The following is a 112,814-nucleotide window of genomic DNA, read 5'->3' on the forward strand; positions in this document are numbered from 1 at the left end:
TCTGAACGAGCGAACAACCACGGTTGTTTTGACATGTTCATAGAGTTACGGCGGTCATGGCGGAGGGGAAACGCCCGGTCACATTCCGAACCCGGAAGCTAAGCCCTCCAGCGCCGATGGTACTGCACTCGGGAGGGTGTGGGAGAGTAGGACACCGCCGGACAATCTTCCAGTCAGGGCCACCCTTCGGGGTGGCCCTGACTGCGTTTGTGGCGCGCTTCCGTGAATCGCCCCGGGCACGCCGCCGCGTCTCGTACCGTCGGTGCGGGAACCGCCCGCGCCTGCCCCGGCAGGCGGGCGGAAAACGTGACGTGGTGTACCCGCCGTTCCGTGATCGGGGCGGACCGGTGGGGGTACCTGCTGATGGTTCGGCCGGAACTGACCGCCAGGCGCTGGCGGAGGCAGGAGTGGTCATGAAGATCGGAATCATCGGGTCGGGGCACATCGGAGGCACCCTCACCCGGCGGCTGCGGACGCTGGGCCACGACGTCACGGTGGCGAACTCGCGCGGGCCGCAGAGCCTGGCCGACCTCGCCGCGGAGACCGGTGCCACGGCCGGCACCCTGGAGGAGGCCGTCCAGGGCGCCGAGCTGGTCGTCATCGCCATCCCGCTCCGGGCCGTGCCGGAGCTGCCGGCGGCGCTCTTCGACGGCAAGCTCGTCGTCGACGCGGACAACTACTACCCCGAGCGGGACGGCGACATCCCCGAGCTGCTCGACCGCAGCCTCAGCTCCAGCCGCTGGACCGCCGACCATCTCAAGGGCGCCCGGGTGGTGAAGGTCTTCAACAACATCCAGGCCGCGTACCTGATGGACCGCGGGCAGCCGGCGGGCACGCAGGACCGCATCGGGCTGCCGGTGGCCGCGGACGACGCCGACGCCAAGCGGCTGGTCATGGAACTCGTGGACGAGCTGGGCTTCGACCCGGTGGACGCCGGCACGCTCGACGAGAGCTGGCGGCAGCAGCCCGGCACCCCGGTCTACGGCACCGACCGCGACGCGGACGGCGTACGGCAGGGGTTGGCCGCGGCGCGGCCCTGAGCGGGCGTACGACAGGGGAAAGCCCCGCCGGCGATGTGGCCAGCGGGGCTTTGCCGTGCGTGCGTCAGGCGTGCGTCAGGCGGGCGGCTTGGCGCAGATGAAACGCGGCTCGGGGTCGTAGCGCCAGCTGAACTTCTCCCGCTTCACGACCTTGCCGTCCTTCTTGATCACCCGGTAGGCGTCCTGGGCGAAGCCCACGCTGCCGGCGGCGGAGATGCAGTCCGGGCCCGGATCCAGGTAGACCGTCCTGGGCTGGGTGATGTTGCGACGGGACCCGTACTCCGTCTTGACGCTGTCGTAGATCTTGGTGCTCCACATCGACACGGTGATCGTGCTGGCCGTGTAGGAGGTGTCGATCAGGACGCCGTACGGGGTGTTGTTGCGGAACTTGAAGTCCAGCTGGGGCCAGTAGATGGTCGACTCGATGACCGCGGGGTAGCGGCTGAAGTAGAACGAGTGCGGCTTGTGCTCGACGTCCTCCAGCCCGGCGTAGTAGCTGGCGTTGAAGAGCGTCGTGGTGAACTGCGAGACACCGCCACCCACACCCGGCACGAGCTTGCCGCCGACGATCGTCGGCGCGTCCTTGTAGCCCTGGTCGTAGCCGCGCTCGCCGGTGTGGCCGTTGAGCGAGAAGGTCTCCCCCGGCCGCACGATGGTGCCGTCCACGTCCTTTGCGGCCTGGACGATGTTCTGGCTGCGCGGCGAGGAGAGGCCACCGGGGAACCGGGTGGTGAAGGTGGAGACCCGCTCCTTGATGCCCAGCTCGGCGAGCTTGGCCTCGGTCAGCTCGGGCTCGGCCGGCTTCAGCGCCGCGGTCACCGTGCGGCCGTCCGCCTTGGGCAGCACGGCGAGCAGGTCCCGGCCGAGCGCTGCCGCGTCGACCTGCCGGCCGGCCCGGCCGGGCACCACCTTCGGCTTGCCGCCGCTGATGGTCAGCCCCGCGTCCCTGGGCGCGACCTCCAGCTTCGCCAGCCCGTCGCCGAGCGCGGCCCGCAGCCGCTTCACGTCGACGCGAGCGGTGAGCTTGCCCGTGTCGTCGGCGGCGAAGCGCAGCCCCCGGGCGATGGCGGTGGGCGGGATGGTGACCTTGCCGCCGTCGGTGGACAGCGTGACGGGCGCGGCGACGGCCGGACGGGCCAGCTCGGCGAGGAACCGGTCGACCTCCTCCCGGGTGGTGGCCGGCCACTTCTCCACCAGCGGCACGGTCACCGGATCCCCGGCCAGCCAGCCGGCGGTCACGACGCGGGCCGCGCCGGCCGCGTCGACGGTCAGCGCCGGCTTCGGGTAGACCGGCTTGGGGGTGGTGCCGGTGAAGATGATGGCGGGCATCGTCATCTCGCGGCCCTGGTCGCCCATGGCCGTGCGGAGCGCGGCCTCCAGGCGGGCGGTGTCGACGGTCACCACCGGCTCGACCGTGCGGGAGCCGACGAGGCGGCTCACCGGGTGCGCCTCGGCGGCGGCGGCCGCCGCCACGGTGGCGTCCACGTCGATGGCGAGCCCCACGTCGGCCGGCTTCAGCTCGGCCTTCTTCTCTCCGACGGTGACGGCGATCGGGGCGTTGAGCGTCGCGTCCCGGCGGGCCAGCTCGGCGTGGAGCGCCCGGGCCGCCTCGGCCCGGCTCCGACCGCCCAGCTCGGTGCCGAGGACCGTGGTGCCCCGGGGCACGTCGCCGGCGTACGCGTAGGTGCCGAGACCGGTGCCGGCGGCCAGCACGGCGGCGACGATCCCGCCGGCGAGCAGCATCCGCCGCCGGGACCGCCCCGACTTCCCGGGCCCGCCCGCGGCGGGTGCGGCGACCGGTTCCGGCTCGACGTCCGGCCAGCTCACCGCGGTCACCTTCACGGTGGGCCGGTCGTCGGCGGAAGGCACTTTTTCGCCGTACAGCGTCACAGCAACCTCGATCGGAAGTACCACGCGGGGACCGCTTCCCCCGCGGGAGACACCTACGGTAACCAACGCCCGAGCCGGCCGGGAGTCTCCGCCCCGGGGGTCGTCGGGGCCACCGCGCCCGCCGTACCCCGGTGTCGCCGTCGTCACCCCCGGCGGGCCTCCGCGCCGGTCCGGATCGTGGGACGGTGGCCGGGTGCGGACGGATGAGCGGACCCAGGCGTACGGCGGTGGCTGGCTGGACCGGGCGGGGGCGCTCCGCGCCGACCCGGGGTGGGTCGCCGCCCGCCTGAGCGACCCGGAGACCGAGTTGCTGCCGCTGTGGCGGGACCGGTGCCTGGTCTCGGCCGACCGGGTGCCGGTGCGCCGTTCCGCGGCCGGGGCGGCCGGGCTGGGCGCCGCCGCCGGCGAGACGGTCTTCCTCGGGCTGGACGCCGGCCGGGCGGTGTTCGCCGTGGACCTGTCCGGCCTGGGCGAGGCCGAGGCGTGCGAGCTGGCCGGTGCGGCCGAGGCGGTGGACGTGCGGGCGCTGGTGGGCGGGCTCGGGCCGGCCGAGGCGGCCGTTCAGGCGTACGCCAAGGGGTTGCTGCACTGGCACCGGGGTCAGCGGTTCTGCGGCGGCTGCGGGGCGGCCACGGTGGCGGGCCACGGCGGGCACACCCGGTCCTGCACCGGCCCCGGTTGCGGCCGGCTGCACTTCCCCCGGATCGAACCGGCGGTCATCGTGCTGGTCGAGGCGCCCGGTGAGCCGGAGCGCTGCCTGCTGGCCCGGCACCGCGGTGCGGCGGAGGACTCCTGGTCGACCCTGGCGGGCTTCGTGGAGGTCGGCGAGAGCCTGGAGGACGCGGTCCGCCGGGAGCTGGCCGAGGAGGCGGGCGTGGCAGTGGTCGATGTGGCGTACCAGGGTTCGCAGGCCTGGCCGTTCCCGGCCGGGCTGATGGTGGGCTTCCGCGCGACGGCCGCCTCCACGGAGGTGCGGGTGGACGGCGATGAGCTGGTGGATGCCCGCTGGTTCACGCGGGCGGAGCTGCGGGAGCGGGTGGCGGCGGGGCGCCCGCTGGGTCGGATCGACTCGATCGACCATCATCTGCTCGGATCCTGGTTGGACGGCCGGAGCTGACGGCCCGCCATCCGGCCAGCCGGGCCGGCCGGACGGGTGAACGGGACATCACCCTCAGCGGTCTGTCAGCGGCCCGTTACCGAACTGTGACGTATGCCCGTGACGGCTACCACAGGTGAAACGTCTCTGTCTTCCTGTCGTAATAGAGCCGTTTTGCCCCGAGCCGCTTGCTGTCGGGATGTTAACCGTTGGTAACCGTGAGAGATCTTGATACCACGACTGTGTTACCCGCCAGTAGCAAGGGACTTGTGAGGTCTGTCGCTTCGCGAGAGCATCCAATCCGCGTACCGCGCAGTCCGTCGGCACAACGGACCCGCGCCGCCCCGCAGCTTTCCCCGTCCCGCGTCGCGTCCTGCGCCGGTGACGCACCCCCGTCGAGGAGGACCTTGTGAGTGAATCGGAGAACCGCCAGATGAGTGGTGGCACCCGCTGGCGTCGTTTCGCCGCCGTGATGGTGCCCGCCACCGTCGTGGCCGGCGGCATCGTGCTGGGCATGGCGAACGGCGCCATCGCGGCCTCGTTCGCGGTCTCGGGCTCGACCTTCAAGGTCGGCGCCTCGAAGCTGGAGGGCAACGGCTTCAAGCAGTACGGCGGCCTGGTGAAGGAGAGCGACGGCACCCAGCACCCGGTGGCCGTCTCCGAGATCGCCGACGCCAAGCTCTACGACCTCTGCCAGTCGGTCAACGCCAGCCTTCCGGGCATCCCGATCGTGCTGACCATCAACGCCGGTGGTGGCGGCAAGCCGGCGACCGCCACCGACCTGCTGATCGACATGGACTCGCTCGAGGGCGACGCCACGTTCGAGAAGATCAAGATCGGCCGCGACGCGGGCGACATGAACCCGGCGCAGCCCGTCCTGCCCAAGTCCTTCGGCCAGAGCGCGGACAAGGTGACCATCACCGACCTGGAGCAGGTGGCGCGGTCCACCAGCGCCGGCGTCTTCACCCTCAACGGCCTGAAGCTGAAGGTCAACGTGGGCGCGGACGCCAAGGAATGCTTCTGATCTGATGTCGAGGCCCGCGGAGGGCGCCCTCCGCGGGCCTCGTTCTTGTCTCACGCCGTCAGCACCGCCAGGAGGAGTACGTGACAACCGCCGAGACGCAGCAGGCCGAGCCCGGTCGGGTCGGCCAGGCGTGGCGTAACTTCCGCCGGTGGCGGCGGACGCGGCCGTTCTGGGGCGGGCTCTTCACCGCGCTGGCCGGCCTCGAGATCTTCGGCACCACGCAGATGAGCCTCCACGGACTCACCTTCCAGATGGGGCCCACCGGCTTCCTGTCCTGGCTGATCCCGGTCATCCTCTTCACCTGCGGCATGCTGCTCTGGTTCAGCCCGCAGCAGCGCATGTTCTACGCGGTGGTCGCCGCGGTCACCGCGCTCTACTCGATGATCGGCGTGAACCTCGGCGGTTTCTTCATCGGCCTGCTGCTCGGCATGGTCGGTAGCGCCCTCGGCTTCGCCTGGGTGCCGCAGAAGCAGCCGGCCGCCGAGCCCGCCGAGCCCGCCGAGCCGGTGGAGCCGGTGGAGGAGGAGGACGAGGCGAGCGGGGAGCCGGAGCCGGCCCTCGTCGACGAGCTGCTGCCCCGGCAGCGCGAGGACGAGACGACCGGGGTCCTGACCGACACCCTGCCCGAGCCGCGTAACCCGCTGCGCGAGGCCGCTCCGGCGGACCCGCCCGGCGCCACCGACAGCACCCAGGTACTGCCGGCCGTCGGACCGGACACGCCGTCCGGCGGCGGGCACCGGGACCCCAGGGCGTACGCGATCCTGTTCGTCGTCGCCACCGTCTCGGCGGCCGGCCTGCTCGCGATCCGCGGTCAGGAACCGGCAGTCGCGGCACCGGCCGCCTGCCCGACGGCCACCGCACCGGCCCCGCGCCCGAGCGCGTCGGCGTCGGCCTCGGCGTCGGCGTCCGCCTCGGCCAGCCCGAGCACCGCGCCGGCCGAGGAGCAGAAGGACTCGGACGGCAACCTGCTGACCAACATCGTCGACGGCATCACCGACCTGTTCACCGGGGGCGACGACCCCGAGCCGTCGCCCAGCCCGAGCACCTCGACCGCCCCGGCAGCGGCCGCCGCCCCGGCGGCCACCGCGACCGGCACCGCCACGCCGAAGCCGAGCGGCAGCGCCACGACGAAGCCGTCCTCCCCGGCGAAGCCGGACGCCGACTGCGACAGCCCGGCGCCCACCAAACCGAAGCCGGTCGAGGAGGGCAAGCCGCTGCCGAAGCTGGCCGCGGACCCGGACCAGCCCATGGTCGCGGACCCGCCGTCCAAGCTCACCGGCTCCAAGGTGACCATGACCGGCCTGCGGTTCGAGGGGATCGTCGAGCTGCCCACCCGGGACGGCACGCTCAAGTGCCTGAAGTTCACGATGGACAAGGCCGTGACGGAGGACTTCACCCTCCTGGCGACCGGCCCGGCCGGCAAGAAGCAGCGGTACGTCACGGACCGGCTCACCGTCGAGGGCGACGTCGCCTTCTACGCCACCCGCTTCGTCGGGCGGCTGCTCGGCATCAAGATCACGCTCACCCCCGACCTGCCGTTCCCCGACGGCCTTCCCGTCACCTCGCCGATCCCGATCAGCTTCACCGACCCGGTGATCGACCTGGCCTACGAGAACTCCAGGTCGCTCACCGCCCGGCCGGTGCTCAAGCTCGACCTGGCCTGAGCCGGACGGCCCCAAGCGAAACGGCCGGGAGCCGGAGGAACCCCTCCGACTCCCGGCCGTCGTCGTCGCTCAGAGCCGGGCCAGCGCCCGGCGCAGCGGGTCGAGCCCCAGCGAGCCCAGGTCGAGCGCCTGGCGGTGGAACTCCTTGAGGTCGAAGTCGGCGCCCTTGCGGGCCTTCGCGTCCTCCCGGGCCTGGAGCCAGATCCGCTCGCCCACCTTGTACGAGGGCGCCTGCCCCGGCCAGCCCAGGTAGCGGTTCAGCTCGAAGCGCAGGTTCTCGTCCGGCACCCGGCAGTGCGCCCGCATGAACTCCCAGCCCAGCTCCGGCGTCCAGCGCTCGCCCGGGTGGAAGCCGAACGGGTTGTCGGCCGGGATCTCCAGCTCCAGGTGCATGCCGATGTCGACGATCACCCGGGCGGCCCGGAACGCCTGCCCGTCGAGCATGCCGAGCTTGTCGCCCGGGTCCTCCAGGTAGCCCAGCTCGTCCATCAGCCGCTCGGAGTAGAGCGCCCAACCCTCACCGTGCCCGGAGACCCAGCAGAGCAGCCGCTGCCAGCGGTTGAGCAGGTCGGCCCGGACGGCGGTCTGGGCGACCTGGAGGTGGTGGCCCGGCACGCCCTCGTGGTAGACCGTGGTCACCTCGCGCCAGGTGGAGAAGTCGGTGATGCCCTGCGGCACCGCCCACCACATCCGCCCCGGGCGGGAGAAGTCCTCGCTCGGGCCGGTGTAGTAGATGGCGCCGTCGCTGGTGGGGGCGAGGCAGCACTCGATCCGGCGGACCTGCTCCGGGATGTCGAAGTGGGTGCCGTGCAGCTCGCTGATCGCCTTGTCGGCGAGCGCCTGCATCCAGTCCCGGAACGCCTCCTTGCCCTGGATGGTCCGGGCCGGGTCCGCGTCCAGCGCACGTACGGCGTCGTCGACGGTGGCGCCGGGACCCACGATGCGCGCGGCAACGGCGCGCATCTCACTCTCCAGGCGGGCCAGCTCGGCGAAACCCCAGGCGTACGTCTCGTCGAGGTCGACCCGGGCGCCGAGGAAGTACTGCGAGGCCAGCTCGTAGCGGTCCCGGCCGGCGGCCTGCTTCTGCCGGCCCCGCGGGGCCAACTCGGTGCGGAGGAACTGCCCGAACTCGGCCGTGGCGGCCGTCGCGGCGGCCGCGCCCTTGCGCAGCTCCGTGCCGAGCGCGCCCTCGGCGCCGAGCCGCTCGGCGAGGCCGTGGAAGAAGTTGTCGCCGTTCGGGTCGACCCAGATGTCGCACTGCTTGGCGACCTCGACGAGCTGCACCTGCGAGCTGACCTGGCCGGCCGCCGCGGCCTCGCGCAGCGTGCGCTTGTAGCCCTCCAGCGCGCCGGCGAAGCGGTTGAGCCGGGCGGCCACGTTCGCCTTGGCGTCGTCGCCCTCGGTCGGCATGAGGTCGAAGACCATCCGCAGGTCGTGCAGCCCGCTGGCGATCACGTTGACCTCGCTGCCGGTCTCGCCGGCCTCGTGGCGGGCGAGCTCCAGGCCGAGGCGCTCCTGCATCGCCTCCTTGGCGGTGCGCTCCGCCTCGGTGTCCGGCTCGGTCACGTCGAGGTCGGCCAGCGTGCGCCGGGTCAGGTCGGCGCGGGCCTCGTAGCCCTCCGGGGAGAGGTCGTCGAGCTGGTCGTCGTAGCCGGCGATGCCGACGTAGGTGGCTCCGGTCGGGCTCAGCGGAGCCCAGTCGGCCACGTAGCGGTTGGCGAGGTCATCGATTCGTCCCACCAGGCGACCCTACGTGACCGGGCCGCCCCGGTGTCGACGGTGTTTTGCCGTGTTCCGCCCCGAGTGGATCCAGGGCCGTTGAGCCGCTGTGGCGGTCGACACGGCGTCCGAATATCGCGGGACTTCGTCGTACCCCTCCGGCAGAGTGTCAGGGGTGACAGTGGATATCACTCCTGACCGGGCGTCGGTGCGCAGCTGGCTGCCCGGATTCATCGCACTCGGCGTGATCTGGGGTTCCAGCTTCCTCTTCATCAAGGTGGGGGTGGCCGAGCTGCACCCGCTGCACCTCACCCTCTACCGCGTGGCCACCGGCGCGGCGACGCTGCTGGTGGTGCTGGCCGTGCTGCGTGACCGGCTGCCCCGCGAGCCCCGGGTCTGGGCGCACCTCGTGGTGGTGGCCGCCTTCGGCGTGGCGCTGCCGTTCACCCTGTTCGGCTTCGGTGAGCAGCGCGTCGAGTCGATGCTCGCCGGCATCTGGAACGCCACCACGCCGCTGATCGTGCTGCCGCTGGCGGTGCTGGTGTTCCGCACCGAGCGGCTGACCGTGCGCCGCGCGGTCGGGCTGGGGCTGGGCTTCGCCGGTGTGCTCGTGGTGCTCGGCGTCTGGGAGGGCGTGGGCGGGTCGCACTTCACCGGCCAGCTCATGTGCCTCGGGGCGGCCGCCTGCTACGGCGTGGCGATCCCCTACCAGAAGAAGTTCATCGCGGGCAGCGCGTACTCCGGGTTGTCGCTGTCGGCGGCGCAGCTGCTGGTGGCGACCGCGCAGCTCGCGCTGGTCGCGCCCCTCGTGGCGGGCGCGCCGCCGGTGCCCACCGGGCTCTCCGCGAAGGTGGTGGCCTCCGTGCTGGCGCTCGGCGCGCTCGGCACCGGGCTGGCCTTCGTGATCAACCTGCGCAACATCCGGGTCGCGGGAGCGAGCACGGCGTCCACCGTCACGTACCTGATCCCGGTGTTCGCGGTACTGGTCGGCGCGGTGGTGCTCGGTGAGCGGATGAACTGGCACCAGCCGGTGGGCGCCCTGGTCGTGCTGCTCGGCGTGGCCGTCGCGCAGGGCATGCTGGGCCGGCGCCGGCCCGCGCCGGCCCTCGCCACGGACACCCGGCCGGCGGTGCCGGCGGGCCGCTGACCGCCGGATCGGCGCGGCGGCGGTCCGGGGCTCCCGGACGCCACCACCGCGCGGTGGCGACCTCGTTCAGCGGCGGCCGGCCGTCCACTTCACCAGGCGGTCGGCCTTCCAGGTGTTGACCACCCGGTCCGCCGGCACCCCGCAGAGCGCGGCGCGTTCGCAGCCGAAACGCTGCCAGTCCAACTGGCCGGGGGCGTGCGCGTCGGTGTTGATGGCGAACCGGCAGCCCGCCTCCAGGGCGCGGCGGATCAGCCGCTTCGGCGGGTCCTGCCGCTCCGGCCGGGAGTTGATCTCGACGGCCACGTCGTGCTCCGCGCAGGCGGCGAAGACGGCCTCCGCGTCGAAGTCGCTCTCCTTGCGGGTGCGCGCCCGGTGCCCCCGGTCGCCCGGGCCGGTCACCCCCGCCGGCCGGGAGGAGACCATCCGCCCGGTGCAGTGACCGAGGATGTCCAGGTGCGGGTTGGCGATCGCGGCCAGCATCCGGCGGGTCATCTTCGCCCGGTCGTCGTTGAGGCCGCTGTGCACCGAGCCGACCACCACGTCGAGGCGGGCCAGCAGCTCGTCCTCCTGGTCCAGCGAGCCGTCGGCCAGGATGTCCACCTCGATGCCGGTGAGGATCCGGAAGCCCTTCGGCAGCGCCTCGTTCACCGCGGCCACGTGGTCGAGCTGCTTGCGCAGCCGGTCCGCCGTCAGCCCACGGGCCACCTTGAGCCGGGGCGAGTGGTCGGTGAGCACCACGTACTCGTGCCCCAGCTCGACCGCGGCCAGGGCCATCTCCTCGATGGGTGACCCGCCGTCGGACCAGTCCGAGTGGGTGTGGCAGTCGCCGCGCAGCGCGTCCCGCAGCTTCGCCGCGGCCTCGTCCAGGTCGGTGCCCTCGGTGGCGAGCAGCCGGCGCAGGTAGACGGGCTCCTCGCCGGCCAGTGACTCGGCCACGCAGCGGGCCGTGACGTCACCGACCCCGGACAGCTCGGTGAGCTTGCCGGTGCGTGCCCGCTCGGCCACCTCGCCGGCGGGCAGGGCGCCGAGCGCGTTGGCCGCCGACCGGAACGCCCGGACCCGGTAGGTGGCCTCGTTCGCCCGCTCCAGCAGGAACGCGATCCGCCGCAGGTCGGCGATGGGGTCCCGGGCAGTCATGCCCTGCAAACTACGCGCCCGGGCCGCCCGCCGCGCGGCGTCGCCCGGGGTGTCGGGAGTGGACGACGTCAGCCGGCCGCGGCGGAGCCGCTCGGCGCCTTCGGGCAGCCGTGCCGGCGCTGCCAGGCGGTCACCTCGGCGGCCGGCGCGCGGTTGCCCCGCTTGCGCCACGAGTCGAGGTACTTCGCCGGCCAGACGACGCCCCGCCGGATCCACCAGTCGTCGTGGCCGGTGCACTTCGGGGAGAGCCCGAAGTGCAGGTGGCAGACGTTGTTGGCGTTGCCGGTGTGGCCGACCTTCCCGAGCTGCTGACCGGCCCGGACGCGGACGCCGGCGTCGACGCCGGCGGCGATCGCGCTCAGGTGCGACCCGTAGTAGCGGACCCCGTCGTCACCGAGCAGCGACACCGACAGCCCGCCATTGTTCGGGCCGAGCGGCCCGCGCCGGCTGAAGCGGTCCACCCGGCTCACCTCCAGGATCACGCCGTCGGTGACCGCCACCACCGGCTCGCCGCAGTCGGCGAAGATGTCCGTCCCCGGGTACGCGGAGTGGGTGGGGTGGTAGTCGACGTTGCTGGCGCGAACCGGGAAGACATGCCGCGACCCGGTGCGGCTCGGCGACGGGGACGGCGTGGGCGGGGCGGCCGACGTGGCCGGGCCGGTCGGCGGGGCGGCCTGCGCCCCGGTGGCCGGCGCGCTCGGGCTCTGCCACGAGTTGCCCGGCGCCGCGGTGGGCCCGCCGCCCGGGGCGCACCCCGCTGCCAGCGCCGCCACGAGCAGCAGGACCGGGTACGCCGGACGCGTGCGGCGACCGATCGATGACGAGCGCATCCGGTCATCCTGGCAGACCACTACCGTAGGGACGAACGCTGAGACGGGTCCGACCCGGAGCCGTCGCTCTGCGTGACCTCGACACCTCTACGATCCGTGAAGGAGGCAGCGGTGACGAACGGCTGGCACGGCGTGGCCGGGGAGCCCGGCGCGGGCCGGGCGCGCCCGCTGCCGCGTACGCCGTCGGGACTCTTCCCGTCCGGTGCGCCGATGCGCCCGAGCTACCGCGAGCCGTACCCGGTGACCGGCGCCGGCGTCGCGGCCGGCGCGGTGACCGCGTTCGTCTGGCTGCTGCTGTTCGGCCTGCTCGGGCGGGACGTACCCGGCTACGCCTGGTGGACGCTCCTCGCCGGCGGGCTGGCCTGGCTGGCCGCCGCCGTGCTGGTCCGCTTCGGCGATCGGGGGGTGGCCACCGGGGTCGCGATCGTCACGGCGGGCGGCTGGAGCATCGCCGCCGCGGTCGTCGCGGTGCGCTGGGCGCAGAGCGGCGACTGGCCGCTCTGGTGACGGTCCGTGCCGGTTCCGCTGCGTAGCGAAGACCATCTTGACGTACGCGCGGTGACGGTCCACCCTCGCGGTATGGCCTGGATCACCCCGCCGCGGCTCGACCCCGAACGGAGCCGCCGCCGCCTGCAACTCCTCGCCGAGCTGGCCGGTGCCCGCACGGTGCGGCAGCGCGAACGGCCGCAGCAGCGGGCCCGCTCCGAGCGGCTGCGCGAGCTCATCGCGACCCGCCGGCGCATCGCCGGCTGACCGACTTTCTCCAGGTTCGACCGGCCCTTCGGGGCGTTGACCGGTCGCCTGCCGACCCGACCGGTTAACGTGCATCGCGTGACGAGTCGGCGTGCTGCCGAGGCCAATTTGGGGGGACCGTGTCGTACTTCGCTGCTGCCGTGGCGCGCGTCGAGGGCGCCTGGACCGCCGACGAGGTGAACCTGCGGGGGGTCACCGACATCGAGGAGGTGGCCGACCGCCTGCGCGACGTCGAGCCGGACGCCGACCTCTCCCTGCTGTTCGTCGAGGCCGACGACACGTATCTGGTGATCCTGCGCCTGGACGAGGGGGAGGACCTGCGGGTCTTCGGCTCCGACTCGGCGTACGCGGAGGAGTCCCGGCTGGGCGCGCTGCTGGTCGGGGACCTGAAGACCTCGGTCACCGGCCTGGAGGACGCCGACGAGCCACGCCCGGCCGCCGGTGGTGACGAGGAGATCGAGCAGCCGGCCGTGGACCCGGAGGCCGACCCGGTGGGCGACGCGGACCTCCTCGCCGACCTGGGCATCCCCGCGCCGAAGCTGCTCGCCCTCTGCGGCCACGAGGGAATGATGCCGGCCGACGTGACGGCCGAGATCTGCCAGGTGCTCGGCTGCGGCGACGAGGTCGAGGAGCTTCGTGAGGTCTGAGCCACCCGGCCCGGAGTGGACCGGCGGGGCGGAGCCGGCCGACGCGACCGACCCGGCGCTGGAGACCGTACGCCCCGGGCAGCCCACCCCGGGCCGGCCGGCACGCGTCGGTCCGGGCGCGGACGAGGGCCTGGCCGAGCCGGACGGCGTGGGTCGCCGGCAGCGGCACGAGCTGTGGATGCGCCGGGCCCTGGAGGTCGCGGTGACCGGCCCGGACAGCGTCCCCGGTGACGGCGCCGACGCGGTCGAGGACGTCCCGGTCGGCGCCGTGGTCTACGGCCCGGACGGCGCCGAGCTGGCGATCGGCCGCAACGAGCGGGAGCTGACCGGCGACCCGACGGCGCACGCCGAGGTGCTGGCGCTGCGCCGGGCCGCCGAGCGGCTGGGCCGCTGGCGGCTGGAGGGCTGCACCCTGGTCGTGTCCCTGGAGCCGTGCACGATGTGCGCGGGCGCCATCGCCCTGGCCCGCATCTCCACGGTGGTGTTCGGGGCGTGGGAGCCGAAGACGGGCGCCGTCGGCTCGCTCTGGGACGTGCTGCGCGACCGCCGCCTCACCCACCGCCCCGAGGTGTACGGCGGGGTGCGGGAGGCGGAGAGCGCGGCCCTGCTGCGCGCCTTCTTCCGCTGACCGTTCCCGGTCAGACCGGCGCGGGCGCGGGGCGGAGCAGGGTCGCGGCCACCGCCCGGGCCGCCTCGGTCCAGGCGGTCGGGCGCAGGGTGGCGGGGTCCAGCCGGACGATCGACCGGGTGCCGTCGGCGTGCAGGACGCTGCCGTCCACCGAGCGGAACTCGAAGGCGTAGCGGGCGCTGCTGGTGCCGAAGTGCTCCAGCCAGAAGTGCACCGCCACCGGGCCGACCCCGGTGACCGGGGCGCGGTAGGCGATGGTGAACTCCCGGACGGCGTGGAACACGTCGGGGGCGGCGTGCACGTCGCCGCGGAAGGCGACGCCGCGCTCGGCCCAGTACGGCGTCAGGGCGCGCTCCAGCAGCACCGCGTAGCGGGCGTTGTGCAGGATGCCCATGGCGTCGAGGTCGTCGAAGTGCACCGGGACGTGCTCGACGTGCCCGAACTCGACGGTGGTCTGACTCATGACGGGCCTTCCGGTAGCAGGGTCGGGTCGGGGCAGAGCGCCCGCAGCCGGTTCAGTAGGCCCTGGCGGGCGTGCCGGTAGGTGATGTCCGGATCGAGCAGCCGGGACCGCATGGCCGCGCTGATCCCCAGCGCGTCGATCTCGTACGCCAGCAGCGGCACGTCCAGGTCGGCGGGGAGTTCGCCGAGCTCGACGGCCTCCCGGACGAGGCGTTCGAGGAACGCGCTCCACCGGCCGAACGCCTCGGCGAGCCGGTCCCGGACCGGGCCGGGACGGGCGTTGTACTCGAACTCGGTGTTGGCGAAGAAGCAGCAACCGGGGAGGACCCGGGCGGCGTAGAACTCGATGCGTGCCTCGTGCAGCGCGCGCAGCCGCCGGACGCCCCGGGGAGCGCGCAGGGCGGGGCCGACGATCCGCTCCTCCCACTGCGTCACGGCGCGGTCGACGGTGGCGAGTTGCAGCGCCTCCTTGGAGCGCCAGTGCGCGAAGAGGCCGGACTTGCTGACCCCGAGCCGGTCGGCGAGCTGGGCGAGGGAGAGCCCGTCCAGGCCGACCTCGGTGGCCAGCGACACGGCGGTGTCCAGCACCGCGGTGCGGGTGCGGTCGCCGCGGGCGACGCGGCCGTCGGAGGTCATGCCGGCAGCGTAACCGAAATAAGAACGACCGGTCGTATTTATTCGTGTGACCCCGGTAACGCGGACCGCCCCGCCACTTCAACGGTGACGGGGCGGTCTCGGGTCCGGTCGGGTCAGGCGACGGCGGTGTCGAGAGCGATCTCGACCATCTGGCCGAACGTCTGCTCGCGCTCCTGCGACGTGGTCTTCTCGCCGGTCTTGATGTGGTCGCTGACGGTCAGGACGGTCAGCGCGCGGGCCTTGAACCGGGCCGCGATGGTGTAGAGCGCCGCCGACTCCATCTCCACCGCGAGCACGCCGTAGTCGGCCAGGGTGTCGTAGAGGTCCGGCCGGTCGGTGTAGAAGGCGTCCGCGGCCAGGATCGGGCCCACCCGCATGGTGATGCCGCGCCGCTCGGCCACCTCGACGGCGGTACGCAGCAGCCCGAAATCGGCCACCGGCGCGTAGTCGATCAACCCGTCGAACCGCATCCGGTTCATGTTCGAGTCGGTGGACGAGCCGATCGCCGCCACCACGTCCCGCAGCTGGAGGTCCTCGGTCAGGGCGCCGCAGGAGCCGACCCGGATCAGCGTCTTCACGCCGTACTCGTTGATCAGCTCGTGGGCGTAGATGGAGGCGGAGGGCATGCCCATGCCGGAGCCCTGGACGGAGACCTCGACGCCGTTCCAGCGGCCGGTGAAGCCCAGCATGCCGCGAACCGTCGTGTAGCAGCGGGCGTCCTCGAGGTAGGTCTCCGCGATCCACTTGGCCCGCAGCGGGTCACCCGGCATCAGGACCCGCTCGGCGATCTCTCCCGGCTCAGCGCCGATGTGCGTACTCATGGCAAGGATCCTGCCAGGCCGGGCGCGGGGATACCGGTTCGGTGTCCAGACCCGGGGTCCTGTACCCTACTCGGCGGTGGCGTGTCCGAGTGGCCTAAGGAGCACGCCTCGAAAGCGTGTGAGGGTTTACGCCCTCCGCGGGTTCAAATCCCGCCGCCACCGCTCGTGAGATGCGCGAACGCCCGGTCGATCCTGATGGATCGGCCGGGCGTTCCGCTTGTCATCGAATGATCTTGACCGGAGTGGAGAGCAGCTCGTTGTCCGCCGGGATCGCGTCCCGGTTCGGGCTCAGGTCCGCGGCCGCCCGGAAGGTGAGCTTCCCGAGCGCCAGGTCGTCGGCCGTCACCGTGTAGGTGAACGCGAAGCGGGTGGACCTGCCCGCCTCCCGGACCGGCACCAGCTGTGTCACCGCCCCGAGATGGGCGTAGTCCCCCGCGACGCTCTTGTAGAGGTCCACCTGGACGTTCTCCTCGTACCGGGTGTTCTGGACGTGGACCTCGACCGTGACGGTCTGCCCCACCCGGGCGCTCGTCGGCACCTTCACCCGCACGATCGCCACGTCATGGGTACGCACCTCGACCACCCGGGTGATCGAGTCGCTGCGCCCGTCCGGCGTCTCCACCGTCAGCCGGACCGGGTAGTCGCCGTCCCGGGGGAAGCGGTGGCCCGGGTTCGCCTCCGTCGAGGTCGCGCCGTCGCCGAAGTCCCAGGCGAAGGACTCGATACCCGCGCCGGCCGGATCGTGGGCGGTCTGGGAGAACGCGGTGAGGTCGAACGAATTGGGGTCGCTCCGGGAGTAGGCGAAGCCGGCGACAGGATCGGGTGCCTCCACCAGTTGGAAGGCGTGCGAGGCGATGCCGTCCCCACTGACCTGGAACAGGTACGTCCGGCCGGCTTCCGCCACGAAGGTCAGCGAGCGGTAGTCGTAGAGGCCGGTGCACCGGACGTAAGACAGGCCGCCGAGCGAGGAGCCGAGGTACACGTTGATGCCGGCGTACATCGGGTTTGTCTGGGCGACGACCGACGTGGTGGTCGTCGGCGTGTACGAGTACCAGGTGGTGTGCTGCGAGGAGGCGCAGACCGACGGCTCGCCCGCCTCGCGGGTGGCCGCCTCGTAGGGCTGGGTGTTCGAGTAGGGCAGCCCGGTGACCGCGATCGCGTCGGCGAAGTCGTCGTTCGGCGGCGGCGGGACGTAGCTGACCGAGAGCTGCAGCGAACCGCCGCCGGCCCCACCGTTGCCGCAGCAGACAGCGACCATGAGGCGGTAGGTGGTCCCGGCGGTGACCGGGAAGGCGACCCTCGACTGCTGGCCCTGGTGGTCGTCGTTGCACGCCAGGTGGGTGAAGGCCCCCGGCTCGCCGGTGAAGGCGGAGAGCACGGTGTCGTAGTCGCTGCCGATCGTGTCGGCCTGCAGGCGGCCGTCCCGCTCGGGCGTGACGGTGAACCAGACCGACCCCTTGTTGGCGCAGGTGGTCGGGTCGGTCGGGCCCGTCGTGGCTCCGCTGGTGTCGATCGTGGTGGTGAACGGAAGGGTCTCCACCGCGATGGCGGCGGAGTAGTCGTCGTTCGTCGGCGCGGCGAAGGCCGCGGTCTGCCCCGCGGCGAGCAGAGCGATCACTCCTCCGAAGGCGACGGCTAGTCGTGCGGCATGGCGTCTGACCACTGGATGTCCTCCCGGGCCCCGTATCCCTTGTGGATATGACCGGTTGACGGTAAGGCGCCGCATCGAGCGGCTTCGCTAAGAGAATGATGGGTTTTGGTTAAGGAGCGGGGTCACGAGGTCAGGCGGTTCCGCTTGTGTCGTGTTCCTCCCGCCGGGCCGGTGCGTCGGCGCGGATCCGTGGCAGCGGCAGGTCGGCCGCCGCACGCTCGGCGAAGTGGTCGAGCAGTTCCCGGTGCACGAAGATGTAGCCGTCACCGACCTGGCGCAGGAACAGGCACTGCACCGCGTGGTCGAGGAACGGCAGCAGCGGGTAGGGCACCAGGCCCTCCCGGGCGAGCCGGCGCCGGACCAGGACCTGCTCGATCATCGGGGCGAACGCGACCACGGTGAACAGCAGGAGCGCGGTGCCGCCACCGAGCAGCACCGCGAAGCGGAGCGCCTCGGCCGCGCCCCGGACCAGCGCGACCGGCACGAAGCCGAGCACGCCGACGATCACGCCGAGCGAGACGAGATCGGCCGCCATGGCGGTCAGCCGTTGCCGCAGCAGCGGGCTGGGCAGCTCGCGGCGGTCCGTGCGGGGCGGCAGCCGCCGGAAGTGGAGCCGCACCTGGGTGCTGTCGAGGGCGATCAGGGCGACCACCGTGGCGAGGAAGAACCCGCCGCCGTAACCGAGGCCGGCGGTCCAGCTCGGCCCGCCGGGGGCGAGCCAGCCGGTGAGCACGCCGACGGCCGCTCCGGCGGCGAGCGCCGAGACCTGGATGAGCCGTTCCAGCTCGGCGACGCTTTTGGTCCAGACCGCCTCCACCCAGCTCTCCGGTGGCCGGTGGTCGCGGTCGCCGATGGTCGAGGTCAGCTCGAACAGGCCGTCGTAGTTGACCACGTGCATGAGCACGGCCAGCGCCAGCATGCCGCCGGCGACCACCAGGCCGGTCACCGAGCCCAGCGCCCAGCCCGCCGTGCCGAACAGCGCGGCGAGCGCGGCGCAGCTGAGCAGCCGGGCGAGCGCCGTCGAGGTCCACGGCGCGGCCGGACGCCGGCTTGACCAGGACTCGTCGAGCATGTCCAGCACGAAGACCGTCTGGTCGCGCAGGCGCAGCACCCGGGCGAAAGTGGCGAGGTGGCCGGCGGTCCGCTCGGGGCGGTACCGGGGATGCGGCCGGCGCCGCAGCATCGTGTCGACGTACCGGGTGAAGAGCCGTTCGCGCCCGGAGCCGGTGTGGGCCGCGGTGGCTCCGGCGTCGCTCGGTTCCGCGTACGCCAGGGCCATGATGCTGAGCATCAGCGGCGAGTCGGCGAGCTGCCACAGCTCGGGGTCGGCGTCCAGGCCCGCCCGCAGCCCGCCCAGCCCCGGCCGGTCGACGTACCGCTCGATCTGGGACCGGTCCAGGGGCTGGATGGCGACCGTGCCGTAGAGGGGCAGCTCCGACCGGAGTCGTGCGTACTCCGCCTGGCGGCAGCAGACGGCGATCGGGGTGAGCGGCTGCCGCTGGTGGAACGCGGCGATCGCCTCCGCGCACTCGTCGCGGTGCTGCTCACCGACCTCGTCGAGGCCGTCCAGCAACGGCAGGATCTGCCCGGCCGCCACCCACGCGGTCGCCTGCTCGACCGGGATGCCGTACCGCTCGGTGAGCTGCTCGACGAGCCACCGGTCGAGGGGCCAGCGGAGGGTGGCCCAGGAGGCGAGGTTGAAGACGGCGGGGATCGGGGCGTCCGGGTCGTGGTCGGCGCGGTCGAGCAGGTCCCGGGCGAGTTCCAGCAGGGTGGTCGTCTTGCCGGCGCCGGGTGCGCCGACGATGACCACCGCCTGGTCGAGCTGGTCGAACAGGGCCGACATGGAGGTCCGGTCGTCCAGCGCGCCGGTGAAGCCGTCCCGGTGGCTGGCCCGCAGGCTCCACGGGTGCCGGCGGTCGGCGGCGGTCGCCGCGATGCCCAGCTCGATCCGGGCCTCCTCGTACAGGGACCGGTCCAGGACGCTTGTCACCCAGTAGCGGCGGACCCGCTCCAGCAGCACCTTCCGGGCCCGCGCCGCGCCGGCGGTCCCGGTCCGCCGCGGCTCCCGGCCGCGCTGCACCTCGATGGCCACGAGGACCGCCACCAGCAGCAGCACCAGCGGCCAGGCCAGCCAGAGGTACGGGGTCCAGCGTGCGGGCAGCGCCCCGGTGGCGACGTTCGTGGCCACGCCGAGCAGGGCCACGACGATCACCGACAGGCCGACCATGACCACCCGACGCATGCGTCGTCTCTACCGTCCCACCGGTCGGCCGCACAACCCCCCGGGCGGGCGGGTCAGCAGGGGCCGTAGCCCTCGTCGAAGAGGCGGCGGGCCCAGTCCGCGTACCCGGCGATGATCTTCCGGACCGTGGTGCCGTCGTGCAGGAAGAGGTACGCGCGGTCGCCGCTGCGGGCGAGCAGCCCGTCGAACCGGTGCATCTCCTGTGGAGCGTCGAGCCGGACCACCCGCGGGTACGCGGCGTGCACCGCGTCGACCGGCGTGCCGACGGTGATCCCCTCCGGGGTGCTCATCGGGTCGTCGAGCCAGAGCAGGACGAGCCGGTCGTCGACGAAGATCGGGCTGACCGAGCCGTGCCCGGCCAGTGTCGGCCCGCACGCGTCCTCCTCGGTGCGCAGCACGCCGCGCCGGGTCAGGTCCTCCTCGGTGGCGCCGAACTCGGCGTTGGCCAGCCCGTGGAGGCTGACCACCTCGGCGGCCCCGACCGGCCGGGCCGCCATCTCCGGCCCCTGTGGACGGACGCCGCTGCCGGCGATCGAGGCGGCCGTCAGCAGTACGGCGATGAAGCCGAATTGTCGTAGTTTCATGCAATCCCCCAGTCCCCAACGGGACCGGGGCGATTGAGTTGCTGGTGCTGGTCGGATTGGCGCAGTTCCCACTCCTCCGCCAGCTCGTCCCAGTAGTCCGCGGAGAGCCCACGGCGGCCGTGCGCCAGCCAGCCGGCCGTGTCCCGCTCCAGGTGCAGGCCCAGTTCGGCGAACGGGTCGATCCACGGCCCCGGCTCGGCCCCCAGCCGGGCGAGCGCCGCGTTGATCGGCCAGTCGGCGCGCGGCCGGTCGAGCCGGTCGTCGAAGCACGGCCCCCAGGCCGGCTCGCCACCCAGCCAGACCGCCGCGGCCTGGTGCCCCAGGCCGCCGGCGAACTCCGCCTCGAGGTAGGCCACCGGCCCCCGCCTGGACCAGCGGGCCAGCAGTTCGACAAGCGTTGGTGACAGGACGAGCTGGAACGGGTGTTCCGCCGACGGTTCCCCGGTGGCGAAGTCGGGCAGCCCGCCGGTCAGCTCCTCGACCAGTTGCGGGGTGACCGGCAGCAGCGCGAAGTCCTGGCGGAGCGCGGCGAGCACCGCGTGATCCAGCTCGGCGGTCTGCTCGCGCAGCAGCTCGACGTCGGCGACCACCGCGCTGAGCTGGTAACTCATCCGATCCCCTCGGTGTCCACAGGCTGTGGATGGAACATGTGTACGACGGCCGGTCAGTCCTCGCCGGCCGGTGTCGGGTCGGTCATCTCGAAGGCCATGAGGGTGGCGCCCACCCGGACCGTACCGGGGGCGTGCGGCGGCTGGGCGGCGTCGTGCAGCTCGGTCATGATCGCGTGCAGCCGCCGGCGCGCGGCCGCCCAGGCGTCGGGGGACACCCACAGCTCGGCGTCGGTGGTGACGCCGGACGTTCCCGGGGCGCGGCCGGCCACCCGGTCGAGCAGGTTGCGGGCGAGCGACTCGGCGAGCAGCGGCTGCCCCTCCTGCTGCTCGGTGAGCCAGGGGCCGCGCACCGCGCGGTAGCGGCGTTCCCGGCCGCCCCGCCGGGCGCGCACGTCGGCCAGTTCGACGAGGCCGGCGGCGTCCAGCCGGCGCAGGTGCTGGCTGGCCAGGGCGTGGGAGATGGACAGCTCCCGGGCCAGTGCGGCGGCGGAGAGCGGCGCGCTCCACAGCAGCGAGAGCATGCGCAGTCGTACCGGATGGGCCAGCGCGCGCAGGCGCGGATCGGCGGTGCTCACGGCCGCCATTGAACCGCACCGGCCCGGCGCACCCACCCCCAAGCATTGACTTGGGGGTGGGGTGTGGACAGAATCGCACCGCACGGGGGAGGTGCCATGAGCTGGGGTACGACCAGGGTGCTGGGCAACCGCGACGCCGGCCGCTACCTGGCCGGCGTGCTGGTGTCCGGCTTCGGCACGGCCGCCATGCTCCTGGTCGCCGGGATCTGGGTGAAGGACCTTACCGGGTCGAGCAGCCTGGCCGGGCTGGTCACCCTCGGCATCTGGGGACCCACCCTGGTGGCCCCGCTCATCGGAGTGCTGGCCGACCGGTTCCGCCGCCGGCCGCTGCTGATCGCCCTGCACCTGGCCATGGCCGCCCTGCTCCCGGCGCTGCTCCTGGTCGACTCCGCTGCTTGGGTCTGGCTGATCTTCGCGGTGACGGTCGCGTACGGGGTCAGCTTCGTGCTGATCGACTCGGCCGAGGCGGCGCTGGTGCCCACCGTGATCCCCGGGGAGCTGCTCGGCGACTTCAACGGGCTGCGGACGACGGTCAACGAGGGCATGAAGCTGGTCGCCCCGCTGGCCGGCGCCGGCCTCTTCGCCGCGTACGGCGGACACCCGGTGGTGCTGCTCGACGCCGCCACCTTCGCCCTCGCCGCCGTGCTGCTCACCCTGATCCGGGTACGCGAGGAGCCCCCACCGCCGCCCGAACCGTGGACCCGCCAGCTCGCCGAGGGGCTGGGTCACCTGCGCCGGCACGCGGCCCTGCGCCACCTCGTCGCCTGCACCGGCGCCACGCTGCTGCTGACCGGGATCAACGGTGCCGTCGCGTACGCCGTGGTGGACGACGGCCTGCACCGGCCGCCGGAGTTCAACGGGGTGCTCGCCACCGTGCAGGGCGTCGGCGCTCTGGTCGGGGGTCTGGCCGCGGGAACGTTGCTGCGCCGGCTCGGCGACCGGCGGCTGACCGCGGCGGCGGTCGCGGCCCTCGCCGCCGGGCTGGCCCTGCGCGCGGTGCCCGCCCTCGTCCCGGTGGCGGTCGGCACCCTGGCTGTCGGGTTCGGGGTGCCGCTCGTGCTGATCACCGTCTGGACCGCCGTGCAGCGGGAGACGCCGAACGCGCTGGTCGGGCGGGTCTCCGCGACGGTGAACACGCTGACCTTCGGCCCCGGCACGCTCGCCGTCCTGGCCGGCGCCGGCCTGCTGGAGCTGGTCGACCACCGGGTGGTCCTGTGGGTCGCGGCGGCCGGCGCGGCGCTGCTCGCCGGCGGGGCGCTGCGCGGCGGTCCGCGCCCGGGTGCGCGGATCGGGCCACCGACCGCCCAGCCGGCGGAAACCGCGCCCGCGGCGGCCGGCCCGTCCGCCGGGCCGGCGGGGCAGGGCTGACGGCGTACCCCGGGCGGGGGCCGACCCCGGGATCGAGCCGGCCCCGCCGCGGTCAGCTCGTGAAGCCGCCGTCCGCGTTGATCGTCGCGCCGGTCACGTACCCGCCGTCCGGTCCGGCGAGGAACGCCACCACGGCGGCGATCTCCGCCGGGTCGGCGTAGCGGCCCAGGGCCGTGAAGCCCCGGATGGCCTCCGCGTTCGGCCCGTCCGCCGGGTTCGCGTCGGTGTCGGTCGGGCCGGGGTTGACCAGGTTCGCGGTGATCCCCCGGCCGCCCAGCTCCCGGGCGAGGCCCCGGGTCAGCCCGAGCAGGGCGGTCTTGCTCATCGAGTAGAGGGCGAGACCGGGGACGACCGCCCGCTCGGCCACGTTGCTGCCGATGCTCACGATCCGGCCGCCGTCGGTCATGTGCCGGACCGCCGCCTGGGCGAACACGAACGGCGCCCGCACGTTGACCGCGATCGTCCGCTCGACCTCGTCGGGGCCGAGTTCGGTCACCGGGCCGGTCAGGAGCACCCCGGCGTTGTTGACCAGCACGTCCAACCGGCCGAACTCCCCGGCGACCCGGTCGACCGCCGCGCGCACCGCCGCCGGGTCGGCGCTGTCGGCCGGCACCGCCAGGGCGCGCCGCCCCGCCGCCTTGATCTGCTCCACCAGCTCGGCCGCCCGGTCGGACCGCCGCTCGTAGGTCAGCGCCACGTCGGCGCCCTCCCGGGCCAGCCGCAGCGCCACCGCCGCCCCGATACCCCGGCTGCCGCCGGTCACCAATGCCACTTTTCCGTCCAGAACTCCGTTCATGCCACCAGCCTGGTCGGCGGCGGGCGGAGAGTCTGGCGGTGATCGGACGGCGCGTTGAGCGGCGGGGGAAACGACGAAGGGCCGGCCCCGAACGGGGCCGGCCCTTGCGTCGACGGCGGAGGATACGAGATTCGAACTCGTGAGGGTGTAAACCCAACACGCCTTCCAAGTCTGCTCGTCCCCGTACGCGCTTGACCGGGGCGGCTCGCTACCAAGGCGAACTCGACCAGTCGTTCGTCTACGGTCGCCCCCGCACGGTCACGAACGAGACGACAAGTGAGACGAAGGCAGGAGGGTGGCGTCGCTGCTCGACCCCAGCTCTCATGGGATGTCTGTTACCGCTGCTATCGATCTTTCAGAGGCGCGAGCGGGTGCGGTCCCGTCGGGGAGACGGGCTGGACCTGTCCGCCGGCTGCGGTCACAACTTTGCGACTGCGTCCTCGAACTTCTTCGCCTGCGACGGCTTCACCTTCCCGGTTAGCCGCACCAGGATCCGCCCGTCCGCCGGTCGATAGTGGTACTCGGTGCCGAGGATTTGTGCGCCTTTCAGGGCGTCCTGAATGAACGTCGATCGGGCATCCGCGTCCCCTGCCGTCGCGAACACCTCGACCACCAGGCCGCGGTCGATGCCGTACTTCTCGGCGTCCTTGTCACCTCCCGGCACGTCCGCTGATGCACGGGACGTGTATTGGCCAGGGCGGCCGAGCTTGTCATTGGGATCAGTGTTCTCGTCCTGCTCGGCGATGTTCGACAGCGGAAGCCCAGCAGCGGTGAGGGCCTCGACCACCTCCTTGGCGCCCATCGCCGGCTTCTCGCTGGGGCTCGCGGGGGCGGCCGGCGTCGTGGCACTCGCAACCGTCGACGGCCCTGCAGCGGCTGGGGGCTGGCTGTTGCCACAGCCTGCCAGTGCAAGGGCCAGAGCAGTGGCGCTGGCTACGGCGAGCCGGGAACGATACAACAGGGCTCCTCAGTTGACTTGTCGCGCAGAGGCCGCGCGGCTTCGTCATGATCCACAAGTCGCGTTGGTCTCGCCATCGTCCGCGCGGTCGATCATCTTTCGGCTAGTCGACCGACAATCGGTCCGGCTGATAGCCCAGTTGCAAGGCGGGAAGCTGCTCCTGGTCGTAGGCCTGAACCCCTGGACTGTCGGCGACGCGGTTGCTGAAGGCCGGGTACGCAGGTCGGAAGCACTCGGGCAGTAGGCATCGGACGAACCCGGCAGGGGCGCCGATTCAACCTGTCGGCCGGGCCAGACCGATAGCGCTTGTCGTCAATGAGCAGGTGCTGGCCAAATCGCTACGCGTTCCAGGACCGGCCCGCGTAGAGGCTTCCACTGCCAGCCGAACGCCTCGCATACAGGTGTTGTGCATCAGGTCCGCACGCGTCCTGCAGCGGCTGCACGTTCAGAGATTCGTCCAAACCAGCGCTTGTCGGTATGCCGCCGTCCAGCGGCCTTGCTGTCGGCGCTGCTGTCGACAGCCGTTCCGCCGGCCGCACCGGTGTCCACCTCGTCGCTAACGGCCTGAGGCCTGCCGGTACCGCATCGTCCGACCCGGCGACGAGGAGTACGCCGTGTGGGGGGCGTCCTCCGTAGCTTTGGCGGATGGTCGCATCTCCACCAAGATCACTAGCCTGACCTGTCACAACTCGCACGCCTATAGGAAGGACCAACAGCTATGGGCATGTTCCGCAAGCTCACGAGCGTTAGCACCCTCGGCCTCGTCGACTGGTCGAGCAGCAAGGAGAAGCAGGCGAAGGCCGCCCGGCGCTCGTCGAAGGCCGACGAGCGCGTCTCGAAGGCCGAGGCCGCCCGGCTGGAGGCTGAGACGGCCCTCCTCCGTGCCCAGCTCGAGGAGCTGAAGAAGAAGAACGGCTAGCCCCAGGAGGTCGCCCCGGCACCCCCGCCGAGGCGGCCTTCGGCGTCTGCGGACACGCCTCGGGACACTTGCCGGAGGCCGAATAGAGGCGGGACAACCAGGTCGGGTCGCTTGCCCATGGGCGCCGACTTCAGGGGCTGTGGCCGTGGTCCAAGGGCGCTGGTTAACGTGACGGGCGGTCCCATGCTTTCGAGGTCTGCGATCGTGTATCCACAGGGGTTCCGCTGTAGCGCGTGCGGCCCGCTCAGGGCCGCCTTGAAGACGTACAGAAACTTTGAACAGCTCGCCGGCAGCATCGCTGTCCGGTCTCAGGACCTGAGCGACACATCGGTATCAGGACCGGCGTGACAGGCCGCGGGCTGTTGGTGGAGACGGCGTTGTCCTGGTCGTGCCATTGCGATCACCGTTCTAGCGCGTAGTGCCTAATACTGACGGCGTGCGGCTCGCCGGAGAAATGTGGCACGTCGGGGCTCCCCTAGTCGTCGTGGCGGTGAGTGCTGTCGCGTTGCCGGTGGTTCTTTTTGGTCGAGGCGAGCCACCGGAGGTGTCGCGCCGTGAGCGATGGATGGCCGGCATGGTCTGGCTCATCATGGCCGGCGATGCGGCATTCGGTGAAAATCGGCCGGTGTTCGAGCGTCAGTGGAAGGGAGCCGCTGCGGCGCTTCTCGCCTTGGCCCTCGGCGTGCGACTGTTGCGCCGCTACAACTGGCGGACGCGTCGTCGAGCGGCGGCAGGCGCTCAAAAAACCAAGATCTGAGGCGCCGGAGCCCGACGCGGCCCGCGAATGCACTAATCCAATCAAAGATTGCCTAGCCGGACGTGTCACCCACGTCCCGAGACTGATCTGTCACGCAGGTCTTTAGACCCGACGCGCCGGCAGCATCGCACGTCGGCAGCCGGCGTGTGTCCCGGTCACGGGACATGCTTGAAGTAGCGAGTCATCGCGACGGTGCGAGGTCACGTGGCGTAGAGCGACCGAGGACTATGCGACGGGCATCCCGAGGTCGACCAGGATGTTGATGAGTCGACGGTCCGGTGCCTCACCATCGGATCTCGGCTCTTGGGCGTGATCAAGGAATCGAAGCGTCTCGGGTTGCCCTGAATAGCTCCACGCCTGCTTGACGGACGCGACCCGCTTACGGCTGTGGCGTGCGGCTTCCTCGCATGCGGCGATCTCGGCGTCTCGCTGGTTCGCCAGCCAAACAGGCAGCGCCGGCCCAGCTACCAGGAGGTCCCGCAGAGCGGTCCGCGGGTCGTTCAGCCGTCGATGAACGATGCAGCCGCGCAGCCAGAGCATTGCCGCCCGGTCCTGCGCACCGGGGAGCCAGAGGCCGACAGCCAGATCAATGGAGTGGACGGCGTCCCTTGCCTTCTCGCTTGTGAGGGCGGAGGCCACGTAGACGAGCCAGGGCTCGATGTGGGTGCCGCCTCCGGATCCGATCCAGCCCTTCGCCCATCTGTAGGCGCCATGCCAGTCACCAGTTTGAAGACAGGTCAGGGCCTGTTCACGGAATTCTGATGCCGACGGTGGCGTGGCTGTCGGCGGCTGGGGCTGAGACACCTGGCCAGTATGCGTGCCAGAGGAACAGGCTCCTTGCCCCACGGCGGCTGGCCTGCCGCCAGAGTCAACGGACGCGGGGGATCAAACGGCGGGGTGCCGCGTTACGTCGTAGAGGTCCCAGTCGAGGTTCCAGAAGGATTGGAGGCCGTGGTCACGGATGTACTGCCCCTCGGCCTCGTGGATCGGGTACATGCCGACCAGATGGACGATGTCGTGCCCCTCGTGTCCGGGTCCGCCGACATCGATGCGGCAGTCTGCGCTGGCACTTGGCGGGATCTCACGGAGGCGATCCGCAGGAGTTCAGCCGCCGACGGATTCACTAGCTCGGGCGGTTGGCGCGCTAGAGCCCGTGCGCGCGCAGGTGCTCCGAGAGGGAGTTGGCGAAGCTTTCCAACGCTGCCTTGCCCTTTTCGCGGGTGCCAAGTGACGGACGCCCGATGACTCCGCTTGTCGTGTAGGCGGCCATACCCAGCGTCAGCAGGTGCGGCCGTCATTCGCTAGCGAGTCCGCGGTCTCGTTTGCCGAAGCGAACGAGTGCGGTGCGACGTGAAGCAGCAGGGATGTCTCCAACTCGTCAGCGTGCATGTCGTGGTTGCGGGTCTCCATGCCCGAGTCTTGGCGGAACCACGGCGCGCTGGCGGTGCGGCGAGCGCTTCTCCGGCCGAGATGGCGGCACGGTTGCGACGGCAAGTGCGGACGGAAGATGCCCGGCCAATGTCCGGATCGGTGAACGAGCGACCGGTGGCGGCAGATACCAAATCCCGCGCCGGCCGTCGCTCCATCGGCCTGCCGGACGCCCTGATTGATCTGCTGCGGCAGCACCTGGAGGAACAGGACGCCGAGCGCGAAACTGCCGCGCAGCTCTGGCGCGATGAGGGGTGGGTGTTCGCATCACCGACCGGCGAGGCGATCCATCAGGCGACGGACTACGGCGAATGGAAACGGCTGCTCAAGCTCGCCAGTGCGGGACGGACGGCTGCACGACGCTCGACACACTGCGCCACTGCGCTCCTGGTCCTCGGCGTCCCCGGTCGTGCCGTGATGGGCATCATGGGTTGGTCGAACTCGGCCATGGCCGTCCGGTACCAGCACATGACCGACCAGGTACGCCGGGACATCGCGCAGCAGCTCGGCGGACTGCTCTGGGGCGATCCGCCGCGCCGGTCGGGGGAGCGCAACGACGGACCGCCGCCCGACCGCCCGGAACCAAGCAAGTGAGACGACAACTGAGACGAGAGCGACTGTAGAGACGACTCAGGGCCGGTCCCCGTGGGGGCCGGCCCTGTCGTTTTCCCTGCTTAAGCGAGCGGAGGATACGAGATTCGAACTCGTGAGGGTGTAAACCCAACACGCTTTCCAAGCGTGCGCCCTAGGCCTCTAGGCGAATCCTCCGCGAGCCAGGATACAGGTCCCCGGCGGGCGAGCCACCCCACCACCCCATGAAGATCCACCCCGGGTCGGGTAGGCTTGGCGGCACCTCCCGTGCGGCGGTATCTCGTGAACCTCCCCAGGGCCGGAAGGCAGCAAGGATAAGCGAGCTCTGCCGGGTGCACGGGAGGCCTTTCTGTCTCTGGGTGCCGGTAACGTCCCTGCGGGTCAGGTCACGGGGTGGTGGGTGGTCACCCGCGGCCGACCGGCGCAGAATGGCTCGGTCGAGAGGAGGCGGGACGGGTGGCACTGGCCCTTTACCGCAAGTACCGGCCCCGTACGTTCGCCGAGGTCATCGGCCAGGAGCACGTCACCGAGCCGCTGTCGCAGGCGCTGCGCAGCGGGCGGCTGAACCACGCCTACCTCTTCTCCGGCCCCCGGGGCTGCGGCAAGACCTCCAGCGCCCGGATCCTGGCCCGCTCGCTCAACTGTGAGCAGGGGCCCACCCCCGAGCCCTGCGGGCAGTGTGAGTCGTGCCGCTCGCTGGCCACCGACGGCTCCGGCTCGATCGACGTCATCGAGATCGACGCGGCCAGCCACGGCGGCGTCGACGACGCCCGTGAGCTGCGCGAGAAGGCGTTCTTCGCGCCGGCCCGCAGCCGCTTCAAGATCTACGTCATCGACGAGGCGCACATGGTCTCGTCGGCCGGCTTCAACGCCCTGCTCAAGCTGGTCGAGGAGCCCCCGGAGTACGTCAAGTTCATCTTCGCCACCACCGAGCCGGAGAAGGTCCTCGGCACGATCAAGTCGCGGACCCACCACTACCCGTTCCGGCTGATCCCGCCGAAGCTGCTCCGGCCCTACCTGGAGCAGCTGACCGAGGCCGAAGGGGTCAAGGTCGAGCCGGCGGTCTTCCCGCTGGTGGTGCGCGCCGGTGGTGGCAGCGCCCGGGACAGCCTCTCCGTGCTCGACCAGCTCATCGCCGGCGCCGGCGCGGAGGGGGTCAGCTACGCCCGGGCCGCCGCGCTGCTCGGCGTCACCGACTCCGCCCTGATCGACGAGATGTGCGACGCGCTTGCCGCCGGGGACGGCGCGGCCGCGTACGCCACCGTCGACCGGGTCGCGGAGGCCGGGCACGACCCGCGCCGGTTCGCCGCCGACCTGCTGGAGCGGCTGCGCGACCTCATCGTCATCCAGCAGGTGCCGGACGCCGCCGCCAAGGGCCTGATCGACGGCCCCGACGACCAGATCGAGCGGATGGCCGCCCAGGCCCAGCGGCTCGGCCCGGCGACCCTGTCCCGCTGCGCCGACATCGTGCACAACGGTCTGGTCGAGATGCGCGGCACCACCGCGCCCCGGCTGCTGCTGGAGCTGATCTGCGCCCGCATGCTGCTGCCCGGCGTGGACGACTCGTCCGGCGGCCTGCTCCAGCGTCTGGAGCGCATGGAGCGCCGGCTCATCCTGGGTGGCGCCGAGCCGCCGCCGGCCGCCGCCGGCTCCGCGCCGACCGCCCCCGCCCCGGAGGTACGCCCGGCGCCTCCCGCCCCGACCGCGGCTGCCGCCGCGCCCGACCCGGGGACCGCCGGCACGCCGGCGGCTGCCGGTGCGCCGACCGGGGCGGCCGCCGCCCGTGCCGCCGCCGCGGCGGCCGGTGCCCGCCCGAACCCGGCTGCCCGCCCGGTCGACCCGGCCGCGAGCGGCGCCGGTGCCGCCGGGCCGGGCCGCCCGGCCGACCCGGTGCCCGGTGCGGCCGCCCAGCCCGGTCCGGGTGCCCGCACCCCATCCGGCTCGGCCCAGCCGGCCTCCGGTGGCTCCCCCGCCGACCGGGCGTCCGGCGGTCCGGTGGCCGGCGGTCCGGCGTCCGGCGGTCCCGCCCGGCGTCCCGTCCCGGCCTCGGCGGTGCTGCCCGATCCGGCCACCCCGGAGCCGCCGCGCCCCGGCGCGGCCCCGGCCGGCGCGCTGGACGCCGTCGCGGTGCGCCGGGTCTGGGCCGAGGTCGTCAGCAAGGTCAACCGGAGCAACAAGCGGATCGCGGCGCTGATGCGCGACGCGGTGGTCCGCGACCTGGACGGCGACACGCTGGTGCTGACCGTGAAGTCGACGGTGCTGGCGAAGATGATGGCCGACCACGCCGCGGTGCTGACCGACGCCCTCTACGAGGAGTTGGGTGGCCGCTGGCAGATCCGCTGCGAGGTGGCCGGCGAGCGGGGCGCGGCGTCGCTCGGCGGCCCGGCCCGCCCCTCCGGTTCGTCCCGCGCGGCTTCCGCCGACCCGGCCCCGGCCCGCCCGGCGTCCGGCCCGGACGCCGCGCCGGCCCGTGCGTCCGGCCCGTCCGATGCGCCGGGGAGCGGCGGCTCACCGGGGGCCACCGCTGCGCAGCCCGGCTCCTCGGCAAACCGTGCCGGTGGCTCGGCCGGGGCACGGCCCGGGAACGCCGCCCCGTCCGGCGCGGCCCGCGCGTCGGAGCCGTCCGGTGGTCCGGCCCGGCGGCCGGCCGGCCCGGCCGCGCAGGGGACGGGCGCCGGCGGGGACGACGACGAGGAGGACTGGCCGGAGCCGGCCCGACCGGGTGGCGCCGGAGAGCCGGCGGCTACAGACGCCGCCTCGGCGGCCGGCACGGGCGGGGACGACTGGCCCGAGGCCGCCCGTCCGGGTGGTGCGGCAGCCGTGGCCACGGCCCCCGCGCCGGCCGCCGTCTCGACGGCCGCCACCGCGCCCGCGGTACCGAAGCCGGCCGGGCCACCGGGCCCGTCGCAGGCGGGCGGTGGCACGCCGAAGAACAGCGCGATCGCGGCGGCCCGGGCGGCCGCGGCGGCGGCCGCCGCCGGTGGCGGCCCGAGCAAGGGCCCGCGGTCGGCCCAGGCGACCCGGAAGACCGCCGACGCCGACTGGGCCGGTGAGCCGCCCTACGACCCCGACTACGACGGGCCGGTCGGCGGCCGGTCGGCGGCCGCGGCCCCGGCGGCGCCCGCCTACGAGGGCTTCGACCCGGGCGACGAACCGCTGGACGACGTGATCGACGAGCGGACCGCCCGGCAGTCCAGCGAGGAGCAGGCGGTGCAGTTGCTCCGCGAGGCGTTCGGGGCCGAGAAGATCGACGAGGTGGACGCGCGCTGAGCGCGCGTCGACCGCCGAGGAGCAGTGCCGTCGCCCGACTAGGCTGGGCGCGGCCGATCAGACGAGTGCGAGAAGGAGCCGTCCGTGCGCCCAGGTGGACAGCCGAACATGCAGCAGATGCTGAAGCAGGCGCAGAAGATGCAGCAGCAGATCGCCAAGGCGCAGGCCGAGCTGGCCGAGGCGGAGCTGACCGGCACCGCCGGTGGAGGCCTGGTCACCGCCACCGTCGCCGGCACCGGTGAGCTGAAGGCGATCAAGATCGACCCGAAGGCGGTCGACCCGGAGGACGTGGAGACGCTGGAGGACCTGGTCGTCGCCGCCGTGCACAACGCCGCCGAGGCGGCCCGCGAGCTGACCGAGAAGAAGATGGGCCCGGTCGCGGGTGGGATGGGCGGCCTCGGCCTGCCCGGGTTCTGAGCCGGCAGATGTACGAGGGTGCCATCCAGGATCTGATCGACGAGCTGGGCCGGCTGCCGGGCGTGGGCCCGAAGAGCGCCCAGCGGATCGCCTTCCACGTCCTGTCCGCGGATCCCGCCGACGTGAACCGGCTGGCCGGCGCGCTGCGCAAGGTCAAGGAGCTGGTGCGGTTCTGCACGACCTGCTACAACGTGGCCGAGTCGGAGCAGTGCCGCATCTGCCGTGACCCGCGGCGCACGGACGAGGTGCTCTGCGTGGTCGAGGAGCCGAAGGACGTCGTGGCGATCGAGCGGACCGGCGAGTTCCGCGGCCGCTACCACGTGCTCGGCGGCGCCATCAACCCGCTGGAGGGCATCGGCCCGGACAACCTGCGGATCCGGGAGCTGATGACCCGGCTGGGCGCTGGCACGGTCCGTGAGCTGATCCTCGCCACGGACCCGAACACCGAGGGTGAGGCGACCGCCACCTATCTGGCGCTCATGGTGAAGCCGATGGGCATCGCGGTGACCCGGCTGGCCAGCGGCCTGCCGGTCGGCGGCGACCTGGAGTACGCCGACGAGATCACCCTGGGTCGCGCGTTCGAGGGCCGCCGGGCGATCTGACCGCAGCGACGAACAGGCCGGCCGGTCCCGTGCGGGGCCGGCCGGCGTCGTTCCGCCGATCCGGAATGTGGGACGGGTGCGATTCGCCACGTACGCGCCGACCGGCCGGCGACTGGCCGGTTTTGCGGCGATCCGTCCGGTCCCACTATCTGCTCCGGGCTGTGACAGTCCTGTTTGTCGCGAGATCGGAAGCTGTCAGACCCGGCCACTTGGTGTCGGCTTGATAGCGATTGCCTCCCGGGCGTTCCGCATTCTGTGTGTCGTGTCATAGCCTCCCGCACACGGACTGAGTCACAACTCGGCGTGGAACATGCGCATGACAGAGGTGAGAGATGCAGGCGAGCAGGCTTAAAGCGGCCGTGGCCCTCGCGGCCGCTGCCGCTCTGGCGGTCGGAGCGTCCGGCTGCGCCAAGAGCGAGCGCGACGACGACAGCGGTGGGGCCAAGACCGGCGGCACCTTCGTCTTCGCGGGCGCCGGTAACCCCAAGAACTTCGACCCGATCTTCAACGACGACGGCGAGTCGTTCCGGCCGATCCGCCAGATGTACGACACGCTCGTGCAGAACAAGCCGGGTACGGCCGATCTGCAGGGCGCCCTGGCGGAGAGCTGGGAGCACGACCCCGAGGGCAAGGTCTGGACCTTCCACCTGCGCAAGAACGTGAAGTTCCACGACGGCACCCCGTTCAACGCCGCCGCGGTCTGCTTCAACTTCGACCGCTGGTTCAACATGAAGGGCGCCGCCGCCCAGTCGCAGATGATCTACTACTCGGACGTCTTCGGCGGCTTCGCCAAGAACGAGGCCGAGGGCGCGGGCGACCCGGTCTACAACAAGTGCGAGGCGAAGGACGACGGCACCGCCGTCGTCACGATGAACCGGTACAAGGGCGCCTTCCCGGGTGCCTTCGCGCTGACCGCGCTGTCGATCGCCAGCCCCGAGGCGCTCAAGAAGTACGACGCCGACACGGTGAAGCAGAACGGCGACTCCTTCGAGTACAGCGCGTTCGCCAACGAGCACCCGGTGGGCACCGGCCCGTTCACCTTCGGCGGCTGGGACAAGGCCAAGGGTGAGATCACCTTGAACCGGAACCCCGACTACTGGGGCGAGAAGGCCAAGGTCGACAAGCTCGTCATCAAGATCATCGAGGACGAGAACACCCGTAAGCAGGAGCTGCGCGCGGGCACCGTCCAGGGCATCGACTTCCCGGCCCCGGCCGACCGCAAGGCGCTCTCCGGCGAGGGCTTCCAGGTCCTCGACCGCCCGGCGTTCAACATTCTCTACCTCGGCTTCAACCAGAAGAACCCGAAGCTGAAGGACCTGCGGGTGCGCCAGGCGATCGCCTACGCCCTCAACCGCCAGCAGCTCGTCCAGACCAAGGGCCCGGGTGGCACCAAGGTCGCCGACGAGTTCATGCCGGACACCGTGCTCGGCTACGCCTCGGACGTGCAGAAGTACGACTACAACGTCGCCAAGGCCAAGCAGCTGCTCAAGGACGCGGGCGCCGAGAACCTGACGCTCAACTTCTACTACCCGACCGACGTCTCCCGGCCGTACATGCCGAACCCGCAGGAGATCTTCACCGTCCTGGCCAACGACCTGCAGGCCGTCGGCATCAAGGTCAACGGTGTGGCCCGCCCGTGGAACGGTGGCTACAAGGACGACGTGCAGCAGTTCGGCAAGCACGACCTGCACATCCTCGGGTGGACCGGTGACTACAACGACCCGGGCAACTTCGTCGGCACCTTCTTCGGCCGCGCCAAGGTCGAGTTCGGCGACCAGTCGATGACCGAGATGTTCGACGCCATCACCAAGGCCGACGCCACGGTCGACGACGCCGGCAAGAAGGCCGCGTGGGAGCAGGTCAACCGCGACATCGCCGCCAAGTGGCTGCCGGCCGTGCCGGTCTGGCACGCCCCGCCGGCCATCGTGGTCACCAAGGACGTCAAGGGTCTGGTCGCCAGCCCCCTGACCGACGAGCGGTTCAACACCGTCAGCGTCGGCTGAAGCGCCACTGACCGCTGACGCCGTACGCGGAATCGGCCCGGGCCGGGCTCTCTCTCCCGGCCCGGGCCGACCCGCTGTTACCGAGAATCTGGTGTGTGAGAGATGTTGCGAGTCATAGTCCGCCGCCTGCTGCAGCTGGTGGTGACCCTGATAGGGCTGTCCGCGCTGGTCTTCATCTGGTTGCGGAACCTCCCCGGCGGGCCGGTCGAGGCGCTGCTCGGTGAGCGGGCCACGCCGGAGCGGCGTGCCCTGCTGATCAAGGCCCTCGGCTACGACCAGCCGATCCTGGTGCAGTACGCGAAGTTCATGCAGCGGCTGCTGACCGGCGACTTCGGCAACTCGATCCGGAGCGGTGACCCGGTCACCGAGGTGATCGGCCGTGCCTTCCCGGCCACCATCGAGCTGGCCGCGGCCGCCATGATCATCGCCATCGGGCTCGGTGTGCCGCTCGGCTACATCGCCGCCCGGCACCGTGGCCGGCTGCTCGACAACCTGAGCATCGCCGGAACGCTGCTCGGCATCTCGATTCCGATCTTCTTCCTGGGCTATCTGCTCAAGGACGTCTTCACCCAGAACATGCACTGGTTCCCGCCCTCGGGCCGGATCAGCACCGGGGTGGACAACACCGACGTGACCGGCTTCTTCGTCCTCGACGGGCTGCTCACGCGGGAGTTCGACGCCGCCGGCGACGCGCTGTGGCACCTGATCCTGCCGGCGCTCACCCTGGCCACCATCCCGCTCGCGGTGATCGTCCGGATCACCCGGGCCAGCGTGCTCGACGTGCTCAACGAGGACTACGTCCGCACCGCCGAGGCGAAGGGCCTGCGGCACAAGACCATCCGCGGCCGGCACATCCTCCGGAACGCCCTGCTGCCGGTGGTCACCACCATCGGCCTGCAGACCGGCGCGCTGCTCTCCGGCGCGGTGCTCACCGAGCGGGTGTACAACTGGGGCGGCCTCGGCACGCTGATCTACAACTCGATCAGCGGCGGACGCGACTACCCGGTGCTCCAGGCGCTGATCCTGCTGGCCGCGCTGGTCTTCGTGCTGGTCAACCTCCTGGTCGACCTCTCCTACGCCTTCATCGACCCGAGGGTGCGTGTGCGATGAGTGACCCGATCACCCGGCCCACCGTGGGCACCCCGCGCGAGAGCGTGGACCCCGCCGCCGTCGAGGAGAAGCGCGAGGGCACCCTGCCGCGCGGCATCGACCGGCTCGGCGAGCGCAAGCGCGCCCGGCTGGAGCAGCTGGCCCAGGCCACCGCCGACAAGGGCGGCGTGAGCCTGGTCCGCGACGCGTTCCGCCGGCTGCGGCGCAACCCGACGGCGATCGTCGGCGCGTCCATCGTGGCGATCTTCGTCCTGGTCGCGATCTTCGCGCCGCTGCTCGCGCCGCACGACCCGGCGCAGCGCTTCGACGAGCTGACGAAGAACCTCACCGTCGACCACATCCCCGGCGCCAGCAGCGAGTTCCCGCTCGGCTCCGACCCGCTCGGCCGGGACTTCCTGTCCCGCATGATCCACGGCAGCCGGCAGACCCTGTTCGTCGGTGTGCTCGCCACGCTCATCGGGTTGGCCCTGGGTGTGCTTGTCGGCGCGATCGCCGGCGCCTTCGGCGGCTGGGTCGACAACATCCTGATGCGCTTCACCGACGTGATGCTGGCCCTGCCGGCCCTGCTGCTGGCGATCAGCCTGGTGGCCATGGCCAGCCGGTCCAGCCAGTGGACGGTGATCCTGGCGGTGGCCATCGTCAACGTGCCGATCTTCGCCCGGCTGCTACGCGGTTCGATGCTCGCCCAGCGGGAGAGCGACCACGTGCTGGCCGCCCGGGCGCTCGGCGTCAAGCAGGGGTCGATCGTGCTCCGGCACATGCTGCCCAACGCGATGACCGCTGTGATCGTGCAGGCCACGCTGACCCTCTCCACCGCGATCCTGGAGGCGGCGTCGCTCTCCTTCCTCGGTCTCGGTGACCCGGACATCAACCGGGCCGAGTGGGGCCTGATGCTCGGTGTGGACGGTCAGCGCTACTTCGAGGTCCGGCCGGAACTGGCCTACTTCCCGGCCGTCGCGATCATCGTGGTCGCGCTGGGCTTCACCCTGCTGGGTGAGGGCATGCGCGAGGCGATCGACCCGAAGAGCCGGCGGTGACGGCGATGGCGACAACGGACCAGCACGATGAGGAAGTGACCCGATGAGCCTGCTCGACGTACGCGATCTGAGCGTGGTGTTCCAGCGTCGCGGTGAGCGGCCGTTCACGGCGGTCGACAAGGTCAGCTTCAGCGTGGAGCCGGGGCAGACCGTGGGCCTGGTCGGCGAGTCCGGCTGCGGCAAGAGCGTGACCAGCCTGGCGATCATGGGCCTGCTGCCCCGGCGGGGCAACAAGGTCACCGGCGAGGTCAACTTCGACGGCGCCGACCTGCTGAAGCTGCGCCCGGACGACATGCGGGACCGGCGCGGCCGGGACATCGGCATGATCTTCCAGGACCCGCTCTCCTCGCTGAACCCGGTCGTGCCGATCGGCACGCAGGTGGCCGAGGTGCTGGAGCGGCACCGCGGGATGGACCGCAAGGCGGCCATGAAGGAGGCCCGGGAGCTGCTCGACGCGGTCGGCATCCCGGACCCGATGCGGCGGCTCAAGGAGTACCCGCACCAGATCTCCGGCGGTATGCGGCAGCGCGCCCTGATCGCCACCGCGCTGGCCTGCAAGCCGCGGCTGCTCATCGCGGACGAGCCGACCACCGCGCTGGACGTGACCATCCAGGCGCAGATCCTCACCCTGCTCAAGCAGCTGGTCGACGAGACCGGCACCGCCCTGATCATGATCACGCACGATCTGGGCGTGGTGGCCGGTCTCTGCGACACGGTCAACGTGCTCTACGGCGGCAAGGTGGTCGAGCGGGCCGCCCGGCACGAGCTGTTCGCCCGGCCCCGGCACCCGTACACGCACGGGCTGTTGAGCTCGGTGCCGCGGCTGGACTCGCCCCGGGGCGAGCGGCTGCACGCCATCCGCGGCTCGGTGGCCGACAACATCCCGTGGGTCGAGGGGTGCGCGTTCGCCCCCCGCTGCGACAACGTGGTGGACGCCTGCCTGGAGGGCACGCCTCCGCTCGAACCCACCGCGACCGGCGGCGACCTGCGCTGCAACAACCCCGTTTCCGAGGAGGTGGCGGTGCCGTGACCGAGTCGACCGAGCGGACCGGACCACTTGTCGAACTGCGTGACGTCAAGGTCCACTTCCCGATCAAGAGCGGCGTGCTCTTCGACCGCACCGTCGGCCACGTCTACGCCGTCGACGGCGTCTCGCTCTCCATCAACAAGGGCGAGACGTACGGGCTGGTGGGCGAGTCGGGGTGTGGCAAGTCCACCCTCGGCCGGGGCCTGCTGCGGCTGGTCGAGCCGACCGACGGTGAGATCGTCTTCGACGGCACCGACATCCGCGCGCTCAAGGGCGAGTCGATGCGCCGGATGCGCCGCCGCATCCAGATGATCTTCCAGGACCCGCTGTCCAGCCTCGACCCCCGCCAGTCGGTGGAGTCGCTGCTGGTCGAGGGCCTCAAGGCGCACGGCCTGGCCAAGGACAAGGCGGCCACCACCAAGCGGCTCCGGGAGGCGCTCGCCGCGGTCGGCCTGCCCGCCTCGGCGCTGAGCAAGTACCCGCACGAGTTCTCCGGCGGGCAGCGGCAGCGCATCGGCATCGCCCGCGCGCTGGTGCTCGACCCCGACCTGATCGTCGCCGACGAGCCGGTCTCCGCGCTCGACGTGTCGATCCAGGCGCAGGTGATCAACCTGCTGGAGGAGCTGCAGAACGAGCACGGCCTGACGTACCTGATCATCGCCCACGACCTGGCGGTGGTCCGGCACATCGCCGACACGGTCGGGGTGATGTACCTCGGCGGCCTGGTGGAGGAGGCGTCCAGCGACGACCTCTACCGGGAGCCGATGCACCCGTACACCAGGGCGCTCATGTCGGCGGTGCCGGTGCCGGACCCGCAGGTGGAGGACCGGCGGGAACGGATCCTGCTCGCGGGCGACCTGCCCTCGCCGACGAACCCGCCGCCCGGCTGCCGGTTCCACACCCGGTGCCCGTGGGCCCAGCCGACCCGGTGCGCCGAGGAACGGCCGGCGCTGCGCGAGGTGCTGGGCGGGCACCGGGTGGCCTGCCACTACGCGGAGGACATCGCGGCCGGCCGGATCCGGCCGCACGAGGTGGAGCCGGAGCTGGTCCGGCCGGACGACGGCGCGGCGCCGGGCGACACCGGGGAGCTGATCCCGACCCCGTGACGTGACGACGCGAGGCCCCTTCCCCGGGCGGGGAAGGGGCCTCGTCGCGTTCGAACCGGGGTCAGCCCTCGGGGCGGTGGAGCAGGGCCACCGCGACGGTGTGCACGGCGTCCAGCGCGGCCGGGTCGGCCAGCGGCACCCGGGCGCCGGTCACCGCGTACCACTCGTCGGCGTCCTTGTACTGCACCCGCAGCGTGACCTGGCCGTCGGCGTACTCGGTGCGCAGCGTCAGGTCGCCGGTCACCACGCCGACCTCGTCGGTCATCACCCCGCCCGGGCCGGCGGTGATGTCGCTGGTCCGTTCCGGGGCTCCGGGCGCCGGCGGGGCAGCCGCGGGCGCGGCCGGCGTGGCGTCGGCGGACATCCCGGCGCCGGAGACGTCGGCGGGGGCGGACGGCATCCCGTCGGCCGTCATCCCGGCCGAGGTCGGCCCCGGCGCGGTCGCGCCGCCGGCGGCCGCCGCGGCGTCCCCGCCCGTGGTGTCCGGCGTTCCCTCCGGCGCCGGCGCGCCACCGGCGCCGGTCACGGCTTGTTCGCCCATGTGCAGCCCTCCAACATGTCGGTGAGGGCGGCCTTCTCGGCACTGGTCACCGTCAGCCGCCAGTAGTGCTTGACCGTCACCCAGTCCGCGGCGTACTGGCACCAGTAGGAGCGGTTCGCCGGTTTCCACTGGGACGGGTCCTGGTCACCCTTTGCCCGGTTGGAGCGGAGGGAAACCGCGATGAGCTGCGGCCGGGTCAGGTCGTTGGCGAAGTCGCCGCGCTTCGAGTCGTCCCACTCGTCGGCGCCGGAGCGCCAGGCGTTGGCCAGCGGCACGATGTGGTCGATGTCCACGTCGGCCGGATCGGTCAGCGCCAGCCCGTCGTACGCGCTCTCCCAGCGGCCGCCCACCACGTTGCAGCCGGAGAGCTTGATGCCCTCGCCGTCCCGTTGCAGCACGGTGTCCCGCACGTCGCAGTTCTTGCCGGTGTCCCGCCAGTGCGGGAAGCGGGTCCGGCTGTAGCCCTTCATCGACCCGGCGGCCGCGACGGTCAGCTGACCGAGCTGCTGGTCGACATTGCCGGAGGCGCTGGGCGGCGTGTCCGGCTCGTCGACCGGCACGCATCCGGTGACGCCGAGGGCGAGCACCGCGGCGAACGCGGCGGCCATCCCGGCGCGGGCTCCTGATCTCGTACGCACAGACGACACCTCTCCAGCTTGCGGGCTCCGGGCGAGTCCGCACAGTACCCGGGCGACGGTTTCCGTGATTCGTGGCATCTGTATGGAGGGAGCGGCAGAGTGGTTACCCATGACGGCACCCGCTCCCGCGCTGCGTATCGGCTCCGCCGCCGGGCACGGCACGCTGCTCGCCGCGATCCTCGCCTCCGGCATGGTCTTCATCGACAGCACCGTGGTCAACGTGGCGCTGCCCCGGCTCGGCGCCGAGCTCGGGGCCACCGTCGCCGGTCTCCAGTGGACCGTCAACGGCTACCTGCTGATGCTGGCCGCCTTCGTGCTGCTCGGCGGCGCGCTCGGCGACCGGTTCGGGCGGCGGCGGATCTTCCTGCTCGGGGTGGTGTGGTTCGCCGTGGCGTCGGTGCTCTGCGGGCTGGCCCAGGGAACCGGCTGGCTGATCGCCGCCCGGTTCCTCCAGGGCGCCGGCGGGGCGCTGCTCACCCCCGGCTCGCTCTCCGTGCTCCAGGCCAGCTTTCACCCGGACGACCGGGCCAGGGCCATCGGCATCTGGTCCGGGCTCTCCGGCGTGTCCACCGCGATCGGTCCGCTCCTCGGCGGCTGGCTGATCGACGCGCTCTCCTGGCGGTGGATCTTCTTCGTGAACCTGCCGCTGGCCGTCGGGGTGGTGCTCGCCGCGCTGCGCTGGCTGCCGGAGAGCCGGGACGAGGCCGCCTCGCGTACCGGGGCCGGCCGGCGGTTCGACGTGGCCGGCACGCTGCTCGGCGCGCTGGCGCTCGGCGGCGTCACGTACGCCCTGATCGACGCCCCGGCGCGCGGCGCCGGCTCCCCGGCGGTGCTGGCCGCGGCGGTGGTCGGGGTGCTCGGCGCGGTGGTCTTCGTGCTGGTCGAGCGGCGTCGGGGCGACACCGCCATGCTGCCCACCGGGCTGTTCAGCAGTCGTCTCTTCTCGGTGCTGAACATCTTCACCGTGGTGGTCTACGCGGCCCTCGGCGGGTTCACCTTCTTCCTCGCCGTCTACCTGCAGAACGTGGTCGGCTGGTCGGCGCTGTCCACCGGCCTGGCCACCGTGCCGATGACGCTGCTGCTGCTGGTCGGCTCGGCCCGGGCCGGCGCGCTCGCCGCCCGGATCGGCCCCCGGCTGCCGCTCACCGTCGGCCCGGTGGTCGCCGCGGCCGGCCTGCTGCTGCTGCGCCGGGTCGGCCCCGGGGCGTCGTACTGGGTGGACGTGCTGCCCGGGGTGCTCCTGTTCGGCGCGGGGCTCACCCTGGTGGTCGCCCCGCTGACCGCCTCCGTGCTGGCCGCGGTGGCGGACCGGTTCGCCGGGGTGGCGAGCGGCTTCAACAACGCGGCCGCCCGGGCCGGCGGCCTGCTCGCGGTGGCCGCGCTGCCGCTGCTGGTCGGCCTCTCCGGCAGCGGGTACGCGCAGAAGACCGCGCTGGCCGACGCGTTCCGGGGGGCGATGCTCTGGTGCGCCGGCCTGCTGCTGGCCGGGGCGGTGCTGGCCGGGCTGCTGATCCACCGCCCGCCGCGGACCGCGCCCGGCGGCCAGCCCTGCCCGTCGCTGCCTGTCGCGACGCCGCCGGACCGGCGGTGACTGGCGGTGCTGTTAGCGTCGGGCCATGGGTGATCAGGAGAGTACGACGCCGGCCCGGCTGCGGTACCGGCTGCTCACCGGGCCGGACGACGCCGACTTCTGCCGCCGGGTCAGCGAGGCGCTCGCCGACGGCTACCGGCTGCACGGCTCGCCGGCGGCCACCTTCGACGGGCAGCGGGTGATCGTGGCGCAGGCGGTCGTCCTCGACGACGGCAACCCCACCGTCGTACCGGTCTGACCGGCTGGCCGGGTCCCCGAGCACGGGACCCGACCAGCCGTCGGTCAGCTCCGGGCGCGGTTGACCGCGCTGGTGACCGCCTTGATCGAGGCGGTCACGATGTTGGCGTCCACTCCGACGCCCCAGACGGTCCGGCCGTCCACTTCGCACTCCACGTACGCGGCGGCCTGCGCGTCCCCGCCGGAGGAGAGCGCGTGCTCGTGGTAGTCGAGCACCCGTACGGCCACGCCCAGCGACTGCAGCGCGTTGACGTACGCGTCGATCGGGCCGTTGCCGACGGCGGTGAGCGGCTGGACCGCGCCGTCGTAGCCGACGCGGGCCTCGATCTCGACCTTGCCCTCGACGGTGCCGATGGCGTAGCCGGCCAGGGTGACGGCCGGGTCGACCTGGTGGTCGACCAGATAGTTGCGGGCGAAGATCTCCCACATGGTGCCCGGCTCGACCTCGCCACCGTCGTGGTCGGTGACCTGCTGGACCACGCCGGAGAACTCGATCTGGAGGCGGCGCGGCAGGTCGAGCTGGTGCTCGGACTTCATGATGTACGCGACGCCGCCCTTGCCGGACTGCGAGTTGACCCGGATGACCGCCTCGTAGGTGCGGCCCAGGTCCTTCGGGTCGATCGGCAGGTAGGGCACGGCCCAGGTGAACTCGTCGACCGGCACCCCGGCCGCCGCCGCGTCGACGTGCAGCGCGTCGAAGCCCTTCTTGATCGCGTCCTGGTGCGAGCCGGAGAAGGCGGTGTAGACCAGGTCGCCCGCGTACGGGTGGCGCTCGTGCACCGGCAGCTGGTTGCAGTACTCGACGGCGCGCTTGACCTCGTCGATGTTCGAGAAGTCGATCATCGGGTCGATGCCCTGGGAGAACAGGTTCAGCCCCAGGGTGACCAGGTCGACGTTGCCGGTGCGCTCGCCGTTGCCGAACAGACAGCCCTCGATCCGGTCGGCGCCGGCCAGCAGGCCCAGCTCGGCGGCGGCCACCCCGGTGCCCCGGTCGTTGTGCGGGTGCAGGCTCAGCACCAGGCTGTCCCGGCGGGGCAGGTGCCGGTGCATCCACTCGATCGAGTCGGCGTAGACGTTCGGCATGGCCATCTCGACGGTGGCCGGCAGGTTGACGATCAGCTTCCGGTCCGGGGTGGGGTCGACCACCTCGATGACCTTGGCGCAGACCTCCAGCGCGTACTCCAGCTCGGTGCCCGTGTACGACTCCGGCGAGTACTCGTAGTGGATGTCGGTGTCCGGGGTGTGGATCTCCGCGTACTTCTGGCAGAGCCGCGCGCCCGTCGTGGCGATGTCGGTGATGCCGTCCCGGTCCAGGCCGAAGACCACCCGGCGCTGGAGCGTCGAGGTGGAGTTGTAGAAGTGCACGATGGCCCGGCGCGCGCCGCGCAGCGACTCGAAGGTCCGGTCGATCAGGTGCTCCCGGCACTGGGTCAGCACCTGGATGGTGACGTCCTCCGGAATCAGGTCCTGCTCGATCAGCTGCCGGACGAAGTCGAAGTCGGTCTGGCTGGCCGAGGGGAAGCCGACCTCGATCTCCTTGTAGCCCATCTGCACCAGGAGCTGGAACATCCGGCGCTTGCGCTCCGGCGACATCGGGTCGATCAGGGCCTGGTTGCCGTCGCGGAGGTCCACGGCGCACCAGCGGGGCGCGGCCTCGACGCGGCGGGTGGGCCAGGCGCGGTCCGGCAGGTCGAACCGGAACTGCTGGTGGTAGGGCAGGTAACGCTGGAACGGCATCCGGCTGGGGCGCTGCCGGGCGATCGGATCGGTCTCGGCGTCGGTGACAGGTTGAGCCATCTCGGAGTGCTCCCTGGGAACATGTGGCGTCAGCAGATCGGAAGGTGTCGGCGAGATGCCGGGCGACGGTGCCGCGGCGGTGCCGAGAAGAAGTTCGGATGTGCTGGACGGCGCGGTTCAACTCCGCGACGAGGTGCCGGCCGGTCAGGCCTCGTCGCGGCAGCGAAGGAGAAGGTACGCCCGCCACATGACAAGGTCACCCTACGTGGTGAGATCGTCGGTGGGAAGCCAGGTCCGGACTATGGGACCGGTGTCACGGCCTCCTCCGGTGCCACGGCACCCAGGCGCGGCGTCCGCCCGGCCCAGGACACCGCGGGCACGATCGCCAGCCCGACCAGCACGAAGAGGGCCGCCGTCGGGTACCAGCCCCAGCCGCCGGTGGTCACCCCCAGGGCGGTGAGCCCGGCCGGGGCGATCAGGTACTGCAACTGCGTGCCGAGCCGGAACGCCCCCACGTACGCGCCGCGCTGGGCGGCCGGCGGCAGGGCGGCGGTGAGCCCCCAGGTGCCCGCCGACTCGACCAGCTCGGCGACGATCAGCAGCATCGCGGCGGCCACCAGCACCACCACGGTGAGCGGGCCCCGGGTCACCCCGGAGATCGGCAGGACCAGGCAGAACACGGCGATCAGCAGGGCGCCCCGGCGGGACGCCCGGGCGGCGCCCGGCGCGGTGTCGGCCCCCCGGCTGGCGCGCACCTGGAGCAGCACGATGAGAACCGTGTTGAGCACCACCAACCCGGCGATCACCGTCTTCGGCGCGTCGGTGCGGGTGAGGATCCAGAGCGGCATCACGGTCAGGTAGAGCGTCTGGTGCGCGGTGAGCAGCCCCGACAGCAGGGACACCGCCATGAACGGGCGGTCCCGTAGCACGGCGAGCCGGCTCATCGGCTCCACCGGGCGGGCCGCCTGCGGCAGCCGGGGCAGCCGCCGCACGAACAGCGCCGTCACACCGAAGACCGCCGCGATGAACCAGACCATCCCCCGGTACGCCGCGATCGTGTCGACCGCCAGCACCAGGCCGCTGATGGCCGCGCCGAGCCCGAACCCGACGTTCAGCAGCGAGCGCTGGTAGGCCATCGCGGTGACCCGCTCGGCCGGGGGGAGCGCGTTGATCGAGTAGACCTGCCGGGCCACGCCGGCCGCGGCGTCCACGGCGGCCAGGGCCACCACCACGGCGAGGAACCCGGCGAACCCGCCCACGAACGGGTACGTCGCGAACAGCGCCCCGTCCAGCACGAGCGCGACCACCCAGACGCGCTGCGGCCCGTACCGGTCGGTGAGCCCACCCAGCGGCACCGTGCCCAGCAGCGACACCCCGGCCGCGATGGACAGGCCCAGCCCCACCTGGGCGGCGCTGAGCCCGAGCGCCCGGGTGAAGAAGACCGCGCTGCCCGCCTGGAACAGGCCGCCGCCGACGGCGTAGACCATGGCCTGCACGGCCAGGGCGCGGGTCAGCCCGGCGGGCGGTACGACGTGCCGGACGGCGGTGCGGATGGTGTCTCTGGCCCCCATGGCCGGTGAGTGAACCGCGCCCCCACAGAGCCCGTCGAGCCTTTTAGTCTGTGGCGAATCCTGCGTCGGGGGGTGCGCGTGTCCGAGTTGCGGTTCAGCCTGGCCGACGTCGCGGGAGTGCGGTTCGCCGTCTCACCGGTCAACGAGACGGTCATGAGCATGTGGGCCCTGGCCGATCCGGTCCGCTACGCCGTGCACCTGCCGTGGATCGACCGGGCCCGGGCGACGCTGGGCCGGCCGGAGGTGGCCGACCGGGTCCGTCCGCTGCGGGAGCTGGCCCGGCCGCGCCGCTGGCTGCCGGACTTCCTCACCCCGGCCGCCAGACCGGGCGTGGAGATCACCGAGCAGCTCGACCAGATCGCGGCGACGCCGCCGGACGTGGTGGTCCAGGACCTGCTGGCGACCACTCCGCGAGGACCGCTGAGTCCGTTCGGGCAGGCGCTGCTCGCCGATCCCCGCGCGCGGCTGCCGCAGCTCGTCGACGCGGTACGGGTCTGGTACGACGAGGCGATCGCCCCGGACTGGACGAGGATGCGGGCGCTGCTCGACGCCGACGTCGCGTACCGCGCCGCCCAGCTCGCCGAGGGCGGTGCCGGTCGGCTGTTCGCGCAGCTCCACCCGAGCCTGCGCTGGCTGGGCGACCGGGTGGTCAGCGACGACCCGTTCGGGCGGGACTTCGACCTCCGTGGGCGCGGGCTGGCGTTGAACCCGAGCGTGTTCACCGACCGGCGGGTCCTGTGGAACCTGCTGGAGGATTCGCTGCCGGCCGGGGCGTACCCGGTCCGGGCGGTGGGCACGCTCTGGGAGACGGTCGAGGCGCCGCCCGGTGACCCCCTGGCGCGGGTGGTCGGCGCCGGCCGGGCCGCGCTGCTGCACCTGCTCGACACGGCGGCCACCACCACGGACCTGGCCCGGCGCACCGGGATGTCGGGTGGGAACGTGTCGCAGCACCTGGCCGCGCTGCACGCCGCCGGGCTGGTGTCCCGGTCCCGGCAGGGCCGGCACGTCCTCTACCGCAACACCGACGCCGCGGCGGTCCTGGTCCGGGCCAGCCGCGGCGGGTGACCGACCCGGGCGGGGGGATCAGCCGAGGAGCAGGGCCGCGAGTGGCCGGCGGTGGCGCAGTGCGGTCTCCCGGTCCCGGAGGTCCTCCGGCAGCGCGAACGGGTCCCCGAGCCGGCCGACCGCGGCCACCACCAGGGGCCGGACCTCGACCGCCAGGTCCAGCTCGGTGGCGAGGCCGGCGCGGTCGAAGCGGGTGAGCTGGTGCACGTGCAGGCCGAGCGCGGTGGCCTGCACGGTCAGGTGGGCGACGGCCTGGCCCAGGTCGTACGCGGCCCGTTCCGGGTCGCCGCCGGTGTGCGCGCCGACGACCAGGGCGGAGGCGTGCCGCACCCAGCGTTGGTCACCCTCGGGCAGGTTGACCAGGATGCGCTTCCACGTCTCGCCCTGCCGGTGGCCGAGCGCGAAGCGCCACGGCTGGGCGTTGCCGGCCGAGGGCGCCCAGCGGGCGGCCTCCAGCAGGGAGGTGGCCTCGTCGCCGGTCAGCTCGGCGGCCGGGTCGAAGGCGCGGGGGCTCCAGCGGAAAGCGAGCAGCGGGGTGAGGTCAGGCATGGGGTGAAGCATCCCTGATGGTCGTTTTGCCCCTACGATCCGCCCCGGCAGATGTGGTCAAGAGCACCCGTAACGGACATCGGGGTCAGGGCGTTCCCGCGCTCGGGCTGTCGGATGGCGACGGCGCGTCCCGGCTCACCGGCTCGCCGTCGGTGACCGGGCCGGCCAGCGGCACGGTGGCCGGCGCCGCGCCCGGCTCGCCGGCCAGCTTCAGCGTGCCGAAGGCGGCCCGGACCGCGGCGGGCGTGCCGTCCGGCAGGTAGCAGTAGATCCCCACGTCCAGCGGGGCGTTCAGCGAGGCCGAGGTCGACTCGACCGAGTAGCACTCGCCGTTCACGCCGGGCAGCGGGGTGGCCGGCGAGACGGCGAGCGGGGCACGCCGGTCGGTGAGCACGTCCAGCCAGTCGGTGAACGGGTGCTGCACCCGCGGGTCCAGCTTCCGGGGCACGGCGTCGTCGGGGTCGCCGAGGCGTACGCAGCCCGCCGGCTGCGCCCACCCGGTCGAGGGCAGGGCGCACTGGAAGAGCCCGTCAGCGGTGGCGGCGAGCGAGACGTCGACCGCGCCGCCCTGCCCCCAACCGGGCACGTCCACCCGCCAGGTGCCGTCGTTCGCGCTGGTCACTGCGACCGTCCGGGTCGTGCCGTCGGCCGGCTCGAAGGTGTACGTGGCGGTGAGATGCCGGTCCAGGGCGGCGGCGGCCAGCGCGGCGAGCTCGTCCCGGGCGGCGTCCACCCCGGCCGGGACCGGATCGGCGGTGCTGGTCGGGGCCGGGCTCGGCGGGTCGGCGGTGCAGGCGACCAGGAGCGCGGGCAGGGTCAGCGCCAGGGCACCGGTCAGTCGCCGGGCCGCGCGTCGGTGTGCGTGCACCGGGACATTCTGCGGTGCCGGCCGGGCTCCGGCGAGCCCGCCGTGCGGGTGTTCCTCCGGCGTGTCGTCCGGCCGGGTCGGTGCCGGTGAGCCGCCGCACGCCGGGGCCGGATGGTGGGATCACCCGACCCGGCGCCGCGCGCCGCCCGATACCCTGGGGAGGTCTGACACGCGCCGCCGGACCGAAGAAACCGGCGGCGCCGGCACGCTCAGGGTCGTCGCTGGGAGGGAGTGCACCGTCGTGGCACTCGTGGTGCAGAAGTACGGCGGGTCCTCCGTCGCCAACGCCGAGCGGATCAAGCGGGTGGCCGAGCGCATCGTGGCCGCCCGCAAGGCCGGCGACGACGTGGTCGTGGTGGTCTCCGCCATGGGAGACACCACCGACGAGCTGCTCGACCTGGCCAACCAGGTCAGCCCGCTGCCGCCGGGCCGCGAGCTGGACATGCTGCTCACCGCCGGGGAGCGGATCTCCATGGCGCTGCTGGCCATGGCCATCCACAACCTGGGCTACGAGGCCCGCTCGTTCACCGGCTCGCAGGCCGGCGTGCTCACCACCTCGGTGCACGGCCGGGCGCGGATCATCGACGTCACCCCGGGCCGCCTCAAGGGCGCGCTGGACGAGGGCGCCGTGGTCATCGTGGCCGGCTTCCAGGGCGTCTCGCAGGACACCAAGGACGTCACCACGCTGGGCCGGGGCGGGTCGGACACCACCGCCGTGGCCCTCGCCGCCGCCCTCGACGCGGACGTCTGCGAGATCTACACCGACGTGGACGGCGTCTTCACGGCCGACCCGCGGATCGTGCCGAACGCCCGGCACATCAAGCACATCACCTACGAGGAGATGCTGGAACTGGCGGCCTGCGGCGCCAAGGTGCTGCACCTGCGCAGCGTCGAGTACGCCCGGCGCGCGGGCTTGCCGATCCACGTCCGTTCGTCATACTCGACCAACACCGGCACGATGGTCACCGGATCGATGGAGGACCTTCCTGTGGAACAGGCACTGATCACCGGGGTCGCCCACGACCGCAGCGAGGCGAAGATCACCATCGTCGGGGTGCCCGACGAGCCGGGCGCCGCCGCGCGGATCTTCGACACCGTGGCCGGCGCCGAGATCAACATCGACATGATCGTGCAGAACGTGTCCACCGAGGGCACCGGCCGCACGGACATCTCCTTCACGCTGCCCAAGACCGACGGCCCGACCGCCATGGCCGCGCTCAGCAAGATCCAGGAGCAGGTCAAGTTCAAGGGCCTGCTCTACGACGACCACGTCGGCAAGGTCTCCCTGATCGGCGCCGGCATGCGCTCGCACCCGGGTGTCGCGGCCGGCTTCTTCGCCGCCCTCGGCGCGGCCGGGGTCAACATCGAAATGATCTCCACCTCGGAGATCCGGGTCTCCGTGGTCTGCCGGGACACCGACCTCGACAAGGCGGTCCGGGCCATCCACGACGCCTTCGAGCTGGGCGGTGACACCGAAGCCGTCGTCTACGCCGGGACCGGGCGGTAGCGCGGATGTCGTCGCTGCCCACCCTCGCCGTGGTCGGGGCGACCGGTGCCGTCGGCACGGTGATGTGCCAGATCCTCTCCTCCCGCCGCAACGTGTGGGGCGAGATCCGGTTGCTCGCCTCCGAGCGCTCGGTCGGCCGCCAGATCCAGTGCCGGGGCGAGTCGCTGACCGTCCAGGCGCTCACCCCCGAGGCGTTCGACGGCGTCGACGTGGCGATGTTCGACGTCCCGGACGCGGTCTCGGCCGAGTGGGCGCCGGTCGCGGTCAGCCGGGGCGCGGTCGCGGTGGACAACTCCGGGGCGTTCCGGATGGACCGTGACGTGCCGCTGGTCGTCCCCGAGATCAACCCCGAGCAGGTCCGCAACCGGCCGAAGGGGATCATCGCCAACGCCAACTGCACCACCCTGGCGATGATCGTGGCGATCGCCCCGCTGCACCGCGAGTACGGGCTGCGCGAGCTGGTGCTCGCGTCGTACCAGGCGGTCTCCGGGGCGGGGCAGGCCGGCGTGGACGCGCTGCACGCCCAGCTCGGCAAGATCGCCGGGGACCGGGTGCTCGGCTCCCGGCCGGGCGACGTCCGGCAGGCGGTGGGCGACGAGCTGGGCCCGTTCCCGGCGCCGCTCGCGCTCAACGTGGTGCCCTGGGCCGGCTCGCTCGCGGACGGCGGCTGGTCGTCCGAGGAGCTGAAGATGCGCAACGAGTCGCGCAAGATCCTCGGGCTGCCCGACCTCAAGGTCTCCGCGACCTGCGTCCGGGTGCCCGTGGTGACCGGTCACTCGGTCGCGGTGCACGCGGTCTTCGCCACCGAGGTCGACGCCGAGGGCGCCCGCGAGGTGCTGCGCAACGCGCCCGGCGTGATCCTGGTCGACGACCCGGCCGCCGGCGAGTTCCCGATGCCGATCGACGCGGTGGGCACCGACCCGTCCTGGGTCGGCCGGATTCGCCGCGCCGTCGACGACCCGCGCGCCCTCGACCTCTTCGTCACCGGCGACAACCTGCGCAAGGGCGCCGCCCTGAACACCGCCCAGATCGCCGAGCTGCTGGCCAAGGAGCTGACCCGCTGATCCGCGGCCGGCGTCCGCCGCGCCCGGCCGGCGCCGGTGGCCGTGCCGGTCAGGCGGCGGACAGGTGCACGCCGTCGCGGCCGTCCCGCTTGACGGCGTAGAGGGCCTGGTCGGCGCGGCGCAGGGTCCGCTCCGGTGTCTCGCCGGGTCGCGGGAGGGCGACCCCGACGCTGATCGTCCGGCCGGTGCGGCGGGCGGCCTCGGTGAGCCGTTCGGCGATCCGGACCGCCTCCTCCGGGCGGCTCACCTCGATCACCGCGACGAACTCGTCGCCGCCGGTCCGGTACAGCTCGTCGCCCTGGCGCAGCGCACCCTCCAGCGCCCGCGCGAGCCCCACCAGAAGCTGGTCGCCGGCCTGGTGGCCGTACGTGTCGTTGACGTCCTTGAAGCCGTCCACGTCGATCGCCAGCAGGGCTGTACGCCCCGGCGTGGCGCTCGCGATCCGCTGCCCGAACGGCCCGGTGTGGCGCAGCCCGGTGAGCGGGTCGGAGCTGGCCTGCTCGCGCAGCCGGGCGAGCGTACGCAGCCGGTCCAGGCAGATCCACGCCTGCCCGGCCAGCAGCTCGATGAGGTTGACCGTGGTCGGGTCCGGGCGCAGCAGCCGCTCGTCGGCGACCAGCAGCACGCCGCCGCCCTCCGTCGGCCCGACCGGCACGGCAACCAGGGTGCGCGCGCCGGCCCGGGTCAGCGGCAGGTAGTCCTCGGTCGGCGGATGCCCCTCCTCGCCCAGCGTGTACGCCGAGCCGTGCCGGTGGGCGCGGGCGATCATCCGGGCCAGCGCCGCCGGGCCGGCCTCGGCCAGCTCGGCCCGGATCCGGGCCTCCAGCGCTCCCGGGGTGCCCGTCGGCGAGCCCAGCCGAGGTTCGCGCGGGCCGGGGAGGATCAGCACGGCGGCGGAGAGCGCCGACACGTCCCGGGCCGCGGCGATCGCGGCGGTCATCAGGTCCCAGTCGGTCGGCGCGGTGGTCATCGCGGCGGCGTGCCGGAGCAGCTTCTCGCTGCGGCTCTCGGCCGGCGGTCCGTCGAGCGCGGCGATCCGGGCGCCGAGCCGGTCGGCCAGCCGCTGCGCGGTCTGCCGCCACCGGTCCGCCTCGACCGGGCCGCTCCACTGCAGGTCCAGCACGCCGAGCGGCCGGCCCGCCCGGTCCCGCACCGGCACGCAGATCTCGGCGGTGACGTCGGGGCGTACCGGCAGGTAGTCGGGATCGGCGGTCACGTCGGGGACGGTGGCCGGCTCGCCGGAGTCGTACACCCGGGCCACGATCGACCGCTCCTGCTCCCGTCGGGGCGGGCCGGAATTCTCGGTCGGAGTCTTCAGCGGCACGGTGGAGAAGACCTGCCACGCGCCGGTGGCCGCGACGCAGCGCAGCCGGTCGTGGACCTGGAGCAGGATGGAGGTCGTCGCCGGGGTGTGCCGGGCGATTGCCGCGACGGTCCACTGGCACGCCTCCAGCGCGGTCGACGCCATCGGAAGGCGGACCGTGACGTCCCGGACGACTCGCTCGTGATCCACGTCGTTCCTGCTCGGAGGGGGCGGGGCGCGATCAAGGGTACCCAGCGGAGGAGCCGGCGACCTTCGTACACATGTGCTATCCACAGGCTGTGGACGCAGCCTGTGGGCGACGGGGCCGCGGGGTGGAGGCGGCGGCGATAGCGTGAGGGTCCCGGGCCCGTCAGGAGGCGCCGATGCTCATCGCCCAGCTCAGCGACCCGCACGTGACCACCGGCCTGCTCGCCGCCGAGCAGGCGTCCGGGCTGCACCGGGCGCTCGGCCGGGTCCTCGCCCTGCGCCCCCGGCCGGACTGCGTGGTGATCACCGGCGACCTGGTGAGCAACGGCCGGCCGGACGAGTATCTCGCGCTGCGCGAGATCATCGGGCGCTTCCCGCTGCCCGTCCACCTCGCGGCGGGCAACCACGACGACCGGGAGTCCCTGCTCGACACCTTCGGCGGCACCCCGTACCTGGGCGGTGGCTTCTCGGCCTACTACCACGTGGACCAGCCGGACGGCACGCTCGTGGTGCTCGACTCGCTCGCCCCGGGCGACGACGCCGGGCGGCTCGGCGCCGAGCAGCTCGGCTGGCTCGACGGGGTGCTCGCCGGCCGCGCCGAGGTGCCCGCCGTGGTCTGCCTGCACCATCCGCCGGTCGCGGTCGGCGTCCCGGCCATGGACGCCATGGGGCTCACGGACGCCGACGCTCTCGCCGAGGTGATCGGGCGCCACCCCCACGTGGTCCGGGTCGTCGCCGGGCACCTGCACCGGGCGGTGACCAGTGCCTTCGCCGGCACCGTGCTGACCACCGCGCCGAGCACCTGGATGCAGGTCAGCCTGGCCATGACGGCGGAGGAGGAGATCGGCTGGGTCGCCGAGCCGACCGCGTTCCTGCTGCACCGGGTGGCCGACGGCGGCTGCGTGACGCACACCGTCCAGGTCAGCCACGCCGCCGGGCGGACCTGCTGGTTCTGATCCGGCGTGGAGCGGCTTCTCTGGTACGTGGCGTACGGCTCGAACCTGCACGCGGCGCGGCTCGACCGGTACCTGCGCGGCGGGCGCCCGCCGGGCGGGCTGCGCACGTACCCGGGCTGCCGGGACTGCCGACCACCGCGCCGCACGGTCGCCGGGGCGATCCCCGGCGGCGTCTACTTCGCCGGTGAGTCGCGCGCCTGGACCGGCGGGATGGCGTTCTACGACCCGGAGCTGCCCGGTCGGGCGGCCGTGCGGGGCTACCTGGTGACGGTCGAGCAGTTCGCCGACATCGCGGCGCAGGAGATGTACCGGCCGCCCGGCGCCGACCTGGACCTGATCCGGGTGGCCGCGGAGACCGGCCGGGCCACGCTCGGCCCGGGCCGCTACGAGACCCTGCTCCGGGTCGGCGTGCGCGACGGCCTGCCGATGCTCACCTTCACGGCCCCGCACGCGGCGTCGGAGGTGGAGTGGACCTCGCCGGCCCCGGCCTACCTCGGCATGCTCGCCCGCGGGCTGCGCGAGGCCCACGGCTGGGACGTCGACCGGACGACCGGCTACCTGGCCGACCGGCCCGGGGTTGCCGGCAGGTGGGCACCGGTCGCGCTTCGTGCGCTGGTCATGGGCTTGACCGCCGACACCCGGAATCACTTCACCACGGTCGTCGGCCCGGACGGGCGCCTGCTGGTCGGCGTGCCGGGTCAGGGCTGGAAACTGGTCGACCGGGACGGCACCACACGGCCCGTTCCCCTGCCCGCCGGTGCGGATTCCGAGTACGGCCCGCAGCCGGTCCTGATCGACGATGCGGGAACGATCCACGGAGCGGTGCACCCGACCGAGCCTGTTGCGGGCCGCTACCAGGACGTGCCGGCGGTCTGGCGCTGCCACTGAGGCCGGGCCTTCGGCCGGATGCGACCGGCGGAACGGCGGATGTCGGCCACCGATCGGTCGTGTTCGGCTCCGCCGCAGATGTATTTACCGCCGGGAAGGTTGCGCGAGCAAGATTCTCCGCGTGACATGAAGGGGTCGTACGCGAGGCACCCGAGGGGGTCGGCTGCCTCGATCGACACCCGATCGTGGATCAGCAGGTGCCGCACCCTCCTGCTGGTCCGCCCCGCGCACGGCGCCGGCGCCCCGGTCCCTGGGGGCCGGCGCCGTGGGCGTAGGACGGGTCGCCCTCTCGATCCAGGGATCCGCGCGACCGGACTCAGCCCAGCAGGGCGTCGCGCAGCGCGGGGGCCAGCACCTCCGGCGGCACCTCGTGGAAGCCACCCGCCAGGCTGAGGTGGCTGGCACCGTGGATCGCCTCGGCGGTCGCCACCGCCGCGTCCCGCAGCCACGGCGGGCTGCCGGTGCTGTCCACCACCACGGTGGGGGCGGCGATCGCCGCGAGCCGGTCGGTGGGCAGGCCGGCGGAGCCGGTGACTGTCGTGTCGTAGGCCAGGGTGTGCGCCAGCCCGGTCATCCACGACCACTCCGGGGCTTCGCGCATCCCGCCGACCGCCTCGGGCGGCACCCCGACCGCCTCGGTCAGGAACAGCGCGACCGCGTCGTCGCGCCGGCCGGCCGAGACGAGTTCGCTCAACCGCTCGGCCAGCCCGGGCTTGGGGCCACCGTGCGGGCCGGCCTGGAACGGCGGCTCGAAGAGCGCCAGCCCGGCGACCCCCACCCCCTCGGCCGCCACGTACGCGGCGAGGATCGCGCCGGACGAGAGACCGTAGAGGTGGGCGGCGCCGCCCACCCGGTCGATCAGCGCCGCCACGTCCTCGATCTCGCGCTGCACCGCGTACGGCCCGGTGTCACCGCTGTCGCCGCGACCCCGGCGGTCGTAGCCGTACACCGTGAAGTCGGCGCTGAGCGCGGCGGCCAGCGCGCGGGTGGTGCTCCGGTCGTTGAAGGCCCCCCCGACCAGGATGATCGGCGGGCCGTCGCCGGCCGTCTCGTAGGCGATCGTGGTGCCGTCCGCGGAGCGCACCGAGTCCACCGTCCAGGTGGTGCCGTTCGACGTCATGATTACTTCCTACTGCAGATCGCTGACAGCGGAGAGCCGTGAAGGATTTCACCTGCCCGTCATGTCCGACTCGTCGGGCAGACCGGTACAGGTCGTCGTCCATATTCATCATTCCGCTGTGCTCTCCGGTCGACCTGCCGGCCGGTGGATGAGAAGCTTGCCCCCGGCGGGGCGGTGTCCCCCGACTGCCGCCTTCCGCGATCGACCCCCTGTCACGGCACGGTCAGGGTCACCGGGCGAACCATCGTCCGGACACCACGCGCCGGTATCTCACGAGGAGTTCCATGTCCGTCCCCGGGATGCGCCGCCGGGCCGCCGTCGGCCTGGCCGCACTCGCCGCCACCGCGTTCACCGCGGTCGCAGTACACCCCGACCAGGCCTCGGCCCGCCCGAAGCCGCTCGACGTCAAGCTGCTCGCCATCAACGACTTCCACGGCAACCTGGAGCCGCCGACCGGTTCCAGCGGCACCATCGACGGGAAGACCGCCGGTGGCGCGGAATACCTGGCCACCCAGCTGAACATGCTGCGCGGCACCACCGAGGAGGAGCGGGAGCACACCGTCACGGTCGCCGCCGGTGACCTGATCGGCGCCTCGCCGCTGCTCTCCGCCGCGTTCCACGACGAGCCCACCATCGAGGAGATGAACCTCGCCGGGCTCGAGTTCACCAGCGTCGGCAACCACGAGTTCGACGAGGGCGCCACCGAGCTGCTCCGGATGCAGAACGGCGGCTGCCACCCGGTCGACGGCTGCGGCGACGGCACGCCGTTCGCGGGCGCCGACTTCCAGTACCTGTCGGCCAACGCCTTCAAGACCGCCACCGGCCAGCCGCTGCTGCCGCCGTACGGCATCAAGAAGATCGACGGCGTGAAGATCGGCTTCATCGGGATGACCCTCGAGGGCACCCCGCAGATCGTCAGCCAGCAGGGCGTCGCCGGCCTGTCGTTCGCCGACGAGGCGGACACCGCCAACAAGTACGCCCGCATCCTGCAGGCCCAGGGCGTGCAGTCCATCGTCGTGCTCCTGCACGAGGGCGGCGTGCAGAACGGCGGCGGCATCAACGACTGCACCGGGTTCAGCGGGCCGATCGTCGACATCGCGAACCGGATGGACCCGGCGATCGACGTGATCGTCAGCGGGCACACCCACGCCGCGTACAACTGCAACATCAACGGCAAGCTGGTCACCAGCGCCAGCTCCTTCGGTCGACTGGTCACCGACATCGACCTGAAGATCGACCGGCGGAGCAAGGACATCGTCAGCGCGTCGGCGAACAACGTCGTGGTCACCCGGGACGTCCCGAAGGACCCGGCCACCACCGAGCTGATCACCCACTACAAGACCGCCCTCGGCCCGGTGGCCGACAAGGTGGTCGGCGAGACCACGAGCGTGCTCACCAAGACCCAGGAGAACCTGTACCAGACCGGGGTCGACGCCAACGGCAAGCCGACGTACCAGACCGGTGAGTCGCCGCTCGGCAACGTCATCGCCGACGCCCAGCTCGCCGCCACCGACAACGAGCAGAACGCGGTCGCCGCGTTCATGAACCCCGGTGGTGTCCGCGCCGACCTCGACGCCGGCCCGGTCACCTACGCCGAGGCGTTCACCGTCCAGCCGTTCGCCAACAACCTGGTGACGCTGGACCTGACCGGCGCCCAGCTCTACTGCCTGCTGGAGCAGCAGTTCACCGCCGCCAAGGTGCTCTACGCGTCCTCGACCGTGCACTACGTCGTCGACGTCAACGGCACCACGGCGCCGGTCGCCTCGCCGTGCACCGGAACCCGCGTGGTCCGGGGGAGCCTCACCATCAACGGCACCCCGGTCACCGACGCCGCGACCTACCGCGTCACGGTGAACAACTTCCTCTCCGGCGGTGGCGACGGCTTCAGCGTCCTCACCGGGGGCACGAACGCCGTCACCGGGATGATCGACCTGGACGCCTTCACCGCGTACCTGACCGAGAAGTCGCCGGTCTCCGCGCCGGCGCTGGACCGGATCCAGACCACGGCGGAGGTTCCGGCCGCCTGACGGCCGACCCGCACGACGACGGGCCCCGGAGCGGACGCTCCGGGGCCCGTTCGCGTGCCGGGACACGACTCAGGCGTGCGCGGGCTCCGGCTCCCGGACGACGGCGGTGACGCGGCCGTCCTGGGCGGCGGTGAGCAGCCGGCGCAGCGACAGGGCCAGCACCGAGGCGGTCAGGCACCCGCCCACCACGACGGCCACCCAGAGCCGGCCGTGCGCCGCGCCGATCAGCGGGCCCGCCGTGACCGGGCCGATGACCCCGCTGATGCCGAAGATCATCGAGCTCATGGCGTTGTACCGCCCGCGCAGCTCGTCGGTGGCGAGCGCGTTGGTCAGCGCCGGCATCACCGGCGACAGCATCGTCTCGCCGAACCCGAAGATCGCCGAGCAGGCCACCACCCCCAGCGCCGCGAGCAGCGCGTTGCCCGTGCCGATCACGCCCGCCGCGCCGAGGACCAGCCAGGCGGTCGCGAAGACCGCGCCCACCGCGGCGAGCGCGCCGGTCCGGCTCCGGCCCTCCATCCGGCGGATCACCAGCAGCTGCGAGAGCACGATCATCACGGTGTTGCCGGCGAGCGCCCAGGCCACCACCCGGGGGGACACCTCCACCACCCGCACCGAGTACGCGGCGAAGCCCACCTCGATCTGCGCATAGCCGCACGTGGTGAGGACCAGGCCGAAGATGACCAGCCGGCGGAACGGCCGGTCCCGCAGCACGGCCAGGTAGCCCCCGGCCCCCGGTGCGGCGTCCGCCGCCCGGTCCTGGACCAGACGGTGACCGACGTGCGGAAGGGTCAGCAGGATCAGGCCCGGCATCAGATAGCTGATCGCGTCCAGCACGTAGATGGCCTGGAAGGTGACCGGCCGGGCCACGTCCACCACCGCGCCGGAGATCAGGCCACCCACACCGATGCCCAGGTTGAGCAGCGCGAAGTTCAACCCGAACACCCGCTGCCGCTCACCGTCGCCGGTGAGCGAGGCGAGAATCGTGTTCTGACCGGACCAGATCGCCGAGCTGCCCACCGCGATCAGCGTCATCACGCCGAACGCCGACGCGGTCGAGTCGACCAGCGCCAGCGAGCCGGTGCCGATCGCCTCGACGACCAGGCAGGGCAGCACCACCCGGCGCGCGCCGAACCGGTCGATCAGCGTGCCGCCCAGCGGCGACAGTGCCAGCGTCACGGCGCCGAACCAGCCGATCACCAGGCCGGCGCGGGCGTCGCTCAGCCCGCGGACGTCGGTGAGGTAGATGAAGAGGAAGGGCAGGGTGAGACCGCGCCCGACGGCCGACAGCAGGGTGCCGATCAGGAGACGGCGGGCTTCGGGACGGGCGGGCAGGGCGCGGCGCAGCATGGCTGCATTCTTGGTGGCGGGTACGACGACCCGCGACCGGATTTGCGGCGGTTACGCGCTCGGCAGAGCCGGCGGGTGAGCAAATTAACCCCGTCTGCCATGCTGGCGCGGTGACCACCACCTGGCGCCACCTGCCCGCCCCGGCCCGCGAGATCGCGCAGGCCGCCACCGAGGCGGTCGGCGCCGCGCAGGCCCGGGACGCCGCGGCGTACGAGCCGGCGGTCGAGCGGCTCGCCGCGGACCGGGCCGGGCTGGTGCTCGGCGGCGCGGTCCGGCTGCTGCTGGAGGAGAGCCACCCGGACGGGCTGGACGGCGACGACGTCCGCCAGGTGCTGGAGCGGTGCGTCCGGTCCACCGCGGAATGGCGGCCCGACGTCGATCCGCACGTGCTGCTCGTGCTGCTGGCGAGCGCGCTCGGCGTCTACGACCCGGGCGACGACGACGCGCCGCCGGAGCCGGCCGCGATCGCCCGGCACGCCCCGCTGCTCATCGCCGACCTGCTGGCCGCCACCGGCCGGCCCCTGGCCGACTACCTGACGGCGGCGTTCGCCGAGGTCGCCCGCACCGAACTGCACGACTGACCATCGCCGGAGCGGGTCACGGGCTGGCGGCGAGGAAGACGAACGCGGCGAGCAGCACCAGGTGCACCCCGCCCTGGAGCACGGTCGCGCGACCCGGCACCACGGTGAGCACGCCGGTCACCGCGGTCAGCGCGAGCAGCGTCATCTGCGTGCCGCCCAGGCCCAGCAGCAGCGGGCCCTCCAGCCAGATCGAGGCCAGCGCTATGGCCGGGATGGTCAGGCCGATGCTGGCCATGGCCGAACCGAGCGCCAGGTTGAGGCTGATCTGCACCCGGTCCCGGCGGGCCGCCCGGGCGGCGGCGAGGGTCTCCGGCAGCAGCACCAGCAGGGCGATGACCACGCCGACGAACGCCTGCGGCAGGTTCGCCGCCTCGACGCCCGCCTCGATCGCCGGGGAGATGGTCTTCGCGTCGCCGACCACCGCGACCAGCGCCACCACCAGCAGCACCAGGCTCGCCAGGGCGGTACGCGTGGACGGCGGATCGGCGTGCCCGTCGCCGTCGGCGTCCTCGGGAATGATGCTGCCCTCCTGCGTCACCGGCAGGAAGTAGTCGCGGTGCCGGCCGGTCTGCACCATCACGAACAGGCCGTAGAGCGCGAGCGAGGCGACCGCCGCGAAGGTGAGCTGCGCGGGGGAGAACTGCGGGCCGGGCCGGCTGGTGAAGGTCGGCACCACGAGGCTGAGGGTGGCGAGCGTGGCCACGGTGGCCAGCGCCCCACCCGTACCCTCCGGGTTGAACACCGCCACCCGGCGGCGCAGCGCGCCCAGCAGGAGGGACAGGCCGAGTATCCCGTTACAGGTGATCATCACGGCGGCGAAGACCGTGTCCCGGGCCAGCGCCTGCGTCTTGTCACCGCCGCTGATCATCAGCGTGACGATCAGCCCGACCTCGATCACGGTGACCGCCACCGCGAGCACCAGCGAGCCGAGCGGCTCGCCCACCTTGTGCGCCACCACCTCGGCGTGATGCACGGCCGCCAGCACGGCCCCCGCGAGCAGCGCGGACACCACCACGATCAGCGGGCCGGGCAACTGCCGGTCCCAGGTGGCCGCGAGCACCAGGACCGCGATCAGGGGTGTGAGGGTGGTCCAATCGGTCAGGCGGGATCGGATCATGGCGGCCATGACATCAACCTTGCCAGGAAGATCGATCAACTGCCCGTGGCGAGATGCTTGCGATCCGGCGCCGGATCGGGTACGCGGCCATGCCGGATGCCGTGAGCCCCGCCACAGCCCGTCGTGGCGGGCCCGCGAAAGCGAAGAGGCCGCACCCGGTGGAACCGGATGCGGCCTCTCTACCTCTGGTCGGGGTGGCCGGATTCGAACCGACGACCTCTTCGTCCCGAACGAAGCGCGCTACCAAGCTGCGCCACACCCCGAGGCGTGCCGACAAATAGTAGCCCACCCGCTCCGATGGTCAAACTCCGTACCCCCCGCCCCCGGGACCCGGGTCGGTCAGCGAGGGATCAGCGTGAGGATGGTCGCCTCCGGCGGGCACGCGAAGCGGACCGGCGCCGTGGGATGGGTGCCCAGGCCGGCCGAAACGTGCAGCCAGGAGTCCGAGCCGGGCCAGCGGTGCAGCCCGCGGGCCATCGACCGGGGCAGCCCGCAGTTGGTGACCAGCGCGCCGTAGCCGGGCACGCAGACCTGTCCACCGTGGGTGTGCCCGGCGAGCAGGAGCCCGAAGCCGTCGGCGGCCATCCGGTCCAGCACGGCCGGCTCCGGGGAGTGGGCCAGGGCGATGGAGAGCGACGCGCCCGCGCTGACCGGCCCGGCCACGGCCGCCCAGTCGTCCCGCTCGATGTGCGGGTCGTCCACGCCGGCCAGCTCGATCTCCCGGCCCCCGGCCTTGAGAGTGGTCCGCGCGTTGTTGAGGTCCACCCAGCCGGCACCGGTGAAGACGTCGCGCAGCTCCTCGTACGGCAGCGGCACGCCCTCGGTGTACTCCCGGTCGGGCAGGAAGTAGGTGAACGGGTTCTTCAGGACCGGCCCGGTGTAGTCGTTGGAGCCGAAGACGAAGGCGCCCGGCAGGTCGAGCAGCGGTTGCAGGGCGCGCAGCACGCCCGGCACCGCGTCCGGGTGGGCCATGTTGTCCCCGGTGACCACCACGAGATCGGGGTCGAGGGCGGCCAGCGAGGCCACCCAGTCCTGCTTGCGCCGCTGGTCGGGCATCATGTGCAGGTCCGACAGGTGCAGTACGCGCAGCGGCTCGGCGTCGGTCGGGAGCACCGGTACGTCGTACCGGCGCAGGGTGAACATGTTGCGCTCGATGAGCGACGCGTACGCCAGGGTGGCCGCCCCGACGGCGACGGTGCCGGCCGCGAGCCGGAATAGTGTGCGCTTTCGCATGGCGTTCAGGGTAGTTTGACCGTCCATGAGCACGCTGAAGGACCGCCTCACCGCAGACATGCGCGCCGCCCTCAAGGCGCGCGACGAGCTGACCACCTCCACGCTGCGGATGGCCCTCGCGGCCGTCGGCAACGCCGAGGTCGCCGGCAGGGAGAAGCGCGAGCTGAGCGACGACGAGGTGCTCGCGGTGCTGACCAAGGAGGCGAAGAAGCGCCGCGAGGCGGCTACCGCCTTCGCCGACGCGGGTCGCGCGGAGCAGGCCGGCAAGGAGACCGCCGAGGGGGAGGTGCTGGACCGTTACCTGCCGAAGCAGCTCTCCGACGACGAGTTGGCCGAGCTGGTCTCGGGGGCGCTCGCCGCGGGCGGATTCACCGGCAAGGCGCAGATGGGCCCGGCCATGAAGGCGGCCCAGGCCGCGGTGGCGGGCCGTGCCGAGGGTGGCCGGGTCGCCGCGGAGGTTCGCCGCCAGCTCGGTCTCTGACCGCACCCCTCGACGACGAAGCGGGCGGGCACCCGGTGGGGTGCCCGCCCGCTGGCGTTGTTCGGGTCAGCCGCGCGGTCGGCCAGGGCGGCCCTGGTTGGGCGGCGGTGGGACCACCGGCCCGCCGGTTCCGGGCTTCGGCTGGTTGCCGCCTCCGGCGCTGACCTCGATGGTCACCACGCCGCCCTTGATGGTGCGCCCGTCCGGGCTGGTGCCGGCGGCGGTGTCCACCGGGCAGTCCGACGGGGTCTTCTGGCTGGCGACCACCGGCTCGAAGCCGGCGCCGCGCAGCCGCGACTTGGCGGTGTCGATGGACTCGCACTTCACCCCGGGGATGGCGCGCTGGTCGCCTTCGATGATCTTCCCGCTCGGCGGGGTGAAGTTGATCCGCTCCTTGCCGACCATGGCGTCGCGAAGCGTCTGGTAGACCGCCGGGTTGATGCCCCACGGCACCTCGTTGTGCCGCATCCGCTGGTTGGTCTGCGGCCAGTCCGGGTCGGCCTCGATGCCGGCCACCGCGTACTGCTTGGTCATGGCGACCAGGGCCGAGGTCTTGTCCCCGTCGGTGGTGCCGGACTTGCCGGCCACCGGGGCCTTGACGATGCCGCGGACGTTGCCCGCGGTGCCGTTTCTGCACTTCGAGGTCGACGAGCGGTCACCCACGGGGCAGCGTGCCGCGTCCACGGCGGCCCGGGCCACCTCGGTGCTGATCCGCTGCTCGCAGTGTGGGTTGGCGATGTCCAGCTTCTCGCCGTCCGGGCCCCGGATCTCCTGCACCGGGATCGGCTCGCAGTATTTCCCGTCCGCCGCCAGGGTGGCGTACGCGTTGGCCAGCTCCAGCGGAGTGGTCTGCGAGACGCCCAGGGTGAAGGCGCCCCACTGGTGCGCGGAGTCCTTGTTGGCGGCGAACTTGGCGTCGTTGGAGGCGCGGAAGGTGATGCCCAGCTTCTCGGCGGCCTTCACCACGTTTTCCGCGCCGACCCGCTGCTGGAGCTCGACGAAGAAGGTGTTGACCGAGGCGCCGAAGCCGCTCCACATGTTGTGCACGCCCGCCATCGACTTCGAGGCGTTCTGCGGGCAGTAGAAATGGGTGCCCTTGCAGGCGGCCGGGTTGCCCGAGTCGATGATGTATTCCGACTTGAACTGCTCCTGGGCGTTGATGGTGTAGCTCAGCGGGTAGCCCTTCTCCAGGGCCGCCACCACCGTGAAGATCTTGAAGGTCGAGCCGGCCTGGTAGCCGGTGATGCCGCCGCCGCCGGTGACCAGGGGGTTGACCGTGTTCGGGCGGTTGCCCCGGATCTTCTTCCGGGCCTTCTTCGGGTCGCTGGAGATCTTGTTCTGCGGGTGGTCCGGGTCGTCGAGCTTGAAGTTCCGGTTGACCGCGATGGCGCGGACCCGCCCGCTGCCCGGCTCGATGGCGGCCACCATCCGGGCGGCCGTGGCGTCCTCGCTCAGGTGGTTGCGGACCGCCTTGTCGGCGCCCCGCTGCGCCTGCACGTCCAGGGAGGTGGTGATGGTGTAGCCACCGCTCTTCAGCCGCCGCTCCCGGTCGTAGGAGGTGGAGCCGAAGGTCTCCTGCTGGAGCCACCAGCGGTAGAAGTAGTCGCAGAAGAAGCCCCAGGACCGGGTGTTGGTGGCGACGCAGCCGTTGGGGGTGCGCTTCTTCGCCACCTTGAGCTTGATCTGCTTGGCCTGGTCGGCCTGCTCCTTGGTGATGGCGCCGGTCTGCACCATGTTGTCGATGACGTAGTCGCGTCGGCCGACCGCGTCCGGGTAGCCGGCCGGGGTGGTGGGGTCGAACGCGGTCGGCGCCTTCACCAGGCCGGCGAGCATCGCCGACTCCTGGATGTCGAGCTTGCTCGGCGGCTTGTTGAAGTAGACCTGGCTGGCGGCGTAGATGCCGTACGCGCCGTTGCCGAAGGCGGCGATGTTCAGGTAGCGCTCCAGGATCTCGTCCTTGGAGAGCTCCTTGTCGATCTGGAGCGCGTAGCGCATCTCGCGCAGCTTGCGGGCGCTGGTGTCCTCGGTCGCGGCCACCACGTCGGCCGGATGCGTCGCCGAGTACGAGATGGCGAGCCGGACGTACTGCATGGTGAGCGTCGACGCGCCCTGTCGCGAGTTCGTCCCGGACTGGTTGTTGACGAACGCCCGGGCCACACCGTTGAGGTCCACGCCGTTGTGCTTGTAGAAGTCGTGGTCCTCGGCCGCGACGATGGCCTTCTGCATGATCGGCGCGATGTCCTTGAGCTTCACGTCGCGCCGGTTCTCGTCGTACATGGTGGCCAGCGGTGTCTTGCCGTCGGAGGCCAGCAGGTAGGTGATCTGCGGGGCCCGGGCCACCGTCAGTTCGGTGGGGAGCGCGCCGAAGGTCTCGGCTCCGGCCTTCGCGGCCAGTCCGGACATCGCCACCGCGGGGAAGGCCGCCGCAGCGACCACCACGCCGGCCAACAGGCCACAGATGAGTAGCGATGCGGCGTTGGTCAGCACGTTGTGGTCACGTTTCCGCATCCAGGTCACCTCGACAGGGTACGCGAGTAGGGAACGAGGGGCGCGCGGGGAAGTTTCCCATTTCCTGCGCGCGCCGGCCTCGTTGTGCTAAACGCACGAACCCCGGTGCGTGGTTGCGTGAAACCTGGCAGAAGTCTCCTCCGAACGGAGGAGTGGCGCAGCGTTTTCACCTACTCCGGCCGGGTAGACGGCGGGCGAAAGCCCGGGAAGCCGGGAGTGTCCGGAATGATGGATTTCGCCGACAACGTTGCGTAATCAGGCGACTACACAGCATGATGGTGGCGGCGACAGCAGCCACACGTCGTCCGCGCCGCCCTGGGGAGGCCGGCCCGGACGACCGGGGGGAATTCGACGGCTGGTCGCGCGAAGTCGGTAGGTACTGCAAGGGGGGACGTGTACAGATGGGCATGATCACTGACTGGCCGTCACTGGCGGCGTGTCAGAACGGGGACCCGGACGCGTTGTTCGTACAGGGCGCCGAACAGAACGTGGCGAAAAGGATCTGCCGGAGCTGCCCAGTTCGGTACGAGTGCCTGGCCGACGCGCTCGACAACCGGATCGAGTTCGGTGTGTGGGGTGGCATGACCGAACGCGAGCGCCGGGCGCTGCTGCGGCGTCATCCGCAGGTCACCAGCTGGCGCAAGATGTTCGAGGCGGCCATGAAGAAGAACGCCAAGGAGAAGGCCGGTCGGGACAAGGTCCTCGTGACCACGGCCAACTGACCGACGCGCCGGTCGGTCGCGCCGCTCAGTGCCGGCTGATCGCCTCGCCGATCGTCCGCAGCCCGTCGACGTCGTGCACGTCGGCGGGCTGCGCCGTCACCGACACCGCCGGCACCGCCGGGAACGCCTCGGTGAACCGGGCCGCCACCCGCTCCTCGCGGGCCGCCTGCTCGGCCAGCGTGGCGTGCGCGCGCAGCACCTCGGCGGTGCGCTCGTGTTCGCCCGCCCCCGCCAGCCGCTCCGCCGCGGCCAGACTGTCCGCCGCGGACAGGTCCGGCACCGCCGGCCGGTGCACCCGGTTGAGCACCAGGCCGGCGAGCGGCATCCGCTCGGCGCCCAGCCGGCCGGCGAAGTAGGCGGCCTCGCGGACCGCGTCCGGTTCCGGTGCCGCGACCAGCAGGAACGCCGTCTCGCGGGCCTGGAGGATGCGGTACGTCTGCTCGGCCCGCTGCCGGAACCCACCGAACATCGAGTCCAGCGCGGCGACGAAGCCCGACAGGTCGGTGAGCAGTTGCGCGCCGATCACCTTCTGCACCACCTTCGAGAACATCCCGAAGCTGGCCGTCACCAGGCTGAACATGCTCCGCCCGCCGCTGCGGGCCGGCGCCAGCAGCAGCCGCAGCATCCGCCCGTCCAGGAAGCGGGAGAGCCGGGCCGGCGCGTCCAGGAAGTCGAGCGCCGAGCGCGACGGCGGGGTGTCCACGACGATGAGGTCCCACTCGCCCCGCGCGTGCAGCTGACCCAGCTTCTCCATCGCCATGTATTCCTGCGTGCCCGCGAAGGTGGAGCTCATGGCCTGGTAGAAGGGGTTGGCGAAGATCTCCGCCGCCTTCGCCGGGTCGGTGTGCTGGAGCACCACGTCGTCGAAGGTGCGCTTCATGTCGAGCATCATGGCGTGCAACTGGCCGCCGCTGGACTCGACGTCGATCCCCTTGACCTGGCGTGGGGTGTTGTCCAGCTCGGTCAGGCCGAGCGACTGGGCCAGCCGGCGGGCCGGGTCGATGGTGAGCACCACCGTCCGCCGGCCGTGCTGTTCGGCCGCCCGCAGCGCCAGAGCCGCCGCGGTGGTCGTCTTGCCCACTCCGCCCGCCCCGCAGCAGACCACGATCCGCACGCCCGGATCGGCGAGGATCTGGTCGACGTCCAGCGGTGGCGCCGCGTCTTCGGAAGGCACCAATCGAGCGTATCGGTCTCGAGGGTCTCTCTGCTCCGTGCCGGCCGCAGGTGTGAGTCAATCCGCCCGGACGAGCGTCTCGGCCAGCGTCTCCAGCCCCGCCCGGTCGACCCCGCCGGGCAGCAGCGGCAGCTCGGTCAGGGGCAGGCCCAGCTCCACCAGCTCGGCGCGGAGCGAATCCTCCAGCTCCCGGCGTACCTGCTGGTCACGGGCCTCGGCGGCGAGGCCGGCCACGGTCCGGGCGTCGGTCGGCAGGCCGGCGGCGGCCAGCCCGCGCTTCAGTTCGGCGGCGGTCACCGGGCGGTCGGCCGGCACCGGGGGCCGGGCCCCGTTGACGATCACCCGGCCGACCGGGAAGCCGAGCTTGGCCAGCTCGGCGATCGCGTCGACGGTCTCCTGGACCGGCATCTCCTCCAGCAGCGTGACCACGTGCACCGCGGTCATCGGCGACCGGAGCAGCGCCGAGACCCCCTCGCTCTGGGTCTTGATCGGGCCCACCTTGGCCAGCCGGGCGGTCTCCGCGGTGACGTTGAGGAAGCGGCCGATCCGCCCGGTCGGCGGCGCGTCCAGCACCACCGCGTCGTACGCCCGGCGTTGCCCGCTGGTTCGGGTGGTCGCCTCCTTGACCTTGCCGGTGAGCAGCACGTCCCGCAGGCCCGGGGCGATGGTGGTGGCGAAGTCGATGGCGCCCAGCTTGCGCAGCGCGCGGCCGGCCGCGCCGAGCTTGTAGAACATGTCCAGGTATTCGAGGAGCGCCTCCTCGGCGTCGACCGCCAGGGCACGCACCGCGCCGCCGCCGGGCGCGTCGGTCAGGTGCCGCTCCTCGTAGGGCAGCGGGTCGGTGCCGAAGAGCTGGGCGATGCCCTGCCGCCCCTCCACCTCGACCAGCAGGGTGCGCCGGCCGCCGGCGGCCAGCCCGAGGGCCAGCGCCGCCGCCACGCTGGTCTTGCCCGTGCCGCCCTTGCCGGTCACCACGTGCAGGCGGGCCGGCCATCTGCCGGCGGACTCGGCCGGCTGCTCAGTCGCTGCCACCCGTCGAGCCTATCCAGCCGTCGCGGTCAGGCGACCTCGCAGACCCACCAACCCGTCTTCCGCACCACCGTGAAGCGCAGTTCCTGGTCGGCCATCTTCTCGTCGGCCGTGGTCATGGTGACCCTGGTGCTGACCGTGGCCCGGTCCCCGGTCTGGTTGTCCACCTTCGGGGTGGTCCAGCGGAACCGCGCGTTCTGGTACTGCCCGGCGTACTTCCGCACCTCGGCGACCTTGGCGGCGATCTTCTTGTCGTCGCGCGACGCCGAGCAGACGAAGGTGGCCGCCGCGCGGGCGTCCCGGTCCTTGTAGACCGCGGTGAGGAAGCCGTCCACGGCGACCGTCGGCTCCTTGGCGCCCTGGCCGTCCTCGGCCTGCCGCAGGGTGAGGAACGCAGCCGTGCCGCCACCGCCGCAGAGCAGGACCGCCGCGGCCAGCACGATCGAGGCGATCAGCAGGCCGCGCCGCTTCTTCGGGGCCGCCGGCTGCGGGTACGGCGGGTAGCCGGTCGCCGGCGGGCCGCCGGGGGCCGGCGTGGCGCCGGCGGTCGGCTCCTGGTGGGCGGGGCCTCCGGGCGAGCCGGCGGCGCCACCGATGGGCGGTTGGGTCATGTCGTTCCCCCGGGGTGCGGCGCGCCGACGCCGCCCCAGGCGACGGACACGTGATCGAGCGTGGCGGGCGAGCGCGGGCACTCATCCAGACCGGAAGGGTAGCGGTCGGCGGACGGCTTGCCAGCCCCGCGTACGCCGCGCCGCGCCACGCCGGACGTGAGCCCGCCGCCGCTTTCCCGATCGGGGATGTGTCGCATATGTGACTGGAGGTGAGCGGGCGCGCGCGTCCCGTTGCCGGGACTCTCGGCAGGTCCTACGTTCGTCGCGACGCGGGGGCCGGACCGGTGAGGGGTTCCGAGCCGGATGGTGGTGACGTGAACAGGTACGACGCCCGGAGGCAGCGGATGCGCGACGCGGAGAACATTCCCCGAGCCCAGTTCCCCGGCGAGCGGGCCGGACGGCTCGGCGACGCCGAGGGGCCCGGCGCGGGAGCGCCGTTCAACGAGCGGTCCTACCGCCCGCCCGCCGAGGTGGTGCGCACCCTGGGCCGGCCGGCCGGGCGGGGCCGCGACGAGGAGGAGCCCGGCTACGTCATCCACCTGCCGGTCCGGGTCCCCGACCTGGCGGCGGCCACCGCGCTCGCCTCCACCGTGGCCACCTCGCTGGGCTTCCTCAGCGAGCTGGACGCCGGCGAGACCACCGTTTCCACGGCCGACGACCAGAACAACCGGCACCGGGTCTTCTGCGACCTGCTGCTGCCCGACCGCACCCGCTGCCCCCAGCGGTACGAGCACGAGGGCCCCTGCGGTGAGCCGTCCGGTACGCCGGAGCAGCGTCCCGCGTCCCCGTAACGGCGGCGGACCGTAGGCTGTGCCTGACCGCAGTCCATGTCAGGCAAGGGAGCCTTCACCCGATGCAGAAGTGGGAATACGCCACGGTCCCGTTGCTGGTCCACGCGACCAAGCAGATCCTCGACAACTGGGGCGAGGACGGCTGGGAGCTGGTCTCCGTGGTTCCCGGTCCGAACCCGGAGCAGCTCGTCGCCTACCTCAAGCGTCCGAAGGGCTGACCCGTGAGCGCGAGGAGTGAGCCGGGCCTGCGAGCCCCGCAGTCGCGAACGAAGGACGGCACAGCATGAGCAACGGACCGCACGCGAAGCTCGCGGAACTCGGCCTGACCCTGCCCGAGGTGGCGTCGCCGCTGGCCAGCTACGTGCCGGCCGTCCAGTCCGGGCAGCACGTCTACGTCTCGGGTCAGCTTCCGATCGCCGAGGGCAAGCTGCTCGCCACCGGCAAGGTCGGCAACGGCGTCTCCGCCGAGCAGGCGAAGGACCTGGCGCAGCGGTGCGCGTTGAACGCGCTCGCCGCGATCGACTCGCTGGTCGGGCTGGAGAACGTCGTCAAGATCGTCAAGCTGACCGGCTTCGTGGCCAGCGCGCCCGGCTTCACCGGCCAGCCCGGCGTGGTCAACGGCGCCTCCGAGCTGTTCGGCGCCGTCTTCGGCGAGGCCGGCCGGCACGCCCGCAGCGCGGTCGGCGTCGCCGAGCTTCCCCTGGACGCCCCCGTCGAGGTCGAGGTCATCGTCGAGGTCGCCTGACGCCGCGTACCCGTGATCTTGCCGGTGCCGGTGGGGCAGACGACCCGCAAGGGGACATAACTCCTGGCGGCACCGCAAGATCGCGGGCAGTGGCGGGCGGGGTCGTACGATCGCTGCCATGGGGCCTGTGACCGGAGCCGCTGGGGCGCTCGCGGACGAGCTGCCGGAGTGGGTGACGCTGGTGCGTGCCCCCAACCCGGGGCCGATGACGCTCGACGGCACGAACACCTGGGTGCTGCGCGCCCCGGGCGCCGAGCACGCCGTGGTGGTCGACCCCGGCCCGGCCGACGAGGAGCACCTCGCCGCGCTCGCCGCGCACGGCCCGGTCGGTCTCGTGCTGATCACCCACGGGCACGCCGACCACACCGAGGGCGCGCCGCGGCTCAGTGAGCTGCTCGGCGGGGTGCCCGTCCTCGCCGTCGACCCGGCGCACACCGTCGGCGGCGCGCCGCTGACCCCGGACACCCTGCTCGACGCCGGCCTGGACATCCGCCTTCTCGCCACCCCCGGGCACACCGCCGACTCGGTCTGCTTCCTGGTCGGGCACGGCGACGAGCGGGTCGTGCTCACCGGCGACACCATCCTCGGGCGGGGCACCACCGTGGTCGCCCACCCGGACGGGCACCTCGGCGACTACCTGGCGAGCCTGGAGCTGCTCGCCACGTACCGGGGGATCCCGGCGTTGCCGGGGCACGGCCCCGCGCTGGCCGACTGCGGTGTGGCGGCCGACTTCTACCTGGCCCACCGGCGGGCGCGGCTCGACCAGGTGCGCGCGGCGGTCGCCGCCGGCGCGACCACCGCGCCCGAGGTCGTCGAGCGGGTCTACGCGGACGTCGACCGGTCGCTGTGGTGGGCCGCCGAATGGTCGGTCCGGGCCCAGCTGGAGTACCTCGGGGTGAGCCCCCGGGAATCCGGCGCCGGGGGTACGGGGTTGGAGCTGCCGTGACCTGCCCGGTGTGTGGAACCGTCGCCGTGCCCGGCGCGCGGTTCTGCCACAACTGTGGAGCCGCCCTGCCGGCCGCCGCCTCGCTGCCCGCCGCCGAGCGGCGGGTCGTCACCGTGCTCTTCGGCGACCTCTCCGACTTCACCTCCTGGTCGGAGGACCTCGACCCGGAACGGGTCGGCGCCGTCACGGACCGGGTGCTGGCCGCCCTGGCGGGCGCGGTCAAGACCTTCGGCGGGCACGTCGACAAGCTGACCGGCGACGGGATCATGGCGGTCTTCGGCGCGCCGGTGGCGCACGAGGACGACGCCGAGCGCGCCGTCCGGGCCGCGCTCTCCATGCAGCGGGCGGTCCGCCGGGTGCTCGACGACGAGCGGGGCGGGGGCGCGCCGCTCGGCCTGCGGGTCGGCCTGAACACCGGCGACGTCATCGCCGGCATCCAGGCCGCGATCGAGTACACGGTCATCGGCGACACCGTGAACACCGCCGCCCGGCTCGCCGACGCCGCCGCCGTCGGCGCGGTCTACGCGGGCGGGCGCACCTCCGCCGCCACCCGGCACGTCGCCTCCTGGCGGGCGCTGCGCCCGCTGCGGCTCAAGGGCAAGCGTGAGCCGGTCGAGGCGTACGAGCTGCTCGGCCTGCTGGACGCGCCGGGCACCAGGTCGGGCCTCGGCGACGAGGCGCCCTTCGTGGGCCGGGAGACCGAGATCGGCCGGGTCGCCGGCCGGCTGGCCGAGGTGATCGACCGGGGTGAGCCCCGGGTGCTGCTGATGACCGCCGAGGCGGGGATCGGCAAGTCCCGGTTCGCCGCCGAGGTGGAACGCCTCGCCGCCGGCTACGACGTCGGCGCCGGCCGGTACGCCGCCCACACCGGCGCCCGGGTGCTCTCCGTGCGCTGCGCCGCGTTCGGCGAGCGGCGCCGCCTCGCCCCCCTCGCCGACCTGGTCCGGGCCGCGGTCGGCCTGCCCAACGACGCCGCCACGGCGCTCACCCGGCCGGCCGTCGAGGAGCGGCTGCGCCGGCTCGGGCAGCGCCTCGGCCGGCTCCCCGGCGACCCGCCCCCGCTCGCCGTGGACCAGCTCCTGGCCCTGCTCGGGTACGCCGAACTCCCCGCCGCCACCGAGAACGGCGAGTGGAACGCCGCCTCCCCGCCGCCGGACGCCGAGGCCGTGCCCAACGCGGTCGCCGAGCTGCTCAGCGCGCTCGCCCTGGAGGCGCCGCTGGTGATCGTGGTGGACGACCTGCACGACGCCACCGCCGAGACGATCAAGGCGCTCGCGCTGACCCTCAACCGGCTCAGCGGCCCGGTGCTGGTGCTGCTGCTCGGCCGGCCCGAGCTGGTGCGGACCGCCGGCGCGCTGACCCGCGTCGCGGACGCCGAGGTGCACGCGCTGCCCCCGCTGCGCGGCGCGGACGCCTCCCGGCTGCTCACCAGCTATCTGAGCGGCGGCAAGCTGTCCACGGCCGACGCCGACCGGCTGCTCGCCACCGCCCAGGGCAACCCGTTCTACCTGGCCGAGCTGGTCACCCTGCTGATGGAGCGCGGGGCGCTGACCGCCGGCCCGGGGCGGGACGCCAACGTCGGCTGGCGGCTCGCGCCCGGCTCGCTGGGCAGCCGGCTGCTCTCCCGCGACCTGGCCGCCGTGCTCGCCGCGCGTATCGACGCCCTGCCGCCGGACGCCCGCTCGGTGTTGCGGGACGCCGCGGTGGTCGGCGACATCGTGCCCGACGGCGCGCTGGAGGCGCTGCGCGAGCAGCGCGTCGGGCGGGACGGCCGGCCGGCCGCGGTGGCCGCGGTCGAGCTGGAGCGGGCCGTGGAGGAGCTGCTGCAACGCCGCATGCTGCACCGCACCCGCACCGGGTTCGCCTTCGCGACCCCGCTCATGCGGGAGGCCGCGTACGCCGGGGTGAGCAAGGCCGAGCTGGCCGAGCGGCACGCCGCACTGGCCCGCTGGGCGGCACCGGAGAACGCCGACGGCACCACGACGGCGCCCGGCGGGTTCACCGAGTCCGCCCGGGACGACTTCGTCGCGCAGCACGTCGAGCGGGCCGCCGCGCTAGCCGACGCGGTCAAGCTCCGCCCGGACGCGCCGGCCCGGGCGGTGGCCCCGCTGGGCGTGGCCGCGCTGTGCCGGTCCGCCCGCCGCGCACTGCGGTCCGGGGAGCCGGCGATGGCCGTCGAGTACGCCGAACGCGCCGCCGAGCTGGCCCGCGACGGGGTGCCGCTGGCCGACCAGGTGGTGCACGCCCGGGCGCTGCTCCAGATCGGTCGCCCGGCCGACGCGCTCGCCTTCGCCGAGAAGATCGCCGCGAACGCCGGGGACGCGGCGGCCACCCGGACCAGCGCCCTCCTGCTGGCCGGGCAGGCCCACCAGACGCTGGGCGACGCCACCCGCGCCGAGCGGAGCTGGCAGGAGGCGTTGCAGGTGGCCACGGAGGCAAAGCTGCCGACCATGCGCGCCTCGGCGATGCGCCGGCTCGGCATGGCCGACTTCATCGCCGGCCGGCTGGGCCAGGCGAGCAGCCGCCTCGCGGCCTCCTACCAGGTCAGCCTCGCCGCGAAGGACCCGCGCGGGCAGGCCTGGTCGTTGCAGAACCTGGCCTGGGTCACCACGACCCGGGGCGACTTCGCCGGCACCGACGCGGTGCTCGGCCGGGCCGCCCGGCTCTTCGCCGAGCTGAAGGACCCGTACGGGCGGGCCTGGCTGCGCGGCACCACCGCGTTCGCGCGGCTGCTCGCCGGCCGGCTCCGCGAGGCGTGCCGGATGGCGCAGGTGTTCCTGCCGTTCGGCGAGCGGGTCGGCGAGGCGTGGGCGGTGGGCACGCTGCGCGCCGTCGAGGCGTACGCCACCGCCGAGCTGGGCGAGCTGGGCGAGGCGGACCGGGCGGCGCGCCGGGCGTACCGGGAGTTCGCCGAGGTCGGCGACGACTGGGGCCAGGGCTTCGCACTGGTGGTGCGCGGCGTGGTGGCGCGCGGGCTGGGCGAGCCGGAGCACGCCGCCGACCTGCTCACCGACGCTCTCGGGTACGCCGACCGCACCGCGCATCCGCTGCTCACCGGGATGGCCGGGACACTGCGCGGCTTCGTGGCGCTGGACATGGGCGACGCCGCGACGGCCGAGCGGGAGGCCCGGTCGGTGCTGACCACTGTGGAGCCGCACAACCCGCAGGCCCCCGCCCAGGTGGCGCCCCGGGTGCTGCTCGCCATGGCCCGGCTCGCGGCCGGCGACGCGGCCACCGCGGTGGGGCTGCTCGCCCCGGTGGCCACGACCGCCGCCAACACCCCGTCGCTGCTGTTCTCCCGCCGCCAGACCATGGCCCGGTACGCGTCCGCGCTGCTCGGCCACGGCCAGCGCGAGCAGGCGCTGGACTGGGCGCAGCGGGCCGTGTCGGCGCCGGCCGAGGACGTGCGCAGCCAGGTCATCGCGCGGATGGTGCTGGCCGAGGCGTTCGAAGCCTGCGGTCGCCCGGCCGAGGCGCTGGCCAGCGCCGAGGAGGCGGTGCGGCTGGCGTACGCCACCGAGCAGCGCAGTGAGCGGGCCGCCGCCGACGCGCTCCGCGTCCGCCTCGCCGCGCACTGATCCCCGCCCGGTTCTACCGGTTCCGGGGATGTGCCCGTCGGAGGGGGCGGTTAGCGTGGGGGCGTGCGGGCCGTCCACGCCGACGGCCACGGTTGGGGGAGGGACGATGAGGCTGCCGCGCTCCGGCGCCGGCTGGACGATCGCGGTCTTCGGGCTTCTGGCGCTGCTGCTCGGCGCGCTGGGGCTGATCTGGCCGGAGACCCAGCTCCGCCTGCTCGGCTTCGAGGTGCCGGCCGAGCGTGCCCCGGGTGACTACACCGGCACGTTCCTCACGGCGTCCTCGATGGCCTCGTTCAACATGGGGGTCTACTACCTGCTCGCCGTGGCGACCGAGTGGCGGCCGTTCTACCGGTTCACCGTCTGGTTCCGGCTGGTCACGTTCACCGTCTTCAGCATCGCGGTGCTCTCCGACGTCGCCCCGGACCGGTTCTTCGGGGTCGCGGCCTGGGAGGGCCTGGGCGCGGTCGCGACGGCCGTCGGCCTGTGGTGGGACGCCCGCCGGGCGGCCGCCGGGCCGGGCCGGCCGGCAGCCGGGGACGACACCGCTCCGGGTCCGGGCCCGGTTCCGGCGACCGACGCGGTGCGCTGAGCGACCGGGACCGTTGGGTATTTTCGAGTCGTGACCGAGACCCCGCCCGGCGCCCTGCGGCTGCCCATCGTGCCCGGTCTGACCGACCTGGAGGTCTTCGCCCGGGGCGGCTACGCCACCGTCTACCGGGCCACCCAGATCTCGGTGGGGCGCGAGGTCGCGGTCAAGGTGGAGAACCGCACGCTGGACAGCGATCGGGACCAGGCGCGTTTCCTGCGCGAGGCGCGGGCCGCCGGCAAGATGTCCTCCCACCCGCACGTGGTGGACCTCTTCGACGTCGGGGTCACCGTCGACCAGCACCCCTACCTGATCATGGAGCTCTGCGACGGCTCGTACGCGGAGCGGATGCGCCGGTGCCCGTTGGGCGCGGTCGAGGCCCGCGACCTCGGCGTGAAGATCGCCGACGCGCTGGCCCACTCACACGCGGCCGGGGTGCTGCACCGGGACGTCAAGCCGGCCAACATCCTCTACTCGCACTTCAATCCGGCCGTGCTGGCCGACTTCGGGCTGGCGGTGCTGGCCGAGGTGCGCGACGCCTCGGTCACCCTCGAGGTGCTTACCCCGGCCTACGCGCCGCCGGAGATGTTCAGCCACAGCCCGCCCAGCCCGGCCGTCGACGTCTACGCGCTCTGCGCCACCCTCTACGCGGTGATGCACGGCCGCCCGCCGCGTTGGCAGTCCGAGCGCAACCCGAGCCTGGTCACCGTGCTGGAGATGTTCCAGCAGCCGATCCCCGGCCTGCCCGGGGTGCCCGACGAGCTGATCGACGTGCTGCGGCTGGGCATGGCCAACGACCCGGACGAGCGTCCGTCCGCCGTCGAGCTGCGTGGCCTGCTCGCCTCGCTCCCACTGGATCCGGGGTCGGCGCCGGTGAGCGGCGCGCCCTATCCGGGGGCTCCGGTCAGCGGCGGCCCGACCACCGGCGGCCACTCGCTGACCCGCACCGGCCAGCCGGGCCCGCGCCCGCCTGCCGAGGACGCCCACCCGACCGTGCCGAGCCGCGGCCGCCGCTGGCCGCGGCGCTGGTTCCTCGGCGGGGCCGGCGTGCTCGCGCTCGCCGCCTCCGCCGGTGCGGGCGCCTGGCTGGCCGACGGCGCTCCCGCCGTGGTGTCGCCGACGCCGGTGGCCAGCGGGGCGGTCGAGCCGTCGCGGGTGCCGCCCGGCTGCGCGACGGGCGACGTCCGCCTGCCGGCGGGCGCGCACTGCGCGTCCGAACTGGAGTGTTACGGCCCCGTGCGGCTGCGCCGCGACCGGGCCGAGGCGACCCGGGTGCCCTGCGACGGCCGGCACACGTGGGAGAGCTACGCCGAGGGCGACCTGCCGGCCGCGCTCGTCGGCGCGGGCCACGACGCGGTGGTGGCCGACCCGGCCGTCCAGCAGGTCTGCAGCGTGGGCACGTTCCAGCTGGCGAGCGGCGTGCGACAGGTGACCGGCTGGAACCTGGAGGTGCTGCCACCGACCGGCACTGAGCGCACCTACCGGTGCCTGGCGGGGCGGGGCGTGGACGCGCTGGCCGTGCCGACCCTCACCGGTCGCTGATCCCGTTCGCCGTCCGCTGCTGCCGCACCGCCCGCGGGTCGAGTGCGCCCAGGGTGTCGGCGTCGCCCGGGTAGCCGCCGCCGGACGCCCGCAGGTCCCGGACCGCCCGCGGGTCGAGCGCCTCCAACGTGTCGGCGTCGCCCGCGTAGCCGTCGGCCGGTGTGCGGAGCTGCCGGACCGCCCGTGGGTCGATCGCCTCCAGGGTGTCGGCGTCCACCCCGTACGCGGTGGGGGCCGGCCACTCGTCGGGGGACGCGTCGGCGCGGGGAGGAGCCTGCCGGGCGGCGGTGAGCGTCACCCCGGCGATCATGCCGAGCAGGACGCAGACCAGGGCCAGCACCACTGACAGGATGCCGGCCGGGTGCCACACCACCAACGTCACCAGCGCCGCAACCGCCGCCACCGACGCGACGACGGCCTTGACCCGCGCATCGGGCTTCGGGAACGAACTCACCCGACAAGCATGGCCCAGGCCGTCGAGCTGTCAACTGCCGGACCGGCACGGCTGCCCGCCGACCACGCCCGCGGAGCCGACCAGCATCCACTGGGGAGGATGATGAAAGCGTCGATCAATAAGATTCCGTTACGGGGTACGGCGGGTGATCGGGCACCCGCCGTACCCCGGGCCGCGGACGACGCGAGGGGCGGCCCGGTCAGGCGTTCTCTCCGCGGAGCATGTCCCGCAGCACGTCGACCAGCTCGGCGGCCTCGGTCAGCTCGTCGCCGGCCGGGCATCCCGCGCGCGCCACCGCCGCCTCCCACAGCACCCGCCCCGGCGTGCCGCCGATGAGCCAGCGTCGCACCGCCCGCTGTGCGTCCTCGGGTAGCGACGAACCCCACCGCCAGTTGTCGACGAAGGCGGCGAGCTGCCGGGCGGGCGTGTCACCCGGCAGCTCGGCGAAGTCCGAGAGGTACTCCTCGACGTCAAGGTCGAGCGCGACGACGGCCTCCAGAACGTCCGGCACCGGGTTGGTGGACGGCCAGGACGTGAGGGTCCGGCGCCACCACGACCGGACGAACCCGGTGACGGCCGTGCGCTCCTCGGGGGACCAGTGCTGCCAGCTCGCGTGGATCCGCGAGGTCACGTGGCCCGGCCACCACCAGTCCGCCATCTCCCCGCTCGCGTACGCCGCCAGCAGTCGCGGCACCAGATGCGGCAGCTCGGTCCCGTCGCCCCAGGTGCCGGGGTTGGACAGGTAGGTGCCGAGCTGCTTCGGGGTGAGCGCGCGCAGCGGCGTACGCCGGAAGAGGTCCACCTCGGCGGGGTCGACGCAGTGGTCGCAGGCCGTCATGTCGGGCGGCATGGGGTGGTGGGCGAAGACGGCGTAGAGCCGGTCGGTCGCCCGCTCCAGATCGGGCGGCACCATGGCGACAGTCTCCCGGGCCGTCCCACCGGTGTCGATCGCGATCGGGGCAGTGGGCAGGCGCTTCGGCGGGTTAGAGTACGGCGGCACCCCGCTCCCGCCGATCCCCGGCCGGAAGGCGGGGGCGCTCCGCCGCCGTGATCCGCCCCCCTGGCGAACGGCGGCCCTCGACCTCCCGACAAAGGAGATCTCCACTCCCATGTCTCGAAGAATTATCTCTGTTCTGATGTCCGCCGGGCTCGCGCTCGGCGCACTCGGCATGGCGCAGCCGGCCAGTGCGGCCGACGCGGCTCCCGACGGTGGTGGCCACGCGAACGCCGGCGTCAAGCCGGGTGCGCGCACCACCTCGGCGTCCACGAGCGCCGCCATCCCGGCCGGCTACACGATCCGCGGCATCGACGTCTCCAGCCACGACCACAACCTCGGCCCGATCGACTGGCCGTCCGTGGCGGCCGGTGGCGCCAAGTTCGCGTACGTCAAGGCGACCGAGGGGCAGACGTACCGCAACCCCTACTTCGCCGAGGACTACGCGGCGGCCAAGGACGCCGGCCTGCTCGTCGGCGCGTACCACTTCGCCCGCCCGGACGGGCATGACCCGGTCACCGAGGCGAACTTCTTCATCGACAACGCCCAGTTCGCCAAGGACAGCCAGACGCTGGTGCCCATGGTGGACATCGAGTGGCCGTACTGGTCCGGCGCGCCGACCTGCTACGGCCTCACCACGACGGAGATGTCCGCCTGGATCAAGTCCTTCACCGACCAGGTCAAGGCACGCATCGGCCGGCCGGTGATGATCTACACGAACACCAACTACTGGAACCCGTGCACCGGCAACAACGCGTCCTTCGGCGCCAACCCGCTGGACATCGCCGGCTACACCACGACCCGCCCGCCCCTGCCGGCCGGCTGGACGACGGAGACCATCTGGCAGTACGCCGCCGGTGACCCCAGCACGCCGGGGAGCTACAGCCAGAACGTGTTCAACGGCGACTACTCGGCCCTCACCCGGCTCACCGGCGCCCCGGCGGTCGCGGCCCCGATCGCCCTCCGGGCCCGGGCCAACAGCCGCTACGTGGTGGCCGAGAGCGCCGGCACGAAGCCGCTGATCGCCAACCGGACCTCGGTCGGGCTGTGGGAGCAGTTCGACGTGCTCGACGCGGGCGACGGCTTCGTGGCCCTCCGGGCCCGGGCCAACGGCCGGTACGTGGTGGCGGAGAGCGCGGGCACCAAGCCGCTCATCGCCAACCGCACGTCGGTCGGCGCCTGGGAGAAGTTCACGGTGATCGAGAACTCGGACGGCACCATCAGCCTCCGGGCCAACGCCAACGGCCGGTACGTGGTGGCGGAGAGCGCGGGCACCCAGCCGCTCATCGCCAACCGCACGTCGATCGGTCCGTGGGAGAAGTTCGACCGGATCGCCACCTCCTGAGCCGCGCTGCCCGTGCCCGGCGCCCCGACCAGGGGCGCCGGGCACGGGGGCGTTTCAGTAGGACTTGTCCTGGCCGAGGACGTGCTGGGCCACGAAGTTGAGGATCATCTCGCGGCTCACCGGCGCGATCCGGCCGGCCCGGACCGCGCCCAGCAGGGTCGCCACGCCGTACTCCGTGGTCATGCCGGCGCCGCCGAGCGCCTGGACGGCGGTGTCCACGGCGAGCGCGGCGGCCTCGCCGGCCGCGTACTTGGCCATGTTGCCGGCGACGCCGGCCTCCAGGTCGCGGCCGGCGTCGTAGAGGGTGGCCGCCTTGTGGATCATCAGGCGGGCCAGCTCCACCTGCACCGCCGCGTGGGCGAGCGGGTGGGCGACGCCCTGGTGGGAGCCGATGCTCTTCCCACCCCACACCGTCCGCTTGGCGGTGTACTCGCTGGCCCGCTCGATGGCGTACCGGCCGGTGCCGGCGCCCATCGCGGCGACGGTGATCCGCTCGGGGTTGAGGCCGGAGAACAGGGCCGGCAGCCCCGCGTCCAGGGATTCGCCCACCAGCGCGTCGCCGGGCAGCCGGACGTCGTCCAGGTAGAGCAGGAACTGGTTCTCCGGGGAGAGGATCTCCATGTCCAGCTTGGACCGCTCCAGCCCGGGAGCGTCGGTCGGCACGATGAACAGCGCCGGCTTGAGCTTGCCGGTCCCGGAGTCCTCGGTCCTGGCCACCACCAGCACGTGCCCGGCCTCGTCGACGCCGGAGATGTAGCACTTGCGGCCGGTCAGCAGCCAGTCGTCGCCGTCGCGGCGGGCCACGGTGCCGAGCCGGTGGAAGTTCGACCCGGCCTCCGGCTCGGTGATCGCGAAGACGATCTTCTGCGAGCCGTCGGCGAGCCCGGGCAGGTGGCGCTTGCGCTGCTCGTCGGTGCCGTGCCGGGCGATGACGGTGGCCGCGATGGCGGGTGAGACGACGAGCAGCAGCAGCGGGCAGCCGGCCGCGGCCAGCTCCTCGCAGACGATGGCCAGCTCGGTGATGCCGCCGCCCCCGCCGCCGTACTCGGTGGGGATGTTGACGCCCAGGTAGCCGAGCCGCCCGGCCTCCTGCCACAGCTCGGTGGTGTGCGTGCCGGCCCGGGCCTTCTCGACGAAGTACCCGTGGCCGTACTTCCGCCCCAGCGCCCGGACGGCGTCGCGGAGCTGGTCCTGCTCGGGGGTGAGGTCGAAGTTCATCGCGGGTCCTCCTCGGGATTCGACGGCTCCAGGTCGCGGCGCGGCGCCGGACGCGCCGGGCCGGAGCCGTCGATGACGGCCAGTACGGCCCCGGTGTCGACCTGGCCGCCGGCCGGCACGGGCAGCTCCGCCACCACGCCGTCGGCCGGCGCGAGCACAGGGTGTTCGAGCTTCATCGCTTCGAGGGTCAGCAGCAGGTCGCCGGCGCTCACCCGCTGGCCGACCTCGACGTGCACGCGGGTCACCGCGCCGGGCAGCGGCGCGAGCAGCGACCCGGCCGCCAGCTCGGCGGTGGGCAGGGGGAACCGGGGCAGCTCGGTGAGGCTCGCCGCCCCGTCCGGGCCGTCCACGAAGACCTCCGGCCCCACCCGGTGTACGCGGAACGCCCGCCGCACCCCGTCGACGTCGAGCACGACGCGGTCGGGAGCGGCCTCGACCACGGTCACGGCCGGGACGGCGCCGGAGGCGGTGCCCCCGCCGGCCGGGGACACCGACCAGTCGGCGAGCGCGCCCGTGCGGTCCAGCCGGTACCGGACCTCGATCTCCCTGCCGCCCGCCCCGGCGAACCGGGTGACCTGCGGAAACGCCGGTACGTTGCGCCAGCCCGACGGGAGCCCGCCCAGCCGGGGCGCGGACGCCCGGCGCCCGGCGGCGCCCGCCAGCGCGGCGGCGAGGGCGGCCACGGGAAGCCGGGCGGCGGGGAGCAGCGGGGCGAAGACCTCGGGATGCCGGTCCAGGAAGCCGGTGTCGATGTCCACGGCAGCGAACTCGGGGCTGCGCAGCACCCGGACCAGCAGGTCCCGGTTGGTGGCGACGCCGTGCAACTCGGCCCGGGCCAGCGCGCCGGCGAGGGCACGGGCCGCCTCGGCCCGGGTGGGCGCCCAGGCGATCAGCTTGGCCAGCATCGAGTCGTAGTGGACGCTGACCGCCGACCCGCCCGTCACGCCGGAGTCGAGTCGCAGGCCCCCGGTCGGGCCGAACTCGGCGCCGACCCCGGGGATCGCGAACCGGTGCAGCGTGCCGGTGGCCGGGCGGAAGCCCTGGGCCGGGTCCTCGGCGCAGAGCCGCACCTCGATGGCGTGGCCGTCGGCCGGCGGGGTGGCCGTCAGCGGCAGCGGCTCGCCCTCGGCGACGAGCAGTTGCAGCCGGACGAGATCCAGCCCGGTGGTCAGCTCGGTGACCGGGTGCTCCACCTGGAGGCGGGTGTTCATCTCCAGGAAGTGGACCTGCCCGTCGGGGGCGAGCAGGAACTCCACCGTGCCCGCGCCCACGTAGTCGACTGCCCGGCCGGCGGCCACCGCCGCCTCGTACAGCCGCTCGCGGACCTCCGGGGGCAGGACGCCCGGCGCCTCCTCGACGATCTTCTGGTGCCGGCGCTGGATCGAGCAGTCGCGCGCCCCGAGGGCCACCACCGTGCCGTGGCTGTCGCCGAAGATCTGCACCTCGACGTGCCGGCCGCGTTCGACGTACCGCTCGATGAAGACCGTGCCGTCACCGAACGCCGCGGCGGCCTCGCGGCGCGCGCCCGCGACAGCCTCGGCGAGGCCGTCGGCGTCGCGGACCACCCGCATGCCCCGGCCGCCGCCGCCCGCGGCGGCCTTGACCAGCACCGGGAAGTCGGTCACCTGGCCGGGCTCGGTCCAGGTGGGCAGCATCGGCACGCCCGCGTCGGCGAGCAGTGCCTTGGCCGCCATCTTGTCGCCCATCGCGGCGATCGCCTTGGCCGGCGGGCCGACCCAGGTCAGCCCCGCGTCGGTGACCGCGGCGGCGAACTCCGCGTTCTCGGCCAGGAACCCGTAACCCGGGTGGACCGCGTCCGCGCCGGCCCGGCGCGCCGCGTCCAGGACCAGATCGATCCGCAGGTACGTCTCGGCCGGCGAGTTGCCGGGCAACCGGACGGCCTGGTCGGCCTCGGCCACGAAGGGCGCGTCGGCGTCCGCGTCGGAGTGCACGGCGACCGTCTCCACGCCGAGCGTCCGGCAGGTGGCGAAGACCCGCCGGGCGATCTCGCCCCGGTTGGCAACGAGAAGTTTCGAGATCACTGAGCTGGCCCTCCGTTCGCGACTGCCGCACTCCGCTTCGCTGCGTTCCTCGCGCTCACCGGTCCGCCCCTCACATCCGGAAGACGCCGAAGCCGTCGGCGCCCTTCACCGGTCCGTTGTGGATCGCCGACAGGCAGAGCCCGAGGACGGTACGGGTGTCCCGGGGGTCGATCACCCCGTCGTCGTAGAGCCGGCCGGAGAGGAAGAGCGCACCGGACTGGGACTCGATCTGCTGCTCGACCATCATCCGCATGGCGGCGTCGGACTCCTCGTCGTAGTCGCGGCCCCGGGCGGCGGCGGCCTGCCGGGCCACGATGGAGAGCACCCCGGCGAGCTGCGCCGGCCCCATCACGGCCGACTTCGCGTTCGGCCAGGTGAACAGGAACCGCGGCTCGTACGCCCGGCCGCACATGCCGTAGTTGCCGGCGCCGTAGGAGGCGCCCAGGTTGACGGTCAGGTGCGGGACCGTGGAGTTCGACACCGCGTTGATCATGAGAGCGCCGTACTTGATGATGCCGCGCTGCTCGTACTCGGTGCCGACCATGTAGCCGGTGGTGTTCTGCAGGAAGACCAGCGGGGTGTCGGCCGCGTTGGCGAGCTGGATGAACTGGGCGGCCTTCTGCGCCTCCTCGCTGAACAGCACACCGCGGGCGTTGGCCAGCACGCCGACCGGGTACCCGTGCAGCTCGCCCCAGCCGGTGACCAGGGCGGTGCCGTAGCCGGGCTTGAACTCGTCGAAGTCGCTGCCGTCGAGGACCCGGGCCAGCACCTCGCGCGGGTCGAACGGCACCTTGAGGTCGGCGCTGGCGATGCCGAGCAGCTCGTCGGGGTCGTACTTGGGTGGGGACGGGGACGGGTTGCGCGGCGCGGGACCCTGCTTGCGCCAGTTGAGCCGGCGTACGCACTGCCGGGCCAGGCGGATGCCGTCCCGCTCGTCCTCGGCCAGGAAGTCGGCCAGGCCGGACTTCGCCGAGTGCATGACCGCCCCGCCCAGCGACTCGTCGTCGGTGACCTCGCCGGTGGCCATCTTCACCAGCGGCGGCCCGGCCAGGTAGACCTGCGACCGGTCCCGGATCATGATCGTGTAGTCCGACATGCCCGGCACGTACGCGCCACCCGCGGTGGCGTTGCCGAACACCACGCTGACCGTGGGGATCTTCGCCGCGGAGAGCCGGGTCAGGTCGCGGAACACCCGGCCACCCGGGATGAAGATCTCGGCCTGCGTGGGCAGGTCCGCGCCGGCGCTCTCCACCAGGTTGACCATGGGCAGCCGGTTGGCCAGGGCGATCTCGCCGGCCCGCCGGGTCTTGGCGAGCGCCCAGGGGTTCACGGCGCCGCCGCGTACCGTCGGGTCGTTGGCGACGACCAGGCACTCCACGCCCTCGACCACCCCGATGCCGGTGACCGTGCTGGCCCCGACCGGGAAGTCGGTGCCGTAGGCGGCCACCGGTGACAGCTCCAGGAAGGGGCTGTCCTGGTCGAGCAGCAGCTCGACCCGCTCCCGGGGGAGCAGCTTGCCCCGCTTGTGGTGGCGGGTCACGTACTTCTCGCCGCCACCCGCCCGGGCCCGGTCGAGCGCGGTCTCCAGCTCGGCGAGGCGTTCCAGCAGCGCCTCCCGGTTGGCCCGGTAGGCCGCCGAGGACGGGTCGAGCCCGCTGTCCAGTGTCGTCACAGCGATCCTTCCGTTCGTGACTGCGGGGCTCGCAGACCCGGCTCACTCCTCGCCCTCACAGGCCCATGCCCTTCGCGATGATCTCGTTCATGATCTCCGTGGTGCCGCCGCCGATGCCCAGGATCCGGGCGTCGCGGTAGTGCCGTTCCACCTCGGCGTCGCGCAGGTAGCCGAAGCCGCCGTGCAGTTGCAGCGCCGCGTCGACGACGAAGTCGCAGGCCGCCACGGCGACGTTCTTCGCCATCGCCACCTCGGTCACCACGGGTTCGCCGGCGACCACCCGCCCGGCCACGTCGTGCACGTACGCCCGGGCCGCCTCGGCGCGGGTGTGCATGTCGGCGAGCCGGTGCCGGACGAGCTGCCGGCTGGCCAGCGGGCGGCCGAAGGTGGACCGGTCCCGGCACCAGCGGGTGGCCAGCTCCACGCAGCGCTGCGCGGTGGCGTAGGCCTGGGTGGCCAGGGACAGCCGCTCGGTGGCGAACTGCTGCATGATCGCCAGGAAGCCGGTGTCCTCCGGGCCGACCCGGTTCGCCGCCGGCACCCGGACGTCGACGAAGGAGAGTTCGGCGGTGTCCGAGCAGTGCCACCCGAGCTTCTCCAGCCGGCGGCCGACGGTGAAGCCGGGCGTGCCCTTGTCGATCACCAGCAGGCTGAGGTCGCCGCTGCCCGGCAGCACGGTGCAGACCGCGGTGGTCACGAAGTCGGCCCGGATTCCGCTGGTGATGTAGGTCTTCGACCCGTTCACCACGTAGTGGTCGCCGTCCCGCCGCGCGGAAGTGCGGATGCCCGCCACGTCGGAGCCGCCGCCCGGCTCGGTGATCGCCAGTGCGCCGATCATCGTGCCGGCCAGCGTGGGCCGCACGTACCTCTCGATGAGATGCTGCGGACCGGCGGCGCCCGGGCCTGCCTTGTCGCCGCAGGCGGCGACGATGTGCGGCAGCGCGATGCCGTGGGTGAAGAGCGCGGCGACCAGCCCGGACGAGCCGCCCGAGCGGATGATCTCCTCGGTGACCAGGATCGAGTCGAGCAGGTCGCCGCCGCTGCCGCCGACCGATTCGGGGAAGCCGATGCCGAGCAGCCCGATCTTCGCGGCGGTCTCGTGCAGCGAGCGGGGCACCTCGCCGGCCCGCTCCCAGTCGTCCAGGTGGGGCAGGACCTCCCTGGTCACGAAGGCCCGGGTCAGCTCGCGGAGCTGCCGCCGCTCGGGAGTGTCCACCATGGTCACGACGGCACCCCCGGGGTGAGGTCGGCGGGCAGGTCGACCAGCCGGGAGCGGAGCAGCTCGCCGAGCGCCTTGGCCTGCGGGTCGAAGCGGGTGGAGGCGGCCACCCCCTGGCCGAGCAGCCCCCGGATCACGAAGTTGACCGCGCGCAGGTGCGGCAGCTCGTACCGCTCGACGGTCAGCGGGGCGGTCTCCGGCAGCAGCTCGGCCAGCCGCGCGACGGTCAACCAGCCGCGCAGCCAGGCCCAGCCGGCGTCGGAGCGGGCCCAGACGCCGAGGTTGGCGTCCCCGCCCTTGTCTCCCGACCGCGCCCCGACGAGTTCGCCGAGCGGCACCCGCCGGGTCGGGTGCGCGGAAGGGCTCCCGGTTGACGCCTCGCGGGGCGCCGGGGCCTGCGGCGAACACGTGACGGTGGGTGCCGGGATCGGCGTGCGGGTGCCGTCGGGAAGGACGGCCACGTGCGCGACCGCGTCCTGCGGGACCGTGTCGGCGGTGAACACCCCGCACGGGGTGGCGTCGCCGGGCAGCGTGGTCAGCGTGCAGCCCGGATAGGAGGCCAGCGCCAGCTCCACCGCGGCCGCCGAGAAGGCCCGCCCGGCCCGCGCCTTGTCGCCGTCCCGCAGGTGTACGTGCAGCAGCGCGCTCGCCGCCTCGGTGTCGGTGGCGTCCGGGTGGTCGGTCCGTGCCAGCGTGAACTCCAGCCCCTCCTTGCCGACCGCCTCCTCCAGCTGGCCCCGGACCAGGGCCGCCTTGGCCGGGATGTCCAGCCCGCAGAGCACGAACGTCATCGAGTTGCGGAAGCCGCCCAGGTTGTTGACGCCCACCTTGAGGGTGTCCGGCGGTGGCGTGCCCCGGACACCGGAGACCCGCACCCGGTCCGGCCCCTCCTGCGCCAGCTCCACCGTGTCCAGCCGGGTCACCACGTCCGGCCCCAGGTAGTCCGGCCCGCCCACCTCGTAGAGCAGTTGGGCGGTGACCGTTTCCACGGTGACCGCGCCGCCCGTGCCGGGGTGTTTGGTGAGCACCGACGAGCCGTCGGCGTGGATCTCGGCGAGGGGGAAGCCGGGGCGGTGCCCGCCGTCGGGCAGCTCGGTGAAGAAGCTGAAGTTGCCGCCGGTGACCTGCGCCCCGCACTCGATGAGGTGCCCGGCGACGGTGGCCCCGGCCAGCGCGTCGAGGTCGTCCCGGGCCCAGCCGAAGTGGGAAATCGCCGGGCCGACCGCCAGCGAGGCGTCACTCACCCGCCCGGTGACCACCACGTCCGCCCCGGCGTCGAGGCAGGCCGCGATCCCGAACGCCCCCAGGTACGCGTTCGCGGTCAACGCGTCCGGCCGGGCCAGGGCGTCGCCCTCGACGTATCCGATCCGGACGGTGAGGCCCAGCCGGTCGGCGAGGGCGCCGATGGCGGCGGCCAGCCCCGCCGGGTTGAGCCCGCCCGCGTTGGTGACCAGCCGGACCCCGCGTTCCAGCGCGGTGCCGAGGGTGCCCTCCAGCTGGCGCAGGAACGTCTTCGCGTAGCCGAGCGAGGGGTCGCGCATCCGGTCCCGGCCGAGGATCAGCATGGTCAGCTCGGCCAGGTAGTCGCCGGTCAGCACGTCCAGCTCGCCGCCGTCGAGCATCTCCCGCCAGGCGGTGAGGCGGTCGCCGTAGAAGCCGGACGCGTTGCCGACCCGCAGCGCGGTCACCGGGTCACCCCGCCGCCCGCCGCCTCCCGCTTGCCGCCGGGCGGCCCGGCGAACGCCTGGGCGATGTCGAGCCACTCGTCGGCGACCGGCCCGGTGGCGACCAGCGCCAGATCCGCGCGGTGCCGGCGCTGGATGACCAGCAGGCAGAAGTCGAGCGCCGGCCCGGTGACCCGGTCGGCCGCGTCCGCCGGCCCGAAGGCCCAGGTGTCCCCGTCGGGTGCGGCGAGTTCGACACGGACCGGTGCTGTCGGCACCGCGCGGCCGTGGGCCGCGAAGCTGTGCCCGAGGGTACGGAAGCCCAGGTGCGCGACGTGCCGCAGGCGGGCCGTCGGGGCACGCCGGACGCCCAGCGCGTCGGCCACGTCCTCGCCGTGCGCCCAGGTCTCCATGAGCCGGGCGGTCGCCATCGAGGTGGGCGACATCCGGGTGCCGTACCAGGGCAGCTTCTCCCCGGCCGGGACGGCGGCGAGCGCCGTGGCGAGCGCGGCCCGGCCGGCCCGCCAGCGCGCCAGCAGCGGCGCGGCCGGGGCGAGGAACGATTCGGCGCCGTCCTCGACCAGCCGGGACGGGTCCGGAGCGGAGGTCACCGAGGCGAAGAAGGCCGCCGCGTCGGTCGCCGCGAGGTGGGCGACGTGGTCGGTCCAGGCCAGGTGGGCGATCTGGTGGGCGATGCTCCACCCGGGCGCCGGGGTCGGCCGCTCCCAGGCTTCCGGCGGCAGCGGTGCGACGAGGGCGTCGAGCTGCTCGGACTCGGCGGCCAGGTCCGCGAGCAGGGCTGTCAGGTCGACCATGGTGCCTCCGGGGGAATCAGTGCGGCCGTGCGCTCCCGGGCGTCGGCGCTGCGGCGTCGGGGGTGAGCAGGGTCGCGAGCTGGCGCTTCCAGGTGTGCAGCAGGGCGGTGCGGCGGGTCGTGTCGTCGCTGAGCAGGTTGGCCACGCCGAGGCCGCGGAGCAGGTCGAGGGTGGCCTGCACCGCCTCGCGGACGCCGGGTCGCCGCTCGTCGACGCCGAGCAGCTCGACGGTGAGCCGGTGCATCTCCCGGCCGACCCGCGCTTCGAGGGGGACCAGGGCGTCGCGCAGCTCGGCGTCGGTGCGGGCGGCCACCCACAGCTCCAGCGCCGCGACGAAGAGCGGCCCGGTGAAGGCGGCGGCGAGCAGGTCGACCACCCCGTCGAGGCGCCGCGGGCCGGCCGGCAACGCCGCGGCCTCGGTGCGCAGCTCCACGGCCCGGCGCTCGGTGAGGTGGGTGACGGCGGCGGTGACCAGGGCCGCCTTGGTCGGGTAGTGGTGCAGCTGGGCGCCCCGGGAGACGCCCGCCCGGGCGGCCACCACGGTCGTCGTCGTGCCGGACCAGCCGTGCTCCACCAGACACTCGACGGTCGCCTCCAGCAGCCGGGCCTGGGTGGCGCGGCTGCGCTCCTGCTGGGGGACGCGGGTCGATGCGCTGGGCACGGGGACAGCGTGCCGCGCCCGAAACAAACAGTCAAGACTGACTTTTTCTGAGCCCTGACCGAGCGATGTATACAATCCATGCGCATAGATCTAGCTGTCGGTCGATGGCTGGACTAACGTGCGCCTCACCAGATCAAGGAGGCGTGCCGTGACTCATCCTCCCGACCCATCCGAGACATCCGTCCAGGTCGAACGGTTCGGCTACCGGCAGGAACTGAGCCGGACCCTCACCTTCACCGACCTGCTGATCTACGGTCTGATCTTCATGGTGCCGATCGCGCCCTTCGGCATCTTCGGCAGCGTGTACGCCGGCTCCGGCGGCATGGTCGCGCTGGCCTACCTCATCGGCATGGTGGCGATGATGTTCACCGCCTCCTCGTACGCGCAGATGGTCCGCGCGTTCCCGATGGCCGGCTCCGTCTACAGCTACACCGGTCGCGGCATCGCACCGCCCGTCGGCTTCCTCGCCGGCTGGGTGATCCTGCTCGACTACGTCCTCGTGCCCGGCCTGCTCTACCTGGTGGCAAGCGTGGCCATGCACTCCCTCGTGCCCGGCGTGCCGGTGTGGGTGTGGCTGGCGGCCTTCGTCGTGCTCAACACCGTCGTCAACTACTTCGGCATCAAGATGACCGCCCGGGTCAACCGGGTGATGCTCGCGGCCGAACTGGTCATCCTCGCGATCTTCCTGGTCGTCGGCGTGGTGGCGCTGGCCCAGGGCAAGGGCGCCGGCTTCTCGTTCCGGCCGCTGTACGACGCGGGCACCTTCTCCTGGCCGCTGGTCTTCGGCGCGGTGTCGATCGCCGTGCTCTCCTTCCTCGGCTTCGACGGGATCTCCATGCTGGCCGAGGAGAGCCGCGAGGAGGCCCGGCAGATCGGCCGGGCGATGATCGCCGCGCTGCTGCTGGCCGGCGCCCTGTTCATCGTGCAGACGTGGGTCGCGGCCCTGCTGGTGCCGGACGCGCCCGGCCTGCTCGACAACGGCGACCCCGAGGGCACCGCGTTCTACGACGCGGCCCGCGCGGCCGGCGGGGGCTGGCTGGCCGGGCTGACCGCCCTGGCCACCGCGATCGCCTGGGGCTTCGCCAACTCCCTGGTCGCGCAGGCCGCGACCTCCCGCCTGCTGTACGCGATGGCCCGCGACCGGCAGATGCCGCGCTTCCTCGCCCGGATCAACCCGAAACACCGGGTGCCGGCCAACGCCACCCTGCTGGTCGCCGCCATCTCCCTGGCGCTCGGCCTCTACATGGCCAGCCGGGACGATGGCATCTCGCTGCTGTCCACACTCGTCAACTTCGGCGCCATGACCGCATTCCTGGCGCTGCACGTCTCCGTCGTGACCCACTACGTGGTGCGCAACGGCAGCCGGGACTGGTTGCGGCATCTCGTGGTGCCGGTGATCGGGTTCCTGATCCTGCTCTACGTCGTGATCAACGCCAAGGTCGCCGCCCAGGTGCTCGGCTTCGTCTGGCTGGGCGTCGGGCTGCTGGTCCTGCTGGTCTTCTACCTGACGGGCCGGCGTCCCGAGCTCGCCGCGCTGGTCGACGTCGCCCACGAGAGCACCGACGAGCCGGTGAAGGAGCCGCACTGATGACCGACGTGGTGAAGTACCGGCCGGAGCCGGACGAACTCTCCTACACCTTCGGGGGACGCGAGGCAATGCTCCGGGTGCGCCCGGGCACCATCCTCGAGCTCTACACCGAGGACTGCTTCGGCGGCCGGGTCCGGACCACCGACGACCTGCCGTCGCAGGTCTGCCAGTTCCCGTACCTCAACCCGGTGACCGGGCCGATCCACGTCGAGGGGGCCGAGCCCGGAGACACCCTCGCCGTGCACTTCATCGCCATCGAGCCGGCCCGGGACTGGGCCGTGTCCACCACCTTCCCGCACTTCGGCGCGCTCACCAGCACCCACACCACGGCGACCCTGCAACCCCCGCTCGACGAGGTGGTCTGGCGGTACGACGTCGACGTCGCCGCCGGCACGGCGACGTACCGGGCCCGCCGGGGCGACTACACCGTGGCGCTGCCGCTGGACCCGATGCACGGCACCGCCGGGGTGGCGCCCGGCGCCTTCGAGGCGCGGATGACGATCACCCCGGACGCGCACGGCGGCAACATGGACACCCCGGAACTGCGGGCCGGCGTCACCGCGTACTTCGGCGTGAACGTGTCGGGAGCGCTCTTCGCCCTCGGCGACGGGCACTGCCGGCAGGGCCACGGCGAGGTCTGCGGCACCGGCATCGAGGCGGCCATGAACACCACGGTCGTGGTGGACGTCGTGAAGGGCGCCGGCACCCCGTGGCCGCGGCTGGAGTCGGACGACGCGCTCATGTCCACCGGCTCGGCCCGACCGCTGGAGGACGCCTACCGGATCAGCCAGCACGACCTGGTCACGTGGACCGCCGAGCTGGTGGGGCTGGACCAGCTCGACGCGTACCAACTGGTCAGCCAGGCCGGTGAGGCGCCGGTCGGCAACGTGTGCGACACGAACTACACGATGGTGGCGAAGATGGACAAGCGCTACCTGGGCGGGGCCGGCGGGTACGACGGCGTGCACGCCCGGCTGCGCCAGACGGCCCAGCACTACCTGAGCCACCGCTGACCGGCGCGAGGGCCGGCCGGGTCGCCCCCGGCCGGTCCCGCCGCCGTCGAAATGTGTTCACCACTTCGCGCCCTCGCCGGGGCGGCCGGTCAGCGGCCGTCGCGCGGGCCGAAGACGGTGAGCGCGTCCGTATCCGAGTGGCGGGAGCGCACGTACTCGTCGGCCCAGGCGGCGGCGTCCGGGAAGCCCGACTCGGCGACCACCCGGGCGCAGGCGGCGTCCATGTCGAAGCCGGTCCGGCGCAGGTGCACGCCCGGCCCGAGCAGCGCCCACCAGGCGCCCGCGCCCCCGTACGGCATGCCGACGCTGCCCGGGTTGACCACCAGGCGGCGGTCGACCAGCCGGGTGAACGGCATGTGGGTGTGGCCGCAGACCACGGTGCCCACCCCGGCCGGCAGCCCGGCGAAGACCTCGGCCCAGCGTTCCAACCGGGAGTCGACAAGCACCACCTCCTCGTCGTTCCGGGGCGTGGCGTGGCAGAAGAGCACATCGCCCAGGCCGGCGACCGGCAGCGTGACGGTCGGCGGGAGCGCGGCGAGCCGCGCCACCTGGTCGTCGCGGAGCTGGGTCGCGGCCCAGTTGGACACCTCGATCCCGGCCGGCCGCCCGGCCCGCGCCTCGACCAGTTCGCGGTCGGCGTTGCCGCCGACCCAGCAGGCCCGGTCGCCGAGCGAGGCGAGCAGGTCGAGCACCTCGACGGGCTGCGGCCCGGCCGCGATGTCCCCGGTGAGCACGATCAGGTCGGCGGCGGCAACGTCCGGCTCGGCCAGCACGGCCTCCAGTGCCGGCAGCACGCCGTGGATGTCGGAGAGCACAGCTACCCGCTCGATCATCGGCCCAGCCTGCGCCGGTGCGGGCTGGCCGGTCCAGGAATTCTGCGCCCGGCAGAGACGGAACCGGCCGGCTCGCGGACCCCACCGCGCGGGCAGACGGACCGGCCCGCACCCGCGGAGGCGGGCACGGGCCGGGATGCCGGTGGAGGGGTCAGACCCGCGCGCGGCGGGCCAGGCGCTCCGGGTCGAGGATGATGATGCTCTTGCCGTCGAGCCGCAGCCACCCGCGCGAGGCGAAGTCGGCGAGGGCCTTGTTGACGGTCTCCCGGGAGGCGCCGACGAGCTGGGCGATCTCCTCCTGGGTCAGGTCGTGGGTCACCCGCAGCACGCCGCCGTCGCGGGTGCCGAACCGGCCGGCCATCTGGAGCAGGTTCTTGGCGACCCGGCCGGGCACGTCGGTGAAGATCAGGTCAGCCAGCGAGTCGTTGGTCCGGCGCAGCCGGCGGGCCAGCACCCGCAGCAGCTGCTCGGCGATCTCGGGCCGGTTGTTCAGCCAGGGCCGCAGCGCCTGCTTGCGCAGCCGGACCAGCCGGGTGTCGGTGACCGCCGTGGCCGTCGCCGTACGCGGGCCGGGGTCGAAGAGCGACAGCTCGCCGACCATGTCCGACGGGCCCATCACGGCGATCAGGTTCTGCCGGCCGTCCGCGGCCCGGCGACCCACCTTGATCTTGCCGGACAGGAGGATGTAGAGACTGTCACCGGGCTCGCCCTCGTTGAAGACGACCTCGCCCTTGCGGACCTCGATCGTCTCCATCTCCTTGGCGAGCGCCTCGGCAGCCTCCGGGTCGACACCCTGGAAGATCCCGCTGCGGGCCAGTACCTCGTCCATCGCGCACCTCCGCTTGCGCGTGCCGTCCGTCGGCCGGGTCCGCCGTCCGCTGATCCCTCGCGCGCCGCCAGTCTAGGCGCACATGAGCACGAATCAGAGGTGCACCCCTGGAATCTTGATCGTTGGGCGTAACCTGCCCGACCCGGTCAACGACTAGGATCCCGCCTCCGTGCGGGTGGGCGCCACCCGCCCCCACCTGTGATCGTAGGGTGACCGGCGTGCTGAGCGAGCCGTTCCTGACCAGCCGGCCCGAGGACGGGTCGGACATCCCGCTGCTGGTCTGGCGGGCCGAGGCGCCGCTGCTGGCGGTCGGCTCCGCCCCGCTGGGCGGGGGGATCGGCGTACGCGGATGGGTGGTCAACGCGACCGTGCCCATGTCGTACGACCGGGAGGACCCGGCCGCGCACCTGGCCGAGCTGGCCGACGGGCTCGGCCTGGCCGGGCCCGGCGTCGGGCTGCTGACCGGGGTCGACGTGACCGAGGTGGTGCCCCGGACGGACGGCGGCGTGCGGGTCTGGGCGACGGTCGGTCTCGGCATGCCGGTCTGGGCCGCCGCGCCCGCCCCCGCCACCCCCGCCCAGCGGGTCGGCACCGTCAACATCGTGGTGTACGTGCCGGCCCGGCTCGGGGACGCCGCTCTGGTCAACGCGGTGGCCACGGCCACCGAGGCGAAGGCCCAGGCGATCTGGGAGCTGGGGTTGCCGGCCACCGGCACCCCCACCGACGCGGTCACCGTGCTCTGCCCGGCCGACGGCGATCCGGCCCCGTACGGCGGGCCCCGCTCGGCCTGGGGCGCCCCGCTGGCGCGGGCCGTGCACGCGGCCGTCCTGGCCGGCGGCGCCGGCACCGTCGTGCCCTGGTCCCACCGGCGGGCGGGCTGAGCGTGGACCGGCCCCCGCCCGGCCGACGGTGTTTCCGACCGATCGGCCCTCGTCGCCGCGTCCCCGGGACGGTAGCGTCGCCCACGATGTACGCTCCCGCCCTCTCCGTGCCGCGTCCCCGCCGCCGCCCCGCCGGCCTGCGCGCGCGCCTCGCCGCCGCCCTCGGTGCGGTGCTCGTCGTCCTGCTCGTCGCCGGCTGCGGCGACGCGGGTTCCGGCGACGGCCCCCTCTGGCAGCCGGGCCAGGGCGGGGGATCGACGGCGTCCGGCCGGCCGGCCGAGGGCGAGCAGGCCGCCGAGCCGAGCGGCTCGACCGAGAAGTCCATCTCGCTGACCGCGACCGGTGACGTGATCATGGGCAACGCCCCGTCCCGGCTCCCGGCCAACGGCGGGAAGGGCTTCTTCGACGACGTCAAGTCTGCGCTCAAGGGCGACCTGGTGATGGGCAACCTGGAGGAGCCGCTCACCGACGACACCGGCGCCGGCAAGTGCGGCCCGAAGCCGAAGAACTGCTACCAGTTCCGGGCGCCCCCGGGCTGGGCGGCGCACCTGCGCTCGGCCGGGTTCCAGCTGCTCAACCAGGCCAACAACCACGGCTACGACTACGGCCAGCAGGGCTACGAGAACACCCAGTCGGCGCTGGAGGCGCACGGGCTCAAGCACACCGGCGCGCCCGGCGAGATCACCGTGGTCGACGTCAAGGGCATCAAGGTCGCCGTGGCGGGCTTCTCGTCGTACCCGTGGTCGAACAGCCTCGTCGACATCGAGGCCGCGAAGCAGGTCATCACCATGGCCAAGGGCATGGCCGACCTGGTCGTGGTGCAGGTGCACATGGGCGCCGAGGGCGCCGACCGGAGCCACGTGAAGCCGGGCACCGAGATGTTCTTCGGGGAGAACCGGGGCGACCCGATCCGCTTCTCGCACGCCGTGATCGACGCGGGCGCCGACCTGGTGATCGGGCACGGCCCGCACGTGCTGCGCGGCATGGAGTTCTACAAGGGCCGGCTGATCGCCTACAGCCTGGGCAACTTCGCCGGCGGCGGGAAGTCGCTGAACAGCTCCGGCCGGCTGGGCTGGGGCGGCGTGCTGAAGGTCTCGCTGACCGCGGAGGGCCGCTTCGTCGGGGGCCAGTTCACCTCGACCGCGATGAGCAGCGTGGGCCGGCCGGCCGTCGACGGGCAGGACCGGGGCCTCGGGCTCGTCCGCGAGGTGAGCCGGTCGGACTTCCCGACGACCGGCGCCAAGCTCGACGGCAGCGGCAAGATCAGCGCCCCGGCGGGTGGCTGAGGAGCACCGCCGCGCGCGTGGGCCCGACGGGACGTCGTCCCCGCGACGTAGGCTGACCGGCGTGACCACGTCCTCCCCCGAGACCGACCTCGGTCGCACGCGCCGTGCCCGGCGGATCGGCCGGGTGCTCACCGAGACCCACCCCGACGCGCACTGTGAACTCGACCACTCCAACGCGCTGGAGCTGGCGGTCGCCACGATCCTGTCGGCGCAGTGCACGGACAAGAAGGTCAACGAGGTCACCCCGAAGCTGTTCGCCCGCTACCGCACCGCGGCGGACTACGCCGGGGCCGACCGCGCCGAGCTGGAGGAGCTGATCCGGCCCACCGGCTTCTACCGCAACAAGACCAGCTCGCTGATCAACCTGGGCCGGGCCCTCTGCGAGCGCTACGACGGCGAGGTCCCCGGCCGGCTGGCCGACCTGGTCACCCTCCCGGGCATCGGGCGCAAGACCGCCAACGTCATCCTCGGCAACGCCTTCGACGTCCCCGGCATCACCGTCGACACCCACTTCCAGCGGCTGGTGCAGCGCTGGCGGCTGACCACCGAGACCGACCCGGTCAAGATCGAGCACGCCATCGGCGCGCTCTACCCGAAGCGCGACTGGACCATGCTGTCGCACCGGATCATCTTCCACGGTCGGCGGGTCTGCCACGCCCGCAAGCCGGCCTGCGGCGCCTGCACGCTGGCGAAGCTCTGCCCGGCGTACGGGACCGGGCCGACCGATCCGGTGGCCGCGGCCAAGCTGCTCAAGGGGCCCCGCGCCCGCGACCTGGCGGCGGCCGTCGGCATCGACCCCGACCTGGTGCCGCAGCAGGCGGTCGCGGCGGAGGTGCCGTGACCCGCCAGCTCGCCTCCCTGCTCGTCCCGCTGCTGCTCGCGGTTGCCGGCTGCACCGGCACGACCGTCGAGCCGGCGGGCCCGGCGCCGGCCACCCGCGCCGAGCGCCCCTCGCCGTTCGCCGACTGCGCCCCGCTGACCGCCGCGCCGGCTTCCGCCCCGGCCCCGTCCGGCGCCGCCGGGGATTCGCTGCCCGACCTGGCGCTCTCCTGCTTCACCGGGGGCGCCCCGGTGAACGTGCGGGATATCCGGGGGCCCGCGGTGATCAACGTGTGGGCGTCCTGGTGCCCGCCGTGCCGCAAGGAGCTGCCCGCCTTCCAGCGGCTCAGCGAGCGGGCCGGCGGCCGTTTCCAGGTGATCGGCGTCAACAGCCGCGACAGCCGCGGCGGCGCGCAGTCCATCGGCGAGGACTTCGGCGTCCGGTTCCCCATGCTGGTCGACCAGGGTGACGCGTTCGAGCGGGCGCTCGGCCGCAACGCCTTCCCGCTGACCGTCCTGGTCGACGCCGACGGGCGGATCCGGCACACCGACTCGACCGGGGCGCTGGACGACGCCCGCCTGGCCGAGCTGGTCCGCACCCACCTCGGGGTGCGGCTGTGACCCGACGGCCGCCGGACTGGCTCGATCCGCTGCTCGGCCGGCTCGGCACCGCCCGCGCCGAGGACTTCACCCGGCTCGCCACCCCCGAGAGCGGCGGCCGGGAGAGCGCCGTGCTGGTGCTGCTCGGCGAGGAGCCGGGCGGCGGCCCGGACGTGCTGGTCCTCCAGCGCGCCGCCACGCTGCGCAACCACGCCGGGCAGCCGGCCTTCCCCGGCGGCGCGGCCGACCCGGAGGACGCCGACGCCAGCGCCACCGCCCTGCGCGAGGCGAACGAGGAGGTCGACCTCGACCCGGCCAGCGTGACCGTGCTGGCCGAGCTGCCCAAGCTGTGGATCCCGGTCAGCGACTTCCTGGTCACCCCGGTGCTCGCCTGGTGGCACGCGCCGCACCCGGTGCACCCGCGCGAACCGGCCGAGGTGGCGCACGTCGCCCGGCTGCCGGTCGCCGAGCTGGTCGACCCGGAGAACCGCATGCGAGTACGCCACCCGAGCGGCTGGATCGGCCCGGCCTTCTCGGTGCGCGGCATGCTCGTCTGGGGCTTCACGGCCGGGGTGCTGAACACGCTGCTGGAGATGGGCGGCTGGGCCCGCCCGTGGCCGCGTTCCCGCGTGGTGGAGCTGCCGCCGCCCGCCGCCCCCGCCCCCTCGGCCGGCACCGACGCGGTCGACGAGAGCCCCGTCCGCTGAGCCGGCGGGCGTCACCCGCCCGGATCCGAAGGTCACGTTCAGCGAGCGGTCAGCATCTTCGGAGCGCGGTGCCCGTACCCTGGGGGCGTGTCCGCCGTGGATCTCGTACTGCTCCTGCTCATGCTCGTGTTCGCGATCAGCGGATACCGTCAGGGTTTCGTCATCGGGGCGCTGTCTTTCTCCGGTTTCTTCCTGGGCGCGCTGCTCGGCCTGCAGCTCGGGCCCCTGGTCGCCCGGCAGTTCACCGACAGCGGGACACGCGTGCTGATCTCCCTGGTCGCCATCTTCGGGCTGGCCGTGCTGGGGCAGGCGCTGGCCGGCTGGCTGGGCTCCAACCTGCGGGCCGCGATCACCGGGCCCGCCGGACGGAAGATCGACGACGCCGGCGGCGCGGTCATCTCGGTCTTCGCGGTCATGCTGGTGGCCTGGCTGGTCGCCGTGCCGCTGGGCTCCTCGTCGGTGCCCTGGCTGGCCTCCTCGGTCCGCAACAGCGCCCTGCTCACCGTGGTGGACCGGGTGCTGCCGGACCAGGCGCAGGAGCTGTCCACGGCACTGCGCGACACGGTCGACACCAACGGCTTCCCGGACGTCTTCGGCGACCTCGCGCCCACCCGGGCCCGGCAGGTCTCCCCGCCCGACCCGGCGCTGGCCAACTCGCAGGTGGTGAAGAACAGCCAGCGGGCGGTGGTGAAGGTGCTGGGCTCCGCGCCGAGCTGCGCCCGTCGCATCGAGGGCTCCGGCTTCGTGTACGCCGACGACCGGGTGATGACCAACGCGCACGTGGTGGCGGGCACCCGGTCGGTGGCCGTGGAGCTGCGCGGCGAGCGCTACGACGGCGAGGTCGTCGTCTACGACCCCGCACGGGACCTGGCCGTGCTGCACGTTCCGGGGCTGCCCGGGCCGTCGCTGCGCTTCGCCGCCGGTGAGGCCGGCAGCGGGGCCGACGCCATCGTGCTGGGCTTCCCCCTCGACGGCCCGTACGACGCCCGCCCGGCCCGGATCCGGGACGTCGACCGGATCACCGGGCCGGACATCTACTCGTCCGGTGACGTGACCCGGGAGATCTACACGATCCGGGCGCTGGTCCGCAGCGGCAACTCGGGCGGCCCGCTGGTCTCCTCGAACGGGCTGGTGCTCGGCGTGATCTTCGCGGCCGCCGCGGACGACCCGAACACCGGCTTCGCGGTGACCGCCGGCGAGGCCCGGTCGGTGGCGCTGGCCGGCGCGGAGCGTACCCGGGAGGTCGCCACCGGCGAGTGCACCTGAGCCGCCGGTGATCAGCCGGCGGTGGTGCGCGCCGGGGCCACGTCGCCGCCGGAGCTGCCGAGCGGCAGCTTGGCCCGACCCCACGTGAGCGTGCGGTCCAGCACGGCCCGCGCCATGATCGCCACGCAGGCCCCGCCGTTGAGGAAGGACGCCACCACGTCGCTCGGGTGGTGCATGCCCCGGTACATCCGGGTGAGGGCGACCCCGACCGGCACCAGCACGAGGAGCGCCCACCAGGCGACCTTGGCCGGCCTGCTCCGTGCCCGCAGCGCGAGCAGCACCGCGATGCCCACGTAGAGCGCCATCGCGGCCGAGGTGTGCCCCGAGGGGAAGCTGGAGGTCGGCGGCGAGTCGTCCATGTGCTCGACGGCCGGCCGGTTGCGGTCGATGACCATCGTGGTGAAGAGGAAGATCAGCGCCTGCGCGCTCACGGCGGCGCAGAGGAAGATCGGCTCCCGCCAGCGGTGCAGCACCAGCCGCAGCACCAGCGCCACCAGCACGGTCACCACGACGATCAGTTGGGTGCTGGCCAGCGTGCTGAACACCAGCGAGACGTCGTTCCAGCCGGGTGCCCGGTGCGCGGCCAACTCGCGGTTGACCGCGTCCTCCACGGTGAACGGCCAGGTCGTCGCGAGGACCCGGGTGACCAGCAGGCCCAACCCCACCAGGACGGCGAAGAGCACTGCCACCGGCAGCAGCACGCGCCGGACGACTTGAACCACGACATCGGACATGGGCCGCCCATTACCCCAACGGGTGCCCGACTACGCGTGGCGGCCGTCCGGCCCCGGCTCGGCCACCTCCGGCTCGATGCCCTCCCGGGCCGTACGCGCCGGCCGCCGGCCGACCCGGGTCCGCCAGGTGGAGAACGCGGCCGCGGTGGCGGCCACCACCGCCACGCCGAGCAGCCACCCGCCGACCACGTCGCTGGTCCAGTGCACGCCCAGTGCGATCCGGCTGAGCCCGGTCAGCACCGCGATGAGCGCCGCGGCCACCCACAGCGCACCGCGCCACACCCGGCTGTGCCGGGCGAACGGCAGGAAGACCAGCAGGAGCACCCCGGCGGCCAGGGTGGCGTTCAGCGCGTGGCCGGACGGGAAGGAGTAACCGGCCGCCCGGGCCACCGGGTCGAGCAGGTCCGGCCGGTGCCGGCCGACGAGCAGTTTCAGCAGCGCGCCGAGCAGCCCACCGACGGTCATCGTGGTGACCACCCAGAGGGCCAGCCGGGGCGCGCCGCGCCACAGCAACCACCCCACCACCGCGGCGGCGGCCACCCGGAGCGGGCCGGGCCCGAAGACGTGGGTCCAGACCTCCGTCAGCCGGACCCAGGCCGGGTGGTCGACGGCGTATCCGTGCAGCGCGTCGGTGATCGTGGCGTCCAGCCGGGACAGCGGCGACCAGGCGCCCAGCACCAGCAGCGCGAGCAGCGCGAACGGCACCAGCACCAGGAACGCGGCGGTGGCCGCGAGGGTCAGCCGGAGGCCCAGCGAATGGTCCGGGTCCAGGCGGCGGTGCCGCCAGGACCGATCGCGAGTGGAGAGGCCGACGGGCGTGTTCATGCGCTGTTCCCTACCCAGCGTGGGGTCAGGTCAGACGGGTGACACCGACGACTCCAGCTCGGCGCGTCCTCGCCGCGCCGCGACCTGGAGCCGTCGCCGGTCAGCGGCGGGACTGGCGCAGGCGGCGGACCGCCAGCGCGGCACTGGTGACCAGGGCGACGAACAGGGCGAGCCCGGGCCAGAGCCGCTCCCGCGCCGAGTCGGCGACCTGGCCGGCCGGGTGGGCCGCCCACCGGGTCTGCTGCTCGGGCGCGGCGACGCTGAACGGGTCGCCGCCCGCCCCGGCGGCGGTCCTCGTGTCCGGGCCCAGGCCGGGCGCCCAGCCGAAGCCCACCGTGCCGGGCGAGCCGTTGTCGTCGAGCGGGTTGCGCTGCACCGGGGGCACGTCGGAGGTCAGGGCCGCCACCGGATCCACCATGCCGTAGCCGAACCGGTCGTCGCGGCCGGTGGGACCGAGGTCCCGCGCCGTGGTGATGATCCGGTTGACCACGTCCGCTGCCGACATCTGCGGGTACCGGGCCCGGACGAGGGCCGCCGTCGCCGCGACCAGCGGAGCCGCGAAGCTGGTGCCCTGCACCAGCCAGTATCCGCCGGGGCGGGCCCCGTTGATCGCGGTGGCCGGGGCGCTGAGCACCGTCTCGTGACCGGTGATGGCGCCGGACCAGAGGTTGTCGTTCGCGTCCAGCCCGGTGACGGCGAGGACACCCGGCTCGCGGGCCGGGTACCAGACGTCGCGGCTCTTCGAGGTGGCCAGGTTGCCCGTGCAGGCGACCACCACGACGTTGCGGGCGAAGGCGTAGTCGATGGCGGCGGCCAGGGACTCGCTGGTGTCGCTCCCACCGAGGGAAAGGTTGATCACACGGGCGCCGTGGTCGACCGCCCAGCGCACCCCGTCGGCGACGGTGCCCGCGTCGTCGTACCGGTTCTCCTGGTCGAGCACCCGCACCGGAAGGATCTTGGCATCGGGCGCCAGCCCGACCGCGCCGCGGCCGTCGTCCCGGCGCCCGGCGATGAGGCCGGCCACCGTGGTGCCGTGCCCCACCGGGTCGGGCCCGTCTGCGCCGCCGGAGACCAGGTCCACGCCGGACAGCACCTGGCCGGCCAGGTCGGGATGGGAAGCGTCCACTCCGGAGTCGACCACCGCGACGATGACGCCGCGACCGGTGGAGGTCTGCCAGGCGGTCTGCGCCCGCAGGCTGGCGAGCTGCCACTGGCCGTCGCGGGTCGGGTCCACCCCGGCGAACTCGTCCGCCGGCGCCAGCCGGGCGGCTCCCGGTGCGGCGATGGCCGGTGCGGCGTGAGCGGGCGGGACGAGCGGACCGGCCACCGCGGCCGCGACCGCCGCCGCGGCGAGCAGCGCGCGGCCGGCGAGACGCCGGGGAGGCGCGGTGGGAACTCCCTGCCGATCCCTGGTCACATTCCCCAGCCATTTCATCGCGTCAGACACATGCTGCTCGGAGATTACCGGTTTTCCCGCGCGCCACGGTGCAACTCCGGTCACCCGGGTGGGAGATGGGCCAGCTGGACCAGGCGTACACCCTCGCGCCGGGTCACCAGCCGGCCCCGCCCCGGTGGCAGCGGACCCGCCTTGACCTGGCCGACGAGCGGGCCCTCCTCGGGCCCGCCCGACATCACCAGCCCCGCCGTGGACAGCTCCCGCAGCCGCTGGATGATCGGCTCGTACGAGGTCCGGCCCGCGCCACCGGAGCGGCGGGCCAGCACCAGGTGCAGGCCGACGTCCCGGGCGTGCGGCAGGTGCTCCTCCAGCGCCCGCAACGGGTTGGTCGGGCCGCCGGCCACCAGGTCGTAGTCGTCCACCAGCACGAACAGCTCCGGCCCGGTCCACCACGACCGGGTACGCAGCTCGGCCGGGGTGACGTCCGGCCCCGGCAGCCGCCCCTGGAGGTAGCCGGCCGCCGACTCCACCAGCTCGGCCGTGTGCGGCGCGGCGGTCCCGTAACCGATCAGGTGGGCCGTCTCGATGGTGCCCATCAGGCTGCGCCGGTAGTCGACCAGGATCACGCGGGCCTGCTCCGGGGTGAACCGCCGGACGATCGAGGTGGCCAGTGCGCGCAGGAAGGAGGACTTGCCGCACTCGGCGTCGCCGAAGACCACGAAGCTGGGCTCGGTGGCGAAGTCCAGCACCACCGGCCGCAGGTCCGCCTCGGCCACCCCGATCGGGAAAGCCAGCCCGCTGGTCGCGGCCTGGTCCAGCTCGGCGTAGGGCAGGACCGGCGGGAGCAGCCGCACCCGGGGCGCGGCCGGCCCGGCCCAGGCCCCGGCGACCGCCTTGACCAAATCCCCGGTCTCGTCGCCGAGGCCGGTGACCCGGGGCGCGGCGGCGAGGAAGTGCAACCCGCCCGCGGTGATCCCCCGCCCCGGCCGCTCCTCCGGCACGGTCGCCGCCAGGGCGCGCTTGACCACCACCGAGTCGGCCGGGTCACCGAGGCGCAGCTCCAGCCGCGAGCCGAAGAGGTCGCGGATCGCCGGCCGGAAGTCCGACCAGCGCAGCGCGCTCGCCACCACGTGCACCCCGTACGCCAGGCCGCGGGTGGCCAGCTCGGTGACCAGCGGCTCCAGGTCCTCGTACTCGCCGCGCAGGGTGTTCCAGCCGTCGACCACCAGGAACACGTCGCCGAACGGGTCGGCGGCCGGGTGGCCCCCGCCCGGCGCCGCGGCCCGTCGCCGCCGCCAGGCCGCCATCGACTCCACCCCCGCCTCGGTGAACCGCCGCTCCCGCTCGGCCAGCAGGGCGGCGATCTCGCCGACGGTCCGGCGTACCGCGGTGTCGTCGGTCCGACCGCTGACCCCGCCGACGTGCGGCAGGTCGCGCAGCGCGCCGAGCGTCCCGCCGCCGAGGTCCAGGCAGTAGACCTGCACTTCGGCCGGGCTGTGGGTGAGCGCCAGCGCGCAGACCAGGGTGCGGAGCAGGGTGGACCGGCCGCTGCGGGTGGTGCCGACCACCGCGACGTGCCCGGCCGCCCCGTCCAGCGCCAGCCACAGCAGGTCGCGGCGCTGCTCGAACGGCTTGTCCACGACGGCCACCGGCACCTGGAGGGCGCCGTGCAGCTCCGGGTTCGCCACGGTGAGCCCGCGCGCCGGATCCGCGCCGACCGGGCCGAGCAGCTCGTCCAGCGCGGGCGCCGCGTCCAGCGGGGGCAGCCACACCTGGTGCGCCGGCGGGCCCTGCCCGGCCAGCCGCCCCACCATCAGGTCGAGCAGGGTCTCGCCGGTCTCCTCCTCGGCGGGGAGGGCGGCCGGGGTGGCCGGCTCGGGCGCCGGCACCAGGTGGGTGGTGAAGGCGAGCAATCGGGAGCCCGGCGTGCCGGCCGCGCCCGCCGGGCCGCCGCGCCGGCGCACCGCGCCGGAGACGTACGCGGCCTTGAACCGGACCAGCGGGTCGGTGCCCGAGCGCAGGTAGCCGTGCCCCGGGCTGCGGGGCAGCTCGTGCGCGTCCGGCACGCCGAGCACCGTCCGGGACTCCAGCGCCGAGAAGGTGCGCAACCCGATCCGGTACGACAGGTGGGTGTCCAGCCCGCGCAGCCGGCCCTCCTCCAGCCGTTGGGACGCGAGCAGCAGGTGCACGCCGAGCGAGCGGCCCAGCCGGCCGATCTGCACGAAGAGGTCGATGAAGTCGGGCTTGGCGGAGAGCAGCTCGGAGAACTCGTCGCAGATGAGCAGCAGCGACGGCAGCGGGGCGAGCGGGGTGCCGGCCGCCCGGGCCCGCTCGTAGTCCCGCACGCTCGCGAAGTTGCCGGCCCGGCGCAGCAGCTCCTGCCGGCGCATCAGCTCGCCGTTGATCGCGTCGACCATCCGGTCGACCAGCGGCAGCGCGTCGGCCAGGTTGGTGATCACGGCGGCCGTGTGCGGCAGCCGGGCGAACGGCGCGAAGGTGGCGCCGCCCTTGAAGTCGACGAGCACGAAGTTGAGCTGCTCCGAGCTGTGCGTGGCGGCGAGGCCGAGCACCAGCGTGCGGAGCAGCTCCGACTTGCCCGACCCGGTGGCGCCGATGAGCAGCCCGTGCGGGCCCATCCCGTCCTGCGCCGACTCCTTGAGGTCCAGCTCGATCGCCCCGCCGTCGGCGCCCGCCCCGATCGGCACCCGGAGCCGGTCCCGGGCCGCCCGCGGCGTCCAGCCCTGCTCGGCGGTGAAGCTCTCCGGTTCGCCGAGGCCGAGTAGCTCGGGCAGGCCGGGCTCGGCCCCGGGCGGGGCGTCCGGTCCGCGTGCGGCGCCGGCCAGCCGCAGCGGGGCGAGCCGGCGGGCTACCGCCTCGGCGTCGGCCGGCTCCAGCGCGTCGGCCGCGCCCACCTCGGCGTGCCCGTCGGCGGAGTGCGAGTGCAGCCGGCCGTCGACCAGGTCGAGCAGGAGGGCGTACCGGTCGAGCAGGCGGGGCGGCGGGCTGTCCAGGTCGAGCACGGTGACCGCGTCGATCCCGCCGTCGCCGGCCAGGTCGGTGGCGCCGGTCAGGTCGCCGCCGTCGAGCACCACCACGACGTGCGGCCCGTCGGTGGCCGGACCGGCCGGGCTGAAGCGGGAACGGCTGCCCAGCACGTCGTCGAGGAGCCGTTCCAGCTCGGCCGTGGCACTGGTGACCAGCCGGACCGGCCCGAGCGCGTCGGTGCGCGCCGGGTGGTGGGCGTGCGGCAGCCACTTGACCCACTCCCACGCCGCCCGGCGTTCCGGCCCGGCGCAGACGGCGACGAGCAGCTCGTCGGGGGCGTGGAAGACGGCGAGCTGGGTGAGCACCGCCCGGGCCAGCGCCTGGGCGGCCGGCGAGCCCGCCCCGCTGACCTCGCCGGCCGGGCCGCGGACGTGGACCCGGGCGAAGCTGCGCAGCGAGAGCGCCACGGGCAGGTCGGGCACCACCGAGTACGCGTCCAGGAAGCGCCGCAGCGCCCCCGCGGTCATCGGCTCCAGCTCGTCGAGCGGCCGGGTGACCGGCGGGAGCAGCGGGGTGGCCAGCGTCTGCGGCCCGACCCCGACCCGGACCACGGCGAAGTCCGGGTCGCCCGGCCGGCGTTCCCAGACTCGGTGGCTGTCCACCGTCGACCAGAGCCGCCCCGGGTCGGGGTGCCGGTAGTAGAGCCCGGCCCGCTGCGCGCCGGCGGTCTCCCGCACCCGCCGGCGCAGCGCGGCGAGGTGCCGGAGGTACTCCCGGCGGGCGGCCATCATCTCCGACTTCTTCGGGCCGGCGCTGCCCCACGAGGTCACCAGCATCGCCACCGAGGAGAGCCCGAACATGCCGCCCACCACGTACGAGTAGGCGCCGCCGCCCCGGCCGAACATCATGGCCATGGCCACCGTCCCGCCGAGCATCGGCAGCACCATCAGCGCCTGCTGCCAGCGCCCACCGGCCACCGGGGGGATCTCCGGCGGCGCCTCCACGGGCAGCTCGCCGGCCGGGATCTCCGGTGCCGGGCGGCGTGGCGGCCGCTTGATGACGACAGTGGACACTCGGCCTCCCCATGGCTCTCGGTAACCTGAGCCTGGCTCATCGTAGGTAAAGTCCACTCGTCCGTCAGCCACCGTTCCCGCTCGATATGGAGAGACATCGATGACAAGCGGGCTGGCCCGGGTCACGATCAGCGCCCCCCGGCGGCGGGTCGACGTGGCCCTGCCGGAGCAGGTTCCCCTCGCCGAGCTGCTGCCCGAGGTGCTCCGGCACGCGGGGGAGGGCCTGGCCGACGACGGCGAACGGCACGGCGGCTGGGTGCTGCGCCGCACCGACGGGGCGGTGCTGGCCACCGCGCAGGCGCTGCTGCCCCAGGGCGTCCGCGACGGCGAGGTGCTGCACCTCGTCCCGGCCCGCGCCCAGTGGCCCGAGCTGGAGTACGACGACGTGATCGAGGCGATCGCCGACGGCGCCCGCCGCCGGGGTGCCGCCTGGTCGCCCCGGGCCACCCGGGCCGCCGCGCTGGCCGGGGCGGGCGTCCCGCTGGCCGTCGGGCTGCTCGCCGTGCTGGCCGCCGGCGCGGGGCCGGGCAGCGGCTGGCCGGTCGCCGCCGCCGTGGCCCTGCTCCTGGTGCTCGCCGCCACCGCCGCCTCCCGGGCCTACGGCGACGGCCCGGTCGGCGCCACCCTCGGCGGGTACGCGCTGCCCTGGGCCGCCGCGGCCGGCGCCCTGGCGGTCGGCTCCGGCGACCCGGCCGGCCCGTTCCGCCCGCTGCCCTGGGTCGGCGCGCCCGAACTGCTCGCCGGCTCGGTGGCGCTGCTGCTGGTGTCGGTGCTCGGCCTGCTCGGGGTGGCGAGCCGGTCCCGGGTCTTCCTGGCCGGCGCGACCACCGGCGCGGCCGGCGCGGCGGCCGGCCTCGGCGGGCTGTTCCTCGACCCGGCCGGCACCGCCGCCGTGCTGCTCTGCGCGCTGGTCTTCGCGCTCGGCGGGCTGCCGCTGCTGGCCATCCGGCTCGGCAAGGTGCCGCTGCCGCCGGTCACCCTGCCCGCGCCGGCCGGCGACCCGCCCGGCGTCCGTGACCTGCCCGACCGGGCCCGGGTGCACGCGGCCGTGGCCCGCACCGAGGAGATGCTGACCGGGATGCTGCTCGGGCACGCGGTGCTGGCCGTCGCCGCCACCGCGGTGCTCGTCACCACCGGCGGGCTCGCCGGCCGGCTGCTGGCGGCGGTGGGCTGCGGGGTGCTGCTGCTGCGCTCCCGGCTCTTCGTGGCGGTCCGCCACCGGGTGCCCGCCGTCGCCGCCGGGCTGGCCGGGTACGCCCTGCTCGGCGCGGTGCTCGCCGACCGGGCCGGTCCGGCCGGCCGGCTGGCGCTGACCGTCGGCGGGCTGGCCCTGGCCCTGGTGGCCGTCGCGGCCGGCGCCACGTACGCCCGGCGGCCGGTCTCCCCGTACCTCGGCCGGCTGGCCGACCTGACCGACACCGCGCTGGTGGTGGCCGTGGTCCCGGTGGCCTGCGCGGTGCTCGACCTCTACGACCGGGCCCGCGGCCTGCTGGGCTGACCCGCACGCACGAGGGCCCGGGTCGCTCCGTGGAGCGGCCCGGGCCCGTCGGCGTGGATCAGGTCAGTGCAGGGTCTCGCCGCGCTCGGCGGCCTCCTTGGCGCGCTGGTACGAGGCCACGATCTCGGCCTCGGCCTCGGTGCGGCCCACCCAGGTGGCGCCCTCGACCGACTTGCCCGGCTCCAGGTCCTTGTAGACCTCGAAGAAGTGCTGGATCTCCAGGCGGTCGAACTCGCCCAGGTGGTGGATGTCCCGCAGGTGCTCCTGGCGCGGGTCCTCGTAGGGCACGCAGAGGACCTTGTCGTCGCCGCCCTTCTCGTCCGTCATCCGGAACATCCCGATGGTGCGGCAGCGGATCAGGCAGCCCGGGAAGGTGGGCTCGGGGACCAGCACAAGCGCGTCCAGCGGGTCGCCGTCCTCGCCCAGGGTGCCCTCGATGAAGCCGTAGTCGGCCGGGTACTGCGTGGAGGTGAAGAGGGTGCGGTCCAGCCGGATCCGGCCGGTCGCGTGGTCCACCTCGTACTTGTTGCGGTGACCCTTCGGGATCTCAACCGTGACGTCGAAATCCATCTCCCACGCTCCCTCGTTTGCCCACGCTGGCTGACGGAAACCAGCGGCGCCGCCCACCGGACGGGGTGAACGCTCCCCGCCGGCTCCGGCCGCCGCATAGTGTTCGGACCGAAGTAGTGTCACCCAAGGCGCTTTTGAGCGGGGGAGGAGGGGGTCGTGGGGAGGGAAGATTCACACTACCGCCCCGAGGGCGGTGACGGGCGCGGATCGGCGGGTCCCGCCTCCGGCGGGGCCACCGGCCGCGTCTCGATCCCCGGCACCAGCCCCGCCCACCGCCCCGGGCCGGCCGCCGGGTCCGCCCCGGTGGGCCGCGCCAACCCCGGAGAGTACGGCCGTCCCGGCCCGCGGGACCACGGCCACGCCGACCCCCGGCAGTACGGCGCCGGGTCACGGGATCACGGCCACGCCGACCCCAGGCAGTACGGCCAGGCAGCCCCGCAGGACTACGGGCGGGCCGCGCCGCAGGACTACGGGCGGGCCGCGCCGCGCGAATACGGGCAGGCCGCGCCGCGCGAATACGGGCAGGCCGCACCGCGCGGCTACGGGCAGGCCGCCCCGCAGGACCACGGGCAGGCCGACCCGCGGGGCTACGGCCCGGGTCCGGCCGCGCCGGTGAGCTGGCCCGGGTACGACGCGCCCGGCGGCATCCCGGTGAGCCCGCCGGTGCCCCCGGTCGGGGCGGCCCCGCCTCCGCCGTCGCCCCCGCCTCCGCGCCCGCGCCGCCTCCGGCTGGTCGCGGTGCTGGCCAGCGTGCTGATCGTCGCCCTGGCCGCGGTCGGGCTGGCCGTGGTCCGTCCCGGCCCGCTGGCCGGCTGGCTGGGCGGGGACTCGCCGACCGCCGCCGCGCAGTCGCCCGAGCCGCCCCCGCCCGCCGTGCTGGCCGGCGCGGACGGCAACGCGCCGCTGCCCACCCCCGACGGGGTACGCGCCGCGCTCGAACCCCTGGTCCGCGCCGCCGCGCTCGGCGACCGGGTCAACGTCTCGGTGGCCGACGTGGCGACCGGCCAGGCGCTCTATGGCAGGGGGCAGGACAGCCCGACCGTGCCCGCGTCGGTGACCAAGCTGGCGACCGGGGTCGCCGTGCTGGCGGCCCGCGGCCCGGCGTACCGGATCCCCACCCGGGCGGTCGCCGGCCCGACCCCCGGCGAGGTGGTCCTGGTCGGCGGCGGTGACCCGACCCTCGCGGTCGACAAGAACGGCTTCTATCCCGGCGCGGCCCGGCTGGACGACCTCGCCGCCCAGGTGCGCAAGGCGCTCGGCGGCACCGCCCCGACCAAGGTCACCGTCGACTCGTCCCTGTTCAGCGGCCCCGTGTACGAGCCCGGCTGGGACTCCGACATCCCCACCGGCGGGTTTGGCGCGGCGATCACCGCGCTGATGACCGACGGCGCGCGGCGGGACGCGGCGGAGGCCCGGCGCACCGCCGAGGCCACGAACCACGCGGCCGAGCGGGTGCCCCAGCCGGACCTGACGGCCGGACGGCAGTTCGCCAAGCTCCTCGGGCTCTCCGGCGCCGCCGCCGAGGTGAAGCGGGGCACCGCGCCCGCCGCCTCCGGCGAGACGGCGGCCGGGACGCCCGCTCCCGGCACCGAGCTGGGCACGGTCCAGTCGCTGCCGATGGTCCGCCTGGTCGACATCATGATCAGCGACAGCGACAACGTGATCGCCGAGGCCATGGCCCGCCAGGTCGCGCTCGCCAAGGGCAAGCCGGGCTCGTTCGCCGGTGGCGCGGCCGCCACCGACCAGGTGCTCGGCGAGCTGGGGCTGCCGGCCGACGAGATCAGCCTGGCCGACGGCAGCGGGCTGTCCCGCACCAACCGGATCAGCCCGTCGCTGCTCACCGATCTGATCACGCTCGCCGGCAACGGCAGCCATCCCGACCTGGCCGCGATCTTCGGCGGGCTGCCGGTGGGCGGCTGGTCCGGCACCCTGGACGAGCGCTACCAGGCGGCGGTGACGAAGGCCGGTGCGGGCGTGGTCCGGGCGAAGACCGGGACGCTCAGCGGGGTGAACGCCATCGCCGGGCTGGTCACCACGACCGACGGCCGGCTGCTCACCTTCGCCGTCCTCACCGACCGCACCCCGGACACCCTCGACGAGACCCGGCAGGCACTCGACCGGATCTCCTCGGCGCTGGCCGGCTGCGGCTGCCGCTGACCGTCCCGCCCGGTGCGGCCGGCGTCGATCGGCGCTCGTGAGCCCGGGTGGGGGTGTCGCGGCGCGGGTACGGTGGGTTCATGGCGCAGTTCGTGGACTGGGATCTGGCCGCCGCGACCGCGGGGGCGCTGGGCAAGTCGGGCCCCCGGGTGTCGTACGCCGAGGCCACCGACGTGGTGGGCGAGCTGCGCCGGCTGACCGAGGAGGCCGCCGGCCACGTCGCCGACTACACCGGCCTGCGCCCCCAGGTCACCCACCCGCCGGTCCGCGTGGTCGACCGCCGGGACTGGGCGGCCGCCAACATCGCCGGCCTCCGCGAGGTGATCACCCCGCTGGTGGACCGGCTCTCCGGCGACAAGCGCCCCGGCCCGCTCACCGAGGCGATCGGTTCCCGGCTCACCGGGGTGCAGGCCGGCACGGTGCTGGCGTACCTGTCCGGCCGGGTGCTCGGCCAGTACGAGGTCTTCGCCGGTGACCCCGGCCAGCTGCTGCTGGTCGCCCCGAACATCGTGGACGTGGAACGGAAGCTGGGGGCCGACCCGCGAGACTTCCGGCTCTGGGTCTGCCTGCACGAGGTGACCCACCGGACCCAGTTCACCGCCGTGCCGTGGATGCGGGCGTACTTCCTCAGCGAGGTGCAGGCGTTCGTGGACGCGTCGCAGGGCGGCGAGCACCTCCTGGAGCGGCTGCGCCGCGCGGTGGCCACGCTCTCCGACGCGGTGAAGGACCCGGACAGCCGGGCCAGCGTGCTGGACATCGTGCAGACCCCCGCGCAGCGGGCCGTGCTGGACCGGCTCACCGCGCTCATGACCCTGCTGGAAGGGCACGCCGAGTTCGTCATGGACGGCGTGGGCCCGCAGGTCATCCCCAGCGTCGAGTCGATCCGGGCGGCGTTCAACCGCCGCCGGGAGTCCGGCAACGCGCTGGAGAAGGCGATCCGCCGGGTGCTCGGCATCGAGGTCAAGATGCGCCAGTACGCGGAGGGCCGCAAGTTCGTGCACGGGGTCGTGGACCGGGTCGGCATGGCCGGCTTCAACAAGATCTTCTCCTCGCCGCTGACCCTGCCCCGGCTCGACGAGCTGGGCGACCCGGACGCCTGGGTGGCCCGGGTGCACGGCGGTGCGGCGACCATCCCGCCAGTCGCCGGCTGAGTTGGCTGTTGCCCCGCCGGTCGCCGCCGTCCGGCTCGCCGTACGCCGGGCGCTGACCGGGCTGCCGGGGGCCGGGCCGGTGCTGGTGGCCTGCTCCGGCGGCGCCGACTCGCTGGCCCTGGCCGCCGCCACCGCCTTCGTGGCGCCCCGCCTCGGCCGCCGGGCCGGCCTGGTGACGGTCGACCACGGCCTGCAACCCAGCTCGGCCGAGCGCGCCGAGACGGTGGCTTGCTGGGCGCGCGAGGCCGGTCTCGACCCCGTCGAGGTGGTTCCGGTGCGTGTCGCCGGCCGGCCCGGCGGCCCGGAGGCGGCCGCCCGGGAGGCCCGGTACGCCGCCCTGTTGGCCAGCGCGCGCCAGCACCGCGCGGCCGGGGTGCTGCTCGGGCACACCCGGGACGACCAGGCCGAGACCGTGCTGCTCGCGCTCGCCCGGGGCGCCGGCCCGCGTGGCCTGTCCGGCATGCCGCCCCGCCGCGAGTGGGACGGGGTGCCGCTGCTGCGCCCGCTGCTCGACGTCCCCCGCGACGACACCCGGGCCGCGTGTGCCGCGCTGGGTCTCACGCCCTGGGCCGACCCGCACAATGCCGACCCCGCGTACGCCCGGTCGCGGGTCCGCGCCGACGTGCTGCCCGCGCTGGTCCGGGCGCTGGGCGCCGGGGTGGTGGGCAACCTGGCCCGGACCGCCCGCCTGCTGGCCGCCGACACCGCGGCGCTGGACGACCTCGCCGCCGCCGCGCTCGACGAGGCCCGGGCGGCCGAGGGCGGGCTCTCGGTCGACGCCCTGGTCGCGCTGCCGGCGGCGGTACGCACCCGGGTGCTGCACGCCTGGGCCCGGGAGCTGGGCGCCCCGCCGGCCGCCCTGTCGCACCGGCACGTGGCGGCGCTGGACGCTCTCGTCACGGACTGGCACGGGCAGGGTCCGGCACACCTGCCCGGCGGCCTCCCCGTGCGCCGCCACGGCGGCCGCCTCACCACCTGACCCCGCCGCCGGCGCCGCGTCGCCCGCCCGCTCGGCGAGGTGGCGGTAGCCCAGGCCGATCCCCGTCGGCGCTGACCCGGGGCGGGCGCCCGGCGGCGGCCACACGGCCGGGTCGGAGTCCCGGTTCGACGACGCGGTGCTGGACTCGTGATCAGGCGCCCACCCGCTCCCGGAACGTGGTCCGGTAGGCGAGCGGGGTGGTGCCGACCCGGCGGGTGAAGTGGTGTCGCAGCGCCGCCGCGTCGCCGAACCCGGCCTGGTCGGCGACGCTCTCCACGCTCAGCCGGGTCTCCTCCAGCAGCCGCCGCGCGAGCAGCACCCGCTGGTTGGTCAGCCAGTCGTGCGGCGTCGTGCCGGTCTCGGCCCGGAAGCGGCGGGCGAAGGTGCGGGGCGCCATGCCGGCCCGGGCGGCAAGCTCGTCCACGGTCACCGTCCGGTCCAGGTGCCCCATCAGCCACTCCAGCACCGGCTCCAGGGTGGGCGCCTCGGGCGCCTTCGGGATGGGCGCCTCGACGTACTGGGCCTGGCCGCCGTCGCGGTGCGGCGGGACGACCATCCGCCGGGCCAGCCGCGTGGCCGTTGCCGAGCCGTGCGCCTGGCGGACCAGGTGCAGGCAGGCGTCGATGCCGGCAGCGGTGCCGGCGCTCGTGAGCAGCCGACCGTCCTGCACGTAGAGCGAGTTGCAGTGCACCCGGGCCGCCGGGAACCGCTCCTGCAGGTCGTCGACGTGCCGCCAGTGGGTGGTGCAGTCGCGCCCGTCGAGCAGGCCCGCCGCACCGAGCACGAACGCCCCGGAGCAGACGCTGAGCAGCCAGGCGCCCCGGTCGGCGGCCCAGCGCAGCGCGGCCAGCACCGGCTCGGGGACCGCCGTCGCCCCGTCCCCGTGGGCGGGCACGGCCACCAGGTCGGCGTCCTCGACCGGGGTCAGGTCGGCGGTCGGGGTGAGCAGGAAGCCGGACCGGCTGCGGACGGGCCCGCCGTCCACCGTGCAGACGTCGAACCGGTAGCCGGGGAAACCGTCGGCCGTGCGGTCGGTGCCGAACACCTCGGCGACGACACCGAGTTCGAACGCGGCGACCTCTTCGAGGGCGATGACGGCGACGGATCGAAGCATGTGACGAGGGTAACCCTGCGGGTGGCAGGAAATCGATGCCCGCTGGCATTCCTGCCACTGTCCGGCGGGAGCCGCGGCCCGCAGACTCGATGGTGTCCGGTGCGCACCGGCGGCGAAAACCACCTCAACCACGCGAAAGCGAGCGCCGCCATGACCGTTCTGCTGCTCCTGCTCTTCCTGCTCCTCCTCGTCGCCGCCAGCGCCTTCGGGCTGACCGCCGACACCCGGGACTCGGCCGACTGGAAGCCGACCGAGGACGGGCGCCGCTGGCGCTCCGGCACCTGCTGAGGTGATTTGCTCCATCTGCGCCGTCAATCCCCGGCGGGACCGCGCCAAAAGGGGCGGCCCCGCCGACGGAGGCCATCCGGCGTACGGCAGGCTAGGAGCATGGCTGACGGCTCCTGGTACGACGCCGACATCGACCACGTGATCATTTCCGAGGCGCAGATTCGCGAGAAGACCGCGGAACTGGCCAAGCAGGTCTCGGCGGACTACGCCCACGTCGAGGACGGTCTCCTGCTGGTCTGCGTGCTCAAGGGCGCGGTCATGTTCATGGCCGACTTCGCCCGCGCGCTGGGCCGCCAGGGCCCGCCCGCCGAGCTGGACTTCATGGCCATCTCCTCGTACGGGCAGGGCACCACCTCCTCGGGCGTGGTGCGGATCCTCAAGGACCTGGACCGGGACATCGCCGGCCGGCACGTCGTGGTCGTGGAGGACATCGTCGACTCCGGTCTGACCCTCTCCTGGCTGCTGCGCTACCTGGAGTCGCGCTCCGCGGCCAGCGTCGAGGTGGTCGCCCTGTTCCGCAAGCCGGACGCGGTCAAGGTGCCGGTCCCGGTGAAGTACGTCGGCTTCGACATCCCGACCGAATTCGTGGTCGGCTACGGCCTCGACTTCGGTGAGCGCTACCGCGAGGTGCCCTACGTCGGGGTGCTCAAGCCCGAGGTCTACGCCCGGGCCTGACCCGGGCGCCCGGCTGGTCGTCAGCCGACGTTCAGCGGGCTCTCAGCCTTC

General features: G+C 73.5%; 101 protein-coding genes, 3 tRNA genes, 1 rRNA gene and 1 other RNA gene. 57 read left to right on the forward strand and 49 right to left on the reverse strand.

The annotated features are described in order from the left end of the window. Positions 1 to 46: 46 nt before the first annotated feature. Both rrf and NFX44_RS06520 read left to right on the forward strand, forming a co-directional pair. Positions 47 to 163 (forward strand): 5S ribosomal RNA (rrf, locus tag NFX44_RS06515). Between the two features lie 250 nt (positions 164 to 413). Beyond that, a complete protein-coding gene (locus tag NFX44_RS06520; RefSeq protein WP_262282603.1) occupies positions 414 to 1,040 on the forward strand; it encodes an NADPH-dependent F420 reductase in 627 nt (208 codons plus the stop codon). A gap of 75 nt (positions 1,041 to 1,115) precedes the next feature. On the opposite strand, the gene NFX44_RS06525 is transcribed toward NFX44_RS06520, so the two are convergent. Further along, positions 1,116 to 2,930 (reverse strand): VanW family protein, encoded by a 1,815-nt coding sequence (locus NFX44_RS06525; RefSeq protein WP_262282604.1) that lies wholly within the window; start codon positions 2,928 to 2,930, stop codon positions 1,116 to 1,118. Positions 2,931 to 3,123: 193 nt separating this feature from the next. Here NFX44_RS06525 and nudC point away from each other — a divergent pair, with 193 nt between their 5' ends. The 3 genes from nudC (at position 3,124) to NFX44_RS06540 (ending at position 6,714) form a co-directional block, all read left to right on the forward strand. Further along, the gene (gene nudC / locus NFX44_RS06530) at positions 3,124 to 4,047 is read left to right on the forward strand and encodes an NAD(+) diphosphatase (RefSeq protein ID WP_262282605.1); all 924 of its coding nucleotides are present in this window, start codon (positions 3,124 to 3,126) and stop codon (positions 4,045 to 4,047) included. A 412-nt stretch (positions 4,048 to 4,459) separates the two neighbouring features. Next, on the forward strand, positions 4,460 to 5,050 hold the full coding sequence (locus NFX44_RS06535; RefSeq protein WP_262283154.1) for a DUF6230 family protein: 591 nt from the start codon (positions 4,460 to 4,462) through the stop codon (positions 5,048 to 5,050). 80 nt (positions 5,051 to 5,130) lie between these two features. Continuing rightward, positions 5,131 to 6,714: a DUF6114 domain-containing protein gene (locus NFX44_RS06540; protein ID WP_262282606.1), complete on the forward strand. Its 1,584-nt coding sequence runs from the start codon at positions 5,131 to 5,133 to the stop codon at positions 6,712 to 6,714. Positions 6,715 to 6,783: 69 nt separating this feature from the next. Here the strand turns inward: NFX44_RS06540 and NFX44_RS06545 are convergent, their stop codons facing one another. After that, entirely contained in the window at positions 6,784 to 8,454 is a 1,671-nt protein-coding gene (locus NFX44_RS06545; RefSeq protein WP_262282607.1) for a DUF885 domain-containing protein, read from the reverse strand. 154 nt (positions 8,455 to 8,608) lie between these two features. Between NFX44_RS06545 and NFX44_RS06550 the strand changes: the two genes are divergently transcribed. After that, on the forward strand, positions 8,609 to 9,580 hold the full coding sequence (locus NFX44_RS06550; RefSeq protein WP_262282608.1) for a DMT family transporter: 972 nt from the start codon (positions 8,609 to 8,611) through the stop codon (positions 9,578 to 9,580). Positions 9,581 to 9,646: 66 nt separating this feature from the next. Here the strand turns inward: NFX44_RS06550 and NFX44_RS06555 are convergent, their stop codons facing one another. After that, positions 9,647 to 10,717 (reverse strand): PHP domain-containing protein, encoded by a 1,071-nt coding sequence (locus NFX44_RS06555; RefSeq protein ID WP_262282609.1) that lies wholly within the window; start codon positions 10,715 to 10,717, stop codon positions 9,647 to 9,649. Positions 10,718 to 10,785: 68 nt separating this feature from the next. Then, positions 10,786 to 11,547, reverse strand: a complete 762-nt coding sequence (locus NFX44_RS06560) for a M23 family metallopeptidase (protein WP_262282610.1) — start codon at positions 11,545 to 11,547, stop codon at positions 10,786 to 10,788. A 132-nt stretch (positions 11,548 to 11,679) separates the two neighbouring features. On the opposite strand from NFX44_RS06560, the gene NFX44_RS06565 reads away from it, so the two are divergent. From NFX44_RS06565 to NFX44_RS06580, 4 genes are all read left to right on the forward strand, one after another. Next, positions 11,680 to 12,054, forward strand: coding sequence for a hypothetical protein (locus NFX44_RS06565; protein ID WP_262283155.1), 375 nt, complete (start codon positions 11,680 to 11,682; stop codon positions 12,052 to 12,054). 72 nt (positions 12,055 to 12,126) lie between these two features. Continuing rightward, positions 12,127 to 12,300, forward strand: coding sequence for a hypothetical protein (locus NFX44_RS06570; protein WP_167364313.1), 174 nt, complete (start codon positions 12,127 to 12,129; stop codon positions 12,298 to 12,300). A 119-nt stretch (positions 12,301 to 12,419) separates the two neighbouring features. Beyond that, entirely contained in the window at positions 12,420 to 12,947 is a 528-nt protein-coding gene (locus NFX44_RS06575; protein WP_262282611.1) for a tRNA adenosine deaminase-associated protein, read from the forward strand. A 178-nt stretch (positions 12,948 to 13,125) separates the two neighbouring features. Continuing rightward, a complete protein-coding gene (locus NFX44_RS06580) occupies positions 13,126 to 13,575 on the forward strand; it encodes a nucleoside deaminase (RefSeq protein ID WP_262283156.1) in 450 nt (149 codons plus the stop codon). A gap of 10 nt (positions 13,576 to 13,585) precedes the next feature. Here the strand turns inward: NFX44_RS06580 and NFX44_RS06585 are convergent, their stop codons facing one another. The 3 genes from NFX44_RS06585 to deoD all read right to left on the reverse strand — a co-directional run bounded on the left by NFX44_RS06585 (position 13,586) and on the right by deoD (position 15,494). Next, complete coding sequence (locus NFX44_RS06585) at positions 13,586 to 14,038, reverse strand: thioesterase family protein (protein ID WP_262282612.1); 453 nt, start codon at positions 14,036 to 14,038, stop codon at positions 13,586 to 13,588. Then, positions 14,035 to 14,673 carry a TetR/AcrR family transcriptional regulator gene (locus NFX44_RS06590; protein ID WP_262282613.1) on the reverse strand — a complete coding sequence of 213 codons (639 nt, stop codon included), beginning with the start codon at positions 14,671 to 14,673 and terminating at the stop codon, positions 14,035 to 14,037. Before NFX44_RS06590 ends, NFX44_RS06585 begins: the two co-directional genes overlap by 4 nt. Before the next feature lie 113 nt (positions 14,674 to 14,786). Then, positions 14,787 to 15,494: a purine-nucleoside phosphorylase gene (gene deoD, locus NFX44_RS06595; protein ID WP_262282614.1), complete on the reverse strand. Its 708-nt coding sequence runs from the start codon at positions 15,492 to 15,494 to the stop codon at positions 14,787 to 14,789. Positions 15,495 to 15,569: 75 nt separating this feature from the next. Here deoD and NFX44_RS06600 point away from each other — a divergent pair. Further along, a tRNA-Ser gene (locus NFX44_RS06600) sits at positions 15,570 to 15,656 on the forward strand. A 58-nt stretch (positions 15,657 to 15,714) separates the two neighbouring features. Here NFX44_RS06600 and NFX44_RS06605 read toward each other — a convergent pair. From NFX44_RS06605 to NFX44_RS06625, 5 genes are all read right to left on the reverse strand, one after another. Then, positions 15,715 to 17,112, reverse strand: coding sequence for a PKD domain-containing protein (locus NFX44_RS06605; RefSeq protein WP_262282615.1), 1,398 nt, complete (start codon positions 17,110 to 17,112; stop codon positions 15,715 to 15,717). 163 nt (positions 17,113 to 17,275) lie between these two features. Continuing rightward, on the reverse strand, positions 17,276 to 19,390 hold the full coding sequence (locus tag NFX44_RS06610) for an NACHT domain-containing NTPase (protein WP_262282616.1): 2,115 nt from the start codon (positions 19,388 to 19,390) through the stop codon (positions 17,276 to 17,278). A gap of 53 nt (positions 19,391 to 19,443) precedes the next feature. Continuing rightward, positions 19,444 to 19,887, reverse strand: a complete 444-nt coding sequence (locus NFX44_RS06615; protein WP_315974581.1) for a hypothetical protein — start codon at positions 19,885 to 19,887, stop codon at positions 19,444 to 19,446. 83 nt (positions 19,888 to 19,970) lie between these two features. After that, positions 19,971 to 20,585, reverse strand: coding sequence for a hypothetical protein (locus NFX44_RS06620; RefSeq protein WP_262282618.1), 615 nt, complete (start codon positions 20,583 to 20,585; stop codon positions 19,971 to 19,973). Positions 20,586 to 20,638: 53 nt separating this feature from the next. Further along, positions 20,639 to 21,160 carry a winged helix-turn-helix domain-containing protein gene (locus tag NFX44_RS06625; protein WP_262282619.1) on the reverse strand — a complete coding sequence of 174 codons (522 nt, stop codon included), beginning with the start codon at positions 21,158 to 21,160 and terminating at the stop codon, positions 20,639 to 20,641. Between the two features lie 96 nt (positions 21,161 to 21,256). Here NFX44_RS06625 and NFX44_RS06630 point away from each other — a divergent pair, with 96 nt between their 5' ends. Next, positions 21,257 to 22,528: an MFS transporter gene (locus NFX44_RS06630; protein WP_262282620.1), complete on the forward strand. Its 1,272-nt coding sequence runs from the start codon at positions 21,257 to 21,259 to the stop codon at positions 22,526 to 22,528. Positions 22,529 to 22,580: 52 nt separating this feature from the next. On the opposite strand, the gene NFX44_RS06635 is transcribed toward NFX44_RS06630, so the two are convergent. Both NFX44_RS06635 and NFX44_RS06640 read right to left on the reverse strand, forming a co-directional pair. After that, the gene (locus tag NFX44_RS06635; protein WP_262282621.1) at positions 22,581 to 23,324 is read right to left on the reverse strand and encodes an SDR family NAD(P)-dependent oxidoreductase; all 744 of its coding nucleotides are present in this window, start codon (positions 23,322 to 23,324) and stop codon (positions 22,581 to 22,583) included. Between the two features lie 418 nt (positions 23,325 to 23,742). After that, positions 23,743 to 24,126: a hypothetical protein gene (locus NFX44_RS06640; protein WP_262282622.1), complete on the reverse strand. Its 384-nt coding sequence runs from the start codon at positions 24,124 to 24,126 to the stop codon at positions 23,743 to 23,745. An 874-nt stretch (positions 24,127 to 25,000) separates the two neighbouring features. On the opposite strand from NFX44_RS06640, the gene NFX44_RS06645 reads away from it, so the two are divergent. Both NFX44_RS06645 and NFX44_RS06650 read left to right on the forward strand, forming a co-directional pair. Further along, positions 25,001 to 25,201: a hypothetical protein gene (locus NFX44_RS06645; RefSeq protein ID WP_262282623.1), complete on the forward strand. Its 201-nt coding sequence runs from the start codon at positions 25,001 to 25,003 to the stop codon at positions 25,199 to 25,201. A 436-nt stretch (positions 25,202 to 25,637) separates the two neighbouring features. Then, a complete protein-coding gene (locus tag NFX44_RS06650; protein WP_262282624.1) occupies positions 25,638 to 25,958 on the forward strand; it encodes a hypothetical protein in 321 nt (106 codons plus the stop codon). A gap of 225 nt (positions 25,959 to 26,183) precedes the next feature. On the opposite strand, the gene NFX44_RS06655 is transcribed toward NFX44_RS06650, so the two are convergent. Beyond that, entirely contained in the window at positions 26,184 to 26,762 is a 579-nt protein-coding gene (locus tag NFX44_RS06655; RefSeq protein WP_262282625.1) for a hypothetical protein, read from the reverse strand. 726 nt (positions 26,763 to 27,488) lie between these two features. Between NFX44_RS06655 and NFX44_RS06660 the strand changes: the two genes are divergently transcribed. After that, positions 27,489 to 27,980 carry a site-specific integrase gene (locus NFX44_RS06660; protein ID WP_262282626.1) on the forward strand — a complete coding sequence of 164 codons (492 nt, stop codon included), beginning with the start codon at positions 27,489 to 27,491 and terminating at the stop codon, positions 27,978 to 27,980. Between the two features lie 89 nt (positions 27,981 to 28,069). On the opposite strand, the gene NFX44_RS06665 is transcribed toward NFX44_RS06660, so the two are convergent. After that, positions 28,070 to 28,154, reverse strand: a tRNA-Ser gene (locus NFX44_RS06665). An 82-nt stretch (positions 28,155 to 28,236) separates the two neighbouring features. Here NFX44_RS06665 and ffs point away from each other — a divergent pair. The 9 genes from ffs (at position 28,237) to NFX44_RS06710 (ending at position 38,549) form a co-directional block, all read left to right on the forward strand. Beyond that, positions 28,237 to 28,326, forward strand: an RNA gene (gene ffs, locus NFX44_RS06670) — signal recognition particle sRNA small type. 107 nt (positions 28,327 to 28,433) lie between these two features. Continuing rightward, positions 28,434 to 31,247 carry a DNA polymerase III subunit gamma and tau gene (locus NFX44_RS06675; RefSeq protein WP_262282627.1) on the forward strand — a complete coding sequence of 938 codons (2,814 nt, stop codon included), beginning with the start codon at positions 28,434 to 28,436 and terminating at the stop codon, positions 31,245 to 31,247. 108 nt (positions 31,248 to 31,355) lie between these two features. Then, entirely contained in the window at positions 31,356 to 31,664 is a 309-nt protein-coding gene (locus tag NFX44_RS06680) for a YbaB/EbfC family nucleoid-associated protein (protein ID WP_030502117.1), read from the forward strand. An 8-nt stretch (positions 31,665 to 31,672) separates the two neighbouring features. Further along, complete coding sequence (gene recR / locus NFX44_RS06685) at positions 31,673 to 32,266, forward strand: recombination mediator RecR (protein ID WP_262282628.1); 594 nt, start codon at positions 31,673 to 31,675, stop codon at positions 32,264 to 32,266. 332 nt (positions 32,267 to 32,598) lie between these two features. Beyond that, a complete protein-coding gene (locus tag NFX44_RS06690; RefSeq protein ID WP_262282629.1) occupies positions 32,599 to 34,269 on the forward strand; it encodes an ABC transporter substrate-binding protein in 1,671 nt (556 codons plus the stop codon). Between the two features lie 102 nt (positions 34,270 to 34,371). Beyond that, complete coding sequence (locus tag NFX44_RS06695; RefSeq protein ID WP_262282630.1) at positions 34,372 to 35,379, forward strand: ABC transporter permease; 1,008 nt, start codon at positions 34,372 to 34,374, stop codon at positions 35,377 to 35,379. 95 nt (positions 35,380 to 35,474) lie between these two features. After that, positions 35,475 to 36,416 (forward strand): ABC transporter permease, encoded by a 942-nt coding sequence (locus tag NFX44_RS06700; RefSeq protein ID WP_315974582.1) that lies wholly within the window; start codon positions 35,475 to 35,477, stop codon positions 36,414 to 36,416. 43 nt (positions 36,417 to 36,459) lie between these two features. Next, complete coding sequence (locus tag NFX44_RS06705) at positions 36,460 to 37,446, forward strand: ABC transporter ATP-binding protein (protein WP_262282632.1); 987 nt, start codon at positions 36,460 to 36,462, stop codon at positions 37,444 to 37,446. Further along, complete coding sequence (locus NFX44_RS06710) at positions 37,443 to 38,549, forward strand: ABC transporter ATP-binding protein (RefSeq protein ID WP_262282633.1); 1,107 nt, start codon at positions 37,443 to 37,445, stop codon at positions 38,547 to 38,549. The genes NFX44_RS06705 and NFX44_RS06710 overlap by 4 nt, the downstream gene beginning before the upstream one ends. A 61-nt stretch (positions 38,550 to 38,610) precedes the next feature. On the opposite strand, the gene NFX44_RS06715 is transcribed toward NFX44_RS06710, so the two are convergent. Together NFX44_RS06715 and NFX44_RS06720 are read right to left on the reverse strand one after the other, a co-directional pair. Next, complete coding sequence (locus NFX44_RS06715) at positions 38,611 to 39,090, reverse strand: hypothetical protein (protein WP_262282634.1); 480 nt, start codon at positions 39,088 to 39,090, stop codon at positions 38,611 to 38,613. Beyond that, positions 39,072 to 39,698 carry an HNH endonuclease family protein gene (locus tag NFX44_RS06720; RefSeq protein WP_262283157.1) on the reverse strand — a complete coding sequence of 209 codons (627 nt, stop codon included), beginning with the start codon at positions 39,696 to 39,698 and terminating at the stop codon, positions 39,072 to 39,074. The genes NFX44_RS06715 and NFX44_RS06720 overlap by 19 nt, the downstream gene beginning before the upstream one ends. 139 nt (positions 39,699 to 39,837) lie before the next feature. Between NFX44_RS06720 and NFX44_RS06725 the strand changes: the two genes are divergently transcribed. Together NFX44_RS06725 and NFX44_RS06730 are read left to right on the forward strand one after the other, a co-directional pair. Next, on the forward strand, positions 39,838 to 41,319 hold the full coding sequence (locus NFX44_RS06725; RefSeq protein ID WP_262282635.1) for an MFS transporter: 1,482 nt from the start codon (positions 39,838 to 39,840) through the stop codon (positions 41,317 to 41,319). 25 nt (positions 41,320 to 41,344) lie between these two features. After that, positions 41,345 to 41,557, forward strand: coding sequence for a DUF1737 domain-containing protein (locus NFX44_RS06730; RefSeq protein ID WP_262282636.1), 213 nt, complete (start codon positions 41,345 to 41,347; stop codon positions 41,555 to 41,557). A 44-nt stretch (positions 41,558 to 41,601) separates the two neighbouring features. Here NFX44_RS06730 and leuA read toward each other — a convergent pair whose 3' ends face one another. Together leuA and NFX44_RS06740 are read right to left on the reverse strand one after the other, a co-directional pair. Then, complete coding sequence (gene leuA, locus NFX44_RS06735) at positions 41,602 to 43,353, reverse strand: 2-isopropylmalate synthase (protein ID WP_262282637.1); 1,752 nt, start codon at positions 43,351 to 43,353, stop codon at positions 41,602 to 41,604. 239 nt (positions 43,354 to 43,592) lie between these two features. After that, positions 43,593 to 44,864: an MFS transporter gene (locus NFX44_RS06740; protein WP_262282638.1), complete on the reverse strand. Its 1,272-nt coding sequence runs from the start codon at positions 44,862 to 44,864 to the stop codon at positions 43,593 to 43,595. 78 nt (positions 44,865 to 44,942) lie between these two features. Between NFX44_RS06740 and NFX44_RS06745 the strand changes: the two genes are divergently transcribed. Next, positions 44,943 to 45,929, forward strand: coding sequence for a helix-turn-helix domain-containing protein (locus NFX44_RS06745; protein ID WP_262282639.1), 987 nt, complete (start codon positions 44,943 to 44,945; stop codon positions 45,927 to 45,929). Positions 45,930 to 45,947: 18 nt separating this feature from the next. Here NFX44_RS06745 and NFX44_RS06750 read toward each other — a convergent pair whose 3' ends face one another. Both NFX44_RS06750 and NFX44_RS06755 read right to left on the reverse strand, forming a co-directional pair. Then, positions 45,948 to 46,478, reverse strand: a complete 531-nt coding sequence (locus tag NFX44_RS06750) for a nitroreductase family protein (RefSeq protein WP_262282640.1) — start codon at positions 46,476 to 46,478, stop codon at positions 45,948 to 45,950. An 85-nt stretch (positions 46,479 to 46,563) separates the two neighbouring features. Further along, positions 46,564 to 47,346 carry a hypothetical protein gene (locus NFX44_RS06755; protein ID WP_262282641.1) on the reverse strand — a complete coding sequence of 261 codons (783 nt, stop codon included), beginning with the start codon at positions 47,344 to 47,346 and terminating at the stop codon, positions 46,564 to 46,566. Positions 47,347 to 47,587: 241 nt separating this feature from the next. Here NFX44_RS06755 and NFX44_RS06760 point away from each other — a divergent pair, with 241 nt between their 5' ends. Continuing rightward, positions 47,588 to 48,853, forward strand: coding sequence for an aspartate kinase (locus NFX44_RS06760; RefSeq protein ID WP_151462326.1), 1,266 nt, complete (start codon positions 47,588 to 47,590; stop codon positions 48,851 to 48,853). A gap of 5 nt (positions 48,854 to 48,858) precedes the next feature. Beyond that, positions 48,859 to 49,917, forward strand: a complete 1,059-nt coding sequence (locus NFX44_RS06765) for an aspartate-semialdehyde dehydrogenase (protein WP_262282642.1) — start codon at positions 48,859 to 48,861, stop codon at positions 49,915 to 49,917. A 49-nt stretch (positions 49,918 to 49,966) separates the two neighbouring features. On the opposite strand, the gene NFX44_RS06770 is transcribed toward NFX44_RS06765, so the two are convergent. Continuing rightward, positions 49,967 to 51,430 carry a diguanylate cyclase gene (locus NFX44_RS06770; RefSeq protein ID WP_262282643.1) on the reverse strand — a complete coding sequence of 488 codons (1,464 nt, stop codon included), beginning with the start codon at positions 51,428 to 51,430 and terminating at the stop codon, positions 49,967 to 49,969. A gap of 173 nt (positions 51,431 to 51,603) precedes the next feature. On the opposite strand from NFX44_RS06770, the gene NFX44_RS06775 reads away from it, so the two are divergent. Both NFX44_RS06775 and NFX44_RS06780 read left to right on the forward strand, forming a co-directional pair. Next, complete coding sequence (locus NFX44_RS06775) at positions 51,604 to 52,383, forward strand: phosphodiesterase (protein ID WP_262282644.1); 780 nt, start codon at positions 51,604 to 51,606, stop codon at positions 52,381 to 52,383. A gap of 6 nt (positions 52,384 to 52,389) precedes the next feature. Then, the gene (locus NFX44_RS06780) at positions 52,390 to 53,271 is read left to right on the forward strand and encodes a histone deacetylase (RefSeq protein ID WP_262282645.1); all 882 of its coding nucleotides are present in this window, start codon (positions 52,390 to 52,392) and stop codon (positions 53,269 to 53,271) included. A 316-nt stretch (positions 53,272 to 53,587) separates the two neighbouring features. On the opposite strand, the gene NFX44_RS06785 is transcribed toward NFX44_RS06780, so the two are convergent. Next, a complete protein-coding gene (locus NFX44_RS06785; RefSeq protein ID WP_262282646.1) occupies positions 53,588 to 54,391 on the reverse strand; it encodes an alpha/beta fold hydrolase in 804 nt (267 codons plus the stop codon). Positions 54,392 to 54,675: 284 nt separating this feature from the next. Here NFX44_RS06785 and NFX44_RS06790 point away from each other — a divergent pair, with 284 nt between their 5' ends. Beyond that, complete coding sequence (locus NFX44_RS06790; protein ID WP_262282647.1) at positions 54,676 to 56,418, forward strand: bifunctional UDP-sugar hydrolase/5'-nucleotidase; 1,743 nt, start codon at positions 54,676 to 54,678, stop codon at positions 56,416 to 56,418. Between the two features lie 69 nt (positions 56,419 to 56,487). On the opposite strand, the gene NFX44_RS06795 is transcribed toward NFX44_RS06790, so the two are convergent. Continuing rightward, entirely contained in the window at positions 56,488 to 57,768 is a 1,281-nt protein-coding gene (locus tag NFX44_RS06795) for an MFS transporter (RefSeq protein WP_262282648.1), read from the reverse strand. Between the two features lie 110 nt (positions 57,769 to 57,878). Between NFX44_RS06795 and NFX44_RS06800 the strand changes: the two genes are divergently transcribed. Beyond that, positions 57,879 to 58,349, forward strand: a complete 471-nt coding sequence (locus NFX44_RS06800; protein WP_262282649.1) for a hypothetical protein — start codon at positions 57,879 to 57,881, stop codon at positions 58,347 to 58,349. Between the two features lie 16 nt (positions 58,350 to 58,365). On the opposite strand, the gene NFX44_RS06805 is transcribed toward NFX44_RS06800, so the two are convergent. The 3 genes from NFX44_RS06805 to NFX44_RS06815 all read right to left on the reverse strand — a co-directional run bounded on the left by NFX44_RS06805 (position 58,366) and on the right by NFX44_RS06815 (position 60,699). After that, the gene (locus NFX44_RS06805) at positions 58,366 to 59,475 is read right to left on the reverse strand and encodes a calcium:proton antiporter (RefSeq protein ID WP_262282650.1); all 1,110 of its coding nucleotides are present in this window, start codon (positions 59,473 to 59,475) and stop codon (positions 58,366 to 58,368) included. 177 nt (positions 59,476 to 59,652) lie between these two features. After that, positions 59,653 to 59,729: transfer RNA gene (locus NFX44_RS06810), tRNA-Pro, on the reverse strand. Positions 59,730 to 59,805: 76 nt separating this feature from the next. Then, on the reverse strand, positions 59,806 to 60,699 hold the full coding sequence (locus tag NFX44_RS06815; protein ID WP_262282651.1) for a metallophosphoesterase: 894 nt from the start codon (positions 60,697 to 60,699) through the stop codon (positions 59,806 to 59,808). A 25-nt stretch (positions 60,700 to 60,724) separates the two neighbouring features. Between NFX44_RS06815 and NFX44_RS06820 the strand changes: the two genes are divergently transcribed. Beyond that, complete coding sequence (locus NFX44_RS06820; RefSeq protein WP_262282652.1) at positions 60,725 to 61,180, forward strand: GatB/YqeY domain-containing protein; 456 nt, start codon at positions 60,725 to 60,727, stop codon at positions 61,178 to 61,180. 66 nt (positions 61,181 to 61,246) lie between these two features. Here NFX44_RS06820 and NFX44_RS06825 read toward each other — a convergent pair whose 3' ends face one another. Beyond that, a complete protein-coding gene (locus tag NFX44_RS06825) occupies positions 61,247 to 63,688 on the reverse strand; it encodes a transglycosylase domain-containing protein (RefSeq protein ID WP_262282653.1) in 2,442 nt (813 codons plus the stop codon). Positions 63,689 to 64,089: 401 nt separating this feature from the next. Between NFX44_RS06825 and NFX44_RS06830 the strand changes: the two genes are divergently transcribed. Next, entirely contained in the window at positions 64,090 to 64,410 is a 321-nt protein-coding gene (locus NFX44_RS06830) for a WhiB family transcriptional regulator (RefSeq protein WP_091266889.1), read from the forward strand. Positions 64,411 to 64,435: 25 nt separating this feature from the next. On the opposite strand, the gene NFX44_RS06835 is transcribed toward NFX44_RS06830, so the two are convergent. The 3 genes from NFX44_RS06835 to NFX44_RS06845 are packed head-to-tail and all read right to left on the reverse strand — an operon-like array spanning position 64,436 to position 67,224. Beyond that, positions 64,436 to 65,587, reverse strand: a complete 1,152-nt coding sequence (locus NFX44_RS06835) for an ArsA-related P-loop ATPase (RefSeq protein WP_262282654.1) — start codon at positions 65,585 to 65,587, stop codon at positions 64,436 to 64,438. 54 nt (positions 65,588 to 65,641) lie between these two features. Further along, entirely contained in the window at positions 65,642 to 66,616 is a 975-nt protein-coding gene (locus NFX44_RS06840) for an ArsA-related P-loop ATPase (RefSeq protein WP_262282655.1), read from the reverse strand. A 26-nt stretch (positions 66,617 to 66,642) separates the two neighbouring features. Continuing rightward, positions 66,643 to 67,224, reverse strand: a complete 582-nt coding sequence (locus tag NFX44_RS06845) for a hypothetical protein (protein ID WP_262282656.1) — start codon at positions 67,222 to 67,224, stop codon at positions 66,643 to 66,645. Positions 67,225 to 67,568: 344 nt separating this feature from the next. Between NFX44_RS06845 and NFX44_RS06850 the strand changes: the two genes are divergently transcribed. The 7 genes from NFX44_RS06850 (at position 67,569) to NFX44_RS06880 (ending at position 75,412) form a co-directional block, all read left to right on the forward strand. Further along, positions 67,569 to 68,015 carry a hypothetical protein gene (locus NFX44_RS06850; RefSeq protein WP_262283158.1) on the forward strand — a complete coding sequence of 149 codons (447 nt, stop codon included), beginning with the start codon at positions 67,569 to 67,571 and terminating at the stop codon, positions 68,013 to 68,015. A gap of 62 nt (positions 68,016 to 68,077) precedes the next feature. After that, positions 68,078 to 68,233, forward strand: a complete 156-nt coding sequence (locus NFX44_RS06855; protein ID WP_013289021.1) for a DUF4177 domain-containing protein — start codon at positions 68,078 to 68,080, stop codon at positions 68,231 to 68,233. A gap of 65 nt (positions 68,234 to 68,298) precedes the next feature. Then, positions 68,299 to 68,760, forward strand: a complete 462-nt coding sequence (locus NFX44_RS06860) for a RidA family protein (RefSeq protein ID WP_262282657.1) — start codon at positions 68,299 to 68,301, stop codon at positions 68,758 to 68,760. Between the two features lie 118 nt (positions 68,761 to 68,878). Beyond that, positions 68,879 to 69,706 (forward strand): MBL fold metallo-hydrolase, encoded by an 828-nt coding sequence (locus tag NFX44_RS06865; protein ID WP_262282658.1) that lies wholly within the window; start codon positions 68,879 to 68,881, stop codon positions 69,704 to 69,706. Beyond that, complete coding sequence (locus NFX44_RS06870; RefSeq protein WP_262282659.1) at positions 69,703 to 73,284, forward strand: adenylate/guanylate cyclase domain-containing protein; 3,582 nt, start codon at positions 69,703 to 69,705, stop codon at positions 73,282 to 73,284. Before NFX44_RS06865 ends, NFX44_RS06870 begins: the two co-directional genes overlap by 4 nt. Before the next feature lie 106 nt (positions 73,285 to 73,390). Next, on the forward strand, positions 73,391 to 73,873 hold the full coding sequence (locus tag NFX44_RS06875) for a hypothetical protein (RefSeq protein ID WP_262282660.1): 483 nt from the start codon (positions 73,391 to 73,393) through the stop codon (positions 73,871 to 73,873). A 30-nt stretch (positions 73,874 to 73,903) separates the two neighbouring features. Next, entirely contained in the window at positions 73,904 to 75,412 is a 1,509-nt protein-coding gene (locus NFX44_RS06880) for a serine/threonine-protein kinase (protein WP_262282661.1), read from the forward strand. On the opposite strand, the gene NFX44_RS06885 is transcribed toward NFX44_RS06880, so the two are convergent. Further along, positions 75,399 to 75,866 (reverse strand): hypothetical protein, encoded by a 468-nt coding sequence (locus NFX44_RS06885; protein WP_262282662.1) that lies wholly within the window; start codon positions 75,864 to 75,866, stop codon positions 75,399 to 75,401. The genes NFX44_RS06880 and NFX44_RS06885 overlap by 14 nt on opposite strands. A 199-nt stretch (positions 75,867 to 76,065) precedes the next feature. After that, positions 76,066 to 76,779: a hypothetical protein gene (locus tag NFX44_RS06890; RefSeq protein WP_262282663.1), complete on the reverse strand. Its 714-nt coding sequence runs from the start codon at positions 76,777 to 76,779 to the stop codon at positions 76,066 to 76,068. A gap of 223 nt (positions 76,780 to 77,002) precedes the next feature. Here NFX44_RS06890 and NFX44_RS06895 point away from each other — a divergent pair, with 223 nt between their 5' ends. Continuing rightward, positions 77,003 to 78,205 (forward strand): GH25 family lysozyme, encoded by a 1,203-nt coding sequence (locus NFX44_RS06895; protein WP_262282664.1) that lies wholly within the window; start codon positions 77,003 to 77,005, stop codon positions 78,203 to 78,205. Positions 78,206 to 78,259: 54 nt separating this feature from the next. On the opposite strand, the gene NFX44_RS06900 is transcribed toward NFX44_RS06895, so the two are convergent. From NFX44_RS06900 to NFX44_RS06930, 7 genes are all read right to left on the reverse strand, one after another. Further along, on the reverse strand, positions 78,260 to 79,423 hold the full coding sequence (locus tag NFX44_RS06900) for an acyl-CoA dehydrogenase family protein (protein ID WP_262282665.1): 1,164 nt from the start codon (positions 79,421 to 79,423) through the stop codon (positions 78,260 to 78,262). Next, a complete protein-coding gene (locus tag NFX44_RS06905) occupies positions 79,420 to 81,465 on the reverse strand; it encodes a biotin carboxylase N-terminal domain-containing protein (protein WP_262282666.1) in 2,046 nt (681 codons plus the stop codon). The genes NFX44_RS06900 and NFX44_RS06905 overlap by 4 nt, the downstream gene beginning before the upstream one ends. A gap of 70 nt (positions 81,466 to 81,535) precedes the next feature. Beyond that, positions 81,536 to 83,137 (reverse strand): acyl-CoA carboxylase subunit beta, encoded by a 1,602-nt coding sequence (locus NFX44_RS06910; protein WP_262282667.1) that lies wholly within the window; start codon positions 83,135 to 83,137, stop codon positions 81,536 to 81,538. A gap of 55 nt (positions 83,138 to 83,192) precedes the next feature. Continuing rightward, on the reverse strand, positions 83,193 to 84,362 hold the full coding sequence (locus tag NFX44_RS06915; protein ID WP_262282668.1) for an acyl-CoA dehydrogenase family protein: 1,170 nt from the start codon (positions 84,360 to 84,362) through the stop codon (positions 83,193 to 83,195). After that, positions 84,359 to 86,044 carry an acyclic terpene utilization AtuA family protein gene (locus NFX44_RS06920; protein WP_262282669.1) on the reverse strand — a complete coding sequence of 562 codons (1,686 nt, stop codon included), beginning with the start codon at positions 86,042 to 86,044 and terminating at the stop codon, positions 84,359 to 84,361. Before NFX44_RS06920 ends, NFX44_RS06915 begins: the two co-directional genes overlap by 4 nt. Continuing rightward, positions 86,041 to 86,835, reverse strand: a complete 795-nt coding sequence (locus NFX44_RS06925) for a TIGR03084 family metal-binding protein (RefSeq protein WP_262282670.1) — start codon at positions 86,833 to 86,835, stop codon at positions 86,041 to 86,043. The genes NFX44_RS06920 and NFX44_RS06925 overlap by 4 nt, the downstream gene beginning before the upstream one ends. Positions 86,836 to 86,851: 16 nt before the next feature. Then, positions 86,852 to 87,496, reverse strand: coding sequence for a TetR/AcrR family transcriptional regulator (locus tag NFX44_RS06930; RefSeq protein ID WP_262282671.1), 645 nt, complete (start codon positions 87,494 to 87,496; stop codon positions 86,852 to 86,854). A 148-nt stretch (positions 87,497 to 87,644) separates the two neighbouring features. Here NFX44_RS06930 and NFX44_RS06935 point away from each other — a divergent pair, with 148 nt between their 5' ends. Both NFX44_RS06935 and NFX44_RS06940 read left to right on the forward strand, forming a co-directional pair. Next, complete coding sequence (locus NFX44_RS06935) at positions 87,645 to 89,084, forward strand: APC family permease (protein ID WP_262282672.1); 1,440 nt, start codon at positions 87,645 to 87,647, stop codon at positions 89,082 to 89,084. Beyond that, complete coding sequence (locus tag NFX44_RS06940; RefSeq protein WP_262282673.1) at positions 89,084 to 90,097, forward strand: acetamidase/formamidase family protein; 1,014 nt, start codon at positions 89,084 to 89,086, stop codon at positions 90,095 to 90,097. The genes NFX44_RS06935 and NFX44_RS06940 overlap by 1 nt, the downstream gene beginning before the upstream one ends. Before the next feature lie 89 nt (positions 90,098 to 90,186). Here the strand turns inward: NFX44_RS06940 and NFX44_RS06945 are convergent, their stop codons facing one another. Together NFX44_RS06945 and NFX44_RS06950 are read right to left on the reverse strand one after the other, a co-directional pair. Next, positions 90,187 to 90,930 carry a metallophosphoesterase gene (locus NFX44_RS06945; protein ID WP_262282674.1) on the reverse strand — a complete coding sequence of 248 codons (744 nt, stop codon included), beginning with the start codon at positions 90,928 to 90,930 and terminating at the stop codon, positions 90,187 to 90,189. Positions 90,931 to 91,081: 151 nt separating this feature from the next. After that, entirely contained in the window at positions 91,082 to 91,759 is a 678-nt protein-coding gene (locus NFX44_RS06950) for a Crp/Fnr family transcriptional regulator (RefSeq protein ID WP_007073398.1), read from the reverse strand. A 218-nt stretch (positions 91,760 to 91,977) separates the two neighbouring features. Here NFX44_RS06950 and NFX44_RS06955 point away from each other — a divergent pair, with 218 nt between their 5' ends. The 6 genes from NFX44_RS06955 (at position 91,978) to NFX44_RS06980 (ending at position 97,318) form a co-directional block, all read left to right on the forward strand. Further along, on the forward strand, positions 91,978 to 92,640 hold the full coding sequence (locus NFX44_RS06955) for an adenosylcobinamide amidohydrolase (RefSeq protein ID WP_262283159.1): 663 nt from the start codon (positions 91,978 to 91,980) through the stop codon (positions 92,638 to 92,640). Positions 92,641 to 92,726: 86 nt separating this feature from the next. After that, the gene (locus tag NFX44_RS06960) at positions 92,727 to 93,926 is read left to right on the forward strand and encodes a CapA family protein (RefSeq protein WP_262282675.1); all 1,200 of its coding nucleotides are present in this window, start codon (positions 92,727 to 92,729) and stop codon (positions 93,924 to 93,926) included. 61 nt (positions 93,927 to 93,987) lie between these two features. Then, positions 93,988 to 94,767 (forward strand): endonuclease III, encoded by a 780-nt coding sequence (nth, locus tag NFX44_RS06965; RefSeq protein WP_262282676.1) that lies wholly within the window; start codon positions 93,988 to 93,990, stop codon positions 94,765 to 94,767. Next, positions 94,764 to 95,366 (forward strand): TlpA disulfide reductase family protein, encoded by a 603-nt coding sequence (locus NFX44_RS06970; RefSeq protein WP_262282677.1) that lies wholly within the window; start codon positions 94,764 to 94,766, stop codon positions 95,364 to 95,366. Before nth ends, NFX44_RS06970 begins: the two co-directional genes overlap by 4 nt. Beyond that, positions 95,363 to 96,052 (forward strand): CoA pyrophosphatase, encoded by a 690-nt coding sequence (locus NFX44_RS06975; protein ID WP_262282678.1) that lies wholly within the window; start codon positions 95,363 to 95,365, stop codon positions 96,050 to 96,052. The genes NFX44_RS06970 and NFX44_RS06975 overlap by 4 nt, the downstream gene beginning before the upstream one ends. An 87-nt stretch (positions 96,053 to 96,139) precedes the next feature. After that, entirely contained in the window at positions 96,140 to 97,318 is a 1,179-nt protein-coding gene (locus NFX44_RS06980; protein ID WP_262282679.1) for a MarP family serine protease, read from the forward strand. A gap of 11 nt (positions 97,319 to 97,329) precedes the next feature. Here NFX44_RS06980 and NFX44_RS06985 read toward each other — a convergent pair whose 3' ends face one another. The 4 genes from NFX44_RS06985 to eccCa form a co-directional block, all read right to left on the reverse strand. Further along, positions 97,330 to 98,052 carry a phosphatase PAP2 family protein gene (locus tag NFX44_RS06985; RefSeq protein WP_262282680.1) on the reverse strand — a complete coding sequence of 241 codons (723 nt, stop codon included), beginning with the start codon at positions 98,050 to 98,052 and terminating at the stop codon, positions 97,330 to 97,332. A 30-nt stretch (positions 98,053 to 98,082) separates the two neighbouring features. Beyond that, positions 98,083 to 98,877, reverse strand: a complete 795-nt coding sequence (locus tag NFX44_RS06990) for a phosphatase PAP2 family protein (RefSeq protein ID WP_262282681.1) — start codon at positions 98,875 to 98,877, stop codon at positions 98,083 to 98,085. A gap of 100 nt (positions 98,878 to 98,977) precedes the next feature. Next, on the reverse strand, positions 98,978 to 100,312 hold the full coding sequence (gene mycP, locus NFX44_RS06995; protein ID WP_262282682.1) for a type VII secretion-associated serine protease mycosin: 1,335 nt from the start codon (positions 100,310 to 100,312) through the stop codon (positions 98,978 to 98,980). Between the two features lie 62 nt (positions 100,313 to 100,374). Further along, positions 100,375 to 104,331, reverse strand: a complete 3,957-nt coding sequence (gene eccCa, locus NFX44_RS07000) for a type VII secretion protein EccCa (protein WP_262282683.1) — start codon at positions 104,329 to 104,331, stop codon at positions 100,375 to 100,377. 100 nt (positions 104,332 to 104,431) lie between these two features. On the opposite strand from eccCa, the gene eccD reads away from it, so the two are divergent. Continuing rightward, complete coding sequence (eccD, locus tag NFX44_RS07005; protein WP_262282684.1) at positions 104,432 to 105,829, forward strand: type VII secretion integral membrane protein EccD; 1,398 nt, start codon at positions 104,432 to 104,434, stop codon at positions 105,827 to 105,829. A gap of 63 nt (positions 105,830 to 105,892) precedes the next feature. Here eccD and NFX44_RS07010 read toward each other — a convergent pair whose 3' ends face one another. Next, on the reverse strand, positions 105,893 to 106,399 hold the full coding sequence (locus tag NFX44_RS07010; protein WP_091266984.1) for an inorganic diphosphatase: 507 nt from the start codon (positions 106,397 to 106,399) through the stop codon (positions 105,893 to 105,895). A 651-nt stretch (positions 106,400 to 107,050) separates the two neighbouring features. On the opposite strand from NFX44_RS07010, the gene dacB reads away from it, so the two are divergent. The 3 genes from dacB (at position 107,051) to tilS (ending at position 110,686) form a co-directional block, all read left to right on the forward strand. Continuing rightward, positions 107,051 to 108,556: a D-alanyl-D-alanine carboxypeptidase/D-alanyl-D-alanine-endopeptidase gene (dacB, locus tag NFX44_RS07015; protein WP_262283160.1), complete on the forward strand. Its 1,506-nt coding sequence runs from the start codon at positions 107,051 to 107,053 to the stop codon at positions 108,554 to 108,556. An 80-nt stretch (positions 108,557 to 108,636) separates the two neighbouring features. Then, positions 108,637 to 109,707, forward strand: coding sequence for a zinc-dependent metalloprotease (locus NFX44_RS07020; protein WP_262282685.1), 1,071 nt, complete (start codon positions 108,637 to 108,639; stop codon positions 109,705 to 109,707). A 1-nt stretch (position 109,708) separates the two neighbouring features. Beyond that, complete coding sequence (gene tilS, locus NFX44_RS07025; RefSeq protein ID WP_262282686.1) at positions 109,709 to 110,686, forward strand: tRNA lysidine(34) synthetase TilS; 978 nt, start codon at positions 109,709 to 109,711, stop codon at positions 110,684 to 110,686. Between the two features lie 151 nt (positions 110,687 to 110,837). On the opposite strand, the gene NFX44_RS07030 is transcribed toward tilS, so the two are convergent. Continuing rightward, positions 110,838 to 111,800, reverse strand: a complete 963-nt coding sequence (locus NFX44_RS07030) for a GlxA family transcriptional regulator (RefSeq protein WP_262282687.1) — start codon at positions 111,798 to 111,800, stop codon at positions 110,838 to 110,840. A 150-nt stretch (positions 111,801 to 111,950) separates the two neighbouring features. On the opposite strand from NFX44_RS07030, the gene NFX44_RS07035 reads away from it, so the two are divergent. Both NFX44_RS07035 and hpt read left to right on the forward strand, forming a co-directional pair. Then, entirely contained in the window at positions 111,951 to 112,088 is a 138-nt protein-coding gene (locus NFX44_RS07035; RefSeq protein WP_262282688.1) for a hypothetical protein, read from the forward strand. A 99-nt stretch (positions 112,089 to 112,187) separates the two neighbouring features. Continuing rightward, positions 112,188 to 112,763 (forward strand): hypoxanthine phosphoribosyltransferase, encoded by a 576-nt coding sequence (gene hpt, locus NFX44_RS07040; protein ID WP_262282689.1) that lies wholly within the window; start codon positions 112,188 to 112,190, stop codon positions 112,761 to 112,763. The last annotated feature ends 51 nt before the right edge of the window (positions 112,764 to 112,814 follow it).

This window comes from Micromonospora sp. MA102, assembly GCF_025460765.1.
In the GTDB taxonomy this organism is placed as follows: Bacteria; Actinomycetota; Actinomycetes; order Mycobacteriales; family Micromonosporaceae; genus Micromonospora; species Micromonospora halotolerans.

What these genes read in the sequence shown, in the direction of transcription:
- NFX44_RS06520 (WP_262282603.1), top strand. Translation starts at nt 414, where the DNA reads ATGAAGATCGGAATCATCGGGTCGGGGCACATCGGAGGCACCCTCACC.
- NFX44_RS06535 (WP_262283154.1), top strand. Translation starts at nt 4,460, where the DNA reads ATGAGTGGTGGCACCCGCTGGCGTCGTTTCGCCGCCGTGATGGTGCCC.
- NFX44_RS06555 (WP_262282609.1), bottom strand. Translation starts at nt 10,717, where the DNA reads ATGACTGCCCGGGACCCCATCGCCGACCTGCGGCGGATCGCGTTCCTG.
- NFX44_RS06560 (WP_262282610.1), bottom strand. Translation starts at nt 11,547, where the DNA reads ATGCGCTCGTCATCGATCGGTCGCCGCACGCGTCCGGCGTACCCGGTC.
- NFX44_RS06570 (WP_167364313.1), top strand. Translation starts at nt 12,127, where the DNA reads ATGGCCTGGATCACCCCGCCGCGGCTCGACCCCGAACGGAGCCGCCGC.
- NFX44_RS06580 (WP_262283156.1), top strand. Translation starts at nt 13,126, where the DNA reads ATGCGCCGGGCCCTGGAGGTCGCGGTGACCGGCCCGGACAGCGTCCCC.
- NFX44_RS06585 (WP_262282612.1), bottom strand. Translation starts at nt 14,038, where the DNA reads ATGAGTCAGACCACCGTCGAGTTCGGGCACGTCGAGCACGTCCCGGTG.
- NFX44_RS06590 (WP_262282613.1), bottom strand. Translation starts at nt 14,673, where the DNA reads ATGACCTCCGACGGCCGCGTCGCCCGCGGCGACCGCACCCGCACCGCG.
- deoD (WP_262282614.1), bottom strand. Translation starts at nt 15,494, where the DNA reads ATGAGTACGCACATCGGCGCTGAGCCGGGAGAGATCGCCGAGCGGGTC.
- NFX44_RS06610 (WP_262282616.1), bottom strand. Translation starts at nt 19,390, where the DNA reads ATGCGTCGGGTGGTCATGGTCGGCCTGTCGGTGATCGTCGTGGCCCTG.
- NFX44_RS06615 (WP_315974581.1), bottom strand. Translation starts at nt 19,887, where the DNA reads ATGGCGGCCCGGCCGGTCGGGGCCGCCGAGGTGGTCAGCCTCCACGGG.
- NFX44_RS06620 (WP_262282618.1), bottom strand. Translation starts at nt 20,585, where the DNA reads ATGAGTTACCAGCTCAGCGCGGTGGTCGCCGACGTCGAGCTGCTGCGC.
- NFX44_RS06630 (WP_262282620.1), top strand. Translation starts at nt 21,257, where the DNA reads ATGAGCTGGGGTACGACCAGGGTGCTGGGCAACCGCGACGCCGGCCGC.
- NFX44_RS06635 (WP_262282621.1), bottom strand. Translation starts at nt 23,324, where the DNA reads ATGAACGGAGTTCTGGACGGAAAAGTGGCATTGGTGACCGGCGGCAGC.
- NFX44_RS06640 (WP_262282622.1), bottom strand. Translation starts at nt 24,126, where the DNA reads ATGGGCGCCAAGGAGGTGGTCGAGGCCCTCACCGCTGCTGGGCTTCCG.
- NFX44_RS06645 (WP_262282623.1), top strand. Translation starts at nt 25,001, where the DNA reads ATGGGCATGTTCCGCAAGCTCACGAGCGTTAGCACCCTCGGCCTCGTC.
- NFX44_RS06680 (WP_030502117.1), top strand. Translation starts at nt 31,356, where the DNA reads ATGCAGCAGATGCTGAAGCAGGCGCAGAAGATGCAGCAGCAGATCGCC.
- recR (WP_262282628.1), top strand. Translation starts at nt 31,673, where the DNA reads ATGTACGAGGGTGCCATCCAGGATCTGATCGACGAGCTGGGCCGGCTG.
- NFX44_RS06690 (WP_262282629.1), top strand. Translation starts at nt 32,599, where the DNA reads ATGCAGGCGAGCAGGCTTAAAGCGGCCGTGGCCCTCGCGGCCGCTGCC.
- NFX44_RS06695 (WP_262282630.1), top strand. Translation starts at nt 34,372, where the DNA reads ATGTTGCGAGTCATAGTCCGCCGCCTGCTGCAGCTGGTGGTGACCCTG.
- NFX44_RS06705 (WP_262282632.1), top strand. Translation starts at nt 36,460, where the DNA reads ATGAGCCTGCTCGACGTACGCGATCTGAGCGTGGTGTTCCAGCGTCGC.
- NFX44_RS06715 (WP_262282634.1), bottom strand. Translation starts at nt 39,090, where the DNA reads ATGGGCGAACAAGCCGTGACCGGCGCCGGTGGCGCGCCGGCGCCGGAG.
- NFX44_RS06720 (WP_262283157.1), bottom strand. Translation starts at nt 39,698, where the DNA reads ATGGCCGCCGCGTTCGCCGCGGTGCTCGCCCTCGGCGTCACCGGATGC.
- NFX44_RS06725 (WP_262282635.1), top strand. Translation starts at nt 39,838, where the DNA reads ATGACGGCACCCGCTCCCGCGCTGCGTATCGGCTCCGCCGCCGGGCAC.
- NFX44_RS06730 (WP_262282636.1), top strand. Translation starts at nt 41,345, where the DNA reads ATGGGTGATCAGGAGAGTACGACGCCGGCCCGGCTGCGGTACCGGCTG.
- leuA (WP_262282637.1), bottom strand. Translation starts at nt 43,353, where the DNA reads ATGGCTCAACCTGTCACCGACGCCGAGACCGATCCGATCGCCCGGCAG.
- NFX44_RS06740 (WP_262282638.1), bottom strand. Translation starts at nt 44,864, where the DNA reads ATGGGGGCCAGAGACACCATCCGCACCGCCGTCCGGCACGTCGTACCG.
- NFX44_RS06750 (WP_262282640.1), bottom strand. Translation starts at nt 46,478, where the DNA reads ATGCCTGACCTCACCCCGCTGCTCGCTTTCCGCTGGAGCCCCCGCGCC.
- NFX44_RS06765 (WP_262282642.1), top strand. Translation starts at nt 48,859, where the DNA reads ATGTCGTCGCTGCCCACCCTCGCCGTGGTCGGGGCGACCGGTGCCGTC.
- NFX44_RS06775 (WP_262282644.1), top strand. Translation starts at nt 51,604, where the DNA reads ATGCTCATCGCCCAGCTCAGCGACCCGCACGTGACCACCGGCCTGCTC.
- NFX44_RS06785 (WP_262282646.1), bottom strand. Translation starts at nt 54,391, where the DNA reads ATGACGTCGAACGGCACCACCTGGACGGTGGACTCGGTGCGCTCCGCG.
- NFX44_RS06790 (WP_262282647.1), top strand. Translation starts at nt 54,676, where the DNA reads ATGTCCGTCCCCGGGATGCGCCGCCGGGCCGCCGTCGGCCTGGCCGCA.
- NFX44_RS06795 (WP_262282648.1), bottom strand. Translation starts at nt 57,768, where the DNA reads ATGCTGCGCCGCGCCCTGCCCGCCCGTCCCGAAGCCCGCCGTCTCCTG.
- NFX44_RS06805 (WP_262282650.1), bottom strand. Translation starts at nt 59,475, where the DNA reads ATGGCCGCCATGATCCGATCCCGCCTGACCGATTGGACCACCCTCACA.
- NFX44_RS06815 (WP_262282651.1), bottom strand. Translation starts at nt 60,699, where the DNA reads ATGCGAAAGCGCACACTATTCCGGCTCGCGGCCGGCACCGTCGCCGTC.
- NFX44_RS06820 (WP_262282652.1), top strand. Translation starts at nt 60,725, where the DNA reads ATGAGCACGCTGAAGGACCGCCTCACCGCAGACATGCGCGCCGCCCTC.
- NFX44_RS06825 (WP_262282653.1), bottom strand. Translation starts at nt 63,688, where the DNA reads ATGCGGAAACGTGACCACAACGTGCTGACCAACGCCGCATCGCTACTC.
- NFX44_RS06830 (WP_091266889.1), top strand. Translation starts at nt 64,090, where the DNA reads ATGGGCATGATCACTGACTGGCCGTCACTGGCGGCGTGTCAGAACGGG.
- NFX44_RS06845 (WP_262282656.1), bottom strand. Translation starts at nt 67,224, where the DNA reads ATGACCCAACCGCCCATCGGTGGCGCCGCCGGCTCGCCCGGAGGCCCC.
- NFX44_RS06850 (WP_262283158.1), top strand. Translation starts at nt 67,569, where the DNA reads ATGCGCGACGCGGAGAACATTCCCCGAGCCCAGTTCCCCGGCGAGCGG.
- NFX44_RS06855 (WP_013289021.1), top strand. Translation starts at nt 68,078, where the DNA reads ATGCAGAAGTGGGAATACGCCACGGTCCCGTTGCTGGTCCACGCGACC.
- NFX44_RS06860 (WP_262282657.1), top strand. Translation starts at nt 68,299, where the DNA reads ATGAGCAACGGACCGCACGCGAAGCTCGCGGAACTCGGCCTGACCCTG.
- NFX44_RS06865 (WP_262282658.1), top strand. Translation starts at nt 68,879, where the DNA reads ATGGGGCCTGTGACCGGAGCCGCTGGGGCGCTCGCGGACGAGCTGCCG.
- NFX44_RS06875 (WP_262282660.1), top strand. Translation starts at nt 73,391, where the DNA reads ATGAGGCTGCCGCGCTCCGGCGCCGGCTGGACGATCGCGGTCTTCGGG.
- NFX44_RS06890 (WP_262282663.1), bottom strand. Translation starts at nt 76,779, where the DNA reads ATGGTGCCGCCCGATCTGGAGCGGGCGACCGACCGGCTCTACGCCGTC.
- NFX44_RS06895 (WP_262282664.1), top strand. Translation starts at nt 77,003, where the DNA reads ATGTCCGCCGGGCTCGCGCTCGGCGCACTCGGCATGGCGCAGCCGGCC.
- NFX44_RS06900 (WP_262282665.1), bottom strand. Translation starts at nt 79,423, where the DNA reads ATGAACTTCGACCTCACCCCCGAGCAGGACCAGCTCCGCGACGCCGTC.
- NFX44_RS06925 (WP_262282670.1), bottom strand. Translation starts at nt 86,835, where the DNA reads ATGGTCGACCTGACAGCCCTGCTCGCGGACCTGGCCGCCGAGTCCGAG.
- NFX44_RS06940 (WP_262282673.1), top strand. Translation starts at nt 89,084, where the DNA reads ATGACCGACGTGGTGAAGTACCGGCCGGAGCCGGACGAACTCTCCTAC.
- NFX44_RS06945 (WP_262282674.1), bottom strand. Translation starts at nt 90,930, where the DNA reads ATGATCGAGCGGGTAGCTGTGCTCTCCGACATCCACGGCGTGCTGCCG.
- NFX44_RS06950 (WP_007073398.1), bottom strand. Translation starts at nt 91,759, where the DNA reads ATGGACGAGGTACTGGCCCGCAGCGGGATCTTCCAGGGTGTCGACCCG.
- NFX44_RS06960 (WP_262282675.1), top strand. Translation starts at nt 92,727, where the DNA reads ATGTACGCTCCCGCCCTCTCCGTGCCGCGTCCCCGCCGCCGCCCCGCC.
- NFX44_RS06985 (WP_262282680.1), bottom strand. Translation starts at nt 98,052, where the DNA reads ATGTCCGATGTCGTGGTTCAAGTCGTCCGGCGCGTGCTGCTGCCGGTG.
- NFX44_RS06990 (WP_262282681.1), bottom strand. Translation starts at nt 98,877, where the DNA reads ATGAACACGCCCGTCGGCCTCTCCACTCGCGATCGGTCCTGGCGGCAC.
- mycP (WP_262282682.1), bottom strand. Translation starts at nt 100,312, where the DNA reads ATGAAATGGCTGGGGAATGTGACCAGGGATCGGCAGGGAGTTCCCACC.
- eccD (WP_262282684.1), top strand. Translation starts at nt 104,432, where the DNA reads ATGACAAGCGGGCTGGCCCGGGTCACGATCAGCGCCCCCCGGCGGCGG.
- NFX44_RS07010 (WP_091266984.1), bottom strand. Translation starts at nt 106,399, where the DNA reads ATGGATTTCGACGTCACGGTTGAGATCCCGAAGGGTCACCGCAACAAG.
- NFX44_RS07020 (WP_262282685.1), top strand. Translation starts at nt 108,637, where the DNA reads ATGGCGCAGTTCGTGGACTGGGATCTGGCCGCCGCGACCGCGGGGGCG.
- NFX44_RS07030 (WP_262282687.1), bottom strand. Translation starts at nt 111,800, where the DNA reads ATGCTTCGATCCGTCGCCGTCATCGCCCTCGAAGAGGTCGCCGCGTTC.
- NFX44_RS07035 (WP_262282688.1), top strand. Translation starts at nt 111,951, where the DNA reads ATGACCGTTCTGCTGCTCCTGCTCTTCCTGCTCCTCCTCGTCGCCGCC.
- hpt (WP_262282689.1), top strand. Translation starts at nt 112,188, where the DNA reads ATGGCTGACGGCTCCTGGTACGACGCCGACATCGACCACGTGATCATT.